This window comes from Streptococcus australis (genome assembly GCF_040226615.1).
GTDB classification, from domain to species: domain Bacteria; phylum Bacillota; class Bacilli; order Lactobacillales; family Streptococcaceae; genus Streptococcus; species Streptococcus australis_E.
Genome location: NZ_JBCOAT010000001.1, coordinates 173,800 through 289,142 on the forward strand (window position 1 = coordinate 173,800; position 115,343 = coordinate 289,142).

At 40.0% G+C, this 115,343-nt stretch carries 114 protein-coding genes, 1 riboswitch and 1 other annotated feature (2 of these 116 only partly in view); of the genes, 11 read left to right on the forward strand and 103 right to left on the reverse strand.

Features of this window, described 5'->3' with window-relative positions; all coding sequences use genetic code 11:
* The 37 genes from ABT997_RS00880 to ABT997_RS01060 form a co-directional block, all read right to left on the reverse strand.
* Positions 1 to 87: the 5' portion of a hypothetical protein gene (locus tag ABT997_RS00880; RefSeq protein WP_200771885.1), read on the reverse strand. It extends 231 nt beyond the left edge of the window; 87 of the gene's 318 nt are visible here — the first part of the coding sequence; it begins with the start codon at positions 85 to 87; its stop codon lies off the left edge, out of view.
* A complete protein-coding gene (locus ABT997_RS00885; protein WP_200771886.1) occupies positions 84 to 452 on the reverse strand; it encodes an HK97 gp10 family phage protein in 369 nt (122 codons plus the stop codon). The genes ABT997_RS00880 and ABT997_RS00885 overlap by 4 nt, the downstream gene beginning before the upstream one ends.
* Positions 439 to 783, reverse strand: a complete 345-nt coding sequence (locus ABT997_RS00890) for a head-tail adaptor protein (protein ID WP_200771887.1) — start codon at positions 781 to 783, stop codon at positions 439 to 441. The genes ABT997_RS00885 and ABT997_RS00890 overlap by 14 nt, the downstream gene beginning before the upstream one ends.
* On the reverse strand, positions 783 to 1,064 hold the full coding sequence (locus ABT997_RS00895) for a head-tail connector protein (protein ID WP_008282402.1): 282 nt from the start codon (positions 1,062 to 1,064) through the stop codon (positions 783 to 785). The genes ABT997_RS00890 and ABT997_RS00895 overlap by 1 nt, the downstream gene beginning before the upstream one ends.
* A gap of 8 nt (positions 1,065 to 1,072) precedes the next feature.
* On the reverse strand, positions 1,073 to 2,254 hold the full coding sequence (locus tag ABT997_RS00900; protein ID WP_200771889.1) for a phage major capsid protein: 1,182 nt from the start codon (positions 2,252 to 2,254) through the stop codon (positions 1,073 to 1,075).
* A gap of 13 nt (positions 2,255 to 2,267) precedes the next feature.
* Positions 2,268 to 2,951, reverse strand: a complete 684-nt coding sequence (locus ABT997_RS00905) for a head maturation protease, ClpP-related (protein ID WP_200771890.1) — start codon at positions 2,949 to 2,951, stop codon at positions 2,268 to 2,270.
* Entirely contained in the window at positions 2,944 to 4,206 is a 1,263-nt protein-coding gene (locus ABT997_RS00910) for a phage portal protein (RefSeq protein ID WP_200771891.1), read from the reverse strand. The genes ABT997_RS00905 and ABT997_RS00910 overlap by 8 nt, the downstream gene beginning before the upstream one ends.
* 87 nt (positions 4,207 to 4,293) lie before the next feature.
* On the reverse strand, positions 4,294 to 5,886 hold the full coding sequence (locus ABT997_RS00915; protein ID WP_200771892.1) for a terminase large subunit: 1,593 nt from the start codon (positions 5,884 to 5,886) through the stop codon (positions 4,294 to 4,296).
* A complete protein-coding gene (locus ABT997_RS00920) occupies positions 5,883 to 6,356 on the reverse strand; it encodes a phage terminase small subunit P27 family (protein ID WP_350018539.1) in 474 nt (157 codons plus the stop codon). Before ABT997_RS00920 ends, ABT997_RS00915 begins: the two co-directional genes overlap by 4 nt.
* 49 nt (positions 6,357 to 6,405) lie before the next feature.
* A complete protein-coding gene (locus tag ABT997_RS00925) occupies positions 6,406 to 6,621 on the reverse strand; it encodes a DUF4314 domain-containing protein (protein WP_000992184.1) in 216 nt (71 codons plus the stop codon).
* A 72-nt stretch (positions 6,622 to 6,693) separates the two neighbouring features.
* Positions 6,694 to 6,900 (reverse strand): hypothetical protein, encoded by a 207-nt coding sequence (locus ABT997_RS00930; RefSeq protein ID WP_234700060.1) that lies wholly within the window; start codon positions 6,898 to 6,900, stop codon positions 6,694 to 6,696.
* Between the two features lie 89 nt (positions 6,901 to 6,989).
* Entirely contained in the window at positions 6,990 to 7,214 is a 225-nt protein-coding gene (locus ABT997_RS00935) for an XRE family transcriptional regulator (protein ID WP_200771895.1), read from the reverse strand.
* Positions 7,189 to 8,457: a site-specific DNA-methyltransferase gene (locus tag ABT997_RS00940; RefSeq protein WP_200771896.1), complete on the reverse strand. Its 1,269-nt coding sequence runs from the start codon at positions 8,455 to 8,457 to the stop codon at positions 7,189 to 7,191. The genes ABT997_RS00935 and ABT997_RS00940 overlap by 26 nt, the downstream gene beginning before the upstream one ends.
* A 9-nt stretch (positions 8,458 to 8,466) precedes the next feature.
* Entirely contained in the window at positions 8,467 to 8,889 is a 423-nt protein-coding gene (locus ABT997_RS00945) for a helix-turn-helix domain-containing protein (RefSeq protein WP_037596717.1), read from the reverse strand.
* Positions 8,890 to 9,097: 208 nt separating this feature from the next.
* The gene (locus ABT997_RS00950) at positions 9,098 to 9,463 is read right to left on the reverse strand and encodes an HNH endonuclease signature motif containing protein (protein WP_200771897.1); all 366 of its coding nucleotides are present in this window, start codon (positions 9,461 to 9,463) and stop codon (positions 9,098 to 9,100) included.
* Between the two features lie 201 nt (positions 9,464 to 9,664).
* On the reverse strand, positions 9,665 to 10,231 hold the full coding sequence (locus tag ABT997_RS00955; RefSeq protein ID WP_200771898.1) for a type III toxin-antitoxin system ToxN/AbiQ family toxin: 567 nt from the start codon (positions 10,229 to 10,231) through the stop codon (positions 9,665 to 9,667).
* A 531-nt stretch (positions 10,232 to 10,762) separates the two neighbouring features.
* Entirely contained in the window at positions 10,763 to 10,984 is a 222-nt protein-coding gene (locus ABT997_RS00960) for a hypothetical protein (RefSeq protein ID WP_200771899.1), read from the reverse strand.
* Positions 10,985 to 11,142: 158 nt separating this feature from the next.
* On the reverse strand, positions 11,143 to 11,370 hold the full coding sequence (locus ABT997_RS00965) for a DUF7678 domain-containing protein (RefSeq protein WP_200771900.1): 228 nt from the start codon (positions 11,368 to 11,370) through the stop codon (positions 11,143 to 11,145).
* 179 nt (positions 11,371 to 11,549) lie between these two features.
* On the reverse strand, positions 11,550 to 11,900 hold the full coding sequence (locus ABT997_RS00970) for a type II toxin-antitoxin system PemK/MazF family toxin (protein ID WP_200771901.1): 351 nt from the start codon (positions 11,898 to 11,900) through the stop codon (positions 11,550 to 11,552).
* An 11-nt stretch (positions 11,901 to 11,911) separates the two neighbouring features.
* On the reverse strand, positions 11,912 to 12,400 hold the full coding sequence (locus tag ABT997_RS00975) for a hypothetical protein (RefSeq protein WP_288598725.1): 489 nt from the start codon (positions 12,398 to 12,400) through the stop codon (positions 11,912 to 11,914).
* A complete protein-coding gene (locus ABT997_RS00980) occupies positions 12,393 to 13,745 on the reverse strand; it encodes a DEAD/DEAH box helicase (protein WP_200771903.1) in 1,353 nt (450 codons plus the stop codon). Before ABT997_RS00980 ends, ABT997_RS00975 begins: the two co-directional genes overlap by 8 nt.
* On the reverse strand, positions 13,696 to 14,007 hold the full coding sequence (locus ABT997_RS00985; RefSeq protein WP_200771904.1) for a VRR-NUC domain-containing protein: 312 nt from the start codon (positions 14,005 to 14,007) through the stop codon (positions 13,696 to 13,698). The genes ABT997_RS00980 and ABT997_RS00985 overlap by 50 nt, the downstream gene beginning before the upstream one ends.
* Positions 14,008 to 14,249: 242 nt before the next feature.
* Positions 14,250 to 16,604, reverse strand: a complete 2,355-nt coding sequence (locus tag ABT997_RS00990) for a virulence-associated E family protein (protein ID WP_200771905.1) — start codon at positions 16,602 to 16,604, stop codon at positions 14,250 to 14,252.
* Between the two features lie 10 nt (positions 16,605 to 16,614).
* Positions 16,615 to 18,546: a DNA polymerase gene (locus ABT997_RS00995; RefSeq protein ID WP_288598727.1), complete on the reverse strand. Its 1,932-nt coding sequence runs from the start codon at positions 18,544 to 18,546 to the stop codon at positions 16,615 to 16,617.
* A 35-nt stretch (positions 18,547 to 18,581) separates the two neighbouring features.
* Positions 18,582 to 19,115 carry a DUF2815 family protein gene (locus tag ABT997_RS01000; RefSeq protein WP_200771907.1) on the reverse strand — a complete coding sequence of 178 codons (534 nt, stop codon included), beginning with the start codon at positions 19,113 to 19,115 and terminating at the stop codon, positions 18,582 to 18,584.
* Position 19,116: 1 nt separating this feature from the next.
* Positions 19,117 to 20,259 carry a DUF2800 domain-containing protein gene (locus ABT997_RS01005; protein ID WP_200771908.1) on the reverse strand — a complete coding sequence of 381 codons (1,143 nt, stop codon included), beginning with the start codon at positions 20,257 to 20,259 and terminating at the stop codon, positions 19,117 to 19,119.
* Complete coding sequence (locus ABT997_RS01010) at positions 20,243 to 20,539, reverse strand: rRNA biogenesis protein rrp5 (RefSeq protein ID WP_200771909.1); 297 nt, start codon at positions 20,537 to 20,539, stop codon at positions 20,243 to 20,245. Before ABT997_RS01010 ends, ABT997_RS01005 begins: the two co-directional genes overlap by 17 nt.
* A 13-nt stretch (positions 20,540 to 20,552) precedes the next feature.
* Positions 20,553 to 21,050 (reverse strand): DUF7768 domain-containing protein, encoded by a 498-nt coding sequence (locus ABT997_RS01015; RefSeq protein WP_200772067.1) that lies wholly within the window; start codon positions 21,048 to 21,050, stop codon positions 20,553 to 20,555.
* A 195-nt stretch (positions 21,051 to 21,245) separates the two neighbouring features.
* Positions 21,246 to 23,108, reverse strand: coding sequence for an XRE family transcriptional regulator (locus tag ABT997_RS01020; RefSeq protein ID WP_200771910.1), 1,863 nt, complete (start codon positions 23,106 to 23,108; stop codon positions 21,246 to 21,248).
* A 483-nt stretch (positions 23,109 to 23,591) separates the two neighbouring features.
* Positions 23,592 to 24,803 (reverse strand): MFS transporter, encoded by a 1,212-nt coding sequence (locus tag ABT997_RS01025; protein ID WP_200771911.1) that lies wholly within the window; start codon positions 24,801 to 24,803, stop codon positions 23,592 to 23,594.
* A gap of 36 nt (positions 24,804 to 24,839) precedes the next feature.
* Entirely contained in the window at positions 24,840 to 26,075 is a 1,236-nt protein-coding gene (locus tag ABT997_RS01030; protein WP_200771912.1) for an ATP-grasp domain-containing protein, read from the reverse strand.
* Positions 26,076 to 26,103: 28 nt separating this feature from the next.
* On the reverse strand, positions 26,104 to 26,589 hold the full coding sequence (locus ABT997_RS01035) for an LbetaH domain-containing protein (protein WP_200771913.1): 486 nt from the start codon (positions 26,587 to 26,589) through the stop codon (positions 26,104 to 26,106).
* A gap of 10 nt (positions 26,590 to 26,599) precedes the next feature.
* Positions 26,600 to 27,256 carry an HAD family hydrolase gene (locus ABT997_RS01040; RefSeq protein ID WP_200771914.1) on the reverse strand — a complete coding sequence of 219 codons (657 nt, stop codon included), beginning with the start codon at positions 27,254 to 27,256 and terminating at the stop codon, positions 26,600 to 26,602.
* Positions 27,253 to 28,266, reverse strand: coding sequence for a hypothetical protein (locus ABT997_RS01045; RefSeq protein ID WP_200771915.1), 1,014 nt, complete (start codon positions 28,264 to 28,266; stop codon positions 27,253 to 27,255). The genes ABT997_RS01040 and ABT997_RS01045 overlap by 4 nt, the downstream gene beginning before the upstream one ends.
* Positions 28,239 to 30,083 (reverse strand): nucleoside/nucleotide kinase family protein, encoded by a 1,845-nt coding sequence (locus tag ABT997_RS01050; RefSeq protein ID WP_200771916.1) that lies wholly within the window; start codon positions 30,081 to 30,083, stop codon positions 28,239 to 28,241. The genes ABT997_RS01045 and ABT997_RS01050 overlap by 28 nt, the downstream gene beginning before the upstream one ends.
* An 11-nt stretch (positions 30,084 to 30,094) precedes the next feature.
* Positions 30,095 to 32,935, reverse strand: coding sequence for an AMP-binding protein (locus tag ABT997_RS01055; protein ID WP_200771917.1), 2,841 nt, complete (start codon positions 32,933 to 32,935; stop codon positions 30,095 to 30,097).
* Positions 32,936 to 32,985: 50 nt separating this feature from the next.
* A complete protein-coding gene (locus tag ABT997_RS01060; RefSeq protein WP_200771918.1) occupies positions 32,986 to 33,684 on the reverse strand; it encodes an SDR family NAD(P)-dependent oxidoreductase in 699 nt (232 codons plus the stop codon).
* 235 nt (positions 33,685 to 33,919) lie between these two features.
* Here ABT997_RS01060 and ABT997_RS01065 point away from each other — a divergent pair, with 235 nt between their 5' ends.
* The 3 genes from ABT997_RS01065 (at position 33,920) to ABT997_RS01075 (ending at position 35,738) form a co-directional block, all read left to right on the forward strand.
* A complete protein-coding gene (locus ABT997_RS01065) occupies positions 33,920 to 34,771 on the forward strand; it encodes a helix-turn-helix domain-containing protein (protein ID WP_200771919.1) in 852 nt (283 codons plus the stop codon).
* Between the two features lie 339 nt (positions 34,772 to 35,110).
* Entirely contained in the window at positions 35,111 to 35,512 is a 402-nt protein-coding gene (locus ABT997_RS01070; RefSeq protein WP_244967044.1) for an IS110 family transposase, read from the forward strand.
* A 124-nt stretch (positions 35,513 to 35,636) separates the two neighbouring features.
* Positions 35,637 to 35,738 (forward strand): transposase, encoded by a 102-nt coding sequence (locus tag ABT997_RS01075; protein WP_200771920.1) that lies wholly within the window; start codon positions 35,637 to 35,639, stop codon positions 35,736 to 35,738.
* Positions 35,739 to 36,194: 456 nt separating this feature from the next.
* On the opposite strand, the gene ABT997_RS01080 is transcribed toward ABT997_RS01075, so the two are convergent.
* From ABT997_RS01080 to ABT997_RS01145, 14 genes are all read right to left on the reverse strand, one after another.
* Entirely contained in the window at positions 36,195 to 37,892 is a 1,698-nt protein-coding gene (locus ABT997_RS01080) for an Eco57I restriction-modification methylase domain-containing protein (protein ID WP_200771921.1), read from the reverse strand.
* A 103-nt stretch (positions 37,893 to 37,995) separates the two neighbouring features.
* Complete coding sequence (locus tag ABT997_RS01085; protein WP_200771922.1) at positions 37,996 to 39,168, reverse strand: phospholipase D family protein; 1,173 nt, start codon at positions 39,166 to 39,168, stop codon at positions 37,996 to 37,998.
* 366 nt (positions 39,169 to 39,534) lie between these two features.
* Positions 39,535 to 40,890 carry a 23S rRNA (uracil(1939)-C(5))-methyltransferase RlmD gene (gene rlmD, locus ABT997_RS01090; protein WP_350018540.1) on the reverse strand — a complete coding sequence of 452 codons (1,356 nt, stop codon included), beginning with the start codon at positions 40,888 to 40,890 and terminating at the stop codon, positions 39,535 to 39,537.
* A 63-nt stretch (positions 40,891 to 40,953) separates the two neighbouring features.
* Positions 40,954 to 42,279, reverse strand: coding sequence for an LCP family protein (locus tag ABT997_RS01095; RefSeq protein WP_350018541.1), 1,326 nt, complete (start codon positions 42,277 to 42,279; stop codon positions 40,954 to 40,956).
* Positions 42,276 to 43,130 (reverse strand): prephenate dehydratase, encoded by an 855-nt coding sequence (pheA, locus tag ABT997_RS01100; protein ID WP_350018542.1) that lies wholly within the window; start codon positions 43,128 to 43,130, stop codon positions 42,276 to 42,278. The genes ABT997_RS01095 and pheA overlap by 4 nt, the downstream gene beginning before the upstream one ends.
* Entirely contained in the window at positions 43,121 to 43,606 is a 486-nt protein-coding gene (locus tag ABT997_RS01105; protein WP_350018543.1) for a shikimate kinase, read from the reverse strand. Before ABT997_RS01105 ends, pheA begins: the two co-directional genes overlap by 10 nt.
* Complete coding sequence (aroA, locus tag ABT997_RS01110; RefSeq protein ID WP_314837253.1) at positions 43,599 to 44,882, reverse strand: 3-phosphoshikimate 1-carboxyvinyltransferase; 1,284 nt, start codon at positions 44,880 to 44,882, stop codon at positions 43,599 to 43,601. The genes ABT997_RS01105 and aroA overlap by 8 nt, the downstream gene beginning before the upstream one ends.
* A gap of 117 nt (positions 44,883 to 44,999) precedes the next feature.
* Positions 45,000 to 45,338 carry a YlbF/YmcA family competence regulator gene (locus ABT997_RS01115; RefSeq protein ID WP_314837254.1) on the reverse strand — a complete coding sequence of 113 codons (339 nt, stop codon included), beginning with the start codon at positions 45,336 to 45,338 and terminating at the stop codon, positions 45,000 to 45,002.
* 102 nt (positions 45,339 to 45,440) lie between these two features.
* Positions 45,441 to 46,547: a prephenate dehydrogenase gene (locus tag ABT997_RS01120; RefSeq protein ID WP_350018544.1), complete on the reverse strand. Its 1,107-nt coding sequence runs from the start codon at positions 46,545 to 46,547 to the stop codon at positions 45,441 to 45,443.
* Positions 46,548 to 46,559: 12 nt separating this feature from the next.
* A complete protein-coding gene (gene aroC, locus ABT997_RS01125) occupies positions 46,560 to 47,726 on the reverse strand; it encodes a chorismate synthase (protein WP_287515774.1) in 1,167 nt (388 codons plus the stop codon).
* Positions 47,727 to 47,746: 20 nt separating this feature from the next.
* Entirely contained in the window at positions 47,747 to 48,811 is a 1,065-nt protein-coding gene (gene aroB, locus ABT997_RS01130) for a 3-dehydroquinate synthase (RefSeq protein WP_350018545.1), read from the reverse strand.
* A gap of 101 nt (positions 48,812 to 48,912) precedes the next feature.
* Entirely contained in the window at positions 48,913 to 49,788 is an 876-nt protein-coding gene (gene aroE / locus ABT997_RS01135; protein WP_195549934.1) for a shikimate dehydrogenase, read from the reverse strand.
* Positions 49,778 to 50,455: a type I 3-dehydroquinate dehydratase gene (gene aroD / locus ABT997_RS01140; protein WP_287515777.1), complete on the reverse strand. Its 678-nt coding sequence runs from the start codon at positions 50,453 to 50,455 to the stop codon at positions 49,778 to 49,780. The genes aroE and aroD overlap by 11 nt, the downstream gene beginning before the upstream one ends.
* The gene (locus ABT997_RS01145) at positions 50,452 to 51,615 is read right to left on the reverse strand and encodes a class I SAM-dependent rRNA methyltransferase (RefSeq protein ID WP_350018546.1); all 1,164 of its coding nucleotides are present in this window, start codon (positions 51,613 to 51,615) and stop codon (positions 50,452 to 50,454) included. Before ABT997_RS01145 ends, aroD begins: the two co-directional genes overlap by 4 nt.
* A gap of 243 nt (positions 51,616 to 51,858) precedes the next feature.
* On the opposite strand from ABT997_RS01145, the gene ABT997_RS01150 reads away from it, so the two are divergent.
* On the forward strand, positions 51,859 to 54,048 hold the full coding sequence (locus tag ABT997_RS01150; RefSeq protein WP_350018547.1) for an LTA synthase family protein: 2,190 nt from the start codon (positions 51,859 to 51,861) through the stop codon (positions 54,046 to 54,048).
* A gap of 29 nt (positions 54,049 to 54,077) precedes the next feature.
* Here ABT997_RS01150 and pulA read toward each other — a convergent pair whose 3' ends face one another.
* The 4 genes from pulA to ABT997_RS01170 form a co-directional block, all read right to left on the reverse strand.
* The gene (gene pulA, locus ABT997_RS01155; protein WP_350018548.1) at positions 54,078 to 56,375 is read right to left on the reverse strand and encodes a type I pullulanase; all 2,298 of its coding nucleotides are present in this window, start codon (positions 56,373 to 56,375) and stop codon (positions 54,078 to 54,080) included.
* Positions 56,376 to 56,443: 68 nt separating this feature from the next.
* The gene (locus tag ABT997_RS01160; RefSeq protein WP_350018549.1) at positions 56,444 to 57,412 is read right to left on the reverse strand and encodes a diacylglycerol kinase family lipid kinase; all 969 of its coding nucleotides are present in this window, start codon (positions 57,410 to 57,412) and stop codon (positions 56,444 to 56,446) included.
* A gap of 8 nt (positions 57,413 to 57,420) precedes the next feature.
* On the reverse strand, positions 57,421 to 59,379 hold the full coding sequence (gene ligA / locus ABT997_RS01165; RefSeq protein ID WP_350018550.1) for an NAD-dependent DNA ligase LigA: 1,959 nt from the start codon (positions 59,377 to 59,379) through the stop codon (positions 57,421 to 57,423).
* A 291-nt stretch (positions 59,380 to 59,670) separates the two neighbouring features.
* On the reverse strand, positions 59,671 to 60,180 hold the full coding sequence (locus ABT997_RS01170) for a QueT transporter family protein (protein WP_125374904.1): 510 nt from the start codon (positions 60,178 to 60,180) through the stop codon (positions 59,671 to 59,673).
* Positions 60,178 to 60,314: riboswitch (PreQ1 riboswitch) on the reverse strand. It overlaps the preceding gene by 3 nt.
* 28 nt (positions 60,315 to 60,342) lie before the next feature.
* Here ABT997_RS01170 and ABT997_RS01175 point away from each other — a divergent pair.
* The gene (locus ABT997_RS01175) at positions 60,343 to 60,780 is read left to right on the forward strand and encodes a GtrA family protein (protein ID WP_350018551.1); all 438 of its coding nucleotides are present in this window, start codon (positions 60,343 to 60,345) and stop codon (positions 60,778 to 60,780) included.
* Between the two features lie 55 nt (positions 60,781 to 60,835).
* Here the strand turns inward: ABT997_RS01175 and ABT997_RS01180 are convergent, their stop codons facing one another.
* The 14 genes from ABT997_RS01180 to ABT997_RS01245 all read right to left on the reverse strand — a co-directional run bounded on the left by ABT997_RS01180 (position 60,836) and on the right by ABT997_RS01245 (position 74,208).
* Complete coding sequence (locus ABT997_RS01180) at positions 60,836 to 61,543, reverse strand: B3/B4 domain-containing protein (protein WP_350018552.1); 708 nt, start codon at positions 61,541 to 61,543, stop codon at positions 60,836 to 60,838.
* A complete protein-coding gene (locus tag ABT997_RS01185) occupies positions 61,540 to 62,004 on the reverse strand; it encodes a MarR family winged helix-turn-helix transcriptional regulator (RefSeq protein WP_350018553.1) in 465 nt (154 codons plus the stop codon). The genes ABT997_RS01180 and ABT997_RS01185 overlap by 4 nt, the downstream gene beginning before the upstream one ends.
* Positions 62,005 to 62,120: 116 nt before the next feature.
* Positions 62,121 to 63,089, reverse strand: a complete 969-nt coding sequence (locus ABT997_RS01190) for a YihY/virulence factor BrkB family protein (protein ID WP_006596065.1) — start codon at positions 63,087 to 63,089, stop codon at positions 62,121 to 62,123.
* A gap of 88 nt (positions 63,090 to 63,177) precedes the next feature.
* Positions 63,178 to 64,038, reverse strand: a complete 861-nt coding sequence (locus tag ABT997_RS01195; protein WP_006596064.1) for a methionyl aminopeptidase — start codon at positions 64,036 to 64,038, stop codon at positions 63,178 to 63,180.
* Positions 64,039 to 64,056: 18 nt separating this feature from the next.
* Entirely contained in the window at positions 64,057 to 65,334 is a 1,278-nt protein-coding gene (spxR, locus tag ABT997_RS01200) for a CBS-HotDog domain-containing transcription factor SpxR (RefSeq protein ID WP_350018554.1), read from the reverse strand.
* A complete protein-coding gene (locus ABT997_RS01205; protein ID WP_006596062.1) occupies positions 65,327 to 65,878 on the reverse strand; it encodes a GNAT family N-acetyltransferase in 552 nt (183 codons plus the stop codon). The genes spxR and ABT997_RS01205 overlap by 8 nt, the downstream gene beginning before the upstream one ends.
* Before the next feature lie 12 nt (positions 65,879 to 65,890).
* Positions 65,891 to 67,153, reverse strand: a complete 1,263-nt coding sequence (murA, locus tag ABT997_RS01210; RefSeq protein WP_350018555.1) for a UDP-N-acetylglucosamine 1-carboxyvinyltransferase — start codon at positions 67,151 to 67,153, stop codon at positions 65,891 to 65,893.
* Positions 67,154 to 67,391: 238 nt separating this feature from the next.
* Positions 67,392 to 67,598, reverse strand: a complete 207-nt coding sequence (gene copZ / locus ABT997_RS01215; protein WP_006596060.1) for a copper chaperone CopZ — start codon at positions 67,596 to 67,598, stop codon at positions 67,392 to 67,394.
* 48 nt (positions 67,599 to 67,646) lie between these two features.
* The gene (locus ABT997_RS01220; protein WP_195213786.1) at positions 67,647 to 69,875 is read right to left on the reverse strand and encodes a heavy metal translocating P-type ATPase; all 2,229 of its coding nucleotides are present in this window, start codon (positions 69,873 to 69,875) and stop codon (positions 67,647 to 67,649) included.
* Complete coding sequence (locus ABT997_RS01225; RefSeq protein ID WP_006596058.1) at positions 69,872 to 70,306, reverse strand: CopY/TcrY family copper transport repressor; 435 nt, start codon at positions 70,304 to 70,306, stop codon at positions 69,872 to 69,874. Before ABT997_RS01225 ends, ABT997_RS01220 begins: the two co-directional genes overlap by 4 nt.
* 305 nt (positions 70,307 to 70,611) lie before the next feature.
* Entirely contained in the window at positions 70,612 to 71,802 is a 1,191-nt protein-coding gene (gene metK / locus ABT997_RS01230) for a methionine adenosyltransferase (RefSeq protein ID WP_048716930.1), read from the reverse strand.
* 193 nt (positions 71,803 to 71,995) lie between these two features.
* Complete coding sequence (locus tag ABT997_RS01235; RefSeq protein WP_048716927.1) at positions 71,996 to 72,649, reverse strand: ABC transporter permease; 654 nt, start codon at positions 72,647 to 72,649, stop codon at positions 71,996 to 71,998.
* Positions 72,650 to 72,841: 192 nt separating this feature from the next.
* Positions 72,842 to 73,291: a hypothetical protein gene (locus ABT997_RS01240; protein WP_048716924.1), complete on the reverse strand. Its 450-nt coding sequence runs from the start codon at positions 73,289 to 73,291 to the stop codon at positions 72,842 to 72,844.
* 422 nt (positions 73,292 to 73,713) lie between these two features.
* The gene (locus ABT997_RS01245; RefSeq protein WP_048716922.1) at positions 73,714 to 74,208 is read right to left on the reverse strand and encodes a hypothetical protein; all 495 of its coding nucleotides are present in this window, start codon (positions 74,206 to 74,208) and stop codon (positions 73,714 to 73,716) included.
* A 235-nt stretch (positions 74,209 to 74,443) separates the two neighbouring features.
* Between ABT997_RS01245 and ABT997_RS01250 the strand changes: the two genes are divergently transcribed.
* Genes ABT997_RS01250 through ABT997_RS01265 form a run of 4 tightly spaced genes read left to right on the forward strand, consistent with a single transcriptional unit; the run spans position 74,444 to position 77,390 of the window.
* Entirely contained in the window at positions 74,444 to 75,124 is a 681-nt protein-coding gene (locus ABT997_RS01250) for an amino acid ABC transporter permease (protein WP_048716920.1), read from the forward strand.
* A complete protein-coding gene (locus ABT997_RS01255; RefSeq protein ID WP_048716919.1) occupies positions 75,084 to 75,761 on the forward strand; it encodes an amino acid ABC transporter permease in 678 nt (225 codons plus the stop codon). The genes ABT997_RS01250 and ABT997_RS01255 overlap by 41 nt, the downstream gene beginning before the upstream one ends.
* Before the next feature lies 1 nt (position 75,762).
* Positions 75,763 to 76,521 (forward strand): amino acid ABC transporter ATP-binding protein, encoded by a 759-nt coding sequence (locus ABT997_RS01260; protein ID WP_048716917.1) that lies wholly within the window; start codon positions 75,763 to 75,765, stop codon positions 76,519 to 76,521.
* A gap of 11 nt (positions 76,522 to 76,532) precedes the next feature.
* Positions 76,533 to 77,390, forward strand: coding sequence for a cysteine ABC transporter substrate-binding protein (locus ABT997_RS01265; protein WP_048716914.1), 858 nt, complete (start codon positions 76,533 to 76,535; stop codon positions 77,388 to 77,390).
* 41 nt (positions 77,391 to 77,431) lie between these two features.
* Here the strand turns inward: ABT997_RS01265 and ABT997_RS01270 are convergent, their stop codons facing one another.
* The 7 genes from ABT997_RS01270 to ABT997_RS01300 all read right to left on the reverse strand — a co-directional run bounded on the left by ABT997_RS01270 (position 77,432) and on the right by ABT997_RS01300 (position 82,092).
* Positions 77,432 to 78,925: a hypothetical protein gene (locus ABT997_RS01270; protein WP_048716912.1), complete on the reverse strand. Its 1,494-nt coding sequence runs from the start codon at positions 78,923 to 78,925 to the stop codon at positions 77,432 to 77,434.
* Positions 78,926 to 79,016: 91 nt separating this feature from the next.
* Positions 79,017 to 79,484 carry a deoxycytidylate deaminase gene (locus tag ABT997_RS01275; protein ID WP_195549953.1) on the reverse strand — a complete coding sequence of 156 codons (468 nt, stop codon included), beginning with the start codon at positions 79,482 to 79,484 and terminating at the stop codon, positions 79,017 to 79,019.
* A gap of 133 nt (positions 79,485 to 79,617) precedes the next feature.
* A complete protein-coding gene (rplT, locus tag ABT997_RS01280; protein WP_000124834.1) occupies positions 79,618 to 79,977 on the reverse strand; it encodes a 50S ribosomal protein L20 in 360 nt (119 codons plus the stop codon).
* A 49-nt stretch (positions 79,978 to 80,026) separates the two neighbouring features.
* The gene (gene rpmI / locus ABT997_RS01285) at positions 80,027 to 80,227 is read right to left on the reverse strand and encodes a 50S ribosomal protein L35 (RefSeq protein ID WP_001125942.1); all 201 of its coding nucleotides are present in this window, start codon (positions 80,225 to 80,227) and stop codon (positions 80,027 to 80,029) included.
* A 33-nt stretch (positions 80,228 to 80,260) separates the two neighbouring features.
* Entirely contained in the window at positions 80,261 to 80,791 is a 531-nt protein-coding gene (gene infC / locus ABT997_RS01290; RefSeq protein WP_006597373.1) for a translation initiation factor IF-3, read from the reverse strand.
* Between the two features lie 15 nt (positions 80,792 to 80,806).
* Positions 80,807 to 80,937: a sequence feature (ribosomal protein L20 leader region), on the reverse strand.
* 20 nt (positions 80,938 to 80,957) lie between these two features.
* Positions 80,958 to 81,641, reverse strand: coding sequence for a (d)CMP kinase (gene cmk / locus ABT997_RS01295; protein WP_350018556.1), 684 nt, complete (start codon positions 81,639 to 81,641; stop codon positions 80,958 to 80,960).
* A gap of 10 nt (positions 81,642 to 81,651) precedes the next feature.
* Positions 81,652 to 82,092 (reverse strand): SAG1386/EF1546 family surface-associated protein, encoded by a 441-nt coding sequence (locus tag ABT997_RS01300; protein WP_006597409.1) that lies wholly within the window; start codon positions 82,090 to 82,092, stop codon positions 81,652 to 81,654.
* Positions 82,093 to 82,137: 45 nt separating this feature from the next.
* Between ABT997_RS01300 and ABT997_RS01305 the strand changes: the two genes are divergently transcribed.
* Positions 82,138 to 82,335, forward strand: coding sequence for a ferredoxin (locus ABT997_RS01305; protein ID WP_006596042.1), 198 nt, complete (start codon positions 82,138 to 82,140; stop codon positions 82,333 to 82,335).
* Here the strand turns inward: ABT997_RS01305 and ABT997_RS01310 are convergent.
* The 25 genes from ABT997_RS01310 to ABT997_RS01430 form a co-directional block, all read right to left on the reverse strand.
* On the reverse strand, positions 82,332 to 82,820 hold the full coding sequence (locus tag ABT997_RS01310; RefSeq protein ID WP_006596041.1) for an EbsA family protein: 489 nt from the start codon (positions 82,818 to 82,820) through the stop codon (positions 82,332 to 82,334). The two genes, ABT997_RS01305 and ABT997_RS01310, sit on opposite strands and share 4 nt — an antisense overlap.
* Positions 82,821 to 82,948: 128 nt before the next feature.
* Positions 82,949 to 85,477, reverse strand: coding sequence for an LTA synthase family protein (locus ABT997_RS01315; protein ID WP_350018557.1), 2,529 nt, complete (start codon positions 85,475 to 85,477; stop codon positions 82,949 to 82,951).
* A 37-nt stretch (positions 85,478 to 85,514) separates the two neighbouring features.
* Entirely contained in the window at positions 85,515 to 86,999 is a 1,485-nt protein-coding gene (locus tag ABT997_RS01320) for a DUF2142 domain-containing protein (RefSeq protein WP_006596039.1), read from the reverse strand.
* A gap of 10 nt (positions 87,000 to 87,009) precedes the next feature.
* The gene (locus ABT997_RS01325) at positions 87,010 to 88,755 is read right to left on the reverse strand and encodes a rhamnan synthesis F family protein (protein WP_006596038.1); all 1,746 of its coding nucleotides are present in this window, start codon (positions 88,753 to 88,755) and stop codon (positions 87,010 to 87,012) included.
* Position 88,756: 1 nt separating this feature from the next.
* On the reverse strand, positions 88,757 to 90,415 hold the full coding sequence (locus ABT997_RS01330) for a glycosyltransferase family 4 protein (protein WP_195549954.1): 1,659 nt from the start codon (positions 90,413 to 90,415) through the stop codon (positions 88,757 to 88,759).
* Between the two features lie 17 nt (positions 90,416 to 90,432).
* Positions 90,433 to 91,635, reverse strand: coding sequence for an ABC transporter ATP-binding protein (locus ABT997_RS01335; RefSeq protein WP_195549955.1), 1,203 nt, complete (start codon positions 91,633 to 91,635; stop codon positions 90,433 to 90,435).
* Positions 91,635 to 92,441 carry an ABC transporter permease gene (locus tag ABT997_RS01340; RefSeq protein ID WP_048716888.1) on the reverse strand — a complete coding sequence of 269 codons (807 nt, stop codon included), beginning with the start codon at positions 92,439 to 92,441 and terminating at the stop codon, positions 91,635 to 91,637. The genes ABT997_RS01335 and ABT997_RS01340 overlap by 1 nt, the downstream gene beginning before the upstream one ends.
* Positions 92,441 to 93,382: a glycosyltransferase family 2 protein gene (locus tag ABT997_RS01345; RefSeq protein ID WP_350018558.1), complete on the reverse strand. Its 942-nt coding sequence runs from the start codon at positions 93,380 to 93,382 to the stop codon at positions 92,441 to 92,443. Before ABT997_RS01345 ends, ABT997_RS01340 begins: the two co-directional genes overlap by 1 nt.
* Positions 93,379 to 94,527, reverse strand: coding sequence for a beta 1-4 rhamnosyltransferase Cps2T (gene cps2T / locus ABT997_RS01350; protein WP_195549957.1), 1,149 nt, complete (start codon positions 94,525 to 94,527; stop codon positions 93,379 to 93,381). Before cps2T ends, ABT997_RS01345 begins: the two co-directional genes overlap by 4 nt.
* A 110-nt stretch (positions 94,528 to 94,637) precedes the next feature.
* Positions 94,638 to 95,486 (reverse strand): dTDP-4-dehydrorhamnose reductase, encoded by an 849-nt coding sequence (rfbD, locus tag ABT997_RS01355; RefSeq protein WP_350018559.1) that lies wholly within the window; start codon positions 95,484 to 95,486, stop codon positions 94,638 to 94,640.
* Between the two features lie 65 nt (positions 95,487 to 95,551).
* Positions 95,552 to 96,478, reverse strand: coding sequence for a glycosyltransferase family 2 protein (locus tag ABT997_RS01360; RefSeq protein WP_195549959.1), 927 nt, complete (start codon positions 96,476 to 96,478; stop codon positions 95,552 to 95,554).
* A gap of 56 nt (positions 96,479 to 96,534) precedes the next feature.
* Positions 96,535 to 97,509, reverse strand: coding sequence for a glycosyltransferase family 2 protein (locus ABT997_RS01365; protein WP_287514887.1), 975 nt, complete (start codon positions 97,507 to 97,509; stop codon positions 96,535 to 96,537).
* A gap of 99 nt (positions 97,510 to 97,608) precedes the next feature.
* Positions 97,609 to 98,391 carry a glycosyltransferase family 2 protein gene (locus tag ABT997_RS01370; RefSeq protein ID WP_195549960.1) on the reverse strand — a complete coding sequence of 261 codons (783 nt, stop codon included), beginning with the start codon at positions 98,389 to 98,391 and terminating at the stop codon, positions 97,609 to 97,611.
* Positions 98,375 to 99,658 (reverse strand): lipopolysaccharide biosynthesis protein, encoded by a 1,284-nt coding sequence (locus ABT997_RS01375; RefSeq protein ID WP_195549961.1) that lies wholly within the window; start codon positions 99,656 to 99,658, stop codon positions 98,375 to 98,377. Before ABT997_RS01375 ends, ABT997_RS01370 begins: the two co-directional genes overlap by 17 nt.
* The gene (locus tag ABT997_RS01380) at positions 99,642 to 99,977 is read right to left on the reverse strand and encodes a DUF2304 domain-containing protein (RefSeq protein ID WP_195549962.1); all 336 of its coding nucleotides are present in this window, start codon (positions 99,975 to 99,977) and stop codon (positions 99,642 to 99,644) included. Before ABT997_RS01380 ends, ABT997_RS01375 begins: the two co-directional genes overlap by 17 nt.
* 1 nt (position 99,978) lies before the next feature.
* Complete coding sequence (locus tag ABT997_RS01385; protein ID WP_195549963.1) at positions 99,979 to 100,689, reverse strand: glycosyltransferase family 2 protein; 711 nt, start codon at positions 100,687 to 100,689, stop codon at positions 99,979 to 99,981.
* A 148-nt stretch (positions 100,690 to 100,837) separates the two neighbouring features.
* On the reverse strand, positions 100,838 to 103,825 hold the full coding sequence (locus tag ABT997_RS01390) for a CocE/NonD family hydrolase (RefSeq protein ID WP_350018560.1): 2,988 nt from the start codon (positions 103,823 to 103,825) through the stop codon (positions 100,838 to 100,840).
* Between the two features lie 275 nt (positions 103,826 to 104,100).
* The gene (locus ABT997_RS01395) at positions 104,101 to 105,171 is read right to left on the reverse strand and encodes an ABC transporter substrate-binding protein (protein ID WP_195612037.1); all 1,071 of its coding nucleotides are present in this window, start codon (positions 105,169 to 105,171) and stop codon (positions 104,101 to 104,103) included.
* The gene (locus ABT997_RS01400; protein WP_048687979.1) at positions 105,168 to 105,941 is read right to left on the reverse strand and encodes an ABC transporter permease; all 774 of its coding nucleotides are present in this window, start codon (positions 105,939 to 105,941) and stop codon (positions 105,168 to 105,170) included. Before ABT997_RS01400 ends, ABT997_RS01395 begins: the two co-directional genes overlap by 4 nt.
* Positions 105,938 to 106,744, reverse strand: a complete 807-nt coding sequence (locus tag ABT997_RS01405; RefSeq protein ID WP_048687974.1) for an ABC transporter permease — start codon at positions 106,742 to 106,744, stop codon at positions 105,938 to 105,940. Before ABT997_RS01405 ends, ABT997_RS01400 begins: the two co-directional genes overlap by 4 nt.
* A complete protein-coding gene (locus ABT997_RS01410; RefSeq protein ID WP_129821952.1) occupies positions 106,725 to 107,882 on the reverse strand; it encodes an ABC transporter ATP-binding protein in 1,158 nt (385 codons plus the stop codon). Before ABT997_RS01410 ends, ABT997_RS01405 begins: the two co-directional genes overlap by 20 nt.
* Before the next feature lie 205 nt (positions 107,883 to 108,087).
* Positions 108,088 to 108,990 (reverse strand): UDP-N-acetylmuramate dehydrogenase, encoded by a 903-nt coding sequence (gene murB / locus ABT997_RS01415; RefSeq protein ID WP_195549965.1) that lies wholly within the window; start codon positions 108,988 to 108,990, stop codon positions 108,088 to 108,090.
* Positions 108,991 to 109,122: 132 nt separating this feature from the next.
* Positions 109,123 to 110,049 (reverse strand): hypothetical protein, encoded by a 927-nt coding sequence (locus ABT997_RS01420; protein WP_350018561.1) that lies wholly within the window; start codon positions 110,047 to 110,049, stop codon positions 109,123 to 109,125.
* Positions 110,050 to 110,206: 157 nt separating this feature from the next.
* Positions 110,207 to 111,082, reverse strand: a complete 876-nt coding sequence (gene thrB, locus ABT997_RS01425) for a homoserine kinase (protein ID WP_270285339.1) — start codon at positions 111,080 to 111,082, stop codon at positions 110,207 to 110,209.
* Between the two features lies 1 nt (position 111,083).
* Positions 111,084 to 112,370 (reverse strand): homoserine dehydrogenase, encoded by a 1,287-nt coding sequence (locus tag ABT997_RS01430; protein ID WP_129269496.1) that lies wholly within the window; start codon positions 112,368 to 112,370, stop codon positions 111,084 to 111,086.
* 248 nt (positions 112,371 to 112,618) lie between these two features.
* Between ABT997_RS01430 and ABT997_RS01435 the strand changes: the two genes are divergently transcribed.
* Positions 112,619 to 113,509, forward strand: a complete 891-nt coding sequence (locus ABT997_RS01435) for a polysaccharide deacetylase family protein (protein WP_238662878.1) — start codon at positions 112,619 to 112,621, stop codon at positions 113,507 to 113,509.
* Between the two features lie 58 nt (positions 113,510 to 113,567).
* Here the strand turns inward: ABT997_RS01435 and ABT997_RS01440 are convergent, their stop codons facing one another.
* On the reverse strand, positions 113,568 to 114,524 hold the full coding sequence (locus tag ABT997_RS01440) for an ABC transporter permease (RefSeq protein WP_006596014.1): 957 nt from the start codon (positions 114,522 to 114,524) through the stop codon (positions 113,568 to 113,570).
* A gap of 2 nt (positions 114,525 to 114,526) precedes the next feature.
* Positions 114,527 to 115,343, reverse strand: the 3' portion of a protein-coding gene (locus ABT997_RS01445) for an ABC transporter permease (protein ID WP_154857806.1). Its footprint extends 239 nt past the window's final position; only the last 817 of its 1,056 coding nucleotides appear in the window; the start codon falls outside the window, past its right edge; it ends in the stop codon at positions 114,527 to 114,529.

Here is a 115,343-nt window from a genome sequence, read left to right on the forward strand (position 1 = left end):
AGCTGGACTATGCCCCTCCTCAAAATGATGGTAAGCACTGGACAAACCTAGACTGCTTAAAAATGGAAACCACTCATCTTTTTTCATAACTTCTCCTTCAAGCGCTCTTCAAATTGGCGAATCATCTTTTCTTCAACAGGGGCAATATGCCGAATTCCTTCAACCCTGCCACCGCCTCGTTTGGCATGACCATTTTCTAAGAGATGCGTCAGTCCTGGTGTTCGATTATGAATCGTTTTTGTCAAAGCTAGATTCGTTTCTTTAGTCGCGGTAGAGGTCCATCCTCGAGCATATTTTCCCCGATTTTTTGGAGAATGTTGCTTTAACTCATTGACGGCTTCCTGCGTACTGTCTTCCACCACTGCTTTCACTGTTTCAGTAGACCTTTCAACATAATCTTCTAACTCCTTTTGAACAAACCAAGCTAGGTCAGACGGGTCAATTATTGGCATATTGTACCTCCTCTGTCGCATCTATCAGGATTATCTTCTGAGGATAAGTCAACGAATCAATGGCCTTGATATTATAAACCTTATTCTCAAAGCGAAGACGAGTGGTTTTACTATCCAACTCTTGTATAGCCGGGTCATAGCGCAGCGTAAAGCGTAACTGATGAATATTCTTGACCATTACTGTTGCAGTGCCTTCCGTTTCAAGAAGTACCTTGCAGGAACACCACCTAGAAAACAATGGCTGCCACTGACTGCTTTCATTGCCAATAGCATCTTGCACAATGACTCGTTTTTCAAAGAAAACCCGTTTGCTTAATGGAGCTATCTTCATCAGAACACATCCCTTCTGTGAGCAGAAAGAAGAGCCTTGAGGAGTTCTACCAAACTCTCCTGCCCTCCTTCTTCTCGGTGCTCGTAAAGATAAGCTGTCCCAAATAAAACAATCGTCTGAAGGAAGTCAACTTCTTTCTCCTCCGTCACTTCCTCCAGATTCTTGCGTAGGATACTGGAACACAACTCTTCACTGGCAGAAATCATGACTTGAATCAAGTGGTCATCCTCTGAGTGTTCAACCCTTAGATAGTTCTTTGCTTCCTCCAAACTAATCTTCATGAGAAGCCTCATTTCATGGTCAAAACTTTAACCGCTTCATTCAGAATTAACTTACCATCCACACGCTGACTAGCAAGGAAGCCAACTTGACCACTTTCTGCATAGAGCTCATTCAGACGCTTAAAGGAACGTCCTTGACGGTCCGCAATCCAGTAGTAAGAAAAGTCACCGAAAGCCAAAACTTTCTTACCTGTATCAATCGTCGGTACAAAGCTAGAGGTGAAATAAGGACGATTCAGAATCATATCTGGTACACCAGCTTGAACAGATGGCTGCCAGATATAGTTGCCATTATTGTCCTTGAGTTTCCGTAAGGCTTTGACAGTCGAATCGTTCAAAATCCATACTGCATTTTTCCGATAAGGTGATTTAAGCGAGTGATACAAATCCATGACATCGTCAAAGGTAATCGTCGCACCACCACTAGTCGCCCCTTCAGTGACTGTTTGAAAAATTCCAGTTGGCTTACCTGTTCCATCACCAATCAGAAAAGCTTCTTCTTCCTTCACACCAATACGACGAGCAAATTCATTAGCCATATAGCTTTCCAAATCAAAGACGGAATCATAGAGCAATTCATCAGAAATCTTAATGGCTGTTCCAACCTTATGGGAACCAAGCGTTACTTGACTAAAAGTATCTTCTGACTCCTTGAACTTAGAGTTCTCATCCATCCAAGTGGCTTCACCGTTCCCTGACACAACTGGAATCTTCCGCTCCCCGCTTGAAGTCTGAATGACCGTTGCAAGACTCCGCATGAAGTTTTCTTCTTGAAGAGCCTGAATCAGGCGTTTCTCATATTCATCTGGAACCAAGTAACCGCCACGTGAGTCGTCTCCAATACTGAGGATATTTTCGATATCATAGAAGTTTTTCTTGCGGATATTGTTCCAAAAAGCTGTGTTATAGGCTTTAGAGGAACGTCCGCCTTTTGGATTTCCTCCGCCTACAGTTGGATTGGCGACAATGGCTTGACTAACCGGACTGGCTAATTCCTTGTCCAGTGCTTCCTGCCGCTCCAAGCGTTCAATCTCTTTACCAAGGCGAACAACCTCATCTTCCATTTCTTCATAACGGGCCGTATCTTCTACAGAAACCAGCCCCCTATCATCCCGACAGGTATCCAGAAAGCTTTTTGCTTTCTCCCATACCTGCGCTCGTTTTTCTCGCAATTGTAAAATTTTACTCATGGTTATTCCTTTCTTATTTCAAGAGTGACAACCGTTTCTCTAACTGAGAAACTGGTGTTTTGAGCTGAGGTTTTTTATCAGCCAATTTTAAAAGCAGCTGGTTGGTCACCGCTGCTCGACTAAACATCATACTTTGAACCGTCCCATCTTCATGAGGTGCAGGCTCATACAAAATAGAATCCGCAAACCCAAGTTCAAGAGCCTTCTTAGCATTAAACCAAGACTCAGCATCCATCAAGTGGGACAACTGTACCCGGGATAAGCTAGTTTTGATTTCGTAGGCATTGAGAATGGACTCTTTTACTTCCGATAACATCGCAATGGCCTTCTCCATTTCTTTGGAGTCCCCAATTGCGACCGTCATCGGATTGTGAATCATCATCATAGCTACCGGACTCATATTGACGGTGGTTCCTGCCATAGCAATGACACTGGCTGCCGAAGCTGCAATGCCATCAATATTGACGGTCACGTCATCTTTGTAGTCCATTAACATGTTGTAGATTTGGGCTGCCGCAAAGACATCTCCACCCGGTGAATTAATCCATAAGGTTAATGGCCCGGTGCCACTCATGAGTTCATTCTTAAAAATTTGCGGAGTCACATCATCATCCACCCAGGATTCACTAGCAATCGTACCATTTAGATGCAGCACACGCCCCGTTTCATCCTCGCTGAAATTCCAAAATTTATTCATGACTCTCTCCTTCATGGTTATCTTTCATAAATCCTCCTGCATCTTTTAACTTGGTCATATTTCCATTAATCAAATAAAGGTCGCCGCCTTCTTCTGGTGGGATAGGGTTGAGTTCTTCTAACTCCCGGATATCATTTGTCGAGAGCCAACCGTTTTGTCGACCAATCGCATAGCCGTTCATCCGACTTTGATAGTCTCCACGAAGCAGGCCATCCACATTAAATTTAATGAAATGGGTCTTCTTCTCTTCCGGCAGCAACAAACTTTTCTTAAGGGCCTGTTCAAACCGAACGACCCAAGGATCCAAGGTATATTTGACAAACTCAAGAGACTGTTGCTCGATATTAGAAAAACTGGACTTCTCTAAATCTCCTACCATGTGCGGTGGAATCCGAAAGAGACGCGCAATCTCATTGATTTGAAACTTGCGGGTTTCCAAGAACTGCGCTTCTTCAGGCGGAATCCCAATCTGTTTATAGCTCATCCCTTCTTCTAGGACGGCAACCTTATGGGCATTCCGAGTGCCCTGATAGACCGCATTCCAGGAATCTCGCACCTTTCCTGGGTCCTTTAAAATCCCCGGGTGTTCAAGAACTCCCCCAGGGTTAGCACCGTTGCCAAAGAAACTAGCGCCATATTCTTCACAAGCAAGCGTCATACCCACCGCATTCTTCGCCAGAGCAATCGGAGAATAACCAATCAGACCATCAAACCCTAATCCCGGAATATGAAGCACTTCTTCTTGCGATAAAACAATGCTTCCCTTTTCCTGAAAATTAGGATTATCTTCCTCATAGCGATTGTAAACATAAAAGAGCTTACCCTTTTCACTTCGGTGAACACTCATCTGATCCGGCAGCAAAGGATACAGTCCAATCACCTGACCTGAACGGTCACGAATAATCTGAGAATAGGCATTTCCCCAGATCAAGAGATGGCTCATCAAGGTTTCCCGAAAGACAAAAGATGTCATGTCAGGATTCGGCTCATCATGCAAAAGCGTGTAAAGGACATGTTCCGTATCCTTTGCTTTTCCTCCTTCGGTGTATCGATAAACATGGAGAGGTAAAGATGCAATGGTCTCTGACAGAATCCTTACGCAGGCATAGACCGCTGTCGTTTGTAATGCCGTCCGTTCATTGACCGTTTTCCCACTCGTGGTTCGACCAAAGAGTAGCGAAAAGTCATTCCCTTCATACTTATTTTTGGGCTCTCCCCTCTGTCGTTTTAGTCCTAATTGTTCCAATATTCCCATAGTCATCTCCTTTTCTAGGCATGAAAAAAAGCACCTCGCTTGAGATGCTTTACAATCACTCTTTCAATTGTGGAAAATCTAATTAATTTAAAAGGATAAGATTCCTCGCTCATCATAAATACTACCGTCATTCTTTTGATGTCGAATGCACCTGTCTAAAGCCATAATGGTTGCGACAATCCCGTCAATCTTTTCGACAGATTTTTCTTTATCAGGCTTAATATTTCCGGATGGGTCCTGTCTCATGACTACGTTTTGGGCCATCCATTTTAGGACCGGATGACCTCCATGCTGTATTTTACCTTCCATCATGAGTTTATAGTACTCTTTGGAAGGTGGACTCATGTCCTTATAGCCCTGACCAAATGGAACCATTATTAAGCCCATGCCCTCCAGGTTCTGAACCATCTGTGTCGCATTCCAGCGGTCATAAGCAATTTCTCTGATGTGGTAGATAGTGGAGAGTTTTTCAATGAACCGTTCAATAAAACCGTAATGAACGACATTCCCTTCTGTGGTAAGAAGAAAGCCTTGCTTTTCCCAGACATCATACAACACATGATCTCTTCTGGACCTGAGAGCTAGTGTATCTTCAGGTAACCAAAAGAAAGGTAGAACCTGATAGTTCTCACCTTCATGTCTAGGTGGAAATATCAGTACAAGAGCCGTAATATCTGAAGTGGAAGATAAATCCAGACCAGCATAACAATCTCTGCCTTTTAGATTCTCCACATCAATCGGCTGTCTTCCTTTATCGTAGATATGTTCCGGAATCCAAGTCACTGCTGAATTGGTCCAGATATTGAGTCGCAGCTGCTTGAATATATTCTCTTCTGCTGGGTTATCTAAGGCATTCAGATAAGCTTCCCGAACCCGGTCAATTCCAATTGTATGGCCGAGTGAAGGATTAGCCTTTAGCCAGTTCTCTTCATCGTTCCAATCATCTTCTTCTGAAAGGCCATAGACAACAGGGTAAAAGCTACTATCTTTTTTTCGCCCCTTTAGTATATCTAAGGCCTTGGTATGCAATTCATAACAAATAGAGTTCTTATCGTTTCCTGCTGTCGTGATAATAAAAAAGAGCGGCTGCTCCCTGGCATCACCACTCCCTTTGGTTAAGACATCGTATAAATGGCGATTGGGCTGGGCATGAATTTCATCAAAGACTAAACCTGATACATTGAGTCCATGCTTGGTTCCAGTTTCAGCCGATAACACTTGATAGAAGCCTGCATTGGAATAATTAATGATGCGTTTAGTCGTCCCCATGACTTTGGAGCGTTTTTCTAAAGCTCTGCTCATCAGAACCATTTGTTTGGCCACATCAAATACAATAGAGGCTTGATTTCGGTCACAAGCTGCCCCATACACTTCGGCACTGGCTTCCCCGTCTGCGTATAAGAGATAAAGAGCAATCGCAGCAGCCAGTTCAGACTTCCCATTCTTTTTGGGAATCTCTACATAGGCCGTCAGGAATTGTCGATTCCCATCTTCCTTTACGATACCAAAAAGGTCACGTACAATTTGTTCCTGCCAGGGTAATAATAAGAATTTCTGTCCCGCCCAGCGCCCTTTGGTGTGGCAGAGATTCTGAATGAAGGTTACTGCCCGGTCTGCCTTCTTCTCATCGTAATGAGAAGTTGGAAGCATGAAGGGAGAAGGGATATAGTGATACGTCATAAGCGCCCTCCTAGTAAATCTTCCATTTCATCACCTGACCCCACTTCTGTATCCATTGAAGCCAGCCGTGTTCTGGCAGATGGAGTTAAGCCAAACTGTTCACAGAATTTGAGCATGATTTTAAGATTGGTCTGAGAAATAGAAACTTGTGGCACTTGTTGGAGATAGCCATTGGGAGTTTTAATAATAGAACCATGTTTTGAAAGAAACTCTTCTGCTTCCTTCCAGCGTGCATAAGCTTGGCAGTAACCCGCAAAAGCTGTCATATCCATATCCGTTAAAAGTCCCAATCCTTCTAGGATTTTGCCCATACGCTTCCATTCTTTCTTGGCATCTTCTTCAAGCCAGGAAGGGCATCTATGAGCTTTTTTCTTGGGCTGAATTTCATTCATTGGAAATGGACGCTTGCCAGGATTCCCTTCTAAGATTTTTAAACTAATTGGTTTGGGCTTTCTGCCCTTCTGTGCCATGCCCTCACCTCCTTCAGCCCACAAGAAAAAAGCCCGAAAGCTTAATTTCTTATGAATCAATTTTCTCTACTTCATCAATACCATGTAACACATGGAGTTGTCGGCCATTGTCCCATTGAACAACCAAGGAACCAATATCATCTACATCTTCCACCGTTCCCAACATACCAATTGGCACTGGATTCGGGTCTTCCATTTTTAAGAGCCGCACCCTTGTTCCAGCAGGATACCGCTTTTTTAATAATTCTACAATCTTCGCATTCATGTTTGTTACCCTCACTTTCCTCTAAGTGAAAGACACTTCTTCCCAGATACGGTTGGTATCTTCGACAATCAGCTACAATTCCATATCAGCCATTTTTCTACTCATATCTGTTTCTTGAATGGAAGTTAGTAAGTTATGAACCTGGGTAGCTTCTTCCTGTTCTACACTGCCCAACTCTCGTTCTTGAGTCAAGGTTATAAATCCTTTGGATAAGAGGTCTAAGCGATTGTGGGCTTGTTCCAAGATGAGGTTGGCTTCTGCACTTGAATAGAGCATCATATGTTTCTCCTTTGGGGGATTTAATTTGGTCAATGGTATAATACCTCTAATCTGCATATTTATCCAGTTATAATAGATAATTATTATGCTTAATTTTGAAATTTTGATTCGAGTTCTTTCATCGCTTGGTCCAAATACTCTAGTTCCAAACATCCAAATTGTCTAGTCTTACGAGCACGCTCTATAGCGTTCCTCAATTCCTCTACCTCAGGAGAATTTTGTGGTAAATCGACCATTTTTTCAGACGGTCCCTTGAGATATTGGAGGGCTTCTGTTTCCGTCACCTTCTTATGCTTCGCTTGTTTCCTTCTCATACTCACTAACTGCTTCTTCAAGAGCTAAGGTCTTGCCCTCACGGATTAGCTGCACATCTGACTTTTCCGTCGCTTCCATATAACGTTTGACAATAACATCCACAAACTTCTCATCCAATTCAATACCATAACAAACCCGACCGGTCTGATCAGCCGCAATTAAGGTAGAGCCACTGCCTAAAAATGGGTCCAGGATAAGTGTCCCTCGCATGGAAGAATTCTGAATCGGATAAGCCATAAGCTGAACAGGTTTCATAGTTGGATGCTCTTTGCTGGATTTTGGACGGTCATATTCCCAAATGGTCGTCTGCTTTCTATCAGAAAACCATTGGTGTTTTCCTTTTTGTTTCCAGCCATAGAGCACAGGTTCATGTTGCCACTGGTAAGGGCTTCTACCTAATACCAGGGCATTCTTTTTCCAAACGCAACAACCGCTCAGATAAAAGCCAGCGTCCTTAAAGGCCTTTCTGAAGTTCAGCCCTTCTGTATCCGCATGGAAAACATAGATGGAAGCATCATCCTCCATGGACTGTTCTACGTTGACAAACATGTTAAAAAGGAACTGAAAGAAATCTGCATCGGACATATCATCATTTTTGATTTTACCCGCTGTTTCTTCCACATTAACATTGTAAGGAGGGTCAGTTACGACAAGGTTGGCCTTCTTATCTCCCAGGAGAAGCTGATAAGTTTCTGGCTTTGTAGAATCACCACAAATCACTCGGTGTTTCCCAAGATGCCAGATATCTCCTTGTTTCGAGATAGTCGGCTTTGTCAGCTCCCCATCTACATCAAAGTCATCTTCTTTCACTTCCTTGTTGTGAACTTTAGAAAATAGCTGATCGATTTCCGGGGCTTCAAAACCGGTTAGGTCTAAATTGAAATCCGCATCTTGCAAGTCCACCATCAGGTCTGCGAGAAGTTCTTCATTCCACGCGCCTGTGATTTTATTTAAAGCAACATTCAGGGCCTTTACCTTATTCTCATCCTCAATCCGAACCTGAACACATTGAACTTCTTTATAGCCTAAGTCAGATAAGACGGTCAGTCGTTGATGACCGCCAATCACAGTACCATCGTAGTTAACAATAATCGGTTCAACATAGCCAAACTCCACAATGGACTTCTTGATTTTTTCGTATTCCTTATCACCTTTTTTCAACTTCTTTCGTGGGTTATAAGCTGCAGGTTTTAATGTCCCAATGGGTAAAGTGACCCACTTCATATCTTGTGTAACTTTCATACTACCTCCTTAGTAAAAACGAGATTGAATATAGCAGGCATGGCTGCAAAACTTCCGGTTCGCATTGCCGTATGATAAAAAAGACTTACCGCAATGTTGGCAAGTCAATTCATAGTAAGCTGTATTTTGTTTCTGGTGTAACTCTGGATGGTCCTGCCACCAGTATCTCCGACAGGCATCCGAACAAAACTTCTTAGGTCGCCCAGTTCCTTTGGGGATAAAGGTTTCTTTACAGTGAAGGCAACAAGGAAGGCCACTGGCTTGGTCTTTTATCATCTTTGTGACGGCATTTCGATAGCCCAAAAGTTCTGGGTTTCGTTTGCAGTAATTGCGAACAGAATCCCTAGACAAACCGACTATCTTTCCAATTGATTGGTATCCCAAACCTTCAGAACGTAGTTTTCTAATTTGTTTTCTTTGAAAATCGTCCATTTTTGCCTCCTTTCTTTACTGAAATCTCTAACCTTTTAAACCATAAAACGAAAGAAAAACAAGCCATAATTTCTTGTTACAGCTTGTTTCTCAGTTACTTATTTCTTCAAAAAATATACCCCTTTTGCATTTTGCGAAACTGCGCGTTTAAGGGGGCCACGGTCTTTTGAGAGGCAACTCACAGAGATTTTATTCCCCCTACCCCTCGTCAGAAATCATAGTCATAAATTGGAGTATGGTCTTCGGTCACGGTTTTATGGTCATGACAGGATTTACAAAGAGGTTGCCAGTTTCCCTCATCCCAGAACAATTTTTGATTTCCTCGGTGAGGAACGATATGGTCCACCACCGTTGCCTGCCTGTAGCGATTCCGCTTCAAGCACCGTACGCAAAATGGATAAAGCTTCAAGAAGCGAAGCCTAGCTTTGTTCCATCGTGAATCGTACCCTTTTGCCTTCGTGGACTTTATTTCCAGTGAATGAAGGTCGCTGTGTTCCTCGCAATACTTGAAACCGTAAGGCACTAGCCTTGGACAGTTTGGATGCTTGCAAGGCAGAGCGGGTCGTCTTGGCATGGCCTTCACCCCTCTCTATATTCTTTCACATCTTAATCATATCACAATATTTCGTGCAAAGCAGTACCGACTTAGTACCGTATTAGTTCCAGGGTAGTTCCGCACTAGTTCCACCCTAGTACCGAGGTAGTTCCGTCTTTTCGATTTTTGCAGTTTTTACTTGACAAATAAAAAAGACGTGATTCAAAACGTCTTTCTAACTTATTTATAATTTTGCAAAGCTTTCTCTAGTGCAACATAATCACAATGAAATTTACTCAGAGCGCTCCCTTTTGCTATCGTTTTACTGTAGATTTTAGACGCATCCAAGATGATTTTGTCTTGTTTAGATTTACAAAACTCATGCTCCTTGTAAAATAGGAATTGGTAGTTCAATTCAAGAGTTTTGAATTCTATTTTCTTATACGCTCCCTCTACAACTGGAATCATTTTTCTAATATCTAAGACAGCAAGAATGTGATATTTTTTATCTAATAAGTTTGGATGATCACGATAAATTGCATTTTTCTCGTTGGAGTTCTTATCAACTAAATCGTAAATCATTAAATAATCACGACTTTGCATTCGTTGCTCTTTATGCTTTTCCTTCGCAGACGTTAATGGAATGAAATACTTGATATTTCCAATATCAACCAGTATACCTACGTATGGCTTTATCGTTGCTCTATAAGAAGGATGGTAATATACATTGGAATCAACTTGATATAGATATTCAATGTAATCATTGTCAATTTCATAAAAAGCAATAGAATCGTTTAAGAAGTTCACTAGAGTTTCTCCGTGTAATTTATATATAAAAAGCTAGGAAACTCCTAGCTTAGTTTCACTTTGGGATGTAGGCAGTGAATCGCCTCATTTAACGCTCACATTTGGGATGTAGGCAGTGAATCGCCTCATTTAACGCTCACATTTGGGATATAGGCAGTGAATCGCCTCATTTAACGCTCACATTTGGGATATAGGCAGTGAATCGCCTCTTTCTATAGTCATTATACAATAAGAAAGGGGGGTATGCAAGTGATTAGCAAAAATTTTTTCCACATTCTAAACAAAAACGGCCTACAGCAAGTTGTAAGCCATTTATTTTAGTCGGTTTATTCTGGTGTCTGCCACCCGCTTGGCCCTTATGTCCAAGATTAATATCAGATTGACCATGAGCCGACCACTCAAATTAAAAATTCTCATTTCATCACTCGGTTAATTTTTTGTTTACCAACAAGTCAGAACCGTCACTTGTCTCATCAAAGTGATGACATGAGAATATCTCATCTACATCATATTATACGTTAAGTAGACCTATTACGCAAATGAAAAACAATCCAAAGAACAACGAACCATGCGCCTGTAATAATTCTCCATTATGTATGCTGCCATATCTGAGATGGCTTCCTTTCTCACTGGCATACCCTGCATGTTGTAGGTTTGTTGATTATAAAGTGTTAAGAATTGAACCTTGATATGGTAGATATAAACTCCTGAAACAAATAAGGTAGATAGTATTTCAACTTCTAAGATTTTCAAGTGTAGTACCTCTTTCTGTTGATATTTCTAGTATAACTCAAAACAACTGAACAGGGATTGCTATCCTCTCAAATGTACAAAAAAATGCCTGAAATGACCATTTCTTGTATCTCAGACATTTTTAGGGCAGAAACTTCAAATATTTCTGCCCTCTATATTTAAGCTGGAAAACGATCTAGAATCTGGTCCAAAATTTCTTCTAAGCTTTCATCTTCGGGGTACATTTCCCAACCCCTGTCGTAACTAATGACTTCCTCACCGTCTACGTCCACTCCCAATTTAAAGATTCGTCCGTTGTCTATTCCATCCTCGAAAGGTTCAGTGCTTACCTTTGCTAGGTAAACCACCTTTCGATTGCGGCTTGTAAATATTTCTTCTTGCCACATGTTTCTGCCTCCTTAGTCCAACCAAGCGTAGTCGTCAACTTCCAACGTGGTAAAATCCGTATTTCTTAATTAAGCCCACTATTTTTTTCATGGCTTTTACCCCTTTTCTTTTTTTTGTGTGTATGTTACCGTACGACTCTTTATTTATCAAGTCATTAGCGAAGATTATTCAAAATTTTTTAAACTCCTATCTGGACCCGTAAAGCCCGGTCAATCCGCACCAGCCAAGCTTCTTCTCGAATGGTCAGGACCTTATTTTTTAACTGAAACTTATCCACCGTAAGAACCTGTTCTGCTAAAACCAAGCTGGACCATTTGAGCCCTTTGAAAACTTTCTTAGGTAGATACACATGAGTAGGCAGGTGCTTTTTCTTTTGAACCTGCTTGGTTAGGGGAACAACCGTAACCAAATGAGAATGGTCATTAGCTTTATTATTGCTGACGACGATAGCTGGTCGAATTCCCTGCTGAATATGACTGTTTTTCTGATTTCCAAAATCTACATAATAAATATCGCCTCGTTTACACATATGGTTCTCCTCTAACTAAGTAAAAAATCTTCTAATTGCTGGTTTCTGATAGCATAAATCAAACGGAGTTCCTTAACAGCCTTCTGCTTCCACCTGCTAATAGTACTCCGGCTGATATGGTACTTGACCATAAGGTTGTCCCAGCTTTCTGACTCAATAACTAAATCCGTCACAAATTCTGCCAAATCATCCGGAAGCTGACTGACAGCCACTTCAAAGAAATGCAATTCCTGAACTAAACGGCAGTAGCGCTTTGATAAATATTGATAAAGCTCCCGATTGGCTTTTTCTGTTTCTTCCTTGTAGGACAAAGCAATGACCTCACTGCGATAGGGATTCTTACTGGTTTGCACCTTTGGTTCATCGGACCGACCATAGACCATGGTGTCCAGCATCTCATTTTCTGAGATGCCGACAAAGTGATTTAACTGGCTGCGTAAGAGCTTCAGTTCCTTTTCCATGTTCTTATATTCATAGAAAAGGCTCTCTATTTTATCCATCCGCTTCCTCCTCTCTCAATTCATATTTGACGGCATCAATCAGGGATTGCTGAGAGATGTCCTTTTCTTTCAATCGTTTCATGACTTGTTCGTCCATTGTGCTCTTTGTAATGATGTGGTGAACAACCACCGTTTCTTTCTGCCCCTGACGCCAGAGCCTAGCATTGAGCTGTTGGTACAATTCCAAGGACCAAGTTAAGCCAAACCAACAAATGGTATGGCCGCCGGCTTGAAGATTAAGCCCATGACCGCTGCTTGCTGGGTGAATCAAACCAAGGGAAATCTTTCCCTTGTTCCATTCCTCAATATCCTGATTGCTTTGAATCACTCTAGCTTCTGGAAAGCGTTCCTTGATGCGTTTCAAATCATGCTGGAACCAATAAGCGACTAACAAAGGCTGGCCATTCATACTCTCCACCATTTCTTCAAGAGCCACTAACTTCTGATCATGCAAGAGTACCGCCTTTCGATTCTCATCATAAACCATGCCATTAGCCATCTGCAGTAATTTATTCGAAAGGCTGGCACTGTTTACGGCATCAAGTACCTGCCCCTTGAGAGAAACCATCATCTCTGTTTTAAACTCCTTATAAACTGCAAATTCTGGCTCCGACATCTCAACTAGAACTTCATTGTCCACTCGTTCTGGCATATTGAGATAATCCACTGCCTTCATAGAAATCGTCATATCCGCTATCTTGTCATAGATGTCTTCTTCTACGCCATCCTTTGGCTTATAAGAAAAGATAACCTGACCGTTTCGTTTGTCGGGGTCAAAATACTGATTGCGAAAAGCTGTGATGAAGCGTCCCAGGCGCTGTCCGCCATCTAAAATGCCAATCTCAGAAAATAGGTCCATGATGTTTCCAGGAGTTCCCGTCAGCCCAACCATGCGCTTGATTCTAAATCGAACTTTCCTAAGAGCCTTGAAGCGTTTAGCCTGATAAGACTTAAAGCTAGAGAGTTCATCAATCACCACCATATCAAAATCAAAGAGTTGATTCTGAATCAACCAGACAACATTTTCTCGGTTAATGGTATAGATAAAGGCTGCACGTGATAAAGCTGCTCTCCGTTCTGATTCACTGCCAATGGCAATGGAAATATCTAGCCCCTTTAAATGTTCCCACTTATCCAGCTCATTCTTCCAAGTATGACTGGCCACTCGAAGCGGGGCAATGACCAAGACTTTTCTGACCTCAAATGAATCCAATATCAAATTCCACAATGCCGTTAAGGTAATCACGGTCTTTCCCAATCCCATATCAAGAATCAAACAAGCTGTCTCATGCTCCTCAATGAATCGAGTCGCCACCTCTTGATAAGGATGTGCCTTGTATGTCATCCAGTATTTCTCCAATCTTTTCTTTATCATCCAACACATAAACTAGAAAACCTAGCTTTCTTAACTGCTCCATGCGCCTGACCTGAATTTTTCTTGGCTTTTCTCCTGGGGCTTTTAACTCCACAAAACCAATCTTTCCTTGAGGTAAAGCTACGATTCGATCAGGTACCCCTACCAAGCCAGGCGAGATAAACTTCATGGCAAGGCCACCCCGCTTTTTACTTTCTACTCTCAATTTTTCTTCAATTTCTCTTTCTCGCATCTTTCTTCTCCCAGGGTTTCCGATAAGGGTTGCCAAAAGGGTTCAAACTCCTTACGCGTGTACGGGTGCCCATCACCCCTATTTTACTAGTAGTAACACTACTCTCTTAGAGAAAATAGGAAACTAAGGAAACTCGTACTAGAGAAACCACTATTGGCAACGGCTTTGAGAGGTTTCCCATTCGGTTGCTGAAAGGTAAAATCGAAAACCTACGGAAACCAACTAAAGCTTCCCAAGTTGCCTTACGGCACCCGGACAAAAGCACGTTGAGTACCATACAGGGAAAACTTCATCTTACCAGTCGTGTTTCCTGTGTACTTATTCCAGCCACCGATTTTATTTAGAATCCCTTCAATTTCATAGGAATCAGCCTTTTTGATATTCTGTCGTTCCTTACCGAAGCACTCACACCAAATTTCCATAATGCAGACTCGCTCACGTTGCTCCGTTCCCTTCAAAGTCTGACTGCCAAAGTCACTCCCAGCCAAGAAAGTCCGCCGCTCATATAAGTCCATCTTGGACCAGTTATCTGGCAATAAAGTATCCAGATACTCAGCCACAATGCCTTCTCGGTCATCCGATTCCATAGCTTCCTGTCGCTCTTTATTCGCTTCATTTTCTGCTTTTCCTTTTAGAAACAATTCCTCTCCTGCTTCATAATAGACCTTGGCTTCTGCCCACAATTGGTCTACATCGACTAGCTCCCAAGGCTTTAACTGACTGGCATCGGACACTCGAATCGGCCAAAAGCGACGGTTCCCAGTCACGTCTCGCAAGAAGCCACCTTCTGAATTGGTTGAACCCACAATAATACAAGTGCGTGGGTGACTTTCGACATTCACCCCATAGGCTTGACGGAACTTATCATCCTGGCGAGATATAAAGGATTTGACAGTCTCCACATCTGTTTTTCGGATTCCAGTCATCTCGGAAATCTCAAGAATCCAATAGCCTTGCAGCTTTTCTGCTGCAGTCTTATCCCGCATGTCTGAAATCGCCAGAGAATCCGAGAACCATTCTTTACCTAACTTAAGAAAAAAGGTTGATTTCCCTATTCCTTGCGGTCCATTTAATACCAAGATAGAATCAAATTTAATGCCGGGTTCATAAATTCTTGCTATCGCAGCCACCATAGTTTTTCTCATAACAGCTCGTGTATAAGCAGTGTCCTTTGCCCCAAGGTAAACGATAAGAAGCGAATCAATCCGCTCAACCCCATCCCAAACCAAAGGTTCTAGGTATTCCTTAATAGGATGGTAGAGCCGGTAAGATGTCACCACAGCTAAAAGAGCATCCTTGAACTTGGTTGGTGACCAAATACCATAGACACGCTCAAAGTAGAGTTTGGCATTAGCTAAGTCCGAATCATTCCAGCCTGGGCGTGACCGTCTCCAAGGGAGCTCACCAATCACATCAATGACATTCTTGAATTCGTTGTAGACAATATTTTGAAGGTTGGGGTCAAAATGGAGAATGGTCGCAATGTTGGATAAGGTATCCTTAACGCGGCCAGTCTTATCCAGCTCTAAGCTCGCCTGCCAATTCTCCGTATCAGCGAATTCCAAAGTCGCATCTGCTAAGCGCTCTTTTGCCAGTGTCTCCCTGGTCGCATCATCTTTTAGGACATAATCCTGCATAGCCTTATAAGACGGTTGCTTAGCTGAGTCTTTCTTTTCCTCATCATCCTGATCACCAAAGAGATGGAGGCGAACCAGGTCAAAAGCCGATAAAAGCCTGTGACCATAAGGGTCGGTCGCATGGTGGCTATAAGAAAATTTGTCATCATAAAGAACAACCCCAGCACTGGTTGTGGCATGAATATAATCAAAACGACCTGGAATGCTGGAAGGTTTGTAAACATCTCCTAGAAATTTTTCAATTGCTTCTGTAATAGTGTAGGTTCGGTTAAAAGCCCCAATCAAGCCAGATTTTCCAAGAGGGTCTGCTTGTTTGGCAATGGCCCGCTCCAGTAGCTTGTTCTGCCGGCTGGATACAGGCCACTCAGTCGTATCTTTCCAATTCTGATAGCGTGCTAAAACCGTGTCCGGACTGAGGAAGTCACCCTCTAATTTCTTAAAGATAAACTCCCCATCTTGCGAGGTTGAAGGCCAATACATGATGCGACTTGGTTCATAGGTCGTATCATCAAATAGCTCCATACCGATATCTTCAGCCACTTTTCTGGCAACAGCCTGGTATTCCTCAGCCGTTACTTCCCGAGATAAGGGGATAATCAAACGTAGCCTTGGATGCTCTTTGGTATGTTTATGTGTTGAATAGAAATAGGCAAAGAAAGAAAAGAAGAGTTCGACTTCATCCATAATGCCAGGTGTCGCAAAGTCCATATCCAGAGTCAGGGCAGAACGAGACAGTACGGCATCTTTCTTTCGTCTTCCTTTGTCAAGTTTTCCTAAAACAAAGCCGCCGACATCTTTAATATTATCTTGTTTTGATTTCGCTAGTTTCTTATACTCTGCAACGGTCTCAGCCGTTCGGATAGTGGTTGAAATGCGGGCTTCAAACTGCTCCAAGCTATAACTGGTTTGCGTCCAAATCTTATCGGTTCGTTTGTTTCCTAATGAAATGGTAAGTTCCATTCTTTCCTCCTTAATCTTTCTTATAAAATTCACAGGCATAGCCGTCGGCTCGTAAAGGCAGACCTTCGGCCCAGTTTGGCTTTGTGGCAAGTAGCTGGCAGACTTTTCCCACACTCTCTTCTCTCACTTCGACCACCACTTCATCATGCACATGAAGAACAATAGCTAATCCCTTTTGCTCGAGCTGCACCATGCCATAGGCCAATAAATCTCGGGCGATACCCTGAACAATATTTTCCACTAACTTTGGTCCATAGGTCTCAAGCCTTGTCCATTTCTTACTCTCTCCAATCCCTTCATAGGTCAAGCCGGGCTTGCCAAATGCGTTCATTCCCATGCGAGGTTTTACATAAGCTAATTTACGACCTGAAGGCAACGTAATAAAGAGCATGCCAGATTGATAGCTGATGACGAGATTCTTAATCTTCTTCGGGTCTCTTGTTTCGTATACCTGCTTTGCGACCTTATCTATTTCCCACCAAAAATCGACAATATGTGGATTGGCTGACCGCCACTGATTGACGAGCGGCTGCAACTCCTCTTCTTCCAGTCCCATATCCAGTGCTCCCATAGCGGTTAAAGCGCCAACTGAACCACCATAGCCAAGAGCCAGCTCCGCAATCTTACCTTTTTGGCGAAGGTGGCTATTAACACCGTGTTTCTCAACCGGTACTCCAAACATAGAAGACGCAGATGCGCAATAGATATCCCCGCCCTGTTCAAAAACATCTAGCCGCCAAGATTCTCCAGACAGCCAAGCCAACACTCGAGCTTCAATCGCTGCAAAGTCAGCAACGATAAACTGATGACCTGATTTAGGGACAAAGGCAGTCCGGATGAGTTCGGAGAGGACACTAGGAACATTGTCATAGAGAGTATCCAAGGTTTCAAACTGACCTTCTTTGACAAGCGTTCTAGCAAGGGACAAATCCTTGAGTTTGTTCTGGGGAAGGTTCTGCACTTGGACCAATCGTCCAGCCCAGCGGCCGGTTCTATTGGCTCCGTAGAACTGCAAGAGCCCGTGTACTCGTCCATCTGAACAAACACAGCGTTCGATAGCCTGGTATTTCTTGACGGAGGTCTTGGACATCAAGAGACGCAGCTTTAACATTTCAAGCACTTCTCCCTCTGCTTCTTTGAGATGCTTCGTCACCTCTTTCTTTCCTAGCGAGTCCATGAAAACTCCCTGTTCTTCTAACCATCCCTTTAGTTGAGAGACAGAGTTAGGATTTTCTAGGCCACTTATCTCATAGGCACGCTTCGTCACTTGCTCCTTATAAGAGAGGTCACAAAGAATGGCCTGTTCAACCAACTGCAAGTCTACTTCTATGCCTCGGTCATTGATTTCCTGATCCAGCTGATAGAGAAACTGTTCACTTTCAAGCAAGGGATAATTTCTTAAGCGCTCTCGAATGGCTTGTTCCACCTCCACATCTCGCTTGCAGTAACGTTTAAATAATTCCCAGTCCTCAGGCGCATGATGGGGGAAATTCCGCTCCCGCATACCATTTACTTTCGTTCCTTTACAGGGCAGGCAGAAATAGCGAATCAGCCTGCTTCCCTCTTTCATCTTTTGTTCTTCTATGTTGAGAACTCGTCCCACTCCTTCAAGGGATAATGGTAGGCCCAGACTTGCTGCAAGCACTGCCGTACACGACCAGGACCTGGCTGAGAGATGCTCTCCTAGAAACTTGGAAAGACAGACCCTCTCAAAGTTGGCATTGAAGGCCGTTTTTATAATGGCATCATCGAGTAGAGCTAAGAGAATCTCCTCCGGAATCTGCACCCCCTGAGCCAAGTCTACCACCTGCGTTTCGTTTTCGTCCTCCTTATAGGCAAAGAGCAAAATCTCAAATGCTGGGCTATCCACATAGCGGTAAACACCGCATTTTGTTAAGTCTACATCTGAATAAGTTTCAATATCAATGCTTAGAGTTTTCATCCGTCCTCCAATAGGTAAAGAGGTGGAGACCCACCTCAGGCTAGAAAGTCGTCATCATCCAAGGTATCGAATTCATCTTCTGCGCGAACTCGGCCACCTAGTGGCTCTCCATCTTTCAATTTTTGAATGTTTCCAAGACCAGCTGCAACCCCACGATTTCCGTTGGAATTAAAACCATAGAAGGTAACAGAAACCCGACCATAACAGCCTGAATAGACTTCCGCCTGGTCAAGAATCGGCTGCACCTGCTGGTCTACGACCTGCGGCTTTTGTTTGGAATTACAGTTAATGAAATAGCTATTGGCATAAGCTTCATCATCCGGCCGGTCAATATCTCCATCTCGGAGTGGCAGTTTCAGATTGGCTGGAATTTTCCCGCCAAATTTTGAAATAGCTTCTTGTTTCGCTTGCTCTACAGCTTGTTGGATTTTCTGAATGGTGGCCTTATCGCTCTTTGGAATAATGACCGATACAGAATATTTTGGTTCAGAACCATTAATGGATTGCGGTTCCCATACATTGGCATAGGACAGACGGCCAGGGACGATTACTTTTGTTTCTTTTGACATATTAGTTTCCTCCAAATTCAGCTGCTGCTGGAATATATTCTTTTCGTTTATCATTTTCAGGAACAAGGGTTAACTTGCCCTGAGGTTTGCGAACCAAGTGACTTAACACTCGGTTAAATTCTTTTTTGCCCATCCGTTTCTCGAGTTCAGTCAGAGAAACCAGACTTTGTTTATAGATATCGGTGAAGCCTTCTGCCTCTGCTAGTTTGGCCACTTCATCTTCATCAGTGAACTGACGGATAGAGCGGCCTTCAACGAGCTTAAACCCATTCCATGATTTATGAGTATCAATGGCCACCTTGGTCGCATAGTCTTTCACCTCTGTCGCCCATTTGACCAGGTCATCCACATGAAGAAGAATTTCTTCAATCTCGCCATCCGTCAAAAGATGAGGGGAAGCCAACTGGAATTGTTCAAGCTCTTTATGATAGTCCATTCGTGCCCTAAGAACAGCATTACAAGGAGAGAACTGACACCAAGGACCATAGGTGACCTCCCCTTCTCCTTTAAAGGCCAGTTCAGCCTTCGGTTTCAGCTCCGTCTCAGCCCACTCTAGCAAATCTTCTCGCTGTAAAATGGCCGTTGAGACATTGCCTTTTCGTGGCTGAAAAATGGTCATCTTGATGTCCTCAATATCATAGAGAGCATCATAGAGCTCCAAGGCTCCCAGGGCATAGAGCTTCATCTGCGGGTTGTTCTCGGCTTCAACAAGGACACCTTTACCATACTTAAAGTCAACGACATGAAGAATGTTGTCTGCCACAATGACGCAGTCAGCCGTCCCAAATCCTTCTGGAACATAGAGAGAAAAATCAACTTTCTGCTCAATGAGAACAATTGGATCACTGGTACTTTGTTTTAGTTGTTCAAACTCATCTATGATGAAGGCAACATAATCTTCCGTGGCTTGTTCCATCTCAAGCGTCAATTCACCTTCAGGTTCTTCTGCTTCTATCCGAAGTGCACTTTTCAGCTTATACTCAGCTAGAGCATGGGCCAGTGTCCCCTCTTCTGCTGCAGGATTAGTCTTGTGTTCAAAGAATTCCTCTAAGCGAGCAAGAGGCGGCACCGTCAGCCAGCGGTGGCTGGAGGATGCTGATAATAGAGCGTGTTGTTTTTCTGCCATATCAGAGTCCTTTCGCATCTTCAAGAAGTGAAGAATAGCGCTTTTCTTCTACTGCAGAGAGCTTGTTTGCTCCATACTTTTGAAGGAGTTCTCGTACCTGTTCTGTCTTGCCTACCCGAGATTTTTCAGCCAGAACTTTGCGGATATCTTCAATGGAGATAGTTGGTGATGAAACCTTTTCAGTTTTTTTAACAGATACTTCATCTGTAGGGTTGACTGCACCACATAGTTCTTCCAGACTGTCTGCCAGCATCCGTAAGTTGGAGATAACGGTTTCTAGTCTTTTCATTTGTGCCATAGCTTTTCCTTTCTTATTCTAAGAACATGCTTGGAAACTTCGACCAAACAGAATCTTTAGTATTAGTAACTTTTGGATTCTTTTCTCCTGCATAGCGAACCTTATGTCCGCTGCATTGGAGTGCAAACAAAGGTTCTACCCGGTCATCAATTTCCATGGTATGTGGATTAATAGGCTGACCATTCTCATGGAATAATCGGAAAGTTTTTCCCAACTCTTTCGCCGTTTCAATCTCATACTTCATACCTTGAGAGATATTGGGACCATAGACCCAAATCTCATCGCACCGCTTTAAAAGCTCCTGCCCCATGGTTAGCCCTTGAATTCGCTCTTCAGGATTTCGGTCATTTAAGAACTGTGTCAAAAGTAAATGTGGAGCAAGGGGCACATAACCAGCTTTGGAAGCTTGCTTAGAATAGGCAATGGCCTTCTTTTCATTTTCTGCAACATTCCCTCGGTAGGGTGAACATATAAATACTGTTTTCATTCGGAAAAATCCGTCCTTCATCATTTTTTTGGAGTTACTGGTGATGGCCATCTCCGACTCACAAGACTAGTATAAAACCATTTGGTGAAATATAACAGAGCAAAAAATGAAGGTCTTTTAAACCTAAGAATGCGGGTTTAGAAGTCTCCCCTTATGTAAAAAGCCTATTAAAATGCAAAAAAGAACCCTTCAAAAAATGAAGGGTTCAAAATAATTTTTTCAAATCGTTTTGACATCCATGGATGATAGGAGCTGATTCACCTCTTCCAAGGACAGGTGGTAACAATTCCTAAGTATCATTTTGTAAGCACTATGGTGAGGAACCTGATTGTTAAAACGGCAATTGCTTTTCTCAATCAGATCAAAACTAAAGTCTGGATAAAGTTTTAATGCGATACACACCGCCACAATATTCTCTATCTTATTCACATTGTCATGTTGCGTTTCCATTCGAGCGATAGTAGAGATACTGAGACCACTGTATTCAACCAACTTCTCTTGACTGCAATGTTTCCGATCTCGATGGGAACGCATGGTCCCACAAAAGTGATTAGGAAGCGTAGCCATGATGCGCATAATCTCCGGGAAAATCTGACCTGTGTATTCCGGAAGGGAACGAATCTCGATCAGGTGTTCAGAGAAGTCCAGCTCAATGTTTAACTCAGGTAAGTTTCCACGGTACAGGATATAGTTATTAAAGTCCATGGAGCTGATGCTCTGTTTCCCTTTGTAGTGAATGTCAAATACCAGACAGCACTCATCCATGTGGGAATAAGCATAGTCCGTCATCTGATAAACACCCAGTTCAATCTTTTTGACATACTTCTCACTGTTTAGGCAGAAATGCGAGTCAACATAAACATACCTTCCTGAATCCATGACCTCCCGAAAGCGGTCATTGTGAAAGTTGAGATGGCAAGCATTTTGAAAGGAGATGGTAAAAGTCTGGTTATTTTGAATAGCATTGGCTTCAAAGGTATAACTCTTGATGTAATGGTGACCCATATACTTGTATATACCCTCAAATTCCGTATAACCTAACTGCATCAACCGAATTTTAACCGCCCAGCGTGAAACATGAAAAAAGTGAGCTAGGTCATCTATTACCTTCTTCAACATCTTCACACGATCAGCTGAATCAAACTTCAAAGAATGTTTTCTTACCAACTTCTGCACCATCATCTTGGTGGTTTTCTGAGGCATCAGAATCCGAGCAGCTATGCCATTTGCCTGCCACTCCATCCAGTCATAAGGCGTCCACTTCCCCTCTTTAATAGCGGGAGGGTTCAACTGACTGGAAAATTTGGTTTCCTCACTCCCTAACAAACTCCTGAATTCATTATGCGTCCGGTGCAAGAGCCAATGGACACACTCATGAATAATGGTGTTGTTATAGCTTCCTTGATTCCGAAGTCCTTTAACCTGTGGATCCACTAAGACGGTCCCGCCTGGCACCATTCTTTTTAATTCTTGATCGTTTTCAAAGAAAGTCACTAAACTATCTTTAAAAACCATCTCACCAAAGATAGAGCCATCTTTCGACAAAGTTCCTTCCTCAATAACGACTCCTAGCTTTTCTGCAAAGTCGTAAATCGGAAGGCCCATCGGAGAAACTAGCATATCAGGATAATAAGCCTCTAAAATGCCCTCAGCGATTTTGTCCATATCCTTGGATCGGATATAAGGAACAAATTCAGTTGAGAAATACGGAATCGGTCCCTTCTCATTTGAATGAACATACGATTTGATTTGTAAGATTTCCAGTTGAGATAGTCCATTTTCTAAGTGATACCTGATCCTCACGAACAACTGTATATCCGCATTATCCAACTCCATATCAAACTTCGTCTGAACACGGACGGCCAGATGAGCTATCACTTTCAGGTCCGATTCGATCAAACCATTTACTAGATTACTAGCTAACATCTTTTTGATGGTAAAAGCGTCTAACTTGATGGAGAGGATTCGCCCCTTTCGACGGCTAGGAATTTCAATAGACTCTCTATGGTTAAAAACATAGGAATGAAGCTCAATAAATAAATAATTATAAAAATTATTTTGGATGGTTGATATAAACGACATACGAATGCCTCCCTTGAAATTTATTTATACTCACTAAAAATCTAAAGGAAACTAGAAAGTGAAGCAAGATCTAGCTCACAAAGTTTCACTTCGATTTATTCAGAGTATTATAGGTTTTGTATATCCCATAATAAGTTTGTTATTTCAACCTTTTTATAAGCAACTTCTATGCTTTATTTTCATCTTGCTATATTTAGTATATCAAATTCAAAAAAATTTTTAAAGTATTTTCAAAAATTTTTTTGAATTCTATCCATCCACTTCAATCACATAGGACTTATGGTCCGATTCCCCTGGAGCAATCAAAGTCACACTTTGTTTGAAATCAAAGAATCCAGATTCATTCACGGAAGTTGATAACCCCCTCCAGAGTTAATTGGAATCATAACCTCAGTTTTAAGCCCTGTTGTATACCCTTTCCCGATATTATGTTGTTCTCATTGCCTAATAAGTTATTTATATTAGTTTCCATTTACTCAATTTTTATTTTCTTATTGAATACTTTTTAAATAAATTATAAAATACGCCAGATAACAATAAAATTGATGCTCCAATAATTGTAAAATTAAATTGAAATGTCGGTTTTAATGCAATTGTAAATATAATCGTACCAATTGGCATAAATAACACTGCAACAGTATAGATAATTCCAAATATTCTTCCTAAAAAATTAACTTCAACATTTTGTTGCACATAGGAAAAAAATTGAATATTAAATATAGCCAAAAATAATGAAAATATTGCTGGTCCTAATATGATTATTCTACTCTGAAAGATAAAATAAAGAATTGGGGTAGTCAGCAAAGATAGACCCGAAAGTCCTAAGTATAATGTCATTTTAGAGGGATTTAAACTTTTGTTAGTCAAAGAACTTAGAATTGCACCCAATAAGCCGCCAGTAGCTTCTGCAGTAAGTATTGTACCATATAATCCACTTGAAATCTTAGGAAACATTAAACCACTATAAGGTAGTAATAAATTGTATGCTGCAAGAAAAAAATTTATCAAAGCTGATAGAATTATTAAATTAAATACTACTTTATATTCTAACAAATATTTAAAGCCCATTACTAAATCAACGAAAATATCTTTGATAGATATTTTATTGTTGTCCATACGTTCTGTTAACTCTGGTTTAATAAATAATATTAGTATGCCAGAGAAAAGAAAAGTTATGCCATCTAATAATAATACACCATGAATTCCTAATTTATCGTATAAAAATACAGAAATCAATGGTACTACAACTTTTACTGTAGTACTAACTACTTCTAAGTAAGAATTAAGTTTTGAAATATTATTCTTCTCAACAATCTCCTTAGTAAATGATTTATAAGACGGCGAAGAGAATGAACTAAGGACTGCCAAAATTATATTCGTTAAAACAATTCCATATATCAACCATTTTTCCACAGTTATAAAAGATAAAATGATACACCCTATCCCACTAATAATATTAGTTGAAAGCAAAATCTTCTTTCTTTTAAATCGATCAGCTATTACACCGCCTAGTAGGTTAAATAATATACCAATTAAATTTTCAGCTGCTTGATAAATACCAATCAGAAATAAGGATTTGGAGTTTATACTAGACAAAAAAGTACTATTAGCAAAGTCAAATAGTATGTCGCCAAACCTGGATATTCCTCTACTACTAACAAAATTAGCTATATTTATTTTTTCATTTTTTCTCATATCTTTTCCCTGAACTAATTTTTCAACGAAACAAAATTAATTATCAAGCTTAGAATAGATAATTCCTTTTGAGAATGTGTCTAGTTTCTCGATTCTTTCTTCTAATTCAATTTCATTTCTAGCCTGAAAACGAACCATCAAAGCATTTTCCACAATATTCTCTGCGGCTTGAACATATTCTCCAATTTTTAAAGGTAAATAAACCATCTCTGCCCAGGATAACTCCTTTTCATCTGGAATACTTTGGACATGCCCAGCTTGTTTATAAAGAGCAAAAGTTGCTGAAATTTTTTTAGGCACTTTAATAATTTCACCATAGTTAATATTTTTGATATTGTCTGAAGAAGACATAATTTCCCAATATTCTTTGAGAACATTTACATTGTAAACATCATTAATTAAGTCAGGAATATCTCCCCCTCCAAAGCGTTTGCCAACTTCACAAAGTAGTACACGTCTCTCAGAGATATCTACAAACCATTCAAAATGGAATGGGGTTAGTTCATCCTTTACAGAGAATTCCTTAATTACTTTTTCACACTCTGAAAAAATTAATTTGATAAGATCATTATCTGAATATAACCTACTTGTTCTCAATAAATAGTATCCATTTGTAGAACTCAAAGACTCTAAAAGCAATTTAACATTATCGTGAACAAAAAATCGTTTTACCGAATTTCCAATAGCATAACCATCACAGGTAATCATTGTTTTTACATCTACAAATTCTTCAATAATAAAATGATCTCCAAAATAGTTCTCATCTAAAACAGTTTGCTTATCAATTTTTTTAATACCTATACAAGCCGCTCCCCGTCTAGGCTTTATAATTGCAGTACTTGTACAACTTTTTTCCCAAAAAATTCTTAAATCATTTTCCGATTCAAGCAATCTAAAATATGGTTGCTCTACAATATCTGTTAGAAAAGACCTCATATAAAACTTATCTTTAAACATTAAATTCGAAACTGATTTGGTATTTTTTTCTACAAAATGATCATCTAGAAAACCTGCCCAATCCACATACTCTTCACATAGTGTTGTAATACTATCAATTAAGAATTCCTTTTTAAGAGCTCTGATTTTTACAACTAGGTTTGGTAGAGTATAATCTTCTAAGAAAATTACTTTCGCTTCCCTATCACCTCTTTTAATAGATTCATCATATTTATTCTCCCTTTCTTTCGGGGCAAGAATAATAAAATTATCATTATCATAAATATAGTCTAATCTAAAGATTCTAGCTGAATATCTATTTAAAATAATTTTCATTACGATTTTTCCTTTCTAAACTATAATCCTATGTTCTGATTTTTTTGGCTGGAACTCCTGCTATGATGCTTCCAGCACTAAAATTTTTCAAAACAACAGCATTAGCACCGATTTTACAATATCGGCCAATTCTTACACTTCCCAATATTTTTGCTCCAGCTCCAATGTCTACCCCTGATTCAATAACTGCAAACGTAGGCTCACCTTGATGTTTCACACCTATAGTTACGTTATTCCTAATTATTACACCAGATCCTATCACAGTATTTCTATTAAGCATAATTCCATAAGGATGAAATAGTGAAATTCCAGGTTCAATTTTAACTGTTCTAGGAAAATGACAGTGTAATAATCCTTCAATAATAATTGTATCACCTAAAAAATAAGGAGTAGATAAAATTAATTTTATAATTTTAGGTAAAGGTAAATTATCAATAAATTGCCCATACCGAAATATAATTAGAAGTACCCACGACCAAAAATGATGATTTGCTCTTAAATCTTTTATTAACATAGATTCTACCTTACAATTTATTCATCACTTCATAAAAACTTTTATGACAGAAATCTGGAAGACATATTTTTAGATGCTCAGACGTTAAAAATTTATTTACACAATGAGTTTCAAGACCATTTTTTTTAGCCGATAGGACTCCCGAACAAGAATCCTCAAAAACAATTATATTAGAGCTCGGTGTAGTGTAGTGTTCAATAATTTTTTTATAGGGCATTGGACTAGGTTTGTGTTCTAACGTATCTTCATAAGCAACAATCTTATCAAAATAGCAAAGAATACCTAATGAATTAAGTACTTTTTCTAGACGTTTTCGTGGTGATGATGTACAAATAGCTAACTTATATTTTGAAATAGAGTAGTCTAAAAATTCTTTTACTCCTGGAAGAAGTGTTACAGCAGGTGAATCAATCATTTCTATAATATATTTCTCCCTAAATTCTCGAAGTCTTTGCAACATTTTGAAATCAATTCCCTGATTCAGTAATAATCTATCAACTTCTTCAATCGACTTACCTGTAAAGCTACTTATTAACTGATTCGACACTGATATATTATTTTCTTGAAATGCAAACTTCCATCCATCCCAGTAAATTTCTTCTGTATTCACCAATAAACCATCAAAATCAAATACTATTACTTGTTTATGCCTCAAGATACCTTTCATAGCAACTCACCCGAAACCAATCTTGAAAGATTATCCCAGATTACTTCATCACATTCCCAATTCCAACTATTAACTAACTTAACTAAATCAGCAATCATTTTTTTATCATCCTTATCTAATTTATCGTATGGTAATACTGATAAAATTCGGAAAATTAAGCAATACCTTATCTTTTTATTATTACTAATTTTATTTATACTGCAAATTTCTTTCATCTTACTAATACAGTATACTAACACACACTTTCTGTTGTTAGTAATTCCACTATAGTTACTAAATGTTTTATTATTATATTTTGTTCTATTATATTTAGGAAATAGGTAACTACCACCAATAAAGAAATTCCAAAATAAAATGACAAACTCTAAGAAAATATCATTATAATCAGCTTCTTCAAAATCAATAAATATTTCAAAAGTATTAAAGTTCATATCACTAGGATCACCATGCGTTAAAAATCTCATTGATTCTAGCTCTATATTAGAAATGTAAAATAGAGTTTCATCAATGATACTTTTAAACAGTAGATCTTCTGTACTAATCATTTCAAGTCTATTGATACGTTGATAAAAAAATTTATTATATTGATAGTTATCAATCATATCATCGTCGCTATAATAAATTTGTTTGGCGTCAAAAGTTTGGAAGTAGTTATTTAATATTCTTTTACATATTTCCTCATTATCTTCTTCATTCTCTAGAATAAAATATAAGGAGTTTTCATAATTTGCTACTGCCTCAATATATTCAAGCAAAATTACTGAATTCTCTTCATCTAGTCTATAAGTACCTAATACTTTAGGACACTGATTAAATTTACTATATTTAAGTTGTCCCATTCTCTCACGATTTATAGATTCAATTGAAGATATTTTAAAAAATTTTTTTCCACTTTTATCTGTTAGCACTCCATTTATTGAATTTTGATCAAATCTAACTGATTCTATGACACTATTAGGGAGCTTTTTCTTAACTCTATCAATTATAAATTTGTTATCACTTTTTGACACAACTCTCTTACCTCTTCAATAGTTAAATTAGGAATTTTTGAAATCAAATCTTCTAGGTATTCACTTAACGGATGATTAATTTCCCTCATCCCTTCAACCACTTCTGAATAAGTTATGCAAAGTTTTCCGTTTTCAGCCAGAAGTATCATAAAAACAATTAAACATTCTTTAAATACTTTTCGAACATTGAAAGAATCTTGTACAATGTGTTTTTTTATAGAGGATATAAAATTATTTCTATTTACAATCTGCATATTAGTTATCTTATCTATATTAAGTACTGGGAGTTTGAAGTTTCTGATATAATTGGGTTTTATATACCCTCTACAAATATTATATAGATTCAATAAGTTTTTTGTATCAACTCTATCTCTTTCAATATCACCCTTTGTAATAATATTGACACCAAATTTATAAGAGTATTTCGATATTTGACAATTAACTTCATTATAAAAATCAATTATGTTCTCCTCCAAAACAAGTAATACATCTACATCACTCCAGCCTTCAATATACGAATTATTTGTTGTACTTCCCGTATATGAAAAGAGAAGAATTTTATCTTGATAATTATTTACTATAAAATTAAAAAAATTCATCATCTCATCTTTTAACTTTTCATTCACATTAAAATCTCTAATAGGTTTTAAAATTGGATTATTCTCTTTATAAGTTAAAAAGATTTTATTAATCTGTTCCTTGCTATTAGAAGCAGTATCGGAATTGTCAATTACTACATCTGCCTCACTCTTCAAAAAAGAGATCCCTAATTTCTCTTTTTTGATATCCTTAGTTTGGAATTCTACAATTGAATCCAAAGAACGAAATTCTCTAATATTTTTTGGAGCCTCTATATAAATTAATTTATAATCATATTTTAGAATCTCTCGCATTTTTTCATGAAATCTTCTTGAATATATACTTTCAATAACAAACGCTTCTTTAAAATAGTGATAACTTGCAAAATCAATCATCTGTTGTATACTCACTGTTTCCAACAAAGATGAAATCGATTTATCTACCAGTTTTTTAGCTGACTCAATAAACGTTCTTATTTTTAAATTCCAAAAGTCTTCTTTTAGATCAATGTATTTAGAGTAATAAGATTTCCCACTTTCTGTCATTCCTGTAATTCCATAAAATACTGAGGGCAAGTACAGGGTATTACTACTAACTCGTATACTATATAGATCAGAGATTTTTTCCATAACATTTTCGTAAAGTGCTTCTAAAAACGAATCGCCTTTTTTAATATTTTCAAAAGTTAAAGTTTCATTTTGATCCTTTTCAAATGGCATTAAATCGATAACTTCTGAACTATCACCACATTCATCAACAATTTTAATTCCCAGATTATCATATCTATCCGAAGAAATCATTCCTGGGTTACGTTCAAAAATCAATTCTTTACATTTTACTAATAAACTATTATTGGTACATTTTAAATAAATCTCCAAAGTTTCTTTAGGGAACTTATCTATTCTAAAAAAATAATTAAATATGTATTTCAATAAAGTTAATTCTATATTCTTTATAGAGATATCTTTTATTTCATATAACGGAACCCATTCGCCATTAGAAATAGCCGGTTTTTGTACATTAGCAAGTAAAATTATATTTTCCTCGTTAGAAAAAATCTCAGTAAAATCCAATTCTTGCAAATTTAAATTATAGTTTAAATATAAATAATCAACCACTTTGTCGGCTTTATATGTTTCAGAATAAAAAGATTGTGAAGGAACATAATAGCCACTCTCCGATTTAGAAAACAATAACGACTCTTTTGTCGTGTCGTAAATAATACATAAAATATTCATAAGTTTTTTACCTATTTAAAACAATAACCTTTCATTATATAGTACATTTTTTCTTTATTACTGAATAGAATAACACTTCTATTTGAAAAATTTCCTTCTCTATAATTTTTAACAACCTCATCTGGATCAAGTACTTCACCTATATAGTTGAATGATAAAGAAATATTATTCCAACGCTGTAACAACTCTTTCTCTTCTATACTATTTGTCTGTGGCGAAACACTAAAAACACGACATCTTATATCTAATCCTTCTGCATAACTCGCTAAAATTTTTTTAAATCTATTTTCAAATATAGTATAATCTTCATCTCTTTTGATTATGATAGGAATTTTAGTATGAACATCGCCTATTGTATGGGAAGCATCAAATCCCCTAAAGTCTCTAAAATTATAAGATATTGAAACTACTATATTATTGCTATTTTGGTATTTAAGTATATGCTGGCATATGCGGAACACGGAATAGATATTTACATCTTTATTTTTTTCGCTATCTATTTGAATAGTAGTCACGAATACCTCTTCTTCATTATAGATAGCTACTTCCCCTTCTTCTCGAGGAATAAGGTCTAAACAATCTTTAATTTTAATATTAGAAGTTTTCTGGTTAATAAAGTTTATATAGTTATAAAACGAACTAATTGGGATATCATCTTCTAAAAGAGTTCCTTCATAGAGGTTATTTAACATTTTTGATAGCATATTGAGTGAGGATGCATCAATCGAATGATAGAAAAAATAGAATCTAACTATCTTTTGTTCCAAAGATATCACAGCTACTGGAACTGGTGTTATTGGCTGCTCCTTTAGAATGTTAACCATTTGATCATCAGAAAGAAAATTTTGAAATACAACTACAGTAGGGATAATTTTACCATATTCCATTCTTTTAAACGTTACATTGTTCCCATCTCTTACAATAAACGTTCTCAATAAGTCAATCCTTTTTGAAATCTTAGAGACTACATCCACGACTCTATGATAAACATGAGTATTCACCTCATTAACACGAAATTCACAATGTATAATTGGAATTCCTGGACTATTTTTTAATTTTTTTTGAGTACATGTTAATGGAATTTCCACTGCATTTGTATCTAAGTCTATTTGTTCTAGTTTAATTTTTAAATTTAGTATATCTGTTTCTTTTTGATACTTTCTTACAACCGTTGGTTCTTTTGTATCCCCCAAATTATTCTCAAACTCCTTAATATAGAGTAATATTTTTTCCGTATCATTCAAAGAAACTAAGCTAGCACTGTCAATCTTAATTTTAAATTCTTCTTCAATATCTAAAAAAAATCTTACTGTATCTAAAGAATCTAGTTCATTAATAGAAAGAACACCATATTTAACTACAATCTCATTAATCTTATTTAATATGTCTTTCTCTTTTATTTTTACTGTTCTCTCCAAATCATCCTTTTTATTATAGTAAGCCTCTATCATCCTCTTCACATCTAATTTCCTATTAAATGTAAAAAGATATTCATCAACCTTGATTATTTTAGGTTTCAAATATGATGGGAGGCTTTCTGTAATCAATTTAGAACAGTCAAATTCTGATTTATAAAAAATGTAAAGCACTTTATTACTATATACAATTTTAGTAGATAATACTTTTTCGATAGAGGAAACTATAGAATTCAATTCTTCAATCTCTAATCTTATCCCATTAATCTTAATTTGACTATCTTTTCTGCCTTCAAAGACTAAATCTAAATTTTCGTTATAATAAACAAAATCTCCAGACAAATAGAATCGGCTTTCATCCAATACTTTAAATCTATTTTCACTTAAGTTTGGTTGTAACAAATAGCCTCTACTGACTCCTTTTCCACCAATAGCTAATTCTCCTCCATTTGAATTCTCTTCTTTCTGAGGTAAGACTTTAATTTTAGCTCCTGGAATCGGCTTCCCTATTGGAACATGATCTTTTTCATCTCCTTTAACAAGATAGTATGTTGCATATATGGTTGTTTCACTTGGCCCATAAAAATTATAAACCTCGCAACCCTTTTCAATTGTACGTTTTAACTTTTTTGATAAGTTGACAGAAAATTCCTCACCAGCAATGCTCAACGATTGCAAACCCTCAAATATATTTTCTCCAGCCGTTTCTAGTAACATCTCTGCTAACGAAGGTGGGCAAGATAGATGAGTTATTGAATACTTCTTGATAACAGATGACATTTCCTTTAATGTTTGAACATTAACATCAATACAAATCAATGTTCCTCCTGTAAACACTGGAGCTAGTATCTCAGTTAACGAAACGTCAAAAGTATATGGTGTTGTAAATAGAAATTTTGAATTGGTGCCAAAGTTTACTATTTTATAAAATTCATCCAGAAGCCAACATATATTATCTTCTGTTAAAAATACTTTTTTGGGTATTCCAGTTGTTCCTGAAGTACAAATAATGTATGTTAAATTATCATCACTTACTACTGGATAATAAGGATACTTTGATTTTTTTATGAAGTTTAGATTGCCAATACAGAAAATATTCAAATCTACTACCTGATTATCTAATAGAAAATCAGTTAATACCATATCAAAATCTACATCTTGAACTCTTTCTATCGCTTTCGTAAAATCTATCCCCTGAATTAGAGGAAGAGGGATTTTTCCTGACTTTAAAATTCCTAAAACGATAGGTAAAACGTACACAGTATCTTTAACAACAAACGGTATGACACTCTTAACTGATCCACTTATTATTTTTCCTGCTATATAATTAGAAATGTTCTCAATTTCACTAAAAGTTAATGAATACTCTTTTGAAATAAGCACAGACTTATTTGGGTATTTTTCAACATGATATTGTAATCTTTTCAATATCTCCATATTTAGCGCTCCTTTATACTTATGTATTGTTAATAAAACATTCGTCAACTTCACTTTATCAAATTTCTTCCCCCATCCACAGTCAGAGTCACCCCATGAATGTAACTAGAGCTATCAGTTGATAAAAAATATATGACTTTTGCAACTTCCTCCGGCTGTCCTGCTCTCCCAATAGGAATCTTATCTCGAATTACTTGACTAGTTAAATCAATATCTGTATTCATAGGTGTATCAATACAGCCTGGAGCAACATTATTCACTCTGATTCCTTTACGCCCCAATTCAATTGCAAGCTCTTTTCCCAACAACTCTATTCCAGCTTTAGAAATATCGTAAGGATAGTTATTTATTCTTGGAGATTTAGCATGAATTGAGGTAACATTTACGACAGCTCCTCCTCTGTTCAAATATTTAGTCGCCTGATTCAAACAGTAAAAGGTACCATACAAATTATTTTTGATTACTTTATTCCAATGAACTGTACTGATTGAATGCCATTCTTCTAAAATTTGAATTCCAGCACAATTAATTAAAACATCAATCTTACAAAATTTTTTATAAATTTCTTCAAAGACATTTTTAACCATATGCTCATCAGATATATCGCAATTGTAATATAATAATTTTGGATGAGATTTTCCCACCTCTTCTTTATCAAGAACTACAACCTGATAATTATTATTAAGAAAAATATCAACAGTTGCACTTCCAATTCCACTTTTGCCACCAGTAATTACTACAACTTTCACTCATTACCCTCCTAACTAAAAGAATTTACTATCTAGACTAAGTCTATAGGAGCTCCTATAGACTTAGGTGTACACCTAAGCAATTTATCCACCTACAATAATGATAATATCCAAAAACAATAGAAAAATTGGTATAACTTTTAAAATATTTTTCATCTATTTACTCCTTTTCTTTTGATTTATTGTATAATAATCCGTAGAAGTTATATTATTTGTTGTGAAAGCGGGAATTTAAATGAAATCAAATCTCGGTAAAACCTTAAGACAAGTTCGTCAAAATAAACAAGTCAGCATATGCTCTATTGCGGATAAACATTTATCTAAATCACAAATTTCACGGTTTGAACGAGGAGAATCAGAAATCTCTTGTTCCAGGCTTATCAATATTTTAGATAAGCTACATGTTTCTTTAGAGGAATTTCTTATTCTCCATGATAACGATTATACTAGAACTGAATCGTTTGCTAACTTAGTACAGTATATTCAAAAAGAGTACTCGTCGCAAAATATAAAAAAGATTAAATTATTACTCTTAGAATCTTCCAACTATAATTTAAACTCTTTTGAAAAGACAATGATAAAATCAATCATCCATACTCTAGATAATAGTATTAGTCCTACAGAGAAAGAGATACTTCAACTAACAGATTATCTTTTTAAAGTTGAAAAATGGGGATACTACGAAATAATATTGTTAGGAAACTGTGTAAGAACTATAAAATATAGCTCTTATTTTGTCTTAACAAAAGAAATGTTAAAAAATTATATTTATTCATCATTAAATAAATATAATAAAAAACTTGTTACACAATTAGCAATTAACTGTTTAATTCTAAGTATTGATCAAAGTGAATTTTTAAATTGTTCATACTTAATTTCTAAAATTAAAAAACTTTTAAAAAATGAATTGAACTACTATGAACAGACTGTCTTTCTCTATGCGACAGGATATTTCGAATTTAAAAAAGGTCAAATATATGGAATAGAAAAGATGGAACAAGCAATTCAGGTATTTGACATCTTAGGAGAGTATAAAATAAAATCTCAGTATGAGGAACACTACACTAAATATGTAAAAAGCAAATAACTTCTCTCTAGCAAAGTGCAGAAAGCCCTCATTTAGGACAAGAAACTATAAGCAGGCTTTACCTAGCTTGTATAAAAAACTGTATGAACAAGAGTCATGAGATAACTCGAATACGTCGTGAACATGAAAATAAAATTACAACATGCATCTTGTTCTATTGTTCAATGGTTGACAGGAGGTTTTTATATTGGAAGTTATAATCGAAATATGTTGTGGCATTGATGTCCACCAAAAGTCCATTGTTTGTTGTATTCTAGATAGTCCGCTAGATACCAATAAGCCACAGATCAATATTGGCTCCCTCTCTTTAATATCTTTTCAGATTCTGATCTAATCTCAGTGCTTGCTAATCCCCAACATATCAAGAATGTACCCAGTCTCAAAACAGACATGAAAGACGCTGAATGGATTGCGCAACTCGGACGTTATGAGCTAATCGAACCATCCTATATCCCTGGCCCTGAAGTTGTACAGCTTCGTTTACTAACCCGTCGCATGCGTTCTTACAAGCAACGACAAACACAAGTCAAAAATGAAATACACAATCTCTTACAGCGAGCCATTATAAAGCTAACCAGTTATCTTTCTGATATCTACTCAAAGACTGGACAAGCTTTATTAACCTTATTTATGAACGGTGAGGCCATTGATACATCAAGCATACTTGCCTGCATTCAAAAAATAGTGAAAACCAGCCCAGAGGAGCTGCTTGAAGCAATGAATGGGAAGTTATCATTGTAAGACCTCTTCCTCATCGATCAAAGTCTTCATGAGTTACAGATGTATCAAGAGATGATAGACAAACTGGAGAAAGAAATACAGCATTATCTTAAAAAGGAGTTCCCCTGAAGAATATGATATTTTGATGACCATTCCAGGAGTCAGCCAAACATGTGTAGCTATCATTTTAGCCGAAATTGGCCCAACTTTTACAGCCTTTCCATCCGATGCACACTTAGCGTCATGATCTGGTCTCTACCTAGGTTATTATGAAAGTGCAGGTATTAAAAAATCCTCACACATCACGCAAGGAAATCAGTATCTCAAACAGGCTTTGACTATGACTGGATTGATTGCAGCGCATTCTAAGGTTCCAGATTTTTCTTCTTTCTATAATCGAATCTCCCATAGAGGAACCAAGATGAAAGCTGTAGTTGCGTGTGCACATAAAATTCTCAGAATTATTTACAAACTACTCTCAACCCATCAAACTTATCAAAAATAAAAGGCGCAAGGACTGAGACAACAGTTCTAACACCTAAACTAAAAAGTTTCAATTACAGTGTGGCACAGGCAGTAATTTTTTGAGCTTCTTAGCTACACTTTTTTAAATAAAATCAGTCAAAATCCAAGTAAAAATTAGGATTCTAACTGATTTTTATTTATTGAATCAAAGTCTAATTAAAATTAAACTAGTTATATATCATTTTCCTCTAGATAAGCGTCTGTTCTTCAATATATTCCATGCATTTCTCAATTCTGTAATTTCCCTTTGGCTCATCCCAATCCCTTTGACTAATATTCTTCTGTCAATGTCATCCAACAGAGACTCAATTCGTTCATTCCCATTACTTCTTATATACTGATCAATTTTATGGAATAATTCTTTTATTTCTTGATCGGTTAGAATTTGATTTTCAAAAATATTTGGTAACATTACTTTAGAAACTTCACTTGGTAAAATCTCTAAAACACCACCTCCATAGCTACGTCCCTCTAATTCTGAAAACAGTAGTCCAACAGTAGTATAATATGAAACTATCAGCCTTAATCGATTTTTAGAGTCTTTCAATTTGATTCTATGCATCGTATCTGTACTCACAGCCTCCACCTCAGGTGTATTTAACATCACCTTTGGAAATTGATAGTTTCTTCTTAAGAAAAACACATCTGGACTCCATACTGAAGGAACTTTGTACCATTCATCTCGAATTCTAGTTTTATATGATGAATTTTGTTCAGTTTTTTCTCCCCATTTTATATATTCTTTTACTCCTTTTGCAAACTCACGAGATTCATAGGGTGCTAAATCAAGTAAATATGTTCTTGCCCCTAAAGTTACGTTTTCTTCCCAGTCTTCTTTTAAAAATTGTACTCCTCGAATATTAACGCTTCTTGCAATCAATGGCCTACAATACTGTTTAAGGTCAAATTCCCTTACGGTATCATCGTTAATACAAAAATATTTATTATTACCTGTGGTTATTCCAACCTCACATGTAGCTACATCTGAAAATTTTAAAAAATTATTGCTATTTTTAATTCTATCAATAATCTCAAGTTGCTTATCTATCAAAAAGTATTTTGTCCACTTGCTTGACTCAATATCAGCTTCCATGAAATCAATAGAAGCTAATCTATTGATTTCAAGTGATTCAGCATTTTCAAAGGGGACTATTTTAATTAGGTGCTCATCATCATTGGCAATCTTTTCTCCAAGTAATAGTACCACTTCTTGTTCGATATCATCAAAAACCAAATTATCAAAGGTAACAATAGTACATCTATTTAGTTGTTTAACAAGAAACTTTCGTAAATCCTCAGAATACTTTACTTGCAATAATTCTGCGGGGACAACAAGGCCGATTCTACTAGAATCTTCCATACAACTTATACATGCCACTGTAAAAGAAACCCATGCATTTATAAGCTTATTCGACTTCATTAAATTACGGGTCAAAATTTCACTTTGTTCAACTCTTTGATCTTCCTGTAAATATTGATATCTAATATATGGAGGATTACCAAGTATCGCCTGAAACCGCTTTTGTTCTAATCCATTTTTATATGCGTGGTAAAAATCATCATTTATAACGACTTTTTTATCTTCTGTTTTTTCCCTAAAAAAACCCCAATTTGAATAAAATGAATAACCTGTTTTTGATATTGCCTCTTTTGCTGTATCTTCGTCAATTTCAATGGCAATGATATTCGAATTAGTAGTGTTTTCAAATTTTGAAAGACTTGATAAAAATATCCCCTCTCCCACACTAGGTTCAAGCACATTTTTTATAGCTTGTTCTTGATCCACAACCCATTCAGTTACAAAATCTGCAATTAACTGTGGGGTGAAATATCTTCCGTTCAATTTTTCAATTGAAGCATTTTCCTTTAATAACAACTAGTATTCTCCTTTATTAGCTAAATCGGACCTAAATATGTACAGCTTAGTTGTGTAGATATTAGCATAACCTTTAAATAAGTTCAACAAATAGAGTAATTATTTAATCATCTTTTATTTCGATTAAAAATTCATCTGCTTTCTCAACTACTCTATACAAATACATTATTTTTCCAAGTAAATTTCTATTTTTTATGATTTCTCCTGCTTTACCCCAACTTAAACTCACATTTGGTTGTTTCTGAAGGTAACCGGCTGTATCAGTTCTCTCGTCATATTTTAAAGTAAGTTCATATGGGCCATACTCTATTCCCTCAATTATAAAATAAAATTTTGCTTCTGCAAACTGATAATGCGGTTGCTTAGGATTCTTTCTTACCCAAGAAAGATCTTTGAAAACCTCGTTATAAAAATAACTTTGTTGATTAATATCATAGGCTCCTTTTTTCATTAACATTGAGCCCGTGGGGTTAGTTTTTTTATTAGATGGTATAGTAAGGTCTCTCTCCTTTAATTCTTTTGATTTCCAGACTTCCTCAATCTGTCCTTGAATCATAGATGTGAGTACTAGGGTGGTCTTGCTACTTTTAGATTTCTTGCTTGCACTGCTTCTTAAGTTACTACCTCTCTGTTTATACGGGTTCAATTTCATACCTTTAATAGCTTTTGTGCCAGCTCTATTCCTCCCTAAACTCGCTTTTATAACGCTACTTTCTTCATCCACAACTCGCCCATCATTAAGAAAATTATCAATCTCCACATTATTTGTAATTTCCAGTACGTTATCACCATTTCCCACATATGCCATTAAGCTATAAAAGCCGCTCATAAAATCATCATAAAATTCTTTATCAGATTTATCCTTTAAATCAAGTTCTATAAAGGTGTTGTTTTCAATGTTTCTATAAAACCCTCCCGGAGTAAAATTTGAACTCCCAATCGCAGCAAAAGCTTTATCATTTTTTTCATCGATAACTAAAAGTGATTTAGCATGAAAAATAGTTATAGGGGAGCCAGTATCCACAACGAATAGCTGAACTCCTGTGCTGAGTAAAGCTTTTAATCCTTGAGAAGATGTTGCGCCATTTCTAATTCCAATAATCGCTTTTAGATCACTCTCTTTCTCTAAAAACTCTTTAATTTCTGAAACACTATCTTCTCTTAAAAAAGCTGAATAATAAAAAGCCTTTGAATGTTCTTTGCTTAAAGTTTCTTTGACAATATCTACAAAGCTATTGTCTCCTAGTCGCTGCAATGAATATTTTACTTTAGCCATTTGAAATATTCCTTCCATTTGAATGATTTTTTACCTAATAAAATTATATCGAAATCTGTAGTCTAACACAATCAAAAACTACAGATTTACTATCAAAAAAATCATGAAATAGCTGAAATAATAGGATTATACACAGAAACTATCTACAGACAAAACAAATTAAACTGTAGTCCGTAAATAATTAGAAGTATCTCCGTTCGTTTGCATCCCTATCAAGTGTCTATGGTAATAAACTTCATACTTAAAATAAAGAGTATTAGTATCAAAGCAACTATCTCAACTTGAGAGGTTACTTTGATACATTCCCACTCAAGTTAAAAAGCCACTGTTCCCAGTGACTTCATAAAGCCTTTCGCTAAAAAGTTTCTAATCTTTCACGAGCAGAACAACACACTCCACGTGATGCGTCTGCGGGAAAAGATCCACCGGCTGGACTTTATTCAACTCGTAGCCCAACTCTTGGTAGAGTTTGATATCACGCGCCATGGTGGCGACGTTACAGGAGATATAGGCGATGCGTTCAGCTCCTGTTTGGGCGCTTGCTTTGATAAAGCTTTCGATCAAGCCCTTGCGTGGTGGGTCGACTAGGATAACGGTTGGCTGGATGCCTTTTTTGAGCCAATTCTTCATAGCATTTTCAGCTGTGTCACAGACATAGTGGGCATTGGTGATGCCATTTAGACTAGCATTCTTCTGGCTATTCTCCACGGCTTCGGGGATGACCTCCACTCCATAGACTTCCTTGACATGCTTGGCAACTGATAAGCCAATGGTCCCAATTCCGGAGTAGGCGTCAATCACGATATCCTCTGCTCTCAACTCCGCAAAGTCAATAGCTGTCTGATAGAGCTTCTCTGCCATTTCGGTATTGACCTGGTAAAAGGCTGGACCAGATATTTGGAAGCTATTGCCCAACATTTGATCGGTAATATAGTCTTGACCATAAAGCGTACGCCATTCTTTTCCAAAAATGGCATTGGTATTCTGGTCATTGATATTTTGCATAACGGATTTGATGGCTGGAAATTGCTTGATCAACTGCTCGATCAACTGGTCCACACGGAACACTTTAGGACGAGTGGTGACCAAAATGACCATGATTTCTCCTGAATGGTGACCTCGGCGGACCACAAGATTGCGAATCAAGCCTGATTGTTCCTTTTCATCATAAGGCTTGAGGTCAAACCGACGAATTAAATCTCGAAGAGCCAAGACCACTTGGTCAATGACTGGATTTTGGATATAAAAGTCTTCAATCGGCATCAAATCATGAGAGTTCTTGCGAAAGAAGCCTGTCTCTACCTGACCATTGACACGACGGACAGGGACCTGAGCCTTGTTGCGGTATTGGACAGGATGGTCCATTCCCAAGGTCAGGGGCACTTCGATATCAGAAATTCCTGCCATCTTGTAGAGACTATCCTTGACCTGCTTGGCCTTGAATTTCAGCTGCTTCGGATAAGCTAGGTGACCCAAGTCAGCAATGCCGCTTCGCAAGTAAGCCAGGTCTAGTTCTTCATTGCGGTGAGGGGATTTTTCCAAGTACTCCTCTACTTTTCCGTAACCGATTTTCTTATTGACCTTGAGCACGCGCATGCGGATGACTTCTCCTGGCAGGGCATTCTCCACAAAAAAGACCAGGCCATCGACCTTAGCCACTCCTGCTCCTTCGTGAGTCAAATCGACCATCTCAACGGTTACAATTTCATTTTTCTTTACCATGGTGTTCAATCTTTCTACAAATTAAAAGGGATGGAGTTTACAGACTCCTATCCCTTAATTATATCATCTTAGGCCCATTTGGGACAATTTCTTTTTATAAGCATCGAAATCGACCAGCAAGCCTTGTCCGCCATACATATCATAGGCATCGACCCAATCACCATTTTCTGGAATGGTAATGCGTTCAATCCCCTTGCTGGCACTTCCGACTAAGCCAATCCCGTTTGTCAACAAGAAGGAGAAGGGTACATTGGTTGAGGTCATAGCGAAGACCTTTCCTAGTGCTTCAGATCCAGTAAAGAGCTTGGTTGGATCCTTGATTTGGTGAACAATGGCAGACATAACTTCTTGTTGGCGTCTTGTCCGGCCAAAGTCGCCCTCATCATCCTTACGGAAACGAGCATAGTTGAGGAGGGTCCGGCCATCCATCCGTTGTTTTCCGACCTTGATGGTTTGCTGAGGAACGACACCGTCTTTCATGTTCAAATCGTCTGGCACTTCCACTTCACTGACCTTTTCACCATCAATAGTGGAAAACTGCGCATTCATCTCGACCCCATTTGGGAAGAGGGTATCAATGGCTGTCGCAAAGGTTTGGAAATCGACCATGGCGTAGTATTGGATATTAATGTCAAAGTTATCCTTGAGCATCTGACGGACCAATTCCGCCCCTTGGTTGTTATTCTGCTCTCCAATGGTAAAGGCCGTATTCAGCTTCTGGTCATAGTAATCTTGATATTCTGGATCTGTTTGCTGGCTCACGCCATCAATATGTACCAGAGTATCCCGCATGAAGCTGACCAATTTTACCTTGCCGTCCTTGTTGTTGACATTGACGACCATAATAGAGTCCGTTCGCGTCTCAGATGAGCTTTCCCCTATTCGACCATCTGTTCCCAAGATCAGGATATTGACCCCGTCTTTGGTCTTCTGACCGTTGAAATACTCTTTAACAGCTGGTTGGGCGTTGGTCCCACCAGGTTTGCTATTCAAGCCTTTAATAAACATAAAGACCATTCCACCAAGGACCAACAAGAGGAAAATGGCAATCCACTTTAAAATACGTTTGAAGCGGATTTTTTTCCCCTTCTTACGTTTGGGAAGAGCTACTACTCCCTCTCGTTTCTTTTTATTGGTTTTGGGTTTATCCTTTCGGCTCCGTGATGGATAGACTGGTAATTCATCAGACTCGTTTTCGCTTCTACTTGAGGAAACCACAGACTCTTCTGCACTTGCTGAAACGGGGTCATCTTGGAATTGTCCCTCTGATTTATTTTTTAAGTACTTGTATTCCAACTGTTCCTTTTCATTTAGGTAATGGTAGTTGGAATAAAGATAATCCAATCTTTTTTGTTCATGATAGGATAGGTTTTCTGATTCTCTACTCATACGTTCTCCGTTTCATTGTCGTTTAGCATATAGACCCAATAGTGGCCTAAGGTTTTGATAGATACCCCCAGGGATTCCAGTTCTTGATAGGCAGAAGCAAACAGTGATTCGTCAGCATCCACCACATCGATGATAAAAAAATACTCCCCTAGGGCCGTCTTTAAAGGACGACTTTCAATTTTTGTTAAATTTAATTCTCTTGAAGCAAATGTAGATAGGGCCTGGCATAAGGAGCCCGCAATATTACTTGGTAAGGTAATCGCCAAACTATCCTTACTAGCAGCTTTCTTCAGCGAGCGACTGCCTTCAAAAGGACGCTGACCAAGGATCCAAAAGCGGGTGAAATTTTGATCCATTTCCTGAATATTACTAGCTACCACTTCCAAACCATATTCATCCTTGGCCTCCAAAGGCGCAATAGCTGCAATAGGAAGTTCCGGATGTTGAGAGACATATCGAGCTGCATAGGATGTCGATGTGGTCATCTCTAGTCTGGCTTGAGGGAAATGCTCCCGGACATAGGCTTTCCCTTGGGCTAATGCTTGAGGATGCGAATAGATCACCTCAATGGCTTGATCCTGCTTAACTGCCAAGAGTTGTTGCTTAATGGGATAGACCACTTCTGCAATAGCCTGAAAATGAGCCTGGTGAAAGAGGTAGTCAATCGTCTCATGGACACTACCTTCGATGGAGTTCTCAACAGGTATGACCGCATAATCTACTTGGTCGGACTCATAAGCTTTGATCACTTCTGTGATAGACCCGTAAGGGCATAAGGTCGCCTCTTCAAAACTTTCAAGGGCTACATGGTGGGTAAAGGATCCCTTAGGACCGAGATAAGCTACAAGCATCGGATGATCTCCACAATTTCTTCTGGTGTCTTATCAGCAACATCAATCACATGTGTGGCTACTTCTTCATAAAGGGGCAGGCGTTGCTCATACAAGGCACGAAACTCTTCTGGTTTTTTATTAAGAAAGAGGGGGCGCTTAGTTGCAGGATCGGCAGCCAGTCTTTGATAAAGCCGCTCAAAATCAATCTGTAAATAAATATTACAAGGATTCTTCTTGAGAAGCTCACGATTTTCTGGCTTCAGGACGATGCCCCCACCAGTTGAAATGACCGAGCTCTCTTGATTGAGTAACTCATGCAACAAAAGCAACTCTTGCTGGCGAAAACTGTCTTCTCCATAGAGAGCAAAATAGTCAGAAATCGGCATTCCTAAGCGTTGGACCAAGAGTGCATCCATATCTGCAAAAACTGGATCCAATAAAGAGCCAATGGTCGTTTTCCCTGCTCCCATAAAGCCGAGTAGTACTTTAGGCATGAGACACCTTTTCTAAATCTGCGAAGAAGGTAGGATAGCTGGTATTAATAGCTTCAGCACGCGCAAGCTCCACTTCACCATCGCTTACAAGCAAGGCTGCAATAGCTCCCATCATACCGATTCGGTGGTCACCAAAGGTTTGCAGGCTGGTACCATGTAGGGGCGTTTTCCCCTCAATAATCATCCCATCCTCTGTTGGTGTGATGGTTGCCCCCATGGCATTTAGACTATCTGCCACTACTTGGATGCGATCCGTTTCCTTGACTTTCAATTCTTCAGCATCTTTGATAATGGTTTGGCCAGAAGCTTGGGTAGCTAAAAGGGCAATGATTGGAAGCTCATCAATCAAGCGAGGAATCAAATCACCCGAAATTTCCGTCCCATGGAGATCAGAAGTCTCTACGACAAGCGTCGCAGCCTTAGCAAGGGGATCAACATCCAAGATTTGAAGCTTGCCTCCCATTTTTTCAATAACCTCTAGGATACCTGTACGAGTCTCATTGATCCCGACATTCTCTAGACGAATCTGACTATTAGGGACAATCAAACCAGCTACTAACCAAAAGGCTGCACTGGAAATATCACCTGGTACCGTCACCTCACAGGCTTGGAAGCTTTGAGGCCCACGTAGGCGAATTTCTTTGCCCTTAACGCTGATATGGCCACCGAACTGCTGGATCATATCTTCGGTGTGATTCCGTGTCAGTTCTTTCTCTAGAATGACTGACTCCCCTTCTGCTTGCATGGCAGCAAATAGAAGAGCTGACTTGACCTGAGCAGAGGCTACCGGTAATGAATAATGGATTGGTTGTAATTCTTTTGTCCCATGAAGGTGAAGAGGAAGCATATCTCGCGCAGTTTGACCCTGGACAGTGACTCCCATTTCTCGAAGGGGGATCGCCACCCGATCCATTGGTCGTTTGGACAAGCTATCATCTCCAACCATGGTAACTGGGAAGGGACTTCCTGCTAAGACACCCGCTATCAATCGAGTGGAGGTACCTGAGTTCCCCATATCCAGATCATTCTTAGGTTGTTGAAAGGCTTCGAAGCCTTTTCCCTCAATGGTGATCACTCGACCATCATCTTGGATAGAGACACCTAGGTCTCTAAATACTTGAATAGTGGATAAGACATCTTCACCACGTAGGATATCATAGACCTTAGTGGTTCCATGTGCAAGGCTACCAAAGATAATCGAACGATGACTGATCGATTTATCCCCCGGAACACGAATGATTCCATTTAAACCCTTACAATTCGTTTGTAATTTCATGGCTTACCCCTTCAAGCTTTTCTAAAAATTCTACCATAAAAAACAGCCATTTTCAACGTTCACTTGGAAGGTCCTCTAAGATGGGAGAGAAAAAGAGGTGGGCTCTCCACCTCTCCCTTATTTAAATAAATCTTGAACTGGATCAAAAATAATCCGTTCAATATCTCCTAGATAAACAGACAATTGCTGTTGTTTGGTGAAAAACTCATTAACAATTGGGTTTCCTTGTAATTTTCCAGCGAAGTCTTGCATTTTCTTTTGTTGGTCTTCAGTTGGCATTTGTCCAGACTGGATGACTCCATGAATTTCTTGTTGGAAAGCCAGGTAGTCTCCGAATAACGCTTTTGCATCGGCTTCGGCATCAATGGCTTCCTTACTAGCAAGGACAGCCTTGTATTCTGGTAAGTCACGAATTCCGCGTGACAATTCATTGGCTAGATCATAAATATTTGACATGTAATTTCTCCTTAACGATTTGGTTTTGTTCTATTATACAAAGATTCTGGTAGATCTTGTGGTAGAAACTGCTATTTTTGTAAAAATCCTACTTAGGACCTACTATTTGATCACCACACTATAATCCGTTTGCTCGGTGATCAGGGCTTCAGCCCGCGCTTGATCAGCAGCCGTCTTAAAGGAAATCTGAAGAATCCCGTAGACATCTTCCCGGTTTTCTTCATTGATATGAATATTGACCAAGGAGGTACCACGAAGCAATTCGAGAATCCGAAGGATGACATCTTCTTCGTCTGGAACATCCACAAAAATATCGAAGGTGCTTTCCACCCCTCCTCTCTTATGGATCTGCATATGTTGCCGTTGCTCTCGACTATAGTCAAAGAAGGCCCAAATCGCATCTTCTTGTCCCTGGCGAATCATATCAGCAACTTGCTCAAGACGATCCTTAAAATCCGCTATCCGATCGAGAACCGAAGCTGGATTAGATAGCAAAACTGAGGTCCACATACTGGGCTCACTCTCCGCAATCCGCGTCATATCACGAAATCCTCCTGCAGCAAAGCGACCTGCTAGGGCATGCTCTTCTGTATAAGCAGCTGCTTGTCCCATCAGGGTAGCCGCCAATACGTGAGGAAAGTGGCTGATCTGAGAAGTAACCCGATCGTGTTCCATTGGATCTACCTCGATGAAACGGGCTCCAAGCCCTGAGAGTAAATCCTTCAATTCCAAGATCGCACTTGGGTCTGTCGTAGCTGTTGGCGTAAAAATATAGTAGGCATTTTCAAAGAGGGTGGAGTCAGCTGAGGCAGCTCCCGTCTTATGACTCCCCGCCATGGGATGCCCGCCGACAAAACGGACTGGAAGATGTCTAAAAGCATTTTCGCCAGCTTCTACAATGGCCCCCTTGGTGGAGCCCACATCCGTCACAATGACTCCTTCTTTCAGTGGCATTCTCGCCAGTTGCTGAAAGGTTTGAATCGTTTGTTTGACGGGCAAAGAGACGATGATAACATCTGCACGACTAGCAAATGCTTCAAGATCAGCCGTCACCTCATCAACAATTCCCTTCTTTAGAGCAATATCTCGTGAGGCTTGACTACGATTATAGCCTAGTAAAGTCACTTGCAGATGGGCTTTTCGGATCCCCATAGCTAACGAAGCGCCAATCAGTCCTAGACCGACGATATAAACAACCTTTTCTTCCATCTATTTCTCCAGTTAGAAAGCTTTGGTATAGGCCCGATGACGCTCGACAGCTTCCTTCAATTCTTCCAGATTATCAGAAGAGAACTTGTCCAAGACTTCTGTGGCTAAAACCGTTGCCACCACAGCCTCCATGACAACCCCTGCAGCTGGAAGCGCTGTTGGGTCACTCCGCTCCACCGTTGCCTTATACGCTTCGTGTGTTTCAATATCGACACTCATGAGGGGCTTGTAAAGAGTCGGTATTGGTTTCATAACACCACGGACGATAATCGGCTCTCCATTGGTCATACCACCTTCAAATCCACCCAAATGATTGGTTCGACGAGTATACCCATCCTGCTCAGACCAGAGAATTTCATCCATGACTTGACTGCCTTTTCGACGACCTGCTTCAAAGCCTAGCCCGAACTCTACACCTTTAAAGGCATTGATAGAGACAACCCCTTGAGCGATCTTGGCATCCAATTTCTTATCCCATTGGACAAAAGAACCCAGACCGACAGGCACACCACCTACAATCGTTTCGACGATTCCTCCGATGGTTTCCCCTTCTTTCTTCACGCTATCGATATAGGCCTTGATTTCCTCTTCTCGCTCTCGATTAACGATGGAAACTTCTGATTGAGCGACCGCTTCCTTGATTTGGGAAACTGTTAGATTTTCCGGAACCTCTACTTCGATTCCTCCGAAATTGACGATGTGGCTGGCTACTTGAACCCCAATCTCTTCCAATAGACGTTTGGCTACTGCACCAACTGCTACTCGCATGGTTGTTTCCCGAGCCGATGACCGTTCCAAAGAATTTCGCAAGTCATCGAAACGATACTTGATGCCACCGACCAAATCGGCGTGGCCTGGACGAGGCTTGGTAATTTTCCGAAGCCCCTTCTTCTTTTCCTCCACATCACTGACAGACATGATCTCCAACCATTTTTGATGGTCTAGATTGGTGACATTCAAGGTGATAGGACCTCCCATGGTCAAGCCATGGCGAACACCAGAGGTGATCTCGACCTGATCGCTTTCAATCTTCATCCGTGCTCCACGACCGTAGCCACCCTGGCGACGTTTTAATTCGACGTTGATATAATCAGCGGTCAAAGGGAGCCCTGCTGGCACTCCTTCGATAATAGCTGTAAGTCGTGGTCCGTGTGATTCTCCTGCTGTTAAATAACGCATGCTATCTCCTTTGTCGCTTTCTAGTGTAAGAAGTCTCTCATTTCTTCCAATGGGACTGGATGGATTTGACAAGTCCCGATTTCTGGTACCAAAACGAGTTTCAATTGATTGCCCCTGGCCTTCTTGTCCAAGGTCAAGGCCTGATAAAGCTTTTCCTTATCCCAAGTATGGAATTCTACTGGTAAGCCAAATTTTTGACACATTTGGCGAATAGCCTGCGTTAAACCGGCTTGAACCAATCCCTTAGCTTCTGCCACCTTAGTAACTTGCACCATTCCAATCGCTACGGCTTCCCCGTGCATGACCTGGCCATAACCGGCTGTTGCTTCGATCGCATGGCCAAGGGTATGACCAAAATTTAGATATAGGCGAATGCCTTGGTCTAGCTCATCTTCGACGACCATCTTGCGCTTGACTTGACAGGAATGGGCAATCAGGGATTCTGCATGCTCATAAATAGACTCAATGGAGCCATCCATTTGATCCAGTTCTTCCCATAAGGCAGGATCTTCGATGAGACCGTACTTAATGACTTCCCCCATGCCCTCGATCAACTCGCGCTGGCCAAGAGTCCGCAACACTTCAGGGTCAATCAATACCCCATCCGGTTGGGCAAAGGTTCCTACCATGTTCTTAGCATAGAGTGTATTGACTCCGGTCTTACCTCCGATAGAGGAGTCAACCTGAGCCGTCAAACTAGTCGGTACTTGAACGAAATGAATGCCCCTCATATAGGTAGAAGCTACAAAGCCAGCTAGATCACCAACAACACCACCTCCAAGAGCGAGAATGCCGTCTGATCGTGTCATGCCATTCTTGGCTAAGAATTCATAGACTTTTTGAACGGTCGTCAGATTTTTACTAGCTTCTCCTTCTAGGAACTCATAGCTAACAACTATAAATCCTTCACTTTCAAGGCATTTCACTACCTGACTAGCATAAAGGGATCCCACATGATTGTCTGTTATGACTGCTACTTTTTGAGGTTTCCATAAATGACTGAGCCAGCTTCCAACCTTTTGGAATGCTCCATTCTCAATGACAATCTCATAACCATTCTTTGGTAGATCAACATTTACCTTCATAAGGATCTCCTTTCAAATCCATGTGAAAAAGATTACAATTTCACTATTGTATAAAAATAGAAAACAGAGCATACTTGATTAAGTTTTTCTGTTTTCTTCCATCATTTTTCTAATACATAATCTGGGTATTCCAATTTCAAAGCTTGCCAGACTTCCTCTTCCGGGAAAGTTTTATCCGTCATCAGTTCGAAGGCAACGGCAGCTTGTTGGAAGAGCATTCCCAAGCCATTTAAGGTTTTTGCCCCTTGTTCTTCTGCTAATTGAAGAAATGGTGTCTTGGCAGGAAAATAAGCTAAATCAGCCACTAGACAACCTTTAGGAAAGATAAAGTCTTTCGGAATAGGGAGAGAAGACCCGTCCATTCCTATTCCTGTAGCATTGATCAATAAATCGGTCCCCTCTATCGTTGCATTTAACTGATCCCGACTGGATAAGTCATGAAGGACAATTGAAACAGCAAGAGCTTCAGATAGTGGAGCAAAGATAGCCTGATACTTATCTAAGCTTTCGGGACGAACAAATAAATGAATCTCGCCAACTCCTTGCCGACTGGCCTCTACAACAATAGCAGTCGCAGCACCACCTGCTCCTAAAAGGACAAGTTTCTTATTCTTTATCGAAAAAGTCTTGGGGAGACTCTTTAGAAAACCAAGTCCGTCTGTGTTGTAGCCTGTTAAACGACCATCTTTCTGAACAACCGTATTGACCGAACCAATAAGTTGTGCACTTCCATCTACCTGATCTAAAAATGGCAAGACCTTTTTCTTGTAAGGCATGGAAATATTAGCGCCCAACATATCCAGTACCCGTAACTGTTGAAGACTTTGTTCGACTTGTTCTTCTTCCACTTCCCAAGCAAGATAGACTACATTGGTCGCGGTTAGTTGATAAGCCTGATTGTGAATAAAGGGTGAGATACTATGACGAATGGGCTTGGCAATCACGGCCGCCATTCGCGTATAGCCATCAATCTTCATCTAAGATCTCCCGAATCTTGTGCATGCTGGACAAGCTGATTTGACCTGGTGCACTTTCCACTCCAACGCTAGCATAGGACCAAACAGAACCGGTTAAATCGGCAGCGATGCGAGAGATTCGGCCGATTTTCCCCATAGAAATGGTTACGAACTCTTGTTCAGGATTAAGCGTCTTAAAGCCACGTGTATAGTTCATTAGATCCAGAACATCCTGCTCACTTTGGGCCATAACCGAAACTTTAACCAGCTTTGGTGTAAGACTCGTTAATTCAGACATAATTTCCATCAAATTTTCAGGGGTTTCCTGGAAATTATGGTAGCTTAAGCAAAGATTGGAGTAATCCATCATCTGATTAAACTCGGCCTGATGACCAAAGTACTCAAAATCGACATAATCCGGATGGTAGATGTTGTTGATATCATGGATAAGCGCTACGTACTCTTCACCAGAAAGTTCAATTTCTCCTCCCTGCTCCCGTGTCCGTAGCGTAAATAAAATTTCACGGCCTGCAAATTTCTCAAAGATGGCAGGCGCAACCTGTAAAATATCATTTTTGTCCAAGTAATCCGCACGCCATTCAATCACATCTGCATCTTGATAACGACTGGCATCAATGGCCTGTGCTTCTTCAAAATTTCTTGGCATTACAGAAACGACTAATTTCATTGATCCACCTTAATTGTAAATACTTTCAAGTAATTACTACTTTCTTCCCTTTCATTGTATCGAAAATCAGCTGGAAGTCCAACTTCACTGATATAGCGATGTTTTTGGCCTTTGAAGCCCTTTTCAATTTCTTTCTTAAATTTATCCCGACTGACATTGGCAGCATTCGTACTTGCAATCAAAATACCATTTGGATTTAAAATCTCTAGGGACTGCTCAATCAGTTTGTGGTAATCCTTCGCAACTGAGAAGGTACGCTTCTTATTGCGAGCAAAACTCGGCGGATCTAAAACGATCACATCATAAGTCAAGGCATGACGCTTGGCATACTTATAATAATCAAAAACATCCATCACAATAAAGCGGTGGTGATCCAGTTCTAAACCATTTGCCACAAAATGGGCTTCGGATAGTTCGCGACTACGCTTGGCCAGATCTACAGAAGTCGTTTCTACTGCTCCACCCATGGCCGCTGCCACCGAAAAAGCCGCCGTGTAGGAAAACATATTAAGTAAGGATTTACCTGCAGCTAAGCCATCTACTAAGCTAGCACGCACATCGTGTTGGTCCAAGAAAATCCCTGTCATCAAGCCATCATTCAGAAAGACTTGGTAGCGAACACCATTTTCTAAAATCAAAAAATGCTCTGGAGCTTCTTGACCAAAAAGATGGGCTGACTCATAACCTGGATCCTTGAAACGGATTTTTTCATATCCTCCCAAGACTTCTGGAAAGACTTCTTGAAAAGCTGTAACAAGCAGCTCTCTGATTTGATAAACAAAGGCATTGTAGATGGAAAAGACGGCATAATCTCCATAGAGATCAATAGTCAAGCCACCAAATCCGTCGCCTTCTTGATTAAAAATTCTAAAAGCTGTATCCAATTCCGACTGATAGTAAGACTGACGTTTTGACTTAGCTTTAGCAAATAGATGACTAAAGTAAGCCTGATCCAAGTTGATTTTCTTGGTAGAAATGACCCAACCAAGTCCTTTGTTTTGCTCTGATAGATAGCCTGTCCCAAGAAAATGGCCCGAAGCTGTGACCAGCTCGACCACCTCATTGTCAAAGGGGAGTTGCCCAAAGTCAATCTTTTCTAAAATCTTATAACCTTTATGGATTTTCTTCTCAACTTGTCGGTTAATTGTCAGCTTTTTCATACTCTCTATTGTATCAAAATTTTCAAAAATTCACAAAGTCTCTTCCTTAAAAATGCGATTAATAACATAGGCTTTACCATCACTTTGAACATTCTCTCTCTTTTTGTTTAGTAATGGATGACAAATCTCAATCCTCGACTTTCATTCCTTCATTATCCGCTTGCTTTATTTTCAAAACGTTTTAAATTATGGTATACTGTTGTAAGAAAATTTTTAGGAAATAAGGCAAGGAAGTATATTTTTGTGAAAAAAATTACCAAAACGATACTCGATGCTATGAGTACCAGACTAGGATTTGTCTTTACCCTACTGTTGCTTTATTGGTTTAAAACCATGTGGGCCTATACAGTAGACTTTAATTTAGATATTCAAGGCTTCTATCAGGTTTTTCTTGCAGTCATTAACCCGATACCGTTAAGCCTCTTATTGATTGGTTTCGCTTTTTATATTAAGAGAACCAAAATCTTTTATTTGCTATCTTTTAGCATCTATGTCATTTTATTTATCTGGTTGATTTCCAACTCGATTTATTATCGTGAGTTTACTGACTTCGTAACGGTTAATACCATGCTGGCCTCTAGTAAGGTTTCCGCTGGTCTTGGAGCTGCAGCCTTAGAATTATTCCGTCCCTGGGATATTATCTATATTTTAGACTTCCCGATTCTAGCTTTCCTCTTCTTAAAGAAATTGGTCAAACTAGATCACCGTCCCTTTAACAAACGGGCAAGTTTTGCAGTGACTTCGCTCTCTGCTATGCTCTTCTCGGCCAACCTTTTCTTGGCAGAGATTGACCGTCCGGAATTGTTAACGCGTGGCTTCTCCAACTACTATGTGGTTCGTGCGCTTGGTTTACCTGCCTTTTTGGGTTACAGTGCCAACCAGACTTACATGGCCAATAAAGAACGATCAAAGGCTTCTGAGGTTGACTTGAAGCCAGTTGAAGAGTATGTTGCTAGCCATTATGCTCAACCAAACCCTGAAACCTTTGGTCTTGCTAAAGGTCGTAATGTTATCTATATCCACTTGGAAAGCTTCCAACAATTCTTGATCGACTATAAATTGAAAGTCGATGGCAAAGAATACGAAGTGACCCCTTTTATCAACTCGCTCTACCATTCAAACGAAACCTTTGCATTTGCCAATGTCTTCAACCAGGTAAAAGCTGGTAAAACATCGGATGCAGAGACCATGATTGAAACGGGCTTGTTCGGTTTGAACCAAGGTTCCTTTATGGTGAACTACGGTGGGACCAATACTCAGCAAGCAGCTCCTTTCATTCTTTCTAAGAATGGCTACCAATCCAGTGCAGTTTTCCACGGAAATGCCGGAAGCTTCTGGAACCGTAATACAGCTTACAAACAATGGGGCTACCATTACTTCTTTGATGCCTCCTATTTTACCAAGCAAGATGATACCAACTCCTTCCAGTATGGACTTAATGATAAGATCATGTTGAAGGATTCCATCAAGTACTTGGAACACATGCAACAACCGTTTTATACCAAGTTCATTACGGTTTCCAATCATTATCCTTATACGACTAGTCTGATTGGTGATGAGATTGGCTTCCCTCTAGCTGAAACACAGGATGAAACAATTAATGGTTATTTCGCAACAGCCAATTATCTAGATTCATCCATTAAGGCCTTCTTCGATTATCTCAAAGCTTCTGGCTTATATGAGAACTCCATTATCGTTTTGTACGGTGACCACTATGGTATTTCAAACTCTCGAAATCCAGCTCTGGCTCCTTTACTGGATAAGAACTCGGAGACTTGGTCAAGTTATGACAATGCCATGTTGCAACGCGTGCCTTATATGGTAGTGATTCCAGGTATGGATAAGGGGAAAGTGATTGAAACTTACGGTGGTGAGATTGATATGCTTCCAACATTGGAACACTTGTTAGGAATTGATTCGAAGAACTTCCTTCAAGTCGGACAAGACTTATTATCTCCAGATCATAGTCAAATCGTTGCTTTCCGTTCATCTAACTACTTTGTGACCCCTGAGTATACAAGTTACAGTGGCCGGACTTATTATACGAAGACTGGTGAAGAAATCACCAATCCTGATGAAACAACGAAAGAACAACTCGATAAGATCCGTGAGGCAGCGAATCTACAACTCAAGATTAGTGATAGTATTCAGACTGGAGACCTCTTGCGGTTCTATACAGGAAATGATCTTGGAAAAGTCAACCCAGATGATTACTCTTACAATAACTCGATGAAAGCATTGAAGAAAATAGAAAAAGAAAAAGGGGATTCATCAACCAGTCTCTATAGCCAAAAAGGCAACCAGTCAACGGTTGATCTCTTTAAGGCACCTAGCTACAAGGAACTCCATCCTGAACAGTTCAATTCTTCTTCATCATCGAGTGAGGATTCTAGCTCAAGCAGTTCAAGTTCATCTTCATCAGAAAAAAAATAAGATTGGGAAATCCCAATCTTATTTTTTGTTTATTTCTTCCATTCAAAGACGGAAGCTGTTAAATTCTCAACATAGAATGGCCGTTTGTTTCGACTATTTCCAACAAGAAGCTCCAGATGATCTGCGTTCTGGAGATAGAATGGAAGTCCACTGGTGTTAAAGATAACATAATAGTGTTTATCCCAATTTAATTCAAAGACAACGACACCACTTCCCATATCTGCTGTATGCACAAAGACATGTTGGTAGATTTCCTCATAAGATTCAAGCGACAAGGCAGGCAGGGTCTTCTTCAAATGAATCAATTGGCGAACATAGTCGATCGTGTCCTTATTAACAGAGACCAAATCCCAATCGACTTGATTGACGGCATCTGGCGCATTATAGGAATTCATGGCCCGTTCTCGGTCTTGAGGGGTCACTTCCCCATCTTCACCCGTTGCAACCAACTTTGTTCGTAGAAACTCTTGTCCGACCTGCATAAAGGCCATCCCTTGGAAGAGGAGATTCATGGCTGTTGCCACTTCTACCTGCTTCTTAATTTTTACCTGAGAGTCATTTGGATGGACATAAGAAAGTAAATCATAGAGGTTGTAGTTATCATGGGCCTCCACATAGTTGAGGACCTGACTTGGAGTTAGGAAGGTTCCCAACTCTGCACTTCCCAGAACGGACCGCGCAATGATGTCTTCTGTAGACTTCCGACTGACATAGCCTCGTTTGACAGAGCCAAAGACCTCAGCGCCCTTGATGGCATCTCGAGAGGTATCATTAAAGAAGCCAACTTCAGCCATTTGATAAGCATTGTCCTTCTTGGCCTTATCCTTTGGAGCCAAGCCTGTCCCCATATCCCAACCTTCTCCATAGAGGATGATCCGTGGATCAATCGCATCCATGGCTTCACGGATTTCATTCATCGTATCCACATCGTGAATCCCCATCAAGTCAAAGCGGAAACCGTCAATTTTATATTCCGTTACCCAATGTGTCAAGGAATCAATCATGAACTTGCGATACATCTCATGCTCACTGGCTGTCTCATTTCCAACACCGGTACCATTTTGGAAAGATCCATCTGGATTCATTCGGTAATAATAATCAGGAACAGTTTTTTGAAAGGCACCATCTTCTGTCGAATAGATATGATTATAAACCACATCCATAACCACCGAGATCCCTACTTCATGGTAGGCATGAACCATTTCTTTTAACTCGCGCATGGTGGTCTTAGGATCGTGAGGTTTGGTCGAATAACAAGTCTCAGGTGCTGAATGATTCTGTACATCGTAGCCCCAGTTGTAGAGGACATTACCCTCGTCATCATAAGTCTTATAGCGGTCGGTAACTGGTTGCAGTTGCACCACATTAACCCCTAATTCCTTGATGTAATCAAAAGCAGTAGCATCACCCTGGGCGTTCTTAGTCCCAGTCTGGTGAGCCCCTCTGTAGGTTCCTCGATAGGCTTCATCCACACCGGAAGTTGGAGAAATGGTCAAATCCCGGACATGCATTTCATAAATAACCGCCTGACAGGGATTATCCAGCCGCCAGTCAGCTTTCTCATAAGCTTCTGTTTGAAAGGCAGGGAAGATACGATCATGATAGGAAAGAATAGCTGATTTTTTCCCATTTTCACTGGTAGCAATCGTATAAGGATCACGCGCAATCTCCGTATGGTAATCAAAATAAACCTTGTACTGATAGGCCAGTCCACTAAGGTTCCCCATGACATCCGCATACCAGACACCACAATTATTTCGAACATGGTCGCTAGATTCACGCTGGCCACGAACCATTGGGACAATCTTCCAAACCTTGCTGTCATTAGCGACAGAATCATAGATGAGGAGGTCTACTTTATTGGCAGTAGGTGCCCAGAGCTTAAAGCGGTAATCATCATCCTGCTGGCGATAGCCCAACCATCCTTGGTATCCCCATTTGGCATCAAATTCCTGGTAATGAGTCGCCATATCAAAAGCATGTGGCTTCCGACGGCTGTATTCATGACTGGTCATGGCAGCCTGTAAGGAATAATAAACAGTATCATCCCCTTGAATTAGCCAGACTTCTCGCACATGCCCTTCAGGCAATAGTTCAATATGGTATTCGTCTGACTGACTGATCCAGTTTCCTTCCTTGATGATGACATGGCCAAACCGTTGAGGTGTCTCACAGTTATAAACTAAGAGCCCTTCAACTCCAAAATAATCGAGCTTGGAGAAAGACACTTCCTCTCCCCAAACTCCTTCATGCCACTTCCACATATCACGTGCAAAATAATCGCCTACAGGATGATGGTAGTGGATTTTAACTTGATACTGATGCATCTTATTGTATTTCCTATTTCCTAACTAAGAAGAAACTAACATTGCCCACTCTCAGCAATGATTCTCCATTATTCTTCTGATTTATATTCCGAATGGACCAAGGCATCGTCATTAATTTCATCGATGTTGGCAAAAAATTCTAAGTGATTGTGGAAGACTTCCAGTTCCACCGGTGTATCTCCACCGTATTCACCATCTAAATTGATCTTGAACTCTTCTTTCTGATCCAAAACTTCAATCTTCAATTTAGAGGTTTTGAGGTATTCAATATTTGAATCATTGACATGTTTTCCACCATTGACAGCTTGCATAATCAAAGACAACATATCAAATAATTTAGCGGTTTTCACTAAAATTAAAGTGAAATTTCCATCATCAAGTTTAGCATCTGGTGCAACACTTTCAAAGCCACCAATCGAATTGGTCAAAGCTACGAACACAAGAGAAACTGGTCCAACATAGACCCCATTGTCGTGTTCAATTCGTACCTTGCGAGTTTTATTTTTGGGGAACTTCTTCACCGCTTCGGCCACATAAGCAAAATAGCCATAACGCGACTTCACCTCACTCGGCACACTAAAGGTCAATTCAGACAAAGTACCCGCAGCAGCAATATTGATAAAATATTTACTGCCATAAGCACGGCCAATGTCCATTTGAATGGTTTGATTCTTCTCAATGATCCGTGCAGCTGCAACTGGATCCCCCATTGGAATCTTCAGAGCACGCGCGTAATCATTGGTTGTTCCCGTAGGGATAAAAGCCATTTTTGGACGGTGTTCAAGACTAGCAACCCCGTTGACCACCTCATTAATGGTCCCATCTCCCCCAGCAGCAATGATCAAATCAAAACCGGCTTTTGCAGCCCGTTCTGCTTCTAATTGAGCCGATAAGGGCTCAGGAGTGGTCTGATAGGCACTTGTTTCGTAGCCCACATCTTCTAAGACATCCAAGACTTCTGCGATGTTCTTTTTAATGATTTCCTGACCAGAAGTCGGATTATAAATCACTCGTGCTTTTTTAATCTTATTTTCCATACATGCCTCTATAAACTTTCAAGCCAGGCTTCATCCTGTATTTCAATCGATAATTCCTGAGCTTTGCTTAATTTACTTCCCGCATCGCTACCTGCAACTAATAGGTCTGTATTCTTGGACACGGAGCCTGTGACTTTTGCCCCTAAGGCTTCTAATTTAGCCTTAGCTTCAGAACGTGTTAGTCGTTCCAGTTTACCTGTTAAGACAACTGTTTTACCAGACAATGGTGCATCTGCTGCGACCTTTTGCCCCAGGTAATCTAAGTTTACCCCAGCATCCTTAAGCTCTTCTAAAAGAAGTTGAGAGCCTTCCTGAGCAAAATAACGCTTAAGACTTTCGGCAACCACCATTCCTAAACTGTCTATCGCTGCAATTATTTCAACTTCTGCCTCTGCTAAGGCTGGAATGGAATGAAACTCCTGGAGCAAGAGCTGGCTAGCCTTACTTCCAACATGACGAATTCCCAGACCAAACAATAGTTTTTCAGCAGAATTCCCCTTAGACGCCTGAATAGCATCAATTAACTTCTGGGCAGATTTTTCTTTAAAGCCATCCAATTGTAAGAGATCATCCACGGTCAGGCGATAAATACCTGCTACATCTTGAACCAGTTCTTTAGAAAACAGTTTTTCAACCACTGCTGGTCCCAAGCCTGTAATGTTCATGGCATCACGGCTAGCAAAGTGAGCGAGTCCTTCTTTTATTTGAGCCGGACAGCGGGGATTGATACAACGCAAGGCCACTTCATCTTCAAAATGAAGCAGCTCGCTCTGACAACTCGGACAGTGACTTGGAATCTCCAATCGCTCTTCCGATACTCGTTTATCCATGACAACACGCAAGACAGCTGGAATAATATCCCCTGCTTTATAGACAATGACGGTATCGTCTTTGCGAATATCTTTCTCAGCAATGTAATCTACATTATGAAGGGTAGCCCGACTGACAGTCGTCCCTGCTAACTGAACGGGAGTTAAATTAGCAGTTGGTGTCACCACTCCTGTCCGACCAACTGTCCAATCAACTGACAAGAGTTTTGCTTCTTTCTCCTCAGCTGGGAATTTGTAAGCCACTGCCCATTTGGGAGCCTTGACGGTAAAGCCTAGTTCTTCTTGGACAGCCAAGTCATTCACCTTAATCACGACCCCATCGATATCATAAGGAAGTTGGTCGCGCATGGCTGCCACTTCTTGAATATAGGCCCAGACTTGCTCGATACTAGTCGCTGTCTTGTGATGAGGATTGACAACAAAACCGAGTCGTTCTAATTTAGCTAAGACCTTCTCTTGACTCGTTTGGTCAGTCGGACTCGCTTCTTGATAGAGGAAGGTCGCGAGTTTTCGCTCTGCAACAATCTTCGTATCCAACTGTCTAAGAGTACCAGCTGCTGCATTCCGAGGGTTCGCAAACTCTGCTTCCCCATTTTCTTGGCGAGACAAGTTAACAGCATCAAAAGATGCACGGGGCATATAACATTCTCCGCGTACTGTTAAGGTAAGAGGTTCTGGCAAGACTAGAGGAATATCGCGAACGCGCTTTAGGTTCTCAGTGATATTTTCTCCAATGCTCCCATCCCCCCGTGTAGCACCCGTTTCAAGGACTCCTTCGACATAAGAAAGTGAAATAGACAGGCCATCAATTTTTAATTCACATACATAGGTGACAGCAGGGAATTCTTTGCGAACCCGTTGATCAAAGGCCACTAATTCATCATAAGAAAAGGCGTCCTGCAAGCTGTAAAGTGGGTAAGTATGCTGGTATTTTTCAAACCCTTTAAGAATCGTTCCTCCGACCCGATGGGTTGGGCTGTTGGGCTGGACCAACTCCGGATGGGCTTCCTCTAACGCGACCAATTCCCGATAGAGTTTGTCGTACTCATAATCCGATACGGACGGAGCATCTTTTGTATAATATTCTTCTGCATAGTGATTCAGGAGTGTCACTAGCTCTTTCATTCTGGTTTCCATATCCCTATTTTACCATAAAAACGCTTTACTGGGGCTTTTCTGACTACTTCACTAGCGAAAAAATATCATTTTTCAGAATGAATCAGATGAGGCCATGGCATCAAAAAAAGAGGCTGGGACAAAAGTCCTAGCCTCTCAATTGTCTTTTGATTATCGAGAAAGACGCAGTGGTTGAGTGGGCTCTACTACGCTGATTTTATCAGCTTTTACAGCCCTACTCAACTGTGCGGAGGTGGGACGACGAAATCGAATTCTAACCAATTACCGATTTCTGTCCCACTCTCTAGTGGATTATTGAGTCAAATCAATTCGTTGGGCAATCTTTTTGATCAAAATAGCTCCGACAATCAGGGAAGCAAATTCACCCAAACCAGTTGTCAACCAATTCAAGAAGAATGGTGTTTTGTTTAAGATATGCAATTCTAAGGCAATCGTAAACATAGAGAGGGCAAAGAAAATTGAGAATAAGAAATGATCCTTGCGAATCCATCCATTAAAGAGATCTGTCTTTTCATAGCGTTTAAAGAGATATACTCCAAGTGTAACGAAGACCAAGGTAGATCCACCACCAACGACCACGTCAATAATCCCATAACTCAAGAAGTTAGAAATCATACACCCAATGGTCACAGACCAAATGTATTTCCGATTGTAGAAAGCCATGAAGTTGAGCATTTCAGAGACACGGAATTGGATCTCATTGCTTCCGATGGCATTCAATGGGGGAGTAATGGTCAAGGCCACATAGAGAGCGGCAACTAGGGCAATCTGTGCCAAGTCACGAACAGTATAGTTTTTCATCGTTTTCTCCTTTAGCGGTTTTCCCGCATCTAATATGCTTGGTGAAAGAAGCTAAGCACCAAGGGTTGATCTTTGCCAATGAAACCCATTTAATAGAGTTGCATGCGACAAATCAACTTTATAAGTATAGCACAAATAAGGGAATTATGATAGACTAATTGTATGAAAAAACTAGTCCATCGAATCTTTAATAATGAAATTTTAGCCTACCTGATCTTTGGTGTTGCTACAACGATTGTTTCTGTTGCTACTCGGCTGATTGTTTTCCAACTGACAGACCAGGAACAACTAGCTACCTTGATTGGAAATATTTCAGGAATACTTTTTGCCTTTGCTACCAATGATACTATTGTCTTTAAACAAGAAAGAAAAGGCTGGTTGAAACGGTTAATTGTCTTCTCTTTTGCTAGAATGGGGACACTGGTGCTGGACCTCCTGATGACTACCATCTTTGTAACCCAGTATCCACAAATCATCGGTCAGTTCGTTAATATGAATCGGACGGCTATCAATACCATCGAAACCTTTGCCGCCCAATTTATGATTGTCATTTTGAACTATGTTTTCAGTAAACTATTTGTCTTCCGAAATAAGAGATGACATCTCATTATACACAGAAAAACCGTCAGAACTCTTATGGCTCTGACGGTATTTTTTATACTTCCAGACTAGCTTCTTGGGCGCTCAAATAAGAGATTTTTCCTTCCACACCAAAATAGTCCTTGACCAAGCCTTTTAATTCGTCCATCGCTTCTTTGGCCCGTTCTGCTTGCTCTTCAGTCACTGCCTCCATCACAAGAATAGCCTGTCGCGTTTCTTCTGTCAGCATGGTTCTTTGGGCTTCCCGCCAGTTTAAACAACGGCAAACAGCTCCCTCTTGATCATAATAGATAATCTCTTCCGGCAAAGCTGGAGCATCCTCCTCCGCTCCTAGCGGGAAGAATGGCTCTCCCCCCTTGGCTTTTCCTAAAGATAAGCCTCCAGCTATCTTTTCCATATCCTCACCACCACAGGGGATAGCATAGGCTAGCGAAACACTATTGTAGAGATCAACCAAAGGATTAATGGGATAAAACTCCCGTCCTTGCGACACACGTTTCAATAAGGCTTCGATTGACGAACGTGCACCTTTTTTGGTCTTAAATTTAGTAAAAGCCTGACGCCATTCCTGAACGACTGGACTAGCAGTGAACTGATCTTCATCAATATATTCTTTTGATCGTACGATTCCCTTGTCGAGCAGATCCTTAAAATAAGGATCCTTGCTCTCGTCAACATGATTGTCGATATCTTCTACTGTCATCACCACTACTTGTGCTTGGGGAAACAAGTCCCAAAATGCTTGATCTACTGTAACTTTCATTTCTTTTCCTCACTATAATTTCTTTTTCGACCTTTTTTCACTAGCTCCCAATCCGCTGCAACATTTTTACTCATTTTAGCAAGCCATTCTTCTAGTTGAAGGATTTCTGGCTTTGAAAATCCCTTTAAGGCAGTCTTCTCAGAATAAGCATGCTCAGCAAGGATAAAAGGATAAAGCGCTTGTCCCTTTTCCGTTAGAATCAATTTTTTTATCTTTTGATTGGAAGAATCAGTTAATTCTCGGATGAGACCTTTATCAGCTATTTTTTTAACAGAGCGGGCTACTGTTGAGCGATCCACTTTTAATAAATCGGATAACTCCTCTTGAATGATCCCTGGTTGCTCCCCGATCCGTACTAAATATAGGTATTGACCTCTTGCCAGATCCAAATCTCGGAACTCAATATTGGCAATCGAATCTAAGGCTCGGGCTATGATGCCAATCTCTCTTAGAACCTTCATCTGTTCCTCCTTTCTTTATGAATGATTCTATCACATTTTTATTGCAAATGCAACAAAAATAACAACCAGAAAAAAGCCGGCTGAAAACCGGCTTGCTCCTATTTTATTCTTTAACATCAGTCCTGTTTTTTTCTCAAGTTTTTAAGATGGAAACGACGCTTGAGAGAAGCTTCCTTTTGGTGAAAAGCTACCTTAGAAGACTTGTACTTGGCTACCACATCCCCATCTTTTGTTTCAAATCTCGCTTCAATCGCATATTGAATACTAGCATTTAAGATACAGCCAATAATCAACACCTTAGCTACCAGGATAAACCAGAACATAATGATTGCTAAAAGGACTGACCCGAAGAAACGAGCATCTAGGAAACTCGTGATGTAGTGATCAACATATTTCCAGAAAATATTCAAGGTCAAATAAAGGACTGCTGTCACAAAGATGGCTCCTGGAAAGACATAGCGAAACTTAGGAATTTTGATATTGGGTAGGGTGTAATAGAGCAAGAGCAAGGTTAAAAAGAGAAGGAAGTAAACCGAAGGTCCTGAAATATTTAAGAGACGAAGGTAGATACTTTCATCAAACTTAAAAATCTCATAGACAGAACGAATAATCATCCGGCCAAACATGGTCAAAACCAGAGATAGACCAAACAGACCTTGCAGAGCAAAACTAATCAAAATACTGAAGATTCTCGACCAGATAATCCCCCTCTCCTTCTCCACTCCATAACTTTTATTGAAGGCTCTCTGCAGGTAAGCGATACACTGTGAGGAGACCCATAAAGCCGAAATGATGGAGAAACTCAGTAAACCAGTAGACGGCTTAGTAAGCACTGATGAAATCACTTGCAAGACAATGCGGTACATGGAGGCAGGTAATACTTCACGCAAGGTCAGCAAAATCTGAGTCGGACGAATCTGAAAGTAAGGGAGAATATTGGCTGCAATCAACAATAAAGGGAGAATGGAAATCAATAAATAATAGGCCACTGCTATACTTGTGATGTCCGATTCAGAGGCCATATAAAAGCGCAAGAACCCCTTTATAAACGGTCGTTGGCCTAGCCATTTTAGAAACTTTTTCATATCTTTCCTCCCCTAAACAAAGTCATAAAAAGAGAAAAGAGCGAAACCGTTATTTATCTTCAGCTCCATTCTTTCCTCTCTACTTATTTTAATAGGTTCCTTCTTCGCCTTGACTGGTCAAAATAACCGGTCCATCTTTAGTAATAACAAACTGATGTTCGTACTGACAAGAAAGTCCACCGTCAAGGGTTTTGTGGGCCCAACCTGTCTTCATATCGGTATCGATTTCCCAAGTTCCGGTATTAATCATTGGTTCAATGGTGAGTACCATCCCTTCACGTAATCGCAAGCCACGTCCTGCACGTCCGTAATGAGGCACCATTGGTTCTTCATGCATAGTTGGTCCTACACCGTGACCGACCAAATCGCGTACTACACCATAACCTTTGCTTTCAGCATATTCTTGAATCGCAGCTCCGATATCACCTAGACGATTTCCGACAACCGCTTGTTCAATCCCCCTATAGAGACATTCTTTGGTGACATCCATGAGATCTTTGACTTCTTGGGAAACATTCCCAACTGCATAGGCCCAGCAAGAATCAGCCAAACCACCAGAGTAGTTTTCTGTATACTTTTTCACCTGTGCAACATTATCAAAGTCCAACTTTGAGACATCAACAACAGACTTGTCTAAGGGTTCAGACAAGACCATATCCACCTTTAAGAGGTCACCATCTTTTAAGACATAGTGGCGAGGAAAGGCGTGAGCTACCTCATCATTGATCCCACAACATGTCGCATAGGGATAGTCCATCAGACTTCCTTCTACACCGATCTGAAGGGGCAAGACATTGGCTTCTTTACAGCGACGTCGAACATACTCTTCTACTTCCCACAGATCGAGACCTGGTTTGATCAAATCCCGAAGGCCAATATGGATACTAGCAAGAAAGTCTCCTGCTCGGTCCATGGCTTCGATTTCACGCTGTGATTTCAATGTAATCATCTATTTCCTACTTCCATTCTAATTAATTTTCAAAGTGACGGTGGCCTTCGTAACTAACTGTAAATTCAAATACAAATCAAAATCTATAATAGCCGATCGTCTAGTCTGTCGGACAATACGCGTTTCAATCCGCAAGGTATCGTCCACTTGAACAGCTTGGAGGTAATAGACCAAGAGCTGTTCGATAATTAAATTTTTTCCAGAATTCATCATGAGTTGGCGAGTGACTGTTGTTAGAACTTCAGTGAGAACACCATTCGAGAGAACACCACTCTTTTCTAACATACTTGGTTCAACCGTCAATTCAAAATGATTGGCTTGCAGAACTACTTTTTGACTGATTTGTTCACTGAAGGTTGGCAAGCCCGACAATTGCTCCTTGCTCATCCGGTCCATGACCGCACGACGAGTAATAACCCCTAACAGGGTCTGATTGCTGCGAATAACAGGAATCATCTCAAAATCTTCTGCAATCATGCGTTGACTGACATTGGCGATACTAGAAGATAGGTTTGTCGTAAAGACGCTACGGGACATGACCTTGTCCAGAGTTGTCTGGGGCGTCTTGACTCCGGCATCTCGCATGGTCACCACTCCAACAACCATCTGGTGTTGATTGACGACAGGAAAACGACTAAACCGGCTTTTTCTTACCAAATCTAGATAGTCACGTACGGTATCTGTTTCCCGCAAAAAACCATATTCATGCATAGGCGAATAGACTTGTTCGACCGTTAGAATATCTGTTTTAATTTGCATGTTGGCGAGAGCACGGTTGATCATGGTCGCCACGGTATAGGTATCATGCTTGGTACGTAGGATAGGAGTTTGACCACTGCGACCCAGTTCCAAAATAGAAGGATCGACGTCAAAACCACCGGTTACAAGAACAGCATTGTCGTGTTGGAGAGCCAGACGTTGGATATTGGTTCGGTCTCCCACAATGAGGAGTCCACCTTCAGAGACATAATCTAAAATATGCTCTTCTGTCATGGCCCCGATATAAAACTTGTTGAACTCTCGTTCTAGCCCTTCTTTTCCTGCCAAGACTTCCGAACCGGTAATTTCTACAATCTCTCGGAAAGTCAGATGTTCTAGGACTGCCTTTTTGGACTTGACACGAACTGTCCCACTACGAGGTCTCGTTTCAACAATTCCACGATTTTCAGCTTCTTTAATGGCCCGATAGGCGGTCCCATCACTCACCTGCAAATAATTCGAGATACTTCTCACACTGACACGTTTGCCAATGGGTAGTTTCTCCAAATAATCTAAAATCGCTTGGTGTTTACTCATTGAGATCTCCTCTATCTATGCAGAACTCGTAATAATCCCGCATCTTTCGGGTATAGCGGTCACTCCCCTTGAATTGCCGTTTCAAACTATAACCGGCATGTAAAGCCACCTGTTGACTGGCTATATTTTCAACATGGGTAATGATTCGGACTTGTTTGAGATGAAATTCCTGAAAGGACAAGAAGGTAATCTCTTTGACAACCTCTGTCATGAGGCCTTGACCCCAATAGTTCTTGTGTAAGAAATAACCAAGTTCTGCTTCTTTCTTAATTTCATCCAACTTTTCAAACTTAATCGATCCAATCACACGGTCTGTTCCCTTGTCACAAATCGCCCATATTCCTAAAGGATTCTTTAGAAAATAATTGGCCAAGACATACTGGCATTCCTCTAGGGACGTTTGTGCTGGGAAAATAAAAGGCAAATTCTCTGGATTGGAGGATATGGCATAAAAGTCAGCCGCATCACTATATAGAAAGGGCCTCAAGAAGAGGCGCTCTGTTTCAAAACATGAAAATGCTGCTAGTTGCGTCCAAATGTTCATAAAAATCGTTCGTTATGCTTCATCAATCAGCTCGATGTCAGCTCCCAATTGTTGCAATTTTTCAATAATATGCGAATAGCCACGAAGGATAAACTCAATATTGGTAATCTCCGTTCTACCCTGTGCCATCAATCCAGCAATCACCAAGGCAGCGCCTGCACGCAAGTCTGTCGCCTTAACTGGAGCTCCTGTTAATTGGTTTGGTCCTTGGTAAACAATGCGATCACCAACTGTTTCAATGGTCGCTCCCATGCGCATCAGTTCAGCCACATGGTTGACCCGCTTTTGATAAATGGTATCTACGATGCTTCCCTTTCCATTAGCGGTCAAGAGCAAAGGAGTCAAGGGTTGTTGCAAATCAGTTGCAAATCCAGGGTAAGGAGAGGTTTTAATGTGAACAGCTTTCAGATTTTCTTGCTTTTCAACAAACACACTATCCTCAGAAATGGTCATCCGAACACCCATTTCTTCCAGCTTAGCGATAAAGCTTTCCAAGTGTTCATAAAGGACATTGTTGATTTGAATCCCTTCTCCAACAGCTGCAGCAAGGGCGATATAGGTCCCTGCTTCGATGCGATCTGGAATCACTTGGTGACGTGTCCCGTGGAGAAAGTCTACTCCTTCAATGGTAATGATATCTGTACCCGCACCACGAATGTGTGCTCCCATATTATTGAGAAGGGTCACGACGTCAATAATCTCAGGTTCACGAGCAGCGTTTTCAATAACAGTACGACCTTCCGCTTTAACAGCCGCTAGAATGGTATTAATAGTTGCTCCAACGCTAACCGTATCCATATAGATAGCTGCGCCACGGAGACGCTCCCCATTTGTGGAAAGGTTCATACTCGAACCATCCATGGTCATCTTAGCGCCCATCGCCTCAAAGGCTTTCAAATGCAGATCAATGGGACGTGGACCTAGGTCACATCCACCTGGTAGACCGACAGTTGCCTGGCCATAACGTCCCAATAGACTTCCGTAGAAATAGTAAGAAGCGCGAAGACTGTTGATCTTTCCAAATGGCATTGGCATATCTTGTACACCACGCGGATCGATAATAAGAGTCTCCCCATCTCGCTCCACCTTTGCCCCCATGAGGTTCATAATGTCAATCAAGCTAGCCACATCTGATATATCTGGAACACCATCAAGGGTCACAATTTCGTCTGCTAAAATAGTTGCTGGAATGAGGGCCACCACACTATTTTTTGCACCACTAATGGTCACCTCACCTTTTAAAGGGTGACCACCATTAATTATAATTTTTTTCATGTAAATTTGTATAAGCTCTTTCAATCATTCGGTAAAAAATTACCGCATCTATTATATCATAAAAACGCTTCATTTTCCACTACTTCTTATCTTTTGATCGGTCCATCCAATCCTTAAAAAACCTCAACTATATGTTTTGCTATTTTTTTATATTTTTGCTTGCAAACCTAATTTATTTATGTGTTCTCTTGTTGTTTTTTTAAAAAAGGCAGCCCTTTTCGGACCGCCTTTCCTGACTTTATTTCACTTCATTTCCTAATTCATATTTACTGCCTTTTAAAGCTCGACTCAAAGACCATTTCCAAGGTTTCCCTTCAATGGTTACTTGTTTTTTCTCTAAATCAACTTTTACTTCTTCCACACCTTTTACTGCGGATAATTTTTCAGTGACAGCATTGGCACAACCTTGGCATTTCATTCCACTAATTTCGTATGTTTTTGACATAATTATTTTCCTTTCTTTTACTCGAGGAGGTAACTTTTCTCCTAGTTCTTACAATTTTTTTCTCTTTAATCTGAGAGCATTCAGTACAACCGATACTGAACTAAAACTCATGGCTAGACCTGCTAACATCGGGTTTAAGAGCGGGCCACCAAAGAGATAGAGAAGCCCCATCGCCACCGGAATGGCTAAAACATTGTAGATAAAGGCCCAGAACAAGTTTTCCTTGATGGTCTTAATCGTGTAACGACTAATTTCCAAGGCTCGGACAACATCCATCAATTGCGGTTTCATGACGACGATATCGGCACTTTCCATAGCGATATCTGTCCCAGATCCCATGGCAATCCCGATATCCGCAGTTGCAAGAGCTGGTGCATCGTTGATTCCATCTCCCACCATGATCACAGACTTGCCTTCTGCTTGCAATTCTTGGATCACCCGAGATTTTTCTTGTGGAAGGACTTGACTAATGACCTGGTGGATTCCAGCCTTCTTGGCAATAGCCTGAGCAGTCCGTTCATTATCCCCAGTCAGCATGATGACCTTCTTGCCCATTTTTTCTAGGCTAGCAACCATTTCTAAACTATCTTCCTTGATCCGGTCTGCTACCCCAAAAAGGGCCATGAGTTGTCCATCTTCAGCTAAGAAAATCGGGGTTTGTCCATCCTGAGTTAAGTCCTCCAAGTCAGCCTTGGCAAGATGAATATCGATTCCTTCCTCATCCATGAGCGTTTGATTCCCAGCCAGATAAACCTTCCCACCATAGTTAGCAGTGAGGCCCCTTCCTGTTAGACTAGAGAAGTTTTCCATCTCTAATAAGTCTATATGCTCTTCTTTCGCAGCATCCAAAATAGCTTGTCCCAATGGATGTTCGGACTTGGCTTCCAGAGAAGCTAGGACTTGTAAGGCATGGTTCGTTTGACCATAGGTATAGGAAGAAGACAACTGAGGTTTACCTTGAGTGATGGTCCCCGTTTTATCAAAGACCAAGACTTGCGCTTGGTGAGCTAACTCAAGGACATCCCCCCTCTTGTAGAGGATTCCATGCTCTGCCCCTAAGCCTGTGCCCACCATAATGGCTGTCGGAGTCGCCAAGCCTAGGGCACATGGACAGGCAATGACCAAGACACTGATTGTCACCGTCATAGCAAAGGTGAAAGTTTCACCCATGATAAAGTACCAAAAGAGGCCTGATAAGAGGGCAATCCCCATGACTACAGGGACAAAGACTCCTGCCACTTGATCCGCAATCTTGGCAATCGGTGCTTTGGTTTGTTGGGCATCTTCCACCAGCTGAATGATTTGTGCTAGTAAGGTATCCCGACCAACTTTCTCAGCCCGATAAACCAAACTACCTTGTCCATTAATGGAACCTGCGTAAACTGGACTGCCTTCAGTTTTTTGGATGGGGATAGATTCACCCGTCAGCATGCTTTCATCAATGGCTGATTGTCCGGAAACCACTTGACCATCAACGGCTATTTTTTCACCTGGTTTGACCAGGATCTGATCTCCAATGACCAAGTCTTCTACAGGTAGTTTCACTTCCTTTCCATCACGTAGGACCGTTGCCTCTTTAGCCGCCAGATGCATGAGCTTTTTGATAGCTTGAGAAGTACGCCCTTTTGATAATGTTTCAAAATACTTACCCAAAGTAATCAAGGTTAAAATCACGGCTACAGATTCAAAATAAAGCTGGTGCACGTGATGGTGGTGGCCAAGCAAAATGTGATAAGTCCCATAAAGACTATAAAGAAAGGCTGCACTAGTCGCTAAAGCTACCAAAGCATCCATATTGGGATGGCCTTTTAGAAGGGTTCGGAAGCCATTTCGATAAAAGGCTCGACCGAAAACCATCACAGGGATGGTCAAGGCCAAAAGTACAAGAGTATAAGCCACAGGTGCTTGATCAGGTGAAACAAATGCAGGTGCCGGTAGGCCAATCATGGGCCCCATTGCTAGATAAAAGAGAGGCAGGGTGAAGACGGAAGACCAAAAGAGGCGTTTTCGGATCACTTGTAGCTTGTCACCTTCTCGCTCTTCTTGGCTCTTAGCTGTATCTGGATTGTATACTACTGCCTCATAACCGGCGTCCGCTACTGCTTTTGAAATAGCCTCTGGACTCAAAGGTTCCCCCTGATATTCAACCGTCATTTTTTCAGTGGTTAGGTTGACTGTCGCTTTTTCAACACCCTCAAGATGGTTAACAGCTTTCTCCACATTGATCACACAGGATGCACACGTCATCCCATTGACGACAAAAGTTTCTTCTTTCATTTATCTTCCTCCACATGACTGGCACAGTGACACTGGCCAGGTTGGCAATCACATTGAACCCGCTCCACGCTCACTTTCGAAGCCAGGAGGTCTTGCAACCCCTTCATTTGCTCCTCGGTCATAGGGGTTTGCTGGATTAATCGCTCCAATATGTGACCATGCTTGGTCAAGCAGATCTTACTTAAAACTTCATTAACAGCTGTAAAATTAGCCTCTTCTTCATTGAGGATGGTCTGATACAAATAGGTCCGACCTTCTCTTCGGCTTGTCAAATAGCCTTTATCAGCCAATCGTCCTAAGAGGGTTTTCACCGTCGAAGCTGACCAGTCCTGCTTGGTGGAGAGAATCTTGGTTATTTCTGTAGAAGTCGCTTCCCCCTTAGTCCAGAGAACTCTCATGACTTCCCATTCCGCACTTGAAATCTTTGCCATTCTTTTACCTTTCTAGCTCTCATCAAGAACAATTAATTTACATTTGTAGTTACATTATACACCTTCCATTTTGTTTGTCAATAGTTTTGTTTACTTTTGTAGATTAATTTCATAAAAAGAGAGTGGGACAGAAATCGGTAATTCGTTAGAATTCGATTTCGTCGTCCCACCTCCGCACAGTTGAGTAGGGCTGTAAAAGCTGATGAAATCAGCGTAGTAGAGCCCACTCAACCACTGCGTCTTGCTCGATAATCCAAAGATAATTGAGAGGCTAGGACTTTTGTCCCGGCCTCCTTTCTATCTCCTTAGTTAACTGCTTCTTTTAAGGCTTCTACCTTGTCCAAACGTTCCCATGGTAGATCGATATCAGTACGTCCCATATGTCCATAAGCCGCTGTTTGACGGTAGATTGGACGTTTGAGATCCAACATTTGAATAATCCCTGCAGGACGAAGGTCAAAGATTTGACGCGCTGCTGCTTCTAATTTGCTTTCAGCAACTGTTCCTGTACCGAAAGTATCGATACGAACAGATACAGGGTGAGCCACCCCAATCGCATAAGCCAATTGCACTTCTGCTTTCTTAGCAAGACCTGCAGCAACAATGTTTTTAGCGATATAGCGAGCTGCATAAGAAGCTGAACGGTCCACCTTAGTTGCGTCCTTACCAGAGAAGGCACCACCACCGTGACGTGAGTAACCACCATAGGTATCTACGATAATCTTCCGACCCGTCAAACCTGAGTCTCCTTGAGGTCCTCCGATAACGAATCGACCTGTTGGATTGATAAAGAATTTAGTCTCATCATCCAGGTAAGAAGCTGGAATCACTTCCTTGATGACCTTATTGATCACATCCTGGTGGATTTGTTCATTGCTGACATCTGGATCGTGTTGAGTTGAAATAACCACCGTATCCACGCGCACTGGCTGGTCATTTTCATCATACTCAACAGTGACTTGTGACTTGGCATCTGGACGAAGGTAGCTGATTTCACCAGACTTCCGAAGCTCTGCCAACCGACGAACCAACTTGTGACTGAGTGAAATTGGTAATGGCATGAGTTCTTCTGTTTCATCCACCGCAAAACCAAACATGAGACCTTGGTCACCTGCACCAATCAAGTCAAGTGGATCTTGGTCTGCGTTTCCACGGACTTCCAAAGCTTCATTAACCCCTTGAGCGATATCAGGAGATTGTTCCACCAAAGATGGGTGGACTCCCACTGTTTCAGCCGAGAATCCATACTCAGTGTTTGTATAACCGATCTCTGCAATGGTATCACGAACCACACGGTTAATATCGACATAAGCTGTAGTTGAGATCTCACCAAAGACATGCACGGAACCAGTATAAACAGCTGTTTCTGCAGCCACGTGTGCTTCTGGATCTTGCTCTAAAATAGCATCCAAAATAGCATCTGAAATTTGGTCTGCAATCTTATCTGGATGCCCCTCAGATACCGATTCAGACGTGAATAATTTACGTTCTGACATAAAAATGTCCCCCCTTAAAAAATAATTGTTATAGAGTTACAAAGAACTGGTAGATGCTTTCTACCACCTTATCGGGACCATATAACTTAACTATTATATCACGATTTTTCACCAGTATTCCTTTTTTTATAAAAAGAAAAAGATATAGTTTGAAACTATATCTTTTAACTTAACCTCTTTCCAACTCTAATTCCTACAGTAGCAAGGTCCCTATTAATACAAGGATAGTGGAAATGATAGATGGAATTTGAATACCTAACCAAGCTGGATCACCAGCAAAAAGCATGGACGCAAAATAGAGAGTTACTGAAACAAATAGCATCGTCTTATTAGCCGTTTTCGTACCAATGCCAAGCAAGACTGTCGCAGCAATGTAACAAGTAAGGTAAGAGCCCAAAAAGAACAAAAAGACAATCGCCCATCCTCCCATTACCAGAGCACTACCTATAAAAAGCATCAGTAAGCCCATATTTACGAAAAATACAAGAGTTAGAAGGCCCCTATTAGGAACAGAATTTTCTGGGGCTTGTTCCGCCATTTGTGGCTGAGCAGGATTTTCTGGACCTTGATCCGCCATTTGTGGTTGAACAGGATTTTCTAGATCTTGATATGTCATTGGTGGCTGAGTAGGATTTTCTGGGACTTGATACGCCATTGGTGGCTGAACAGGATTTTCTAGGCCTTGTTCTGCCATTGGTGGCTGAGCAGGGTTTTCTGGGACTTGAGACCCCATTGGTGGCTGAGCAGGGTTTTCTGGTACTTGAGCCCCCATTCGTTGCTGAATAGATTCTTCAGGCATTCCGTCTTTGTCTTGGTTTGTTTCACAATTTAGCTGTTGATCTGTCATAATTTTCTCCTGACATTTTTCTAAAATATTTTGCTTTTCTTAAAATGCTGGAATAAACGATTTTATAAGTGATATTCACTGAATTCTTCCATGCATCTAATGACATTTTTAAAATATACAAATTGGTAGAATTTCTTGACTCGATAGGATCATTGATCAAGCAAATACTGATTTAAAAGAGTTTCCCCCTTCTTAATATCTCAATACTTCTTTATCTTCTTTCGCTAGGATTGTTCCTATTAAAACGAGAATAGATAAAACTATCGGTGCAATTCGGAAAACTCCCCAGTCTGGATCATAAGCTAAAATAATGGACAGTATATAAAGTACGAAACTCGTATAGAGTAGCGTCTTATTCCCTTTCTCCATCCCTATTCTAAGAAAAATGGCCCCAATAACAATACTTAATAAGTTTGGTCCTAGAAAAATTAAAATGAAAAGTCCCCAAGCATTACCCGAAAGTGCAAAGTAAGAGATAAACAATACAAGATAGATAATGGATAAGTAAAAGGCGACTGAAAGAAGAATGGAGGTAAATTTGATTTTTGTTGGATAATTCTGGATAGGTGCCGAATAAAAACCATCTCCACTTATCCTAATCGTATCTTTAGTTTCTTCAACATTATTCTGCTGATTTGCCATAGCATTCTCCTCCCTTTTCTTATTACTTTATTTATGTTTTCTCTTAAAACATTTATACACTATTTCATCATTCTTTTCATTAACCGTAAGACAACTGGAATCCTACCAAGGAATTGCAGGATAGTGACGCCCAAGGAAACCAACGGAACGATCGGATACCAGGTATGCTCTTTTCTAATCGAAGAACATAATCGTACCCAATCCATTTTCACTACCTGCTATCCAAACAGTCGAAATATAAAGAAAGGTTACAAAATAAATTAGCCCGGATACCATTTATTTCTAGACATTTATTTCACTCCACTTTCAAAGTAAAGTATAAATTGATTTGTTACCTCTCATTATACCACAATTTGTAACCGCTTCCTCCATGTTTTCTCGCTATATAAAAAAGGTAGGATTTTACGCCCTATCTTCTATAATTACTCTCCATTATCAAACATTACAGTTCCGAAAAAAACCACTATAGCTATTATAAGAGGCATAAACAAAAATATTCCCCCAGCTTGGTCATACACTGCAATCATCGAAACAAAAAATAAAACTGCAGATGTATAGAGACTTGTTCTATTCCCAATCGTTTTTCCGCTCCAAAGCAGAAGGGTAGCAATGATAATACAGAGAAAATGGAGTTGTAACATAATTGTCCATTCTCTAAATGCGATCGCGACGAGTAGAGACCATCCTAGGTATATAGTTGCGAAAACAAGTGCAATAGATAGTACTATCGTACTTCCGACTCTTTTTTCTGTCCTCATCTCATTGTTAGAAAGGAGAGTATCTCCTAAAACATATGCCTCTTTGTCTTTATTTTCTTTGGGATTCTGCTCTTCACCCGCCATGGATGACTGAACAGTCCCCTCAAGCACACCTTGATGCTCTTGGTTTGATTCATACTTTGGATCTTGGTCTGTCATCGCCCTTCCTCCTCTTTTATAAGGTTAAGTGATTTGGTATTTCTTACTCCTATTATACCCCATTTGATAATCTATTGCATCGGCTATGACGGGTGATAAAATTTATCTATCAGCTTGATAAATTTTCCATATTATTCAAATGTTTTTTTTCGTGTTACAATGTGACAGTATTATTTTCTAATCAGTAAGGTAGCATTTCTTTTTTCCTTGCTCATTAGAGAGGAGGAAATCATTTTTGGATTGGTCAATTGTTGAACAATACTTTCCACTCTACCAGCAGGCCTTTTTCTTGACCTTTCACATTGCTGTATGGGGGATTTTAGGTTCATTTCTTTTAGGACTGATTGTCAGTATCATCCGACACTATCGTTTACCGATTTTAAGTCAACTAGCTGGCTGTTACATCGAACTTTCTCGAAATACACCGCTCTTGATTCAGCTCTTCTTCCTCTACTTTGGATTGCCAAGGATAGGAATCGTCCTTTCTTCAGAAGTCTGTGCAACCATTGGTCTCATCTTTTTAGGTGGTTCCTATATGGCTGAGTCCTTCCGAAGCGGTCTAGAAGCTGTCAGCCAAACCCAGCATGAAATCGGTCTCTCCATTGGGCTAACACCCCGACAGGTCTTTCGCTATGTGATTCTACCACAAGCGACCGCAGTGGCTCTGCCTTCCTTTAGTGCCAATGTCATTTTCCTGATTAAAGAGACCTCTGTATTCTCTGTAGTCGCTTTAGCTGACCTCATGTATGTAGCAAAAGATTTGATTGGACTCTATTACGAGACAGATATCGCCCTGACCATGTTGGTTATTGCCTATCTGCTTCTCTTACTACCGATTTCACTTCTCTTTAGTTGGATAGAAAGGAGATTACGCCATGCAGGATTCGGGAATCCAAGTACTCTTTCAGGGAAATAATCTCCTTCGGATACTCCAAGGCTTGGGCGTGACCATTGGAATTTCCATTATCTCTGTCTTCCTATCCATGATCCTTGGAACTTTACTCGGAATCGTGATGACTTCTCATTCAAAAGTCATTCGTCTGCTCACTCGCTTTTATCTGGAATTTATCCGGATCATGCCTCAGTTGGTCCTGCTCTTTATCGTATACTTCGGCTTGGCCCGCAACTTCAACATCAACATTTCTGGTGAAAGTTCAGCTATTATCGTCTTTACCCTTTGGGGAACGGCTGAGATGGGGGATTTGGTCCGAGGGGCCATCACTTCTCTTCCAAAACACCAGTTTGAAAGTGGACAAGCCTTAGGATTAAGCAAGGTCCAACTATATCGCTACATCATCATCCCACAGGTTCTCAGACGATTGCTTCCACAAGCTATTAACTTGATTACGCGTATGATAAAAACAACCTCCTTAGTGGTCCTCATCGGGGTTGTAGAAGTTACCAAGGTCGGCCAGCAAATCATCGATAGCAACCGCCTGACCATCCCAACCGCTTCTTTTTGGATTTATGGAACTATTTTAGTCTTGTACTTTATTGTTTGCTTCCCTATTTCCAAATTAGCAGGACTGTTAGAAAACCACTGGAGGAATTAATATGTCTGAAACCATTTTAGAAATCAAGGACCTAAAAAAATCCTTTGGAGACACTCCTATCCTCCAAGGGCTTTCCCTCAAGGTTCAAAAAGGGGAGGTCGTGGTGATCTTGGGGCCTTCTGGTTGTGGTAAGAGTACCCTCCTTCGTTGTATCAATGGCTTAGAAAGCATCCAAGCTGGCGATATTCTCTTGGATGGTCAATCCATTACCAAGAATCAAAAGGACTTCCACCTGGTCCGCCAAAAGATTGGGATGGTCTTCCAAAGTTATGAACTCTTCCCTCATTTAGACGTTCTCCAAAACTTGATTCTTGGTCCTACAAAAGCTCAAGGACGAGCTAAAGAGGAAGTCATCAAGGAAGCAGAAGAGTTACTGGAACGGGTCGGTCTCTTGGAGAAGAAACATAGCTACGCAAGGCAGTTGTCTGGTGGACAGAAGCAACGGGTAGCCATCGTTCGCTCCCTCCTCATGCATCCAGAAATTATCCTCTTCGATGAAGTGACAGCCTCTCTAGACCCTGAGATGGTCCGGGAAGTTTTAGAACTCATCAACGACCTGGCCCAAGAAGGACGGACCATGATTCTGGTGACTCACGAGTTACAGTTCGCACAAGCTATTGCCGATCGAATCATTTTCTTGGATCAGGGCAAAATTGCCGAAGAAGGAAGTGCTCACTCCTTCTTTACCAACCCACAAACCCAACGAGCACAAGAATTTTTAAATGTATTTGACTTTAGCCAATTTGGCTCATATCTATAAAGGAGATTTTTATGAAATTCATTAAACCAATTTTAGTTCTTTTTACCTTCGCTCTCGCTTTGCTCTTTATCACTGCATGTGGCTCTAGCAAGTCATCATCTTCTTCTACCGGCTCTAAAGCACGTACCATTGAAGAAATCAAGAAAAGTGGCGAGCTTCGTATCGCAGTCTTTGGAGACAAAAAACCTTTTGGTTATGTTGATAATGATGGATCCTACCAAGGTTACGATATCGAACTAGGAAACCAATTAGCTAAAGACCTTGGTGTCAAACCGAAATATGTATCAGTGGATGCGGCTAACCGTGCGGAATACTTGATCTCCAATAAAGTGGATATCACATTGGCCAACTTCACCGTAACTGATGAGCGGAAGAAACAAGTAGACTTCGCCCTTCCTTACATGAAGGTTTCACTCGGTGTGGTGTCTCCTAAAGATAAGGTCATCACTGATGTGAAACAATTGGAAGGAAAAACCTTGATTGTAACCAAGGGAACTACTGCTGAAACCTACTTTGAAAAGAACCATCCAGAAGTGAAACTTCAAAAATATGACCAATATAGCGATGCCTATCAAGCTCTCCTAGATGGACGTGGCGATGCCTTCTCAACAGACAACACAGAAGTTCTTGCCTGGGCCCTTGAAAACAAAGGATACGAAGTTGGAATTACTTCACTTGGTAATCCAGATACTATCGCACCAGCGGTTCAAAAAGGAAACAAAGAACTCCTTGATTTCATTAACGATGACATTCAAAAGCTTGGAAAAGAAAACTTCTTCCACAAAGCTTATGAAAAAACTCTTCACCCAACCTACGGCGATGCTGCAAAAGCAGATGACCTCGTTGTTGAAGGTGGCGAAGTAAAATAACAAATAAAGACTCTATCGCAATGATAGAGCCTTTTTTCTTTTCAAAAATTATTTTCCCTAGTATCCTTTGGTCGTTTCATCCAAAAGAAAGTAGCTAGTAGGACATCGATGGCTAAACAGAAAGATAGGATCTGTAGTGGCCACAGCAAGCCATAAACAGCTGATAGCCCGTAGAAAATACATGCAGAAGCCCAAAAGATTCGAGAATCTATCGCCAATGCGAACTGGGTTGAGACAAAGCCGATAGTAAATAAAACCAAATGAATACCCGTTGCATAAAAAATGATGAAGGCAAAAGGGCCTGTCAGGATGAGTCCAATAATACCCAAGCCATAATAAGCAAGACCTAACCATTTTGGGAGAGCAAAGAGATACGAAAACATAGACGATGCATTTTCTTCCTTGCTTAAGTTCCTGTTAAGAGGCTCTCTAGATGTCTCAAGTGACTGCTGGCTATTGCTGTCTTGCTCAACTGTCACATCCACTGTAGGCTTCTCCTGCCCAGCCTCTAAGTCCTTTGTTACAACTCCTTCTCCCCTATCGCTCGATTTGTTCCCAAATAACATAACAAGAGGAGCGATGACTAATTTTTCTTTTATCAAGACGAATACATTAGGATAGCCGTATCGTTTTGGATAAGTAAGCAAATCGGGTAATAAGGACGAAGATTCCTTATTTCCGGAGCTTCCTTCATCTGAACCATTTTGACTTTCTAACCGCTCAGCTGGCTCTTCTTCATCTCCATATGCAGCACCTTCTCGCTTAGCAAGGGCGCTTGACCGCGTCCCAAAGATCTTTTGCAAACTTTCCTTCTGTCTATATACCAGATAAAGGGAAATAACAGAATGGTAAAAAGGGATGGGTGAAGTCGTCTTTAAAACAAGCAGGTCTAGTGTGACAGAAGGGAGATAGTAACAACCATAAAGACAACTAAGCACAAATAGAACCTTCTGATTCTTAAGGACGAGAAGGCAAGTCAACAAAATGACTAGCAGGACTTCTTGGTCCACTCCTTCAAACAATCTCCAGTAAAAGTCAGATTTTGAATGATCCAATATATTCCACAAGCGTAAGACAACAGGAATCCTATCGACCAATTGTAAGATACTGATCCCCAAGGAAACCAACGGAACGATTGGATACCAAGTCCCTTCCTGACCAACTAAAGAACGAAGACGAGGCCACTCCACCTTATTGATCATGATCAGGACAATCGCTAAGGTTGGAAGTTGAGAAAGTCTCATCACAACCTCAGTACCAAACAAAGCAATGGGAACCTCTTGTGGCCAAAAGATGCTGAGGACGAGGAAGAGAGCATAAAGAAGAAGCCCCTCCGCCTTCTCCTGGTCTTTCCAGATTTTAACTGTGAGAAAGACTTGAATAGCCATCCATAAAAGAATCTGAATGATTGACAACCAGATAATAGGGGGATTCTCTCCGTTTCCAGGCTCTCCGGATAAGAGCATAAATACTTGAAAAAGAGCCTCAAGAATCTGGACTAGTAAGAGAATGAGGTAGCAAATTTTACGGTTCATCACAATCTCCTCCCTCTAGACGAATCAGTGAAGCGTGAACTCAAAAATAAGCTTTCAATATAATTGTAGGTAGTGAGACAGCAATCCATTCTTAAATAAAGTCTGCCTCTGCAATAGCTTCTTTGACCACTTCCAATGGAAGAAGGACTAGCTCTACTTCTTTTTCACGATAGAGATACTGAGCATATTCATCGATGCGGTATTGATGGATATAAACTACCCGCTTGCAGCCTACTTGAAGCAGCTGCTTGGTACAGTTGAGGCAAGGGAAATGGGTCACATAGGCTGTGAAACCTTTGGGAATCCCCCGTTCCGCTCCCTGTAAAATGGCATTGACCTCTGCATGGAGGGTCCGAACACAGTGTCCCTCCACCATGAGGCAGTCATGATCCAAGCAATGCTCCGTACCAGAGACAGAGCCATTGTAACCCGTCGCAACCACCTTATGATCCTTGACCAATACAGCACCCACCTTGGCTCGCTTACAAGTTGCTCGATTTGATATTAACAAAGCCTGTGCTGCAAAATACTCATCCCAAGCTAATCGTTTATGTCCCACAGTCTTGTCCTCCTTCATGAACATTCTAAATTTTTTTCATTATAGCACGAAATCAGCAAGAAAAAAAGATAACACTGTCACAGCCGATTCGTTCACTCAAAGAAAAAGAGATCCATGCGGATCTCTTTATTAATTATTTACCAAGTTTTGCTTTAGCTGCATCTGCAAGAGCTGTGAAAGCTGCTGCATCGTTAACAGCCAAGTCAGCAAGCATTTTACGGTTAACTTCGATCTCAGCCAATTTCAAACCATGCATCAATTGTGAGTATGAAAGTCCGTTCATACGAGCTGCCGCATTGATACGTGTGATCCACAATTTGCGGAAGTCACGTTTCTTTTGACGACGGTCACGGTATGCATAGTAGTAAGAGTTCATTACTTGTTCTTTTGCAGTACGGAACAAGATGTGTTTAGCTCCATAGTAACCTTTAGCTAATTTAAGAATACGTTTACGACGTTTGCGTGATACAACGCCACCTTTAACACGTGCCATTTATATTTCCTCCAATATTTCCTAGAATTCTTTACTTACAAATACGCGATTATTTCAAGCGAGTAAGCATTGCTTTGATACGTTTGAAATCTCCTGAATGCACCATAGATGCTTTACGAAGATGACGACGTTGTTTCTTAGTTTTTCCGTGGAAACGGTGAGAAGTGTAAGCACGGAAACGTTTAAGTCCACCAGAACCTGTACGTTTGAAACGTTTAGCTGATGCGCGGTGTGTTTTTTGTTTTGGCATGATATTTTCTCCTTTTTTTAACTTTCTGACAGATTATTTCTTGTCAGTTGCTGGTGCCAACTGCATGAACATTTGACGACCATCCATTTTAGCACGTTGTTCGATGATAGCAATATCTTGAGTTGCTTCAGCGAAATCGGCTAAAACTTTTGCCCCAATCTCTTTATGGGTGATCATACGACCCTTAAAGCGAATGGAAACCTTCACTTTGTTCCCTTTTTCAAGGAACTTGCGAGCATTGCGAAGTTTTGTATCGAAATCACCCTTGTCAATAACTGGGCTCAAACGAACTTCTTTCACGGTCACAACGCTTTGTTTTTTGCGTTGTTCTTTTTGTTTCTTCTGGTACTCAAATTTGAACTTACCGTAGTCCATAATTTTCGCAACAGGAGGTTTAGCTTGAGGTTGAATGAGAACCAAGTCCACATTAGCGTCGTCCGCAAGTGCTTGCGCTTCACCAAGTGGTTTGATACCCAATTGTTCGCCCTCAAGACCGATTAAGCGAACTTCACGTACACGAATTTCATCATTGATGAATAAGTCTTGCTTTGCTATGGTTTTCACCTCTTTTTTTATTTTAGAGAAAAACAAGAGCGGACTTGCTAACGCAAACCCGCACTACATGATTATATTTCATTTCTGAAACTTGATCCGTAGGGGCCAGACAACGTTAGTCGCAAGGCGAGAAGTTCTCACTTCTGCTTTTCTCAACTTTTATATGATATCAAGTTTATGATGGATTGTCAAGGATTTTTTTTGCTTTTTCTTCAATAAATGCAACCACTTGATCAATCCCGACACCAGTCGTATCAAAATGAATGGCATCGTCTGCTGGTTTCAATGGCGAAACCTCTCGGTGACTGTCTTTGTAGTCCCGATCAGCAATTTCTTTTTTCAATACTTCTAAATCTGTTTCAATGCCCTTGCTCAAATTTTCCTTATAGCGACGTACTGCACGTTCTTCTACAGAAGCCACTAGGAAAATCTTCAATTCTGCATTTGGTAAGACAACCGTCCCAATATCACGACCGTCCATGACGATCCCACCTTGAGCAGCAATCTGTTGTTGCTGGGCTACCAAGCGCTCACGCACAGGAGCCAAGGCAGATACCCAAGAGACATTGTTGGTCACTTCATTGTCACGAATTGGATGAGTCACATCGACATCAGCTACGAAGACTAATTGCTGGCCGTCTTCAGAGCGCCCAAAGCTCACAGGATATTGGTTCAGCAAATCAACCAACTGGTCAACATCTGCTTCAGTCAGATCATGACGAAGAGCCAGATAGGTCGCTGCGCGATACATGGCACCCGTATCGAGATAAGTGTAGCCTAAATTTTTAGCAATAATCTTAGCAACAGTTGACTTCCCGCTAGATGCAGGGCCATCAATCGCGATTTGAATCTGTTTCATAGCTTATCCTTTATTTAATCTTGACGACATCTCCTGGATTGGCATACCATGATCCAGTAGACATGTGAGATGGATTCAGTTGTTCTAATTCGGCAATCGAAATGCCAGCACGCGCCGCAATTGCTGCTTCTCCTTCACCAGCTAGTACTGTAATCGTACCTTCTTCAGATTCTTCTGCACTTGCTTCCTCTGTCTGTTCTGCAGCTGGAGCACTGCTTGCTGCAACGACTGTTGTTTCACCATTGTAGAAACCGCTCATTTGTTTCTTCTTATCGCTTCCACCTGTAGAAAGGTAAACTAAGAAGCAGACCATCGCTACAATAATAATAAAGAAAATAATCGCCAAGATGGTCAACAAGCGATCAGCTTTTATCCCATTTAATTTGTTTGTTCGTTTCAATGTTTCTTCTCCGTCATCATAAATTTCTTCTTCCCATGGCTCTTTCGGCATAACTTCCTCCTTGTGTTTTCCTGTTAAAATCATTACAATATAGATATGAAAATAACCTTAATACCTGAACGTTGTATCGCATGTGGCCTTTGCCAAACATATTCGGACATTTTTGACTATCACGATAATGGCATCGTTAAGTTCGCCTCTGAGGATGAACGATTGGAAAAAGAATTTCCTACCGATGCTTCTATCCAAGAAGCGGTTAAAAATTGTCCAACCCGAGCTCTTATTAAAGATTAAGAGCTTTTTTCATTATCTGCATAGTAGAGTTGATAATAGTCCACATGGATAAAGTTATCTGTCAACTCAATCTCACCCTTAAAATGATCATTCAAGGCTAAGGCATTGATAAAGTATTTTTTGGGCCACTTACGCATACAGAAGGTCCGACTTCTTGATCCATCGTTAAAAATTAACTTGATGGAATTCTTTGTAACTTCCACTTTTTCAATCGATGAAATCGGAACTTTTATAGGAGTTAAAGGATTCGCCGTGATAATCCGTAAAATCCCATCATCGTAGATCGTAAAATAGCGATGCACTCCTACAGCCAGCAAGGCCATAAAGAGAAAGAATGAAAAGAGTACCACCGTCGGGATACTGGAACTCTCATACATTAGAGCTAGTCCAATAAAGACGGGTATAACCGATAATGACCAATAGGTAATCAGCATGGATAAATCAGGCTGCCAATGGTATCGGATTTTCCCAAAAATCTTAATCATATGCGGAACCCCCTCCTACTAGTTTAGCATAAAATCAACAAAAATAGAACAGGAAAGCCTGTTCTATTTTTAATAATTTAAGTTATCAAATAACCTGATCAAAACGGTAGGAAATTTGTAAGCATGAATCAATTTTTGGCAGTAGGTACTTTGAAGAAATCTTTTGATAAATAGCCTTTGCCACTAATCAAATCATATTCAACCATTTTGAGATCCTCAGCGATTTCCAACGCTTCTCCTTCTAAAGCTTTTTTGTCAACACTTGCTTTCTTCAAAACCTCAGTCAAAAGAGCATAGTAAGGTGAGACTTTAGAGTTGGTCTGTTCAAAGACCATAGCAGAGAAATCACTCGAGTTAACTAAAGGATATTCTAATTTAGGAGCATCGAAATTACTCCAAATAAAGTAGTCTGTTTGGTATTGACCTTCTGGATAGTTCTTAAAGGCAGATTCTGGATACAAACCAGGCAAATGATCCCCATAGAAGACAACTGTAATCTTTTTATCGATTTTGGATAGCTTTTCTAGGAAATCTTGGGTGGCTTTGTCAGTAAACGTTAATAACCTTGAATAATTTGTCAAACGAGTATTCACATCCTCTGAGAAACCTTTGCCGGAAGCTGTTACATCTGATGGTTCCCCTGCAATAAATGGGGCGTGATTCTGCATCGTAATGACTGAGAAAAACTGACTCTGCTTAGGATTTAAATCTTTTAGGACTGCATTATAGGTTGATTGGTCACTAACATGAATTTCCTGGTATCCTACATTATATTCCTTTTTGTCATCAATACTTACAAACTTATCAAAATCCAGTCTATTATAGATAACATCTCTTGAATAGTTAATTTTTGATTCAAAATGGATAATTTCCTTATTTTTAGGTGCAAAAGAATCACTTATCGAAATTAACGGTTGCATTTTCGGAGCAACATCTGAGTATAGAACAGAGACGGTAGGGCTGATATTATAAAATGGTAAACCTGTTAAAGTTTGAAATTCCATATTAGCCGTACCACCGCCGTAGCCATCTGATTTCATTAAACCACTTGTCACTTTTGACTTTATATCTTGAATATTTGGGATAGGATTTCTAGAAATTGTCACTCCTTCTATTCTGCTAGGATCCGAAAAACTCTCACTTAGAACATAGATGATGGTCTGTTGATCGATAACTTCATTTCTTGTTTGATTGATTTCAGAGGCTTGATTAGAGTATTTCTTTTCAATCTCAAGCATTTTTTCTTTACTATATCCCTCCGGTTTTATCATGACTTCTGTTGTCAATTGATTGAACCAGACAAAAGCTAACGACCGATACCTGGCATTAATCGAATTCCCCAGCCATTTCGTATCCTGAAAGTTATTCAATAAGGTGATAACTGGTACTTTCTCCGAAATTACGCCATTTTCTTTTTGGTCAAAGATAGAATATACTTTATAACCAAATAATACAAGAGCCAAAAGTGTAAGATAGCGAATTATCGTTGACCGTATAATTTTCCCTGTGTAAATATATCGTCTGCCGAGAATATAGGTAACCGATAAACCAACAGCAACTGCTATGACAATGAGCATAAAGGAGACATCAACAAAGCTAAATAAAACGGACGGTTGAGATAACCAGACCAAATCACTCGGTAAAATAGGTTCTCCCCTCATACTGAATTTAACAGCGTTGGCAACAACGAAAGAAACACTACTAAAGACTATTAGAATCGTTGTAAACCAATATCTATTGATCAATACATATAGAGAGATATATAGAAACACGAGACAGAGGATAGGAAATACGACTCCACCTGGAAAAATCGAATAACCAACAAGCAAGTCTCCTGCTCCAAGTCCAAGTTGCACACCAGTGTTAGATAGAATAGCTAGACTAATACTAGTCATAACAGCCAGTGAAAAACTCGATCTATTTTTAACTAAGTCTATTTGACCTTTGACAAAAAACAATCCGATAAGAGTTAAAAGAATAGAGAAACCAATCATTCTAAACTCGACAAACCAGAATTGCGACAGGGAATACTTGCCTCCTCCGGTTTTTCCAATGCCATCAAACAAATACCAGGTCGTACGATAGAGAGTTGAAGGAATTTTAGAATCTGTTAAAACAAAAGTTGTTAAAATACTAGAATGCAATAAGTATTCAAATAGTTTTCCAATTGGTCTCGTTTTTCTTTTAACAGCCTTGTTATCAAACCACTGTCTAATAGTTGAAAATAAGAGTGAACTAGCAACTAATACCGATACAAAAACAATTGAGTTGGTCTGCCAAAAACCATTCTTGGCAAAATCGAATACCTGATATTTCAGTACATTAATATGAAGGGCAACTTCAACTGAATAAGAAAGAATTAAATAGACACTATAGGATACAATAATCTTTAAAGCAAAAATTCGCTTTAAATCATATTGAGATATTAAGGCAACTAAAACGACTGTTGCAAGCCCAAAATAAATCCCACAGTGATTAATCAATGCTATAACGGAACCCGTTGCTCCTAGTTTCTCGGCAATCACATGCTGAACTAGATACGTATTAATGACAAGAAATAAGACGAGGAGAGCAAAGGAATACAGTTGAGTTCTCGTTAATTTTTGATAGTTTCTTATAAGAAACTCTTTTAAATTAAACTTCTTTTTTCTCTTCATTTTTCTCCCCATAACTATGATGTTTAAATTATAATAATCAACCCTGAATTTGTGTATAAATCCCAATACTAATCGTTAAAATGTTCAAAAAGATGAGTGCATATTGTAACGATATATCAAAATGTGAATCCTCACTTTGAGCAATATCAGCTATACCCACTTTTTTGTGGAACCATGTGCCGAAATAAAGTGGTAGAAACATTAAAATATAATAATAGTAACGACCTTGAACCCCACCAACAACAATATCACCTGTGTGATATACACGAGGATCTCCAGAAATCGCAACAATAATTAGGGTTGCTGTACCTAAAAGTAAAAGCAAACTGTAGTATTTAAAGAATTTAGGCAGTTCAATCTTATTTCTAAGAATAATAATGAATAGAATGAAAAAGAAAGTGAAAATTGAAGCTGCGATTAAAAATGCTGATTTTTCAGAAACATACTTTAATGGATCTGAAATAAAATCATTAATAATTCCATGCGGTGCTAAGAATAAAGTTCGTAACAATGGCAACGGATGCGTTAAGAAATAAAATAGACCTGGACCTTCCCCTGAAATTGAACTTCCAGAAGGGAATAATTTAATAATACCAACATAAATAAATGATATAAATAGATTTAAAAGAAATAGTAAGGAAGAAAATGACCTCATTTTTTTATCTTTATAATATCTATTTGGTAAAACAGACAACAAACTTCCGGTTAATATAAAAGGAAATTTCGAAAATGCAAAAAGTAATGTCGTACATTGAAAAGCAATTGCATATTTTTTATCAACTTTATTTTTCTCAGAGAGTACATTTGTTAATAATGCTAACGCAATTAAACTAGCTCCAAAATATAAGTAATCATAATGGTAACCAGCGATAATATATAAAACAGCTGGGAACGTAGAAAAAAGATAAATAGCTTCTCTGAATACCTTACTGATTTTTAATGCAAGATAAGCTAAAATTGCAAAGGCTATAACTTCGAAAATTCTTCCTAAATAATAAGAAACATATACTTTTTTCGAGATCAGTTTACCGATGGACCATCCAATAGCATTAGGGAGAAAGGCCGGATTGTCAAATCCAACTCTTGTTCCTCTAATTTTACTATCTTTATGTTCTACACTATACCAGTACTGTGAGGATTTTTTCCCAGGGTTTCTTAAAGCATCGTAACCAAATACAGAATCATAGTCTTCTAGCTTTTCATCCGAATACTTAAAAATCGGACTATCTGTTATACTAATGACGTTTGGCAAGTGCGACTCTTCATCCAATCCATATTGAACTGGCTTGACAACAGAAATAAAACTACCAAATATAACTATTAACAGAAACGCATTCCGTGGTAATTTATCAGAGTCTTTTGAATTAAACAGCAACAGATAGATAACTGATGCTATTATTAGAATTAACACTTTCTTATTCAAAGTAAATTCAAATAAACTGGTCAAAAAAATCCTTGAGAACAAGATTAAGACGATTGCAATGATAATATTTCTTAACTTTTCTTTATCAAATAAACTCACAAGATTTCCTCTACTTTCTCTTGAGAAGTCTCAACATAATATATTTTATTGCTCTTGCTGGCCCAATCACGATATACTTTAAGGCTCCTTTAATCCCACCGATTTGATTAAAGTCCACGAAGGTATGTGGTTGGAGATCCTCTCGATTGTTCAACTGCTTATTATCGATAAATGGTGTGAGAACGTGTGGATTTTGGGAAATCCTAAAGTCATATTTTTGATCCCAGGCAATGTAGACTAATAAGCGTTCAATCGCATGAAGGATCGAATTTTGAGGAAGAGGTTCAGCTGGAACATCTGCTGCTTTCAAATTCAAATCAAAGAGTGGTTTCAAAGCATCATACTTAAACCAAACAAAGGTGCCATAGCTCATAACAAAAGTATTGAGATTTTTGAAATCAATTGTCTTGGTCGCTCCCATCCGTTGCCAGAGCTTGTTCATCTCTGGTGAAATGAGAACTTCATTCCAGGCAACCACTATTCGATTGTATCGGAAGAAGGTTGGAATATCTGCGATGGTGATTCCAACTTTTGGATTGGCTTCCATATTGGCAAGGATTTTATCTGCCGGTTTAACCAACATATCAATCAATTCTTTCCGCCAAGATTCACCAGCCCAGAAATCTGCTTCTTTGGATTTCTTGGTATGAAAATGGCCGACATAATCATAGTGAGAGAGTTGCTCTTTTAAGAGCAACATTGGTAACACATCTCGTCCAATGTTTCCAGTCACCACGACTGTCGCAACTTGGGCCCGATTAGAAAGAATCTCCTCAATAGCCTGTTTCTTCTCTTCTACATCTGTCGTAATCCACAAGTCATAAGCAAAATGAAAAGCTTGGAAAGCATCTAGAAATTCTTCTAAGAGGTCCACATAAAAGACATGGAGATGAACCGCAACTTTTTTATCAAATGTGTCTCCTAAGTCTTGATCCTTCAAATACTTACGGGATAAGAGATAAGGATAGTCCGGACGGTCAATCATAGACATGTGGTTAAGAATCAAATCCAATGGATAGTCCGATACACGCTCCAATTCATCAAAAATATAAGGCATGATTCCTTCATTGTTTGCAATGGTTTTGACTTTGATGAAAGGAACCTTATGTTTAAGAATCACTGTAGGATTGTAGTAAGAAAAGTCTGGATAGAGCATCCCAGTTGTATCTTCATGGATGGTATCAAAGACAGTTTTATAGCGAAAACCAGCATCCAGGAAATTCGTTGTGACCTTAGTCTCGTAGTTATCGATCACATCTTGGACATTGGTAAAGTCTTGAACGCCCTGCCAAAACTCATGGAAAGTACTTGATTCAATAACCTGTTTTTTAAAACAGAGATAATAACTCTGAATATGTTCGTTAAAATCCTTGTCTTTCCGGTAATTGGTCATTCCCCAAAAATCTACTTCAGGGTCATTTTCAAACTGCTGATAAATTGATTCTAAATCCCAAAGCGGTCCAAAGCAGGTATCATTCATGAGGGTAACAGAATCAAAGTGAGACAGTTGATCAAAGCCGACTGTCTTCATTCCATCCCGCCAAGCAGCGAAGTCAAAGCCACTATTTTGGCGCTCAAGAATATCATCCACCAACTGTTGGGAAGACAAATGATCCTTCACATCTTCTGGTAGCTGACTATTAGAGATAAAGACCACCCGTGAATACAAGGGACGAATTTTTTCTAATTGGTAGAGTACATGCCCACTAATAAAATTAAACTTATTGTAGTGAACATATAAAAGTAAATGTTGCATATTATTTCCTTATTCTTAAGAATTTCAAGATCTTTGTTGGAATGGTCCAACGGCGAGAATGGATGACCGAGTTGTAATCATGAGTTAATTTCCTATAACTTTCAGCTAAATTGTATTGATGTTTAATAAAACCTTCGTCATCTTCTTTTTCGTAGGAGAATTGAAATTGATTTCCTGAAACAGTTGAAAGATCATAAAGAATATGTGGATGGGTATCAAAGAAAACTAAAACGTCATCCAGATCAATTCCATTTGACATTGCAAGAGGAACTTCTCTCTGATCTTCCAATGCAATCAATGATAATTTTTTATAAGAGCCTGGGAACTCTGAAAGCAATATTTTTAGACTCTTTTCATTTTCAAGTTGAAAGATAATGGAGCCTGTATTTTCCATTCTCTCTCTTATTATTTTATGGTAGGTTGAGTGCAAACCATCGTTTGAAGCTGAAATAACTACCTGAGATTTTCCAATCATCTCAATATCACGATTCTTGAATTTCATCCCCAAAAATCGAGCGTACTTGGATGACAGCTTTTGGTTAATGGTTTGTGTCTCCACTTCGATGTATTCTCTAAAACCAGCATAAATCGTCTCAAGAGTATATTTCTTTCGTGCTTTTTTTTGATCCAATAGTTGTTTTTCTTTATATGAATCAAAATTATAAAACACTGTAGCCATTTTTTGACTTAGCAAATCCCTATCCTCTAGTGGATATAAATTCCCAGATTCTAAAAATTTACTAGAAGACAAATGGCCTAAATTGTCAGATATGATTGCCGGAACACCATTTAGGACTGATTCCACAAATACCAAAGAAAATGTTTCTAATTTAGCAGGTAAGACAAGGATATCTTTATCTGTCACCAAGGACCATGGATCCGAGTGAAACCCAACAAAACTCACACGGTCTAGATGATGCGTTTGAATATAGTCATCCATCAACTTTTTGTACTGTTCATCCCATCCTCCGATAAAGACCAGTTCAATATCTTTCCGATTTAATTGATGATAAGCAGCGAGCACCTCTAGCTGATTTTTTCGTTCGTTAATTCCACCAATTGATACAAAACGAGAAATGGTAGAATTCTTGAGCGGACGTTCTTGAACTTCTGTATAGGGAATAAACGGAATCAATTTATCAGTCGTAAAATAATTCGTAAGAGTGTGGTACAATTCCCCTTCGACTACAAAAATTTTATCCGACAAATCATCAATTAAGGGAATTAGCTCCTTATAATAGCCAAACTCACCAAAAGGAAATTCATGAATAATATAAAAATGTCTCACCTTTTCACATGCAGCAGCTATTGCTCCCTGAAACACATTTACTGTATTCGAAATAACCAGTTCAATCTGTTCATTCTGAATGATTTCTCTTACTTCATCAATATTCTTTTGTTGAGAAGCTTGAATTTCTAAATCCGAAATATCCAGTGTTTTAGACTCAGGCCACCACCACTGATTCGTTTTTAACTGAAATAGTTTAATCCCAGTTGTATCCATATGACGGAGGTAGTCTTTATCGATATGTGGAGCATTATCCGGTATTACATTGTAAACTTCATGACCTTGCTGAACCAACAATTTCATCAGGTTCACAATCGATACTTCTGCTCCACTAAACATAGCTCCAACAGGAGAAACAAATAAAATTTTCATAGCCTACACCAAAGGTATTATTCCCACTTGCCTTGACGGATTAACAATCCAGTAGAAGAATCCAACTCTGAACGATTTGTCCGATCCACAACCCGATCAATTGAAAAGACCGGAGGGTTCGTTGTCGACAATATTGCTAAGTTTTCTTGATTTTCGTCTCTTAAAAATGCTACTAATCTTAATTTCACATGATTAAAGTACGGTAGTTTACATTTATAGGTGATTTTTTTAGGTCCGACACCAGATAATGGAATATCCATGGAATTATCGTTATAAAGCCCATTCCCAGTAGAAATATCAACAAATGAAAAGGCTATATGTGGATTCACAGAATCATCTAATAGATCAAATGAAAACTCAATAACCACCTCATCATCAGGAGTTACTTTTTTAGGAGAAAGCAATCTAGCTGTAAAATCTTTAACTTCCGCTGTGACCAAGCCCTCGTCTTCATTTCCATTATGATGGGAACTCGATTCCAAATTGTCAAAACTATATTGATCAGAAACGTCAAAGGGATCACCAATTGCTTTCACCAAACCATTTTCAATCAAAACGGCCTTGTTACAATATTTCTTGACGGCCCCCATATCATGAGTAACCAGGATAGTAGTTTTCCCTGATTTTTTCCGTTCTTGGAAATAATCGTTACACTTGCGCTGGAAGGCTTCATCTCCTACTGCAAGGACTTCATCCAAAATCAAGATATCCCCTTGGGCCTTAATGGCAACCGAAAAGGCGAGACGAACCTGCATCCCAGATGAGTAATTCTTGAGTTTTTGATTCATGAATTCATGCAACTCGGCAAAGTCTACGATATCATCGTACATGGCATCAATTTCAGCTGTTGAGAAGCCCAGCATGGCCCCGTTCATGTAGACATTTTCTCGACCTGTCAGTTCTGGGTTAAAGCCCACTCCAAGCTCAATGAAGGACACCAGTTTCCCATCAATAGTGACAGTGCCTTTTTCTGGCACATAGATTTCTGAAATAATTTTCAAGAGGGTTGATTTTCCAGAACCATTTCTTCCGAGGATCCCGAAAAAATCTCCTTTTTCAACTTCAAAAGAAATATCCTTGAGAACGTGTTGTTCTTTATAGCCTTTAATGCCTTTGAAGCGATTGACCAGGGCAGTTCGAAGACTATTGGTTGCTTCTGTTGGCAACTTAAAGTACTTGCTGACATGGTCTACTTTTACTGCAATTTGTTTATCTGTCATTAGAGAATCTCCGCAAATTTCTTAGCATGTTTGTTAAAGTAAGCAAAGCCAGCGACAAAAATAAGAATTGGTAAAACATAAGGAATCAGAACCAAGAACTTATTCTCTACCAAAAGCCAAACAGGGGTGTTGGCCTTATCAATCAAGAAATACCGCATGTCTTGAATAATTTGTGCTAATGGATTCATCATGACCAACTTAGCCGCCCATGGATTGCGGTCTGCAATAAAGGTAATTGGGTAGATAATTGGCGTCGCATACAAGCCTGCTTGCAAGAGCACTTCCCAGACTTGACCTAAGTCACGGAAACGGACAAAAAATGTCGCTAAGATTAATGCACATCCTGTCGCCATCAAGAACAACTCAAAGAATAGCGGAATCACCATCAAGGCTGTCCAAGAGAATGTCACCCCATTAAAGAATGAAAAAATCAAAACAACAATAAGGTTAATGACAAAGTTAATGGCTGCTCCTGAAATCGCAGACAAGACAATGATGTGTTTGGAGAAGTTCAATTTTCGCAACAAGTCGCCTCGACTAACAATCGACACCATCCCCATAGATGTTGCTTCTGAGAAAAAGCCCCAGATTACATTGGCCAATAAGAGGGCAACTGGGAAATGGGGCACATCTCCACCCAAACGTAAGAAGCGGATGAAGACGACATACATGATTGTAAAGGTCATCAATGGCTTTAAAATCGACCAAAGATAACCGATCGCTGATCCTTGGTAGCGTAATTTAAAGTCTGTTTTAATTAATTCTCGTAATAAAATTCGATTTTTCTGACTAAAAACGTCAAACATTATTTTTTACCTCGATATGCAAACTTTGTCAGAATCAAGCCGGTAAACACAAAGGTGTGAAAAGCCCGGTTCTTCCGATAACCATACTGACGAAGTCGTCTCAAACGTTCTTTTAGTGGAACGTCCATGATGGTCACAAAGTTTTCAATAATTTCTTTATTTTGGGGGCTGACTGGCAGATCCAATAAATTTTTTGCTTGTTCTTGACTGGATTCAATGAGCTTCCAATACTTAGCAAACAGAATATGAGGGCGAACCCAGTTTTTAACCCGTTTTTTTAGGGTTCGAGCTCCAAGAACGTTGCTACTGTGCTGCCGGTACAATTCTGTCGGCTGATCGATATAGATCAACTTTCCAAAGGCAGTTGCTAGTAATGCTAAATACCAATCATGCATGAGAAGCGCATGTTTTTCTTGGCCTGTCCATAAGTCAGCCAACGCGTGGTTAATCATGGCTACCCCACCAGTTACTGTATTTTCCGTCAACTCTTGAATCAGTTCTGTATTGGCATGATCAGACTGGGTGCGAATCATACTCTCATGTTGCACGTTCAAGTTTTCATCGACCACTTTTAAATCTGTGTAGACCAGCAAAGGGACTTCTTGAGGGTGCTTGGCCGCTTCTGCTACTTGAAGAGCAATTTTTTCAGGAAGCCAAACATCATCTTGATCACTGAAGCAATAAAGATCTGCTTTTTCATATTTCAAGAGGGCGTGGAAGCTTTTGATGACACCAAGATTTTCGATAGCACCTTGATTGATAAAGCGAATGCGCTCATCCTGGGCTACCAACTCTCGAATGATCTCCACCGTACCATCTGTCGACCCATCATCTCGGATCAAGAGTTGCCAATCCTGATAAGTCTGGTCTTGGATACTTTTGACCTGCTCTTTTAGATACTGTTCACCATTATAGGTGGACAACAAGATATTTACTTTCATGATAAGAATAATTCCTCGTACTCACCTACAATTTTTTCCCAGGTAAAGTTTTGCTTCATATTGGCCTTGGCACGTTGACCCCAATCAGATACATCTTCTAAAGAATCAACCTGGTCGATCAAATGCGCTAAATTCCCAGCTTCTTTGGTCCAATATTGAGCTGCATCCTTTGCAACTGTTTGGTTAAAGGAGACTCCTAAAACCAAATTCAGATCCGTATGAGCAAGAGCCTCTAAGAGACCCGGATTGGTTCCGCCCACTTCATGACCATGGATATAGGCAAAGGCTTCTTTACGGATATACTTCAATAGGTCTTGATCATAGACCGTTCCTATAAACTTGACGCGTGGATCCTGATCAAATCCTGTTCGAGCACGGAGTTCTTCAAAATAAGGATTGCCTTCATGGTTACAAATAATCACCAAATCCCGCTTGGTGGAAGAGGCCATAAATTCACGAATGGCAGTCTCATAATTATTTTCTGGGACAAAGCGACCCAAGATCAAGTAATAGTTCTTCTCTTGTGTCTGCCACTTGTGATAGAGTTCTCTGACCTTCCTATCCTGACTGCTCAGGTTGGTCGGAGATAAGTCCGTCCCATAGGCAATATAAGTCGTCTTGGACCAAGGATAGGCTTCCTTGATATAGGACTCAATACCTGGGTTGTCTGAAATTACCAAGTCAGCGTGGCGCGTCATGATCTTTTCGGAATACTTGAGATAGGCTTGGATCGGTTTAGCCCACTTGGCCCGCTTCCACTCCAGTCCATCTGGGTTGATATAGAATCGTCCACCCATCTTATGGATCTTACGCGCAAAAGGCGCCACAAAGGCTCCGATTGTATTGCCTAAGACATAAAAAATCGGCTGTTCAATTCCCTGTTTCTTAATAACCTTCAGAGCATAGTTGATGGCCATCATATCATAGGCAATGACGCGAGCTGGCCCAAGTTTCGGTGCTTTAATCGTAAAACAATCGACACCCTTGTAGTCAAAATGATGATAGGCTAGATCATTAGAAAGGCAAGCAACATGGTACTGGATTTTCGAAGACACTTGATGGGAGACCAATTGGTCCACAAAAGTCTCAAAACCGCCATATTGAGCCGGAAGCCCACGACTTCCGATAATAAAAACGTGTTGCATAATATTCCCTTTCTAACAATTTACAGTCTATTCAATTATACCATTTTCTAGGCTTTTTGCCTAATTCAAACAGAAAAGCGACCCTTGAGGGTCGCTTCAAATTTCTCCTATCACACTTCTTGTTTATAGAACTCTTTCAAGGCATCTTGCCAAGTTGGAATAACGAATCCTGTAGCTTTCGCTTTTGCCAAGCTCATCGTTGAGTTTAGCGGGCGTTTTGCCTTAGCTGGGAATTGGCTAGAATCCACTGGTTTCACTTCAACATCCGTATCTTTGAGGATTTCAACTGCAAAGTCATACCAAGTTGTATCTTCTTTCGCATCGTTAGACAAGTGGTAATAACCATACTCCTTACGGTTTTCAGCCAAATAAGTCATGAACTCAGCCAATGTACGTGTCCAGGTTGGACGACCATGTTGGTCGTTGACGACTGTAAGTGTTTTGTGAGTCTTGGCAAGGTTTTGCATGGTGAAGACAAAGTTCTTACCGTAGTTTCCAAAGACCCAAGCTGTACGGATGATATAGAAGTTCGAAACATGCTTCTCAACCAATTTTTCCCCCATACGTTTGGTACGACCGTACTCTGTTTGGGGATCTGGTTGATCGTCTACTTCCCATTCTTGCCCAACTGGCATATTCCCATTAAACACATAGTCCGTAGAAATATAGACTAGGGTTGCCCCATGTTTTTCAGACGCCTTCGCTACATTTTCCGTACCAGTCACGTTGATCGCATAGTCCAACTCTTTCCCTTCATCTTCAGCAGCATCAACGGCTGTATAGGCAGCACAGTGATAGACTAGAGTTGGCTTCACTTGCGCAAAAACCTCATCTACTTTCTCTGCATTTGTGATGTCCATTTCAGCTACATCAACAGCTACATATTCTTCATTTCGTTCATCTAACAAATGGCGAAGCTCCGTTCCAAGTTGACCATTTGCACCTGTAATTAAAATCATGGTAATTTCCTTTCAAATGATTTTTCCCTATCATTATAGCAAAAAAAACAGAAGATTTCTGCTTTTTACTTGCTTTTCTCCTTGATGACATAGATTGGACGTTTCTTGGTTTCCATGAAGATCTTACCAATATATTTACCTAAAATTCCAATGGTTAGTAATTGGAATCCTCCAAGAAAGAGAATCACCGTCATGAGGGATGGCCATCCAGAAGTTGGATCTCCAAATACTAAGGTCCGGATCACAATCAGAACCATCATGACAAAGGCTAATACCCAAGATAACAGTCCACCAATAAAGGCAATATTTAGTGGGGCGTCTGAGAAGTTTACAATCCCTTCGATCGAGTATTTGAAGAGGGACCAAAAATTCCAGGAAGTCTCTCCTGCCACGCGCTCTACATTTTTATATTCTAGGTATTCTGTATCAAATCCAACCCAGGCGAAAATCCCCTTAGAGAACCGATTGTACTCAGATAGTTTAAGAATGGCATCGACCATGGGACGGCGCATCAAACGAAAATCACGCGCTCCGTCAACCATTTCAACTTGGCTGATATGATTGATCAATTTATAAAACATCCGTGCAAAGAAAGAACGAATCGGTGGTTCCCCGTCACGGGTTACCCGACGGGTTCCGACGCAATCCAAATTTGGCTGTTGATCCAACCTCTGCTTCATTTCGATCAATAACTCTGGCGGATCTTGTAGGTCCACATCCATGACCGTTACGTAATCTCCTGTAGCGTGTTGGAGGCCAGCATAGAGAGCTGCTTCCTTCCCAAAGTTTCGTGAAAAAGAAAGATAATGGGCATAAGGATTCAAGAGATTGAGTTCACGTAAAACATCTAACGTTTTATCAGAAGACCCATCATTAATAAAAATATATTCAAATTCTTCCCCCATGGAGGTCCGAACTCGTTCCATTTCTTCGTAAAATAATGGAATCGATTCTTCTTCGTTAAAACACGGGACTACAACTGATATAACCATTCATTGCTCCTATTAACATTTACTATTATCTTTTCGGTAAACTATAGTTTTTCTAACTATCCTTTACAATACAGTTTTGCAAACAGTTTTAATAAACCGACTTTTTCAATCAAGTTCATTGTAAAGATAGCTAGTTTAACCATCAATCTCTCATCTCTAATTTCTCGATTAAAAACAGAAAGTGTGGACTTCATTCCATTTATCTTGACCCAATCATTAATTTCTTTATATTGACGTAAAAACTCCTCACTTGTTGAATGTCTCCCACCGTCCAATAACCAATAAAGAGTAAATTTTTTTATAAAAAATTTAATTAATTTAGTTTCAGAAAAATCTTTAGGGATAATCGCTGCAATTTTATCAAGTACATTCTTGATATCTAAATTTGGGTTAAATCCTTTATTTAATGTATTAGATGCACTATTCTCATTGTAAAACCAATTATATCCACAATATGGGATAGTTCTTATATTTTCAGATTTTGTATATACCGTTAAGCTGAATAACAAGTCCTCAGCCAGCGGAATATCTGGAAAAGAAAGTTCGTTATCTACTAAAAATTTTTTTCTATAGATGCGAGCACATGGTGAAATTGATCTGTATTTCGACCATTTATCTTTACCCAATTGGATAGAAAATAGTTGTTTACCATCTTGGTTTACTCTCTGAAGTCCACCAATAACCGCATCATCTATCCCACTTGATATTTCATCATAAAACACCTGCAAGTAGTCTGGGTTTATGTAATCATCACTGTCGATAAACATGATGAATTCACCTTTTGCAAGCTTGATACCTTCATTTCTAGTATAGGCTGCACCTTGATTTTCCCGACTCAAAATTCTAATACTTGGAGAAAATTGTTGGTATTCATTCAATATTTTGAACGAATTATCCTTTGAACCATCATCAATTGCAATAATTTCAAATGATTTAAAACTTTGATTCAAAACTGAATCTATACATCTTTTGAGATATAATTCTGCATTATATACTGGAATAATGACACTAATCTTAGGCGCTTCTTTCACAATTTTATCCTTTATATTTATAAATATCACTCATGGTTTTTACAGATAAGCAAGAAAATAGAACTTTTATATTGTTAGCAAACCTCAAACAAGTAATGTTTAACCATTTGTATCCTGACTCTTTTTATAAAAACGATTTAAACATTTCGCTAATCCTTTTGGCCAAAAAAGATTATACATCATGTAATCTTCCTTAGTTCGAGTATTATCACTAATGGTATTACTCGTTTCAGAATCTTCATGAATACGATGGCACATTAATTTTTTTGGAATATATACAAATCTGCCATCATACTTTGCTAAATGGTACCAAGCAAGCCAGTCCAGGCTAACTCTCCATTCCTCATCAAATCTAAACCCCTTAACCAATTCTAAATTATAAGTTACAGCAGGGCAACAAATCGGATTTCCAAAAGCAAGAATGCGATTTCTCCACCACTTAGTTTTAGGGAATAAAGAGATTGTTTTTAACATTAATGATTTTATTTTTAGATTTGAAGTTGGTTTAATAACTTCACCATTTTTTTCTTCAAAATAATCAGAATAAAGAATGATAGCATCTTGATGCTTCTTTATCCTCTCTTGAATTTCCATTAAATAGGTTGGCTCATAATAATCATCTTGATGGGCAATCGTAGCATATTGGCTGGTAACAAAAGATAATGCATTATTCCAATCTTTCCCAATCCCACCACCTACACTTGTATTAAATGGAATGGCATATTTCTGGCAAACACTTTCGATAAATACACTTGGAGTAGAGGTGTATAAAATAATATTACTTTTTACGGTTTGGCTTAATAACGATTTTATACAATCCTCTAAATAAGGGCTATCCCCGTAGGCACAGATTACAAATGTATGATCATTCCACTGATTCATATTTTTGAATTTCCTTCCTTCTCATAATTACAAAGACACTCCAACTCGCAAGCGTGTAAAATAACATAACTATAACAAAACTAAGCCCTGCTCCAAACAAGCCAAATTCCCTCATCGCTAAAGGCGTAAGAAGATTTGTCAACAACGCCATTGCGATATAAACATAGAGTAGATAAACTTGCTTCCTCAATATAATTAAAAAATCACCTATGACAGACGCTATAGAATATAAAAAGCCGGAAAGCACTAAAATAGTAAGTAATAAACTATAATTTGATAAATCAATACCACTTATAATATTCAAAATAGGGATCCCTAACAAATAGGCTAGTATTGATACCACCAGTCCCAAAATCATAAGTAATAATAAAATCTTACGAACCATAGCATTAAACGTATGAAATCTTTTTTCTGACCATTGTTTTGCCAAATCGGTAATTAACGGTCTTAATGCTAATACAAATAAACTCATAAAGAAAACAGGCATGAATAAGATACTGAAGTCTCTTTGAGCACCTTCACGTAATACACCCTCGACTAGCAATTTATCAATCACTTGTTTTGGATAATTCAATACATACACTAATAAAAAACCATTGACAAACAAGGGAAGGCAAGTTTTCATGATACTAATTGAACGCTTAAATGTAGTATATGAAATCTGATTAAAGGGTATCGTTCTAATTTGTTTGGATTGGAAATAATCACCTAAAAAAACAAATAAAACATTAAATAAGCATAAACAAATTAAAGAAAAAATTAAAGAATCTGAAAGTAACAAACTAATTAGGAGAATGATTGTGCTCAAACCATAACGTAGCACCATTAATTTCCCGGCAATATCTAAACGTTCATGTTGTTGAAACAATCCTTGGAATAAGTCAGAAAAAGCATCACAAGAACGATAAAGCACCGTTAGGATTATAATTAAAAATAAATTTCCTTTTCCAACATTATTTCCACTAAAAAGTAAATATGGAAATAATGTGACTAACATCAAACAAATTGTTATAACCCTAGTTAGCCAATACTCCAAATATGAGTATGTTTCTTTCAAATCAGTCGCCTGATAATTTCTTACTTGAAACATACCAATTACAATCCAGAGATTCCCAATTGCATAAGCTAAACTAAAATTATCAGCATCACTTGCGGAAGTATATCGAGAGACAATAATCAAATACAATATAGAAACTGCAGCCGCTGCTATATTCCCAGCAAAATTCCAAAAATAAACACTCCTATTTGCTTTATTGTTCATTTTCATTCTCACTTCTTAATAAGGCAATTGTTTGTGACAATTTCTTAATCTGTACTGATTGCTTCGATACAGTACGAGTTAATGAAAAGATTAAAAATATTAATAAAAATGTACTTAATAGAAAAACAAAGTTACTTAACGTCTGAATCCCAAGAAATTCAGATATTGCTCCAATCAAATTCGGAAACCAAATGACTGGCAACGAGACGATACAAAGAATAAGCCAAGAGATGACATTTCTCATTTCAACAAGCTTCTTTGCAACCAGTCGTAGAATATAAAGCATAAAAACAATCACAATAATGGTCAACCAAATATTTAGCATCTTATTTCTTATATCCTCCACCGATTCTAGCCAATAACATAGCCATTGTCACTTTAATCATATAGTAAACAGATTTGCTTAATGTAATCGATGATTCCCCGTGTTCTCGTTCGTTCATTAATACAGGCACTTCTGCAACTGAATATCCTGAGGTTAACAGGGACACAATCGTCTCTGGTTCTGGATAATCACTTGGATATTGTTTAGCAAATTCTTCGATCACTTTGCGATCTACCACCCGCAACCCAGATGTAGGATCTGTTACCTTTTGACCCGTCAAAACCTTGATTAATTTTTCAAAAAATGAAATTCCAATCCGCCGCGCGAATGAGGATTGGAAACCTTGATTTTCAATGAAACGAGAACCAATCACCATGTTGACTTTTTTTTCTTGAAGAACTTCTAACATTTTTTTAATAAATTCAGGATTGTGTTGGCCGTCTCCGTCTACTTGGACAGCGTATTGGTAGCTGTGTCTAACTGCATATTGATATCCTGTTTGTACAGCACCACCAATTCCTAAATTGATGGGTAAATCAATGACATTAAATTGATTCCTTTTACAAATTTCCAGAGTATTGTCTGTGGAACAATCATTGATAATGACATAGTCAAATTCTGGCGTATGTTCCTCAATCATCTTGATTGTTTTTTCTATATTACCACTTTCATTATAAGCAGGAATAATAATTAGCAATTCTGAAGTTCTCAATACTTCTACATTCCCTTCTAAGCATATCACCTCATTATACTATATTTAAGGCTATTTTTCTAGTTCAGGACAATGCTTAGAAGCACGCAAACTACTAAAAAATCAGCTCCCCTAAAAAATAGGAAAGCTGGTGATTCAATCTATATGACTAATTTTCTCTTTCTTTTAGTTGGACGATTCCCATTCCGACTATAAGAACGATTCCCAACACACTTGAAATGACTTCAAAGTTGGTGGTCATTCCAGTTTGCGGCAAATAAAGTCCTTCCTTACGAGTACTGCTTACTTGAGGGAGATTTTCATCCACCGTCTCGGATGTTTCTTGTTGGTAGTTAACAGCTAGTGGTACCAGCGTATTCTTCTTGCTAGGCTCAACTGCTAATGAACCTGACTCGTATGGTGTATAATCCTTGTTTGGTGTCTGCTCTTTCTGATCCACAGTATGCACAAGGGTATCCAGTGGATACTCTGGCAGGGGTTCTTCAACCAATGGAAGTACCTGATAAGTTTCATCCTTCTCATTTGGAACATACCAAGCATAGCGAAGACTACTTTTTTGAACAGTTGGTATTTCTGCTACGATGGACTGTGTTTTCAAGCGATAGGAATACGGATCATCCGTCCAGACATAGTTACTATCAAAGGTAGTAAAGACTAAGCCCAGTTTATGCCCCTTCTTAACCGTGTAAAGGTTTGGTTGTAGATAGACGGTGTAGTTCCGAAACTCTCCGAGCTTGGGATCGATGCTACTACTTGAGCTAGCGGAGGCATAGCTTGCATCTGGATTGGCTAGGTTGATCCAACCAGAAGAGATGACCTTATACTTGGTTTTAATGGTTCCAAATTGCTTGTTAGGAATGTTTTTCAAATTACTTCCCATCCAGTAGCCTGTTTCAGAAAGGATATTTAGAGGCATTTCTTGGTACTTGTAGCCTGCTTCATCATAAGTGATCTTATTGGATGCAACATCAAATTCCTCATCAGAGAGATCGACCAGTTGCACATTAACTTGATAGTCTTTGTGCTTTTGATCATTCAGCTTGGCTAAGGCAGCTTGGAAATGGACAGGAATATTCCCTTTAATGGTCACATCTTCTGTCACTTCTGCTGTAAACAAAGCATTGGCAGTAGAGGATTGCTTGGTGGTATGAGAATCACGATTGGTCCAATCCATCCCTGCACCATAGTAATCATTATCAATGGTTTCTTCCTCACGTCTAGAAAGTGTCTTCAAGGTCAATTGATTGCTAGACTTCCAGCTAGAATAATGTTCCCATTTAGATGGATCATAGTTATTAGAAACGGTTACTTCTGGTAAAGACTCTACCTGATTTTCTGCATCATATAGGTAGTGACTAAACCATAGATTGAGAAGGTCACTGACACTTTGTTGCCCCTCTTTAATTCCGAAGCGTTTATTGACAGGATAGATATGATCTCCTTGATAGAGATAGAGCTTCACGGGCTGGCCAGCCTTTTTCAGAGTCTCATACATCAGGTCAAAATGTTTAGTTCTGACATTATCATCATTCAACCCATGCATGACTAGGGCACTAGCCTTGAATTTTTCTGGATGAAGGGTATAATCACGATTCTTCCAGATGTCGCTATAATTATAGCCATGTTTATGTTGGTCGCGATTCAACTGAGTAATGTAGCGAGCATAGTCCTCTTTAATCTTAGACCAGTCAGCCGGATCTAGAATCCGATTGGATACATAGACAGACAAATGCGATAAATCTCTGTAGGGACCGACGTTAAAGGTCGTTCCTTGGCTGTTGTAATAATCATACCAACTCGCGATTCCAGCCGCAGGAACAATAGTCTTCAGTCCCTCGACTCCTGTCGCAGCCACTCCAAAGGTAGTGGTCCCTGCCCATGACAATCCCGTCATACCGACTTTTCCATTCGACCAGTCTGCTTTAATAGCAATATTCGATGTCTTATCTGTATAAGCAACCCGTTTTCCATTTAGCCATTCAATGACACTCTTATAACCAGCTACTTCCAAGTCACTTCCTGTTGTATTGATGCCCTCTGACTGATAGCTCCCCAATCCAGATGTGGTAACGACCGCATAGCCTCTCACCAAGAAATAGTTGTACCAGTTAATATTTTCATAATCGTAGCGTGTGAAGGTTGCATCACTTTCGTTTGGATTTTTATAGTACCAATCTTTGGAATCTGCCTTTTTAGCATGTTCTAAAGTTGTGGTAGAACCAGTTTGACGACGAGGATCTATATAACGATAGAGTTTCTTGTTGTCAAACTCGCCCTCCTCTTTTAGACCAATTTCTCCAAGGGTTTCCTTATTGGTCGTTCCCGCCACGTAAGGACTTGCCTCATAGATGGTCGAAGCCTTATAATCTCCATTGGCAGCTGCTTTCGGAAGTTGGACAAATGTTTTAATGAGGTCCCTTTTCCCATCACCATCTGTATCATAGTCTGATTCGACATAAACGACAAAGCGGATGATATCACTCTTTTCATTAGAATAACCAGTTTCTACATCACCTGGAGTAAAAGGAAAAATAGGCTGGGTCTTTCCATTAAGGATGAGAGGTCCTTTTTTCTCTGCACGATAGGCCTCTCTTAATTTCTTAGCGATTGAAATCATATGGTTTAGATTCTGGACCGGCTCATCCTTGCCTACTCCATCTGGAATCATCCCCAAGCTCTTTGCAAACTCAAGTCGATCTTCAAGCGTTGCACCTGTTTGGTCCGGTTTGGACTCCGCCCATTTCAGCAACTCGTCTGCTGTTTCCCCTATGGTCAAATTTTGATTTGCCACATTTGGATTTTCAATCAAACTAGAGAGTTTTCCAGACGTTTCTGAAACCGATAAAGGTTTCGGTAATCCTCCTAAAGTATCGTCAGTTTCAGTTAGCTTGCTAGCGTCCCCCTCCACTGGACGCTCTATCTCAGCATCTGCCTCCACTACTGACTCAAGGCTTGCAGTTTCAGACTGGGCATTTGTTTGTGAATTCTCAGTAGAAATAGCTTCTGGAGAACGAACTAGCTCAGAAACTGCTTCGGTCGGCTTTTCAGCCTGCTCCTCAGCTTGAACCTGATTGGCTATTACTATAGGCGATAGTAATAAAGCAGAAAGAATAAAAGTAAACTTCTTTTTACTCATAATGAAACTCCTTTAAAATTGTAGAGATTTGAAAGAAGGAAGGCCTTCAAATAAAATGATAGCGTTTACGACTTCATTGTAGTCTCTCTACACTTTATAGTCAAATCAAATAAAAAGGCATTATCAAAATATAATCTTTCTGAAAGTTGAGATAATTGAAAGAACCTATGAGAAAGGTATTTTCGTTTTCAATTCTTCTTTTCACACAAAAAAGCAAGTTTCGAACCGACTATTAACCGGTAGAAACTTGCTTTAACTTTTATAGATATCCTCTCCTACTTCCGATACATCTTCACTTGTAGGTAGAGGTCGTTATAGACTCCCAACCACTTCTTACCAAGTTGTTCATAGACTTCTAAGTTCTTTAGTGTGTCATCACTTGGGTAGAAGGCCTGGTCCTCTTGGACCTCTTCTGGTAGCATCTTCTTAGCTTCTTTGTTCGGTGTGGAATAACCGACATAGAGAGCATTCTTATATGCATTTTCTGGGCGAAGCATGAAGTTGATAAAGGCATAAGCTGCTTCTTTATTCTTCACGGTTTTTGGAATGACAATGTTGTCAAACCAAAGGTTGCTAGCTTCTGATGGGACGACATAGCGGAGGTCCTCATTGGCCTCTAGCATTTGACTGGCTTCACCGGAGAAGGTCACCCCAATAGCCGCATTGTTTTGGATCATGTAGCCTTTCATTTCGTCGGCTACAAGAGCCTTGATATTGGGCATCAAGGTATAGAGCTTATCAACAGACTCTTGTAATTGCTGAGGATCCTTGGAGTTGAGGCTGTAGCCTAAGCTATTGAGTCCAATCCCCATGACCTCACGCGCCCCATCGTACATCATGATGTCATTCTTGTACTCTGGTCTCCATAGATCAGCCCAGTGTTCTGGAACTTTGTCGACCATCTTGGTGTTGTATATGATACCAAGGGTCCCCCAGAAGTAAGGAACTGAGTACTGATTGTCCGGATCAAAATCCAGGTTCAAGAAGCGTGGGTCGATATTGTCTAAGCCTTTCAGTTTAGACTTATCTAATTTTTCAAGCAAGTTTTCGTCCATCATCTTGGCGATCATGTATTCACTTGGAATCGCTATATCGTAAGCCGTCCCCCCTTGCTTGATCTTGGTGTACATGGCTTCATTGGAATCAAAGGTATTGTATTGGACTTGAATGCCTGTCTCCTTGGTAAATTCCTTGAGCAATTCTGGATCGATATAGTCTCCCCAGTTGTAGATGACTAGCTTGTCACTGTCTTTTGGATTGGTTTTGGCTTCAAGACGGGCACTTAGTCCCGCTAACACGAGGATAACCACGACAATCCCTAGCAAGAATGAATAGAGTTTTTTCATACTGTCTCCTCCTTCTCTCTAGTGATGAAGTAATAGCCGACCACCAGTAAGATACTGAAGAGGAAGACCAAGGCAGAAAGGGCATTGATATTCAACGAAATCCCTTGACGAGCCCGTGAGTAGATCTCAACAGACAAGGTCGTAAACCCATTTCCTGTAACAAAGAAGGTCACCGCAAAGTCATCCAAGGAATAGGTAAAGGCCATAAAGTAACCAGCAATGATGGCAGGTGTCAAATAAGGAAGCATGATTTCCTTCAACATCTGTACCTGAGTAGCTCCTAGGTCATAGGCCGCATTGACCATATCACGGTTCATTTCCTTCAAGCGCGGCAAGACCATCAAGACCACGATTGGAATAGAAAAGGCCACGTGACTCATCAAGACAGAAGCAAAGCCCAGCTGGAACTTGATGGTCGTAAAGAGGATCAGGAAGCTAGCCCCAATCATAACGTCAGGTGCCACCATAAGGATGTTATTGATGGACAAAAATGGTCCTTCAAACTTCTTCTTAGACTGGTAAATGTAGATTGCCCCAAAGGTCCCAATAATAGTCGCAATCAAGGCTGACAAGAAGGCCAAGAGGAAGGTCTGTGAGAGGATCAACATGAGACGCGTATCCTCAAAGAGACTTTGGAAATGCTCCAAGGTAAAGCCTGTAAAAGCATTCATATCCCCTCCAGCATTAAAGGCATAGGCAATTAAGTAAAAGATTGGTAGATAAAGGAGCAAGAAAATCAATCCTAAATAGATACGTGAAATCTTTTTCATCGTTCACTCCTTTCTCTCGTTACCCACATGACTAAGAGCATAGCAAGGATCAAGACCACCCCAATGGTGGATCCCATTCCCCAGTTTTGCGTCGTAAGGAAGTGCTGCTCGATGGCAGTCCCAAGGGTAATGACCCGGTTTCCTCCGATCAAACGCGTCAACATGAAGAGACTCAAACTTGGAATAAAGACTGATTGGACACCGGAGCGAACCCCGTTCATAGATAGTGGGAAGACAACTCGACGGAAGGTATCCCACTTGTTAGCTCCTAGGTCATAGCTAGCATTGATGAGGTTTGGATCCAAATCATCCAATACATTGAAGATAGGAAGAATCATAAAAGGCAACTCAATGTAACTAGCAACAAAGATGAAAGAAAAGTCCGTAAAAAGGATCTGTTGCGGACCGATTCCGATGAAGCTCAAGAATTGGTTAATAGATCCCCCTTGACCAAAAATCCCGATAAAGGCATAAGCCTTGAGCAAGAGGTTGACCCAGGTTGGAAGGACAATCAGCATGAGCCAGAGTTGGCGGTGCTTAAGCTGGGTCAAAAAATAAGCTGTCGGGTAAGAAATCAAAAGCGTCACAAAAGTAACGATCCCAGCATAGAGAATGGAGTTGAAGCTCATCTTGAGGTAGGTCCAATTCTGCGCTGTAAAAAAGGTTTGGTAGTTCTCTAAGGAACCTTGTCCTTGGACATTGACAAAGGATTGCCAAATAATCAAAACTACGGGAGCCAAGACAAAGAGGAGGATCCAGAGAAAGTAGGGAACCACAAAGAGGTTAGAGGTTGTTTTCTTCATCTCTTTCCTCCTCGATGGCATTGATCAATCCGGCTTCTTGCTCTTCCACTTCTACGTATTCTTCGATCCGAGCATCAAACTCTTCTTCCGTTTCATTGAGACGCATGACGTGGATATCTTCTGGCTCAAAGTCCAGACCGATTTCCTCACCCACGATAGCCTTACGGGTTGAGTGGATCATCCACTCATTGCCCAATTCATCATAGGCAATGATCTCATAGTGTACCCCTCGGAACAGTTGGGTATCCACTTTTACCTGGAGCTTACCTTCTTCGGGCAGGGTGATTCGCAAGTCTTCGGGACGAATGACGACTTCGACCGGTTCGTTTGGTCTCATCCCTCCATCGACTGACTCAAAGCGTTTACCGTTGAATTCTACTAAGTAGTCTTCGATCATGATCCCTGGAAGGATATTGGACTCACCGATAAAGGTCGCAACAAAATGATTAATGGGCTCATCGTAGATATCAACTGGCGTTCCTGATTGGACGATTTCTCCTTCGTTCATGACAAAGATCCAGTCACTCATCGCTAGCGCTTCTTCCTGGTCGTGGGTTACAAAAACAAAGGTAATACCCAAGCGTTGTTGCAATTCACGGAGCTCATACTGCATGTCAGTCCGTAACTTCAAGTCAAGGGCAGACAAGGGCTCATCCAAGAGGACTACTCGCGGTTCATTGATAATCGCCCGTGCAATGGCTACCCGCTGGCGTTGACCACCAGAAAGTTTCTGGATGGACCGTTTCTCAAAGCCTCCCAATTGCACCATCTTGAGGACTTCTGTTACTCGTCTCTCGATTTCAGACTTGTCAACTTTCTTCAAACGGAGAGGGAAAGCAACATTCTCAAACACATTCATATGTGGGAAAAGGGCATAGGATTGGAAGACGGTATGGACGTCCCGTTTATTGGTCGGTACATCATTGATCCGAACACCATCCAAGAGGACATCTCCTGTCGAAGCGTCTAACAAACCAGCAATGATGTTCAGAATCGTTGATTTACCAGATCCTGAAGCACCGAGGAGGGTATAGAATTTCCCTTCTTCCAACTCAAAGTTGATGTCTTTGAGAACCACTGTATCACTGTCTTCAAATACTTTTGAGACATTTCTAAACTCAATAATTGGTTTTTTCAATTCACATAAATTCCTTCTTTTTCATGCGTTTCCTTCTGAGACCAACCATTAGTCTCATAGGCTGACGAGCGGACCCGTCAGACCACCAACACCTCTCGGGGACTTATAAGACTGCCCCACCTATTTTCGGTATCGATAGGCACTCACCCCCCTTCTAAAGTAGGAAGGGTCTACCTTAGAGTAGCCCCTATTCCATCTCGAACCGTTAATCTTTCCCAATAATACGGACTTCGCGCTCCAAGGTCACCCCAGATGATTTTTCAACTGTCGCAATGACATGGGCAATCAAGTCTTCATAATCTTTGGCAGTACCATGATCGACATTGATCATAAAGCCGGCATGCTTTTCAGAAACCTCCACACCACCAATTCGATGCCCTTTCAATCCTGCTTCACTGATTAATTGACCCGCAAAGTGCCCGACTGGTCGTTTAAAGACCGAACCACAAGACGGATACTCAAGTGGTTGCTTAAGCTCACGCAAATGAGTCAAGCGAGCCATTTCTTGATCGATCTGATCATAATTACCAGGTGCTAAGGCAAACTTGGCAGAAATCACTACGTCACCAGTTTCTTGAATCTTGGAATGGCGATAGCCAAAAGCTAATTCTTCTGCTGTTAAGGTTTTAATTTCTCCTTCTGGCGTCAAGACCTTACATGATTGAAGAATATGGGCAATCTCACCGCCATAGGCACCAGCATTCATATAGACTGCTCCACCGATGCTACCTGGAATCCCACAAGCAAATTCAAAGCCTGTCAAGCTATGGTAGCGGGCTACATGAGTCACATCAATTAGCTTAGCTCCCGCCTCCGCTTCAATCACATAGCCATTGACTCGGACGTCATGAAAATGATCAAACATGATCACAAAGCCTTCAATCCCACTGTCACGGACGATAATATTGGAAGAATTCCCCAAGACCATCCAAGGAATTTCCTGAGCATTAGCAAAGGTGACAATTCGTTTTAATTCATATTGATTGCGTGGAAAGGCTAAATAATCTGCCGCTCCTCCAACCTTGGTATAGGTGTATTGTTTGAGTGGCTCATTGAACAAAATCTCAATACCAGCCAACTCCTCTTTGATTTGGTTTAGGATTTCCATCTCACAACTCTCTTCTATACGTTATCTTATCCATTATAACAAAAACTAGCCCACTTTTCGACTCAGAAGTAAAAAACAGAAGCAGCCAAAGGACCGATTCTGTTTTAATTTTTTAAACAAGGGTTAATTGAATTAGCCAATCTTACGTGCAATGCCACGTGTCTTATGAGTGGACAAGGCTGAACTAATGGCAACACCACCCCCAATAATAGTGAAGACTGCCAACATAAAGAAGTTAAAGAAGTATTTTTCAGGTGCTTCACCATTTAGAACAAGGGTATTGATCAAATCAAATCCATCACTAAAGTCGACTCCAAGTTGCTTAACTGCTTCTAAAGCGTAGTCAAATTGTTGCACGAGAACGATAGTCACTAACAAGAGAATGCTAGAAATAACTGCTCCAAGTTTACTAAATTTCTTCCCTAAGATTTCATAGCCTTTGACAACACAGATACCAAGGATAAAACCAGCATAAAAAGCTACGTAGCCGAGGCGAGCAATGAAAAGAGTAACAGCTCCTCCGATAATGGCACCAATAAAGGCACCGACTGTTCCAAGAAGGACATTTTCTTTCTGACTATTATACGAATCCGTATCAATCTTTAGTTGAGTACTGAGCTCTTGGAAGCTATCTTCGTTCATCAAGAAGAGGGAATCTCCAATCTGATAGAGACCAACTGGTCCTTTTTCACCAGAGTAACCACAAACAGTGTAGAAGCCATTGGTTTGCAAAAATTGCAGGATTTCTGTTAAGGCTTGACGAACGTTTTCAATCGTTTTTGTTTTGGTCATTCCAGCTTTTACAGTGAAAGTTGTGACATATTGGTTGAGGCTAATGCTCTTCAAAACAGAAGAGTCTTTCACCATTTGATGCAATTGAGCCGCTGCTTCTTCTGCATCATCACGCGACACAGAAAGTGCAATGCTAAAAACATTTTTTGTGTCAGTTTCACTCAGTAAGAAGAAATAGCCAGCATTTTCCCCATAAATAGATGAAGTTTCAGGATCATACTGGAATCCAAGTTCCGTAGCAAGTTGATGACGTTCAAAGTCTTTCATTAGAATTACAATCTCCTTTACAATTCTATCTATCTTTCGAATAATTGTTTATTATCCTAAAATAATTTGATAGACAAATGATTTATAGAACTATTTTATCATAGATAAATAAAATTAGATAGACTAATTTAGCCTATCTAATCATTTTTTTATTAAATCAAGATTCGCTGTTCTCTACCTTCACACCAGTTGTGTCAATATTTAAAGAGAAGACCTGACCATTTAAGCCCTTCGATTCTAGGTCTTTGGCAAAGGCTTCTGCATGTTCAACTGGGAGCAAGGTCATAATCGTTGGCCCTGCACCAGAAAGGTAAGTGGCATAAGCATCGTGTTGATGTGCAACTTCTTTCACCTGAGGGAACTCTGCAACCAACTGTTGGCGGTAGCGTTCATGGAAGCGATCCGCTTCGATAGCTTTCCCTGCGACTCTCAAGTCTCCCTTAGCAAGGGCGGCAATAGCCACGTTTGCGATTGCACTAGCTGCAACAGCCTCCTTGTAAGTCCACTCACTTGGAAGAACATTTCGACTATCGCTGGTCTTGAGTTCGTAATTGGGAACAAAGGCTACCAAAGCACATTCAGGGAAGGGAAGGACCAAATGATTGGTCTGCTGATCCACATAGCTCGCTACGACTAGATTTCCAAAAATGGCTGGCGCTACGTTATCCGGATGACCTTCGATTTTTGTCGCAATTTCTAGTTTATCTTCATCACTTAGGGATAATTTGCCCAGTTGATTGGCCAACTCAATCCCTGCTACGATAACAGAGCTGGATGACCCCAAACCACGCGCCAAAGGCACTTCACTGGTCATCTTAAGACGATGAGGAGGCAAATCAGATGCAACTTGGAGAGCGGTTTGAAGCAAGAGATTCTCTTCATCGCTTGGGATTTCCTCTCCCAAGTCATGTTCAATCCACCAGTTTTCTTGCGCTTCTAGCACATCAATGGTCAAATACTTAGAAACAGCGATTCCAACAGAATCAAATCCTGGACCGACATTGGCACTGGTCGCTGGTACTGTAATTCTCATCTTATTCTCCCAATACTTTAAAGGTATTCAACAAGGTAAAGTCAGCTTCAGCATCAATTTTCTCAATGATGTGGTGCAATTGTGTTTGATTCAATTGGTGAGTGATAATCACAACACGAGCCACAGAATCTTTAGCACCTGCTTGAAGAACCTGCTTAAAGGAAACATCTTCTTGGTTGAAAATTTGTGCCAACTTGAGCAATTGTCCCTTCATATCTGGAGTTTGAATAGAGAAGTAATAATCACTCTTCACATCTTCTGGTTTAGCCAATTGCACAGGACGGCTGTATTCGTTAAAGGCTTTTCCAATTGTTCCCTCATTGAGGCGACGAACAATGCGAATAATGTCAGCGACTACACTAGTGGCTGTTGGTTTTTGACCTGCACCAGGACCATAGTACATAGACTCACCAATCCCGATCGATTCCACATAGACTGCATTCATGACACCATTCACGCCAGCTAGTGGGTGTGCTTTTGGTAAGAAGGTTGGAGTTACTTCTGCTGAGAGACCAGAAGGAGTTTCTTCGATAGATCCCACCAATTTGATTACATAGCCTAAACTTTGAGCCACAGCAACATCCTCAGGAGTAATGTTGCGGATCCCCTTATGACCTACTTGGTCAAACTGAACGTTCATCCCAAAAGCAAACTGGCTCAAAATCACCATTTTGTAGGCCGCATCAATCCCATCTACGTCATTGGTTGGGTCACTTTCCGCATAGCCCAACTCTTGGGCCTTAGCTAAAGCATCTTCATAAGACCAGCCCTCTTCGACCATCTTGGTCATCATAAAGTTGGAGGTTCCATTGACCACACCGAGTACGCGAGTCACTTTATCTGCAGCGAGAGAGTTTACCAAGGTACGAAGGATTGGAATACCTCCAGCTACTGCTGCTTCATAATAGAGGGCAACGCCATGCTCTTTGGCGATCGCAATCAACTCAGCTCCATGAACCGCAAGCAAATCTTTATTAGCTGTTACGACATGTTTTCCAGCTTGAAGAGCTCGTGTAATAAAGGTCTTAGCTGGCTCAATTCGACCCATCAATTCAACCACGATGGCAATGTCTTTGTCTTCAATGATCTCATCAACATTGGTCACAAAGTTATAGTCATGACCAGCAGCTAATAAGCGGGCTTTCTCTTCTTCATCCTTGACAAGAACTTTAGCTACTTCAATTTCAGACTGAGCAGCTTGGCTGATCTTTTCATGGTTTTCTTTTAATAAAAATGGTACGCCACTGGCAACAGTACCAAATCCTAGTAAGGCAATTTTTACAGACATGTTGGTCTCCTTAAAAATCTAATATAGTCTATTATATCAAAAACTAGCCCCTTCTGACTAGTTCTATGGCCTTCTTCCTCTACAAGAACTCCACTTTCTCAGATTTAAATCTTCTCACTAAACGTACTAGCAAGCCATTCCTTCAAAAATCAAGGAGATTTCCCAAAATTTTAGTCCATTTGTAACTTTGTCTTGAAAAGATTTCCTGCCCCTATGATATAATGATAATGAATTAGAAAGGGGTCTCTATGAATCACCGAAAAAGACGTGTCCCAAAGAAAATACGCTTACTACTTATTTTAAATGCTTTTCTGCTAACCTGCATATTCTTTTTAGGTTTTCTCTTATTAAAACGGGGGGCTAGCACTCCTGTTGCTGACAAGCAGGAAACAAATACAAGTCAGACGATGAAACAGCCAGGAGCTACCACTAAATGGGTAAAACAAGATCAACCTGTAAAAATACCGATCCTCATGTACCACGCCGTTCACACGATGGCTCCTTCTGAAGAAGCCAATGCCAACCTTATTGTAGCACCAGAAACTTTCGAGAGTCATCTCAAAGCCTTAAAAGAGGCCGGTTACTACACTTTAACTCCTGAAGAAGCTTATCGGGCACTCACAAAAAACGAACTGCCGGAAGGTGGCAAAGTCGTTTGGTTGACCTTTGATGATGGAATCGCTGACTTTTATACCATAGTCTATCCTCTCCTAAAAAAATACCAAATGACCGCAACCAACAATATCATTACTTCCTTTTCTGACGAAGAAAGACCTAGTGTTTTAACCTTCGATCAGATCAAAGAAATGAAAGCGCAAGGTATGACGTTTGAGAGTCATACGGTATCTCACCCAGACTTGGCCAAATCAGATAGCTCTCGTCAGGAATCTGAATTGGCAACTTCCAAACAAGTACTAGACAAGAAACTCCATCAAACTACTACTACCATTGTTTACCCTGCCGGCCGCTACTCTGATGTCACCATGGAACTAGCAGAAAACAATGGTTACAAAATGGGCTTAACGACCAACAATGGACTAGCTAGTCTAGACGATGGCCTCTACTCACTAAAACGCCTGCGGATCTTACCAACTACAACAGCAGAAAACCTACTTGCCGAAATGCAACCTAATCCATAAACATACAAAAAGCACGAGTCCGAATGACTCGTGCTTTCTTTCTCCATAATGGAGGCTTTTATTTGGATTTGATGTAGTTCACACCATCTGCTTTTGGTGCAACCGACTTACCAAAGAAGGCTGCTAGTACGATGATAGTCAACACATACGGAGCAATACGGAGGTATACTCCAGGAATATGGGCAAGGAAAGGAATCTGCGTAGATACGACCGCCAAGGCTTGTGAAAGACCAAAGAATAGACTTGATAGCATGGCACCGATTGGGCTCCATTTACCAAAGATCATAGCCGCTAGGGCGATAAATCCAGGTCCCACAATGGTAGTGGCAGAGAAATTGACAGAAGCAGATTGCGCATACAAGGCACCCCCAACTCCTCCTAAAAATCCAGAGATGAGCACACCGTAGTAACGCATGAGGTAAACATTAATCCCTAGGGTATCCGCAGCTTGTGGATGTTCACCGACTGAGCGAAGGCGAAGACCAAATTTCGTTTTAAACATGATAAACCATGCTACAAATGAAAATCCAATCGCGACATATCCCATTAAACTTGTATTCTTGAAGAAGATATCACCAATGACAGGGATATCAGACAAGAAAGGAAAATCAAATTTACCAAATGACAAATCGATGTTGTTGGTTTGGCCTTTTCCGTAGATAGCTTTTACCAAGAAGACGGCTAAGGCAGGAGCCAACAAGTTCAACACCGTACCACTCACCACATGGTCAGCACGGAAGTTAATAGTCGCTACCGCATGGATGGCAGAGAAAATAAGACCAACCAAACCACCTGCAAGGAGAGACAACCAGATTGTCATGCCACCAAGAGAGCTAGCAAAAGTCAAGTTAAACACAACCCCTGTGAAAGCTCCCATAACCATGATACCTTCCAAACCGACATTAACGACACCAGCATGTTCGGAGTAGGCTCCTCCGATACTAGTGAAAATGAGGGGAGCAGCATAGACCAGCATATTCGATACAAGAATCGTTAGTATAGCAACAGTATTCATTCTTACTCTGCTCCTTTCATTTGTTTCTTAGGCTTGATGTATTTTTCAATAATGTAATGAGCACTTACAAAGAAGATAATCGAAGCTGTCACAATATTGACAAGTTCTGGTGGAATAGTCGCTGTGGTCATACCTGGCGCACCTGTTTGCAAGGTTCCAAGCAAGAAGGCCGCAAAGACAATTCCAATAGGAGAATTGCTAGCAAGGAGAGCAACTGCCATCCCATTAAATCCAACAGCCAAGGAACCAGCTTGAACATAAACGTTCTGGAAGGTACCAATTCCTTCTACTGCTCCACCGATCCCACAGAGGGCACCTGAAATCACCATGGAAAGGATGATGGTCCGTTTAGCTGACATCCCTGCATAGTCTGAAGCATTGGGGTTAAGACCAACAGAACGAATTTCAAATCCAAGTGTTGTTTTCTTGATAATGAACCAAATCACTGCAACGGCAATCAAAGCAATGAAGATCCCGATATTCATCCGTGACTTAGTCAATTCTGTCAAGAACCCTAGGCGGTAACTTGCATTTGCTCCTACTGTGATACTAGATTCAGAATCGACCATGAACTTTTTAGGGAAGTTCCGGATGATTTCATTTCCAGCAAACAGTACGATGTAGTTCATCATAATGGTAACGATCACTTCACTCGTTCCCAAAAATGCTCGTAGGAGTCCTGGAATCAATCCAATGAGACCACCGGCAATTGCAGCCACAAGGACGGTCAAAGGAATCATTAGAACGCGAGGAATATCTGGGAAGGATAGAGCGAACCATACAGCCGCAATCCAACCTGCCAAAGCTTGTCCAGGTAAG

Coding starts and splice junctions, on each gene's coding strand:
- ABT997_RS01420 (WP_350018561.1), bottom strand. CDS start 110,049: ATGAAAGACTTTGAACGTCATCAACTTGCTACGGAACTTGGATTCCAG.
- ABT997_RS01375 (WP_195549961.1), bottom strand. CDS start 99,658: ATGAAAATGAACAATAAAGCAAATAGGAGTGTTTATTTTTGGAATTTT.
- ABT997_RS01185 (WP_350018553.1), bottom strand. CDS start 62,004: ATGAAGGTTCTAAGAGAGATTGGCATCATAGCCCGAGCCTTAGATTCG.
- rpmI (WP_001125942.1), bottom strand. CDS start 80,227: ATGCCAAAACAAAAAACACACCGCGCATCAGCTAAACGTTTCAAACGT.
- metK (WP_048716930.1), bottom strand. CDS start 71,802: ATGTCAGAACGTAAATTATTCACGTCTGAATCGGTATCTGAGGGGCAT.
- ABT997_RS01180 (WP_350018552.1), bottom strand. CDS start 61,543: ATGAAAGTTACAGTAGATCAAGCATTTTGGGACTTGTTTCCCCAAGCA.
- ABT997_RS01205 (WP_006596062.1), bottom strand. CDS start 65,878: ATGAACATTTGGACGCAACTAGCAGCATTTTCATGTTTTGAAACAGAG.
- ABT997_RS01380 (WP_195549962.1), bottom strand. CDS start 99,977: ATGCTAAATATTTGGTTGACCATTATTGTGATTGTTTTTATGCTTTAT.
- ABT997_RS01175 (WP_350018551.1), top strand. CDS start 60,343: ATGAAAAAACTAGTCCATCGAATCTTTAATAATGAAATTTTAGCCTAC.
- ABT997_RS01030 (WP_200771912.1), bottom strand. CDS start 26,075: ATGAAAATTATTTTAAATAGATATTCAGCTAGAATCTTTAGATTAGAC.
- ABT997_RS01220 (WP_195213786.1), bottom strand. CDS start 69,875: ATGAAAGAAGAAACTTTTGTCGTCAATGGGATGACGTGTGCATCCTGT.
- ABT997_RS01325 (WP_006596038.1), bottom strand. CDS start 88,755: ATGCAACATTTACTTTTATATGTTCACTACAATAAGTTTAATTTTATT.
- ABT997_RS01255 (WP_048716919.1), top strand. CDS start 75,084: ATGCAGGATTCGGGAATCCAAGTACTCTTTCAGGGAAATAATCTCCTT.
- ABT997_RS01330 (WP_195549954.1), bottom strand. CDS start 90,415: ATGAAAATTTTATTTGTTTCTCCTGTTGGAGCTATGTTTAGTGGAGCA.
- aroB (WP_350018545.1), bottom strand. CDS start 48,811: ATGAAGGTAAATGTTGATCTACCAAAGAATGGTTATGAGATTGTCATT.
- ABT997_RS01315 (WP_350018557.1), bottom strand. CDS start 85,477: ATGAAGAGAAAAAAGAAGTTTAATTTAAAAGAGTTTCTTATAAGAAAC.
- ABT997_RS01085 (WP_200771922.1), bottom strand. CDS start 39,168: ATGGCTAAAGTAAAATATTCATTGCAGCGACTAGGAGACAATAGCTTT.
- murB (WP_195549965.1), bottom strand. CDS start 108,990: ATGGAAATCCTAAACCAAATCAAAGAGGAGTTGGCTGGTATTGAGATT.
- ABT997_RS00885 (WP_200771886.1), bottom strand. CDS start 452: ATGCCAATAATTGACCCGTCTGACCTAGCTTGGTTTGTTCAAAAGGAG.
- ABT997_RS01225 (WP_006596058.1), bottom strand. CDS start 70,306: ATGGCAAAGATTTCAAGTGCGGAATGGGAAGTCATGAGAGTTCTCTGG.
- rfbD (WP_350018559.1), bottom strand. CDS start 95,486: ATGATTTTAATTACAGGTGCAAATGGTCAACTTGGAACGGAGCTTCGC.
- ABT997_RS01335 (WP_195549955.1), bottom strand. CDS start 91,635: ATGACAGATAAACAAATTGCAGTAAAAGTAGACCATGTCAGCAAGTAC.
- ABT997_RS01195 (WP_006596064.1), bottom strand. CDS start 64,038: ATGATTACATTGAAATCACAGCGTGAAATCGAAGCCATGGACCGAGCA.
- ABT997_RS01010 (WP_200771909.1), bottom strand. CDS start 20,539: ATGGCACAAATGAAAAGACTAGAAACCGTTATCTCCAACTTACGGATG.
- ABT997_RS00900 (WP_200771889.1), bottom strand. CDS start 2,254: ATGAGTAAAATTTTACAATTGCGAGAAAAACGAGCGCAGGTATGGGAG.
- ligA (WP_350018550.1), bottom strand. CDS start 59,379: ATGGAAACCAGAATGAAAGAGCTAGTGACACTCCTGAATCACTATGCA.
- ABT997_RS01430 (WP_129269496.1), bottom strand. CDS start 112,370: ATGTCTGTAAAAATTGCCTTACTAGGATTTGGTACTGTTGCCAGTGGC.
- ABT997_RS00895 (WP_008282402.1), bottom strand. CDS start 1,064: ATGAAGATTAGTTTGGAGGAAGCAAAGAACTATCTAAGGGTTGAACAC.
- aroD (WP_287515777.1), bottom strand. CDS start 50,455: ATGAAATTAGTCGTTTCTGTAATGCCAAGAAATTTTGAAGAAGCACAG.
- ABT997_RS01160 (WP_350018549.1), bottom strand. CDS start 57,412: ATGGAAAATAAGATTAAAAAAGCACGAGTGATTTATAATCCGACTTCT.
- ABT997_RS01025 (WP_200771911.1), bottom strand. CDS start 24,803: ATGAGAAAAAATGAAAAAATAAATATAGCTAATTTTGTTAGTAGTAGA.
- ABT997_RS01240 (WP_048716924.1), bottom strand. CDS start 73,291: ATGGCAAATCAGCAGAATAATGTTGAAGAAACTAAAGATACGATTAGG.
- ABT997_RS00950 (WP_200771897.1), bottom strand. CDS start 9,463: ATGCCAAGACGACCCGCTCTGCCTTGCAAGCATCCAAACTGTCCAAGG.
- ABT997_RS01235 (WP_048716927.1), bottom strand. CDS start 72,649: ATGACAGATCAACAGCTAAATTGTGAAACAAACCAAGACAAAGACGGA.
- ABT997_RS01305 (WP_006596042.1), top strand. CDS start 82,138: ATGAAAATAACCTTAATACCTGAACGTTGTATCGCATGTGGCCTTTGC.
- ABT997_RS00905 (WP_200771890.1), bottom strand. CDS start 2,951: ATGAATAAATTTTGGAATTTCAGCGAGGATGAAACGGGGCGTGTGCTG.
- ABT997_RS01395 (WP_195612037.1), bottom strand. CDS start 105,171: ATGAAAAAACTCTATTCATTCTTGCTAGGGATTGTCGTGGTTATCCTC.
- ABT997_RS01105 (WP_350018543.1), bottom strand. CDS start 43,606: ATGCCTAAAGTACTACTCGGCTTTATGGGAGCAGGGAAAACGACCATT.
- ABT997_RS00970 (WP_200771901.1), bottom strand. CDS start 11,900: ATGTGTAAACGAGGCGATATTTATTATGTAGATTTTGGAAATCAGAAA.
- ABT997_RS01405 (WP_048687974.1), bottom strand. CDS start 106,744: ATGAAGAAAACAACCTCTAACCTCTTTGTGGTTCCCTACTTTCTCTGG.
- ABT997_RS01115 (WP_314837254.1), bottom strand. CDS start 45,338: ATGTCAAATATTTATGATCTAGCCAATGAATTGTCACGCGGAATTCGT.
- ABT997_RS00965 (WP_200771900.1), bottom strand. CDS start 11,370: ATGTGGCAAGAAGAAATATTTACAAGCCGCAATCGAAAGGTGGTTTAC.
- murA (WP_350018555.1), bottom strand. CDS start 67,153: ATGAAAAAAATTATAATTAATGGTGGTCACCCTTTAAAAGGTGAGGTG.
- ABT997_RS00940 (WP_200771896.1), bottom strand. CDS start 8,457: ATGAAAGTTACACAAGATATGAAGTGGGTCACTTTACCCATTGGGACA.
- ABT997_RS01040 (WP_200771914.1), bottom strand. CDS start 27,256: ATGAAAGGTATCTTGAGGCATAAACAAGTAATAGTATTTGATTTTGAT.
- rplT (WP_000124834.1), bottom strand. CDS start 79,977: ATGGCACGTGTTAAAGGTGGCGTTGTATCACGCAAACGTCGTAAACGT.
- ABT997_RS00980 (WP_200771903.1), bottom strand. CDS start 13,745: ATGACATACAAGGCACATCCTTATCAAGAGGTGGCGACTCGATTCATT.
- copZ (WP_006596060.1), bottom strand. CDS start 67,598: ATGTCAAAAACATACGAAATTAGTGGAATGAAATGCCAAGGTTGTGCC.
- ABT997_RS01310 (WP_006596041.1), bottom strand. CDS start 82,820: ATGATTAAGATTTTTGGGAAAATCCGATACCATTGGCAGCCTGATTTA.
- ABT997_RS01170 (WP_125374904.1), bottom strand. CDS start 60,180: ATGAAAAACTATACTGTTCGTGACTTGGCACAGATTGCCCTAGTTGCC.
- ABT997_RS01000 (WP_200771907.1), bottom strand. CDS start 19,115: ATGTCAAAAGAAACAAAAGTAATCGTCCCTGGCCGTCTGTCCTATGCC.
- ABT997_RS00925 (WP_000992184.1), bottom strand. CDS start 6,621: ATGAATGCGAAGATTGTAGAATTATTAAAAAAGCGGTATCCTGCTGGA.
- ABT997_RS00985 (WP_200771904.1), bottom strand. CDS start 14,007: ATGCGAGAAAGAGAAATTGAAGAAAAATTGAGAGTAGAAAGTAAAAAG.
- aroA (WP_314837253.1), bottom strand. CDS start 44,882: ATGAAATTACAAACGAATTGTAAGGGTTTAAATGGAATCATTCGTGTT.
- ABT997_RS01360 (WP_195549959.1), bottom strand. CDS start 96,478: ATGGTTATATCAGTTGTAGTCCCGTGTTTTAACGAAGAAGAATCGATT.
- ABT997_RS00915 (WP_200771892.1), bottom strand. CDS start 5,886: ATGACGTATCACTATATCCCTTCTCCCTTCATGCTTCCAACTTCTCAT.
- ABT997_RS01020 (WP_200771910.1), bottom strand. CDS start 23,108: ATGTCGTTTATATCAACCATCCAAAATAATTTTTATAATTATTTATTT.
- ABT997_RS00930 (WP_234700060.1), bottom strand. CDS start 6,900: ATGATGCTCTATTCAAGTGCAGAAGCCAACCTCATCTTGGAACAAGCC.
- ABT997_RS00975 (WP_288598725.1), bottom strand. CDS start 12,400: ATGGATAAAATAGAGAGCCTTTTCTATGAATATAAGAACATGGAAAAG.
- aroE (WP_195549934.1), bottom strand. CDS start 49,788: ATGAAGATTGATGGCTATACGCGAATGGCGGCCGTGATTGCCAAGCCC.
- cmk (WP_350018556.1), bottom strand. CDS start 81,641: ATGAAACAGATTCAAATCGCGATTGATGGCCCTGCATCTAGCGGGAAG.
- ABT997_RS01345 (WP_350018558.1), bottom strand. CDS start 93,382: ATGAAAGTAAATATCTTGTTGTCCACCTATAATGGTGAACAGTATCTA.
- ABT997_RS01005 (WP_200771908.1), bottom strand. CDS start 20,259: ATGCGAAAGGACTCTGATATGGCAGAAAAACAACACGCTCTATTATCA.
- ABT997_RS01245 (WP_048716922.1), bottom strand. CDS start 74,208: ATGACAGACCAAGATCCAAAGTATGAATCAAACCAAGAGCATCAAGGT.
- ABT997_RS01035 (WP_200771913.1), bottom strand. CDS start 26,589: ATGTTAATAAAAGATTTAAGAGCAAATCATCATTTTTGGTCGTGGGTA.
- ABT997_RS01260 (WP_048716917.1), top strand. CDS start 75,763: ATGTCTGAAACCATTTTAGAAATCAAGGACCTAAAAAAATCCTTTGGA.
- ABT997_RS01075 (WP_200771920.1), top strand. CDS start 35,637: ATGACCATTCCAGGAGTCAGCCAAACATGTGTAGCTATCATTTTAGCC.
- thrB (WP_270285339.1), bottom strand. CDS start 111,082: ATGAGAATTACAGTACCAGCGACCAGTGCCAATGTCGGTCCAGGATTT.
- spxR (WP_350018554.1), bottom strand. CDS start 65,334: ATGAGTAAACACCAAGCGATTTTAGATTATTTGGAGAAACTACCCATT.
- ABT997_RS00995 (WP_288598727.1), bottom strand. CDS start 18,546: ATGAAAACTCTAAGCATTGATATTGAAACTTATTCAGATGTAGACTTA.
- ABT997_RS00935 (WP_200771895.1), bottom strand. CDS start 7,214: ATGAGAAGGAAACAAGCGAAGCATAAGAAGGTGACGGAAACAGAAGCC.
- ABT997_RS00890 (WP_200771887.1), bottom strand. CDS start 783: ATGAAGATAGCTCCATTAAGCAAACGGGTTTTCTTTGAAAAACGAGTC.
- ABT997_RS00990 (WP_200771905.1), bottom strand. CDS start 16,604: ATGGAACTTACCATTTCATTAGGAAACAAACGAACCGATAAGATTTGG.
- ABT997_RS01095 (WP_350018541.1), bottom strand. CDS start 42,279: ATGAGTAGAGAATCAGAAAACCTATCCTATCATGAACAAAAAAGATTG.
- rlmD (WP_350018540.1), bottom strand. CDS start 40,890: ATGGTAAAGAAAAATGAAATTGTAACCGTTGAGATGGTCGATTTGACT.
- ABT997_RS01300 (WP_006597409.1), bottom strand. CDS start 82,092: ATGCCGAAAGAGCCATGGGAAGAAGAAATTTATGATGACGGAGAAGAA.
- ABT997_RS01440 (WP_006596014.1), bottom strand. CDS start 114,524: ATGAATACTGTTGCTATACTAACGATTCTTGTATCGAATATGCTGGTC.
- ABT997_RS01400 (WP_048687979.1), bottom strand. CDS start 105,941: ATGAAAAAGATTTCACGTATCTATTTAGGATTGATTTTCTTGCTCCTT.
- ABT997_RS01370 (WP_195549960.1), bottom strand. CDS start 98,391: ATGAATCAGTGGAATGATCATACATTTGTAATCTGTGCCTACGGGGAT.
- cps2T (WP_195549957.1), bottom strand. CDS start 94,527: ATGCAACACGTTTTTATTATCGGAAGTCGTGGGCTTCCGGCTCAATAT.
- ABT997_RS01065 (WP_200771919.1), top strand. CDS start 33,920: ATGAAATCAAATCTCGGTAAAACCTTAAGACAAGTTCGTCAAAATAAA.
- ABT997_RS01120 (WP_350018544.1), bottom strand. CDS start 46,547: ATGGAAGAAAAGGTTGTTTATATCGTCGGTCTAGGACTGATTGGCGCT.
- pulA (WP_350018548.1), bottom strand. CDS start 56,375: ATGCATCAGTATCAAGTTAAAATCCACTACCATCATCCTGTAGGCGAT.
- ABT997_RS01435 (WP_238662878.1), top strand. CDS start 112,619: ATGAATCACCGAAAAAGACGTGTCCCAAAGAAAATACGCTTACTACTT.
- ABT997_RS01270 (WP_048716912.1), bottom strand. CDS start 78,925: ATGAACCGTAAAATTTGCTACCTCATTCTCTTACTAGTCCAGATTCTT.
- ABT997_RS01340 (WP_048716888.1), bottom strand. CDS start 92,441: ATGTTTGACGTTTTTAGTCAGAAAAATCGAATTTTATTACGAGAATTA.
- ABT997_RS01050 (WP_200771916.1), bottom strand. CDS start 30,083: ATGAATATTTTATGTATTATTTACGACACGACAAAAGAGTCGTTATTG.
- ABT997_RS01055 (WP_200771917.1), bottom strand. CDS start 32,935: ATGGAGATATTGAAAAGATTACAATATCATGTTGAAAAATACCCAAAT.
- ABT997_RS01390 (WP_350018560.1), bottom strand. CDS start 103,825: ATGAGTAAAAAGAAGTTTACTTTTATTCTTTCTGCTTTATTACTATCG.
- ABT997_RS01190 (WP_006596065.1), bottom strand. CDS start 63,089: ATGAAAAAGTTTCTAAAATGGCTAGGCCAACGACCGTTTATAAAGGGG.
- aroC (WP_287515774.1), bottom strand. CDS start 47,726: ATGCGTTATTTAACAGCAGGAGAATCACACGGACCACGACTTACAGCT.
- ABT997_RS01265 (WP_048716914.1), top strand. CDS start 76,533: ATGAAATTCATTAAACCAATTTTAGTTCTTTTTACCTTCGCTCTCGCT.
- ABT997_RS01015 (WP_200772067.1), bottom strand. CDS start 21,050: ATGATGAAGGACGGATTTTTCCGAATGAAAACAGTATTTATATGTTCA.
- ABT997_RS00945 (WP_037596717.1), bottom strand. CDS start 8,889: ATGGACGATTTTCAAAGAAAACAAATTAGAAAACTACGTTCTGAAGGT.
- ABT997_RS01145 (WP_350018546.1), bottom strand. CDS start 51,615: ATGAAAAAGCTGACAATTAACCGACAAGTTGAGAAGAAAATCCATAAA.
- ABT997_RS00910 (WP_200771891.1), bottom strand. CDS start 4,206: ATGGGAATATTGGAACAATTAGGACTAAAACGACAGAGGGGAGAGCCC.
- pheA (WP_350018542.1), bottom strand. CDS start 43,130: ATGCTTGTAGCTTATCTCGGTCCTAAGGGATCCTTTACCCACCATGTA.
- ABT997_RS00920 (WP_350018539.1), bottom strand. CDS start 6,356: ATGGCACAGAAGGGCAGAAAGCCCAAACCAATTAGTTTAAAAATCTTA.